A 115,343-nucleotide genomic window follows, 5' to 3' on the forward strand; every position below is an offset into this window, starting at 1 on the left:
ACGCCAGCCCCAGTCAATGAGGTACCGGCAGCCCTACCAACCACCCGCGGCCGGCCCTACCTCCTTCCCATGGCCCCGCATCCCTCCTGCCATATCCCGCCAAGGAAAGAGCCCTCGCCTCGGGCGAGGGCTCCCCGTGTCCGCCGATCAGCCGAGTCGCAGATCTCAGGCGTCCAATGAACCTAATTTTTTGAGGTCACCCAGGAACGCCGGCCATGCGGCCGGTGCGACGACCAGTGCCGGGGCGGCCAGGTTCTTGCTGTCCCTGACGGCGACCAGAGCGAGGAGGTTCGACGCGACCTCGACGGCCGGGCGATCCGGGGGCCAGGCAACTCGTGGGCAAGTTCTGAACTTCGGTTCCACTTCGACGAGTTCGCCGTGCGCATCACGTATTGGATCGCACCTGGTCGCCGGATCGTGCTGTTGACCGTGTTCCACAAGACACGGCCACGCCATGATCAGGAGATCGAGCGGGCTCGGGCGGGCCATGCGCCGCTGCATCGCGTTGGTGCACACCGTCGACGAGGAAGAAGAAGCGGAATGAGCGAACAAGGGACCTGGCGGGAGCTCAGGGACCGGCGTATGGCCGAGCCGGGCGCGGCTGAGGCTTACGAGGCCGCGCGTATCGCCTACGAGCTGGGCAAAGCGGTTCGAGCGATGCGCGAAGGACGGAGCTGGAGCCAGAACGACCTGATCTCAGGTGAGGGAGCCGGCGAAGACGATGATCTCGTCGATGTCGCCTCTGGCGGTGACGTGGACGACGTCCATGCCGGACAAGATGGTGTCGCCGGTCGCGGTCTCGTAGCGCCAGCCGAATCTCGCCCACTCTCCGGGAGCGTCCACGCGGGTCGTCCTGACGAGGCGGCCCGGTCCGCTGGGGTGGCCGTGGACGACCTCGGTGATGAAGTCCTCGACGGCCTCACGGCCGACTCCCCGGCCCAACGGCCCCCAGAAGACGACGTCAGCCGCCACCGCGCGACTCAGCAGAGTGGCGCGACGCTCCGGATCTCTCGTGGCGGTGGCCTCGACGAAGACATCGATGGCCTTCGCGTAGGAGTCCTCTTCCACCATCGCCTCCCGATCCTTTCTGCGAGTAGCCCCGCCACGTCCCCGACACGGTAACAGCGGCCGGCTTCCTCCGAATCGTGTACGGGCCGCCACCACGGGTGCGATCTCATCGCCGCCTGCCCGAGACGGCCGGGGCCGCCGGCCAGAGGTGCCGGCCGGCGGCCCTGCTCGCGGTGTTCAGGCGGCCTCGCCGCGGGCGATGTAGAGGGTCATGTCGGTGAAGTCGCCGGTGATGTTGTAGGGCTTCCAGAAGCAGTGGGAGAACCAGCCCATCGTGTCGAACCCTGTCCCGTAGGGCCAGGGCACGTTGACCGGCTGGTTCGGGTTCGAGTAGCAGTAGACCTCCTTGGCGACGGCGTTGCCGAGGCGGATCTCCTTCGGGTAGCAGGGGTAGACGACGGCCGGGTGGCTCTGGGCGAAAGTCCCGATCTGGCGGTCGTGGTCGGTACGGATCCCCAACCGCTTGGCCGTGTCCCCGCGCATGCCCGCGGCGATCTCGCCGACTCCGCCGAAGTTCACCCCCACCACCCCTGTGCGGGAACCGGCGACGCCGGCGAAGCCGCCCGTGCTGTGCAGGTACTGCTCGCGGGCCAGCCACAGCGGCAGGGGCTCGGCGCCCGCCCGTGTGGCGGCGGCGCGCGCCTTCCTGGCCGTTTCGGGGGTGCGGCGGCGCAGGATCAGCTGCCGTCCCGCGTAGTCGAAGGTGGTCAGCAGGTGGTAGAAGACCCACGTGCCGATCAGGCCGTCGCAGTCGGTGTCGACGTCCTCGCCCGACTCCGTCGACGACCAGCTCACCGGGACGTTGCGCAGTTCGATGCCGCCCAGCCGGAAGGAGTCAAGTATCCCCCAGTACGCCCATATGACGCCGTTCTCGTACTCGGTCTGCTGACTGGCGACAGGACTCAGCCCGGCCTCCTTGGCCACCGACGCGCGCATGCTCAGGTTCGGGGCGCCGGTGTAGAACGTGAAGCGCTTCGCCGGTCCGCCGTTGACCGAGGCCTCGACCAGCGGCATCGGGTCCATCTGCTGGAACGGCACCCGCGCGGTCTCGCCGTGGACCTGATACGCCTCGCCGCGGACCGCCGCGAACCACTTCGCGTAGCCGTCCTCGCCGGCCGCTTTCCAGTGGGGCGCGGACAGGCCGAACTTGTCCTGCCGGATGTAGCAGTCGGCCAGGAAGTAGTTGGCGTCCTTGTCGTCGGGTGCCAGGGCGAGGGCCATCTTGAGGTACTTCTCGGCGTCGGCGAACCGGTTGGCCAGCAGCCCGACATAGCCGCGCAGCCGGGCCGCGTGCAGGTTCCCGGGGTCCTTGTTGAGGATCACCTCGTACGCGCGGCCGGCCTCCTCGAACCTGCCGGCCTTGAACAGCGCGTCCGCGTCACCGCCGCCGGCCGGCGCCATGGCCGCGCCGCCCACCAGCGGCGCGGTCGCGGTGGCACCGGCCAGCACGGCGGCGCCCCGCAGCAGCGAACGCCGGTCCCATCGCCTGTCATCAGCCACGCCTTCTCCTTCTCGTGATCACCTTCGCCGTGACCTTCCGTCCGACGGACGGGAGCGACACCGGCCGGCCCCGTCCACTGTCGGCCAGCCGTGTCCCCGCCTCGTCCGCGCCGTGTCATGGTCGTGTCACGACCGCGACCGGCGGTGGCGTCGACACGTCGAGACACGCGGCAGGCAACGCGCAGTCCCCGTGTCATACGCGCGACACCCGGTGCTCACCTTCGGGGGTATCTGTCCGGCATGAACCGACGTGCCAGGGGTGCCGTGTCAGCCGGCGCCCTGATCATCGCCATGGGGTCGATCGTGCCGGTCGGGCCGGCGGAGGCGGCGTTGAGTCGCGATCCGGTGGCCGTGATCTATCAGCGTGATCATGCTTTACACACGTTGAACAACGGGGCCACCGACGACGACCTGCTCACCCGGACGGAGGTCCTGGCCTCCAGCCCGTGGGCGTTCTTCCGGGGCACCTCGCCCCTGTACTACCGGGACCTCGCCGAACTCCCGGCCTCCGCGTACGCCACGGCGGGCGGGGACGTGTGGATCACCGGGGACGCGCACCTGGAGAACACCGGCGCGGACCGCGGCGCCGACAACGTCGAGCAGTTCGCGCTCACCGACACCGACGACGCCTGGCGGGGCTCGTGGACGTGGGAGCTGCGCCGCGAGGCGGTGTCGATCGTCCTGGCCGGGCGGCGCAACGGCCGCAGCGCGAGCCAGATCGCCACCGACGTGAACACGCTCGTGTCGGAGTACGCCCAGTGGATCGGCAAGTTCCACGGCAACGACGACGAGGCGGGCTTCCGGCTCACCGCCGGCAACACCTCGGACCTGACGGCCGACCTGATCGCCAAGTCCGACGACGACAAGCGCGCGGACCTCCTGGCCAAGTGGACCACCCTCACCGGTTCCACGCGCACCTTCAAGGCCGATCCGCAGCTCCAGACCGTCTCCGCCTCGACGCGTTCCGCCGTCGCCGCCGCCGTGGCGGCGTACCGGACGACCGCGCAGGACCCGCTGTCGGCGAGCGAGGCCGTGGTCAAGGACGTCCGGCGCCGGCTGGGCGCGGGCGCGGGCAGCCTGGGCCGGTTCCGCTGGTACGCCCTGATCGAGGGCGACGGCGCCGGCACGTCCGATGACCGGATCCTGGAGCTGAAACAGCAGGTCGATCCCGCGCCCAAGCCCCTCGCCCCGGGGGCGACGACGCTGTCCGGCGGGCAACGTCCGGCGCTGGCGCTGCGATGGCTGGTCGACGAGTCCGACCCGCTGGCGGGCTGGGCGAGCGTGGGCGGTGTGCCGGTGCTCGTGAAGGAGAAGTCACCGTTCGCCGAGGACCTGTCGACCGACGACCTGACGACCTCGGCGATCTGGGACGACTCCGTACGCGACATCGGCCGGCTGCTGGCCGCCGCGCACTCCCGCGCGGACAAGGACATCGCCGGTACCGGCGTCGCCTACTCCGCCGACGCGGCGATCGACAACGCGATCACCTCGGTATCCGGCCTCCAGGCGGAGACCCGCGGCTTCGCGACGGGCTACGCCGACCAGGTCACCGGTGACTGGCAGTCCTACGTCACCGCCAAGAACAACGGCGTTCCCCTCTTCTGAGGCGCCTCGCAGGCGGACTCAGCTCACCACCGGGTGGCGGGGTTGGGTCTGGAGGCGCCACAGGGCGCCGCAGCAGCCCAGGATCAGGAACATGACGTTGGTGATCATGGGGAAGCTGAAGGCGTCGAAGGTGCCGAAGCCGAAGATGGCGACGGCGGCGGAGGCGGCGAAGCACTGGGCCAGGTGGCGGGTCTCGGGGTCGGTGGCGACGCGGCGGGCGCGGCGGGCGAGGACCCAGCCGGACGCCAGGAACAGGAGCAGCGCGCCCAGGCCGAACAGGCCGGTCTCCAGGGACGACATCAGGTACTGGTTGTCGATGACGCGGTACATGCTCGGCAGGTACGTGGCGAAGCCCTGCCCGAACAGGGGGCGCTGGGAGACGGAGGCGACGACGGCGTCGTAGTCGCCGGTACGCGTGGTGGAGTTCTCGTCGGCGCCGATGACCGAGATCAGGTTGAGCACGGTGCCGATCAGGCCGGGGATCATCAGGCGCATGACGATCGAGGAGGCCCCGAAGATCAGGATCGCGCGCAGCCGCCACTCCGACGGCCAGGTGGGCAGGAGCACGACCATCACCACGAACAGGCCGAGGATGGCCGAGCGTGACACGCTCATCGGCAGCGCCGCGGCGATCAGGACGACCATCGTCCACCGCTTGCGGCGCTGTTCGGGGACGCGGCAGAAGATCGCGCCGTGCAGGGCCAGGGGCAGCACGGCGGCGAGCACGACGCCGAGCTCGATGGGGTGGGTGGCGGTGCCGGAGGGGCGGAAGAAGCCCTCCCGTTCGAACAGGACGGCCGAGCCCTTCTCGACGAGGCCGGGCAGCGCCAGGTACTGGGTGACCTCGATGCCGGTGAAGAACTGGATCATGGCGACGAGCGCGGGGAAGCTCGCCCCCATGACGATGCGCTGCCGGAGGGTCTCCAGGCGGTCCATGCTGGTGATGCCGTCGGCGGTGACGAGCGCGATGCCGGCCCAGCCCGCGACGAGCACGAGCCCGAGGTCGGCGGCGTTCAGCTCGTCGCCCGACAGCGGGCGGGTGTTGGCCGCGACGTAGCTGGCCAGCACGGCGAGGGCGAAGACGACGATGACCGCCCGGACCGGCTGGGGGCCGCGGATCGGCGTCCACCGGGGGGACAGGGTGGACATCAGGTACCAGACGAGCAGAAGCACGGCGACCATCGAGGACGGCGACCCGGCTCCGCCGAGCGGCCCCACGACGTACCGTGCGGGCATGACGAACAGGACGACCAAGAAGAACGTCATGATCGTCACCGGGTCCACGCGCTTCTTGACCCGCCGGACGCGGCGCTCGGGCCGCCGGGCGGGGGCGTGAACCCTCTCGACCGAAGGTGTGCTCGTCACCGACCCGGCCTGGTGGGATCGAACACGACGTACGGCTCGTCGTCGGCGTCACCGTCGGCGCCCTGGCGCTTGGCGGGCTTGGACCCGGCGGCCGGGCGGGCGGAGCGGCGTCCCTGCATCGGGAACTGGTCGGTCGCCGCGGCGGGACCGGTGCCGGGCGGCAGGCTCCTGCCCGGCGTCGTGGAGACGCCGCGGGACGGCCGCGCGCCGTTGCCCTGCCGTCCGTCGCCGCGCGGGGCGTCGTTCTCGTCGGTCCAGACGTAGAGGTCCTCGACCCTGCCGGAGGAGCCGCCGTTGGCCGAGCCGAGGGTGTCCGGGCGCTTCTGGTCGCGGGGCTCGGCGACGCCGGGCTGCCGTGCCGGAGGCGAGGAGCCCGGCCTGCGGTCGTACCCGCGGGACTCGGGCGGCGGCTCGATGGGCCGCGGCGGACGCGCGGGCGGCCTGTTGCGCGGGACGGCCGGCCCGGCCGGGCGCGGGGCGGCGCCGGACCGGGGCACGCGCTGCTGGTGGGCGGGGACGACCGGGATCGGGCCCGTCCGGCCCGTGACGTGGTCCCCCTGGGTGGCCCTGCGGCGCTTCTGGGCGAGGGATTCCAGGAAAAGCGGGACCCCGATGGTGACGAGCGCGCCGCCGGCGAAGATGATGACGAGCATGCGGATCTTCTTCTCCGCGGTCAGCTCGGCCTTGTCGGAGGACGTGACCATCTCGGCCCGGATCGTGGCGTCGGGAAGGATCGACGACTTCTGCTGCACCTCGGTCAGCCGCTCCAGGCTCAGCTTCGCGAGGGCCTCCATGGTGGCCTGGGCGACCTTGGGGTCGGCGCCGGTCGCGGTGATGTCGAGGAGGGGGCCGCGGGAGTCCTGGGCGAGGCCCACGGTGAACTCGGCGGTGTTGCCCTCGTCTTTGAGCTGCTTCAGCGTGCGTTCGTCGCTCATCCCGCGCGCGATCACCTCGGCCGTGATCGTGAGCGAGCCGTCGAAGGCCAGCCACGGGTTCCCCCCCACCGGCTGCGACCCCTTCCTCGACGACAGGAAGACGACCGTGGCCTTCGACTCGTACTGCCACGGGATCGCGAAGTACGCCCCGATCGTCGCCGCGAGCGTGACGGCCAGCAACGTCACTGTCACCGGCCACCGCCTGAGCAGTGCGCGCAGCGAATCAAGCAGGTCCATAGTGTCCCTTCACCCCCGCCCGGCGGGCCACATCCGTCATTCCCACCCCAGCCGAGCCGTCGGGATAGGACGCCCGAGCACCCTCGAACGTTGTCATATCGCCCTCAAGTGTTTCCTCTGAGTGCTTTCTTTACCAGGCCCCACCCAAAAGTGCTGACGCCTGTGCCACGATGTTGCGGTGCGAAGGCGAGTGTTCGTCAGGTGTGGCTGCCTGGCGTTGGTCTTCCTGCTCGCCGGTTTCGCGGTGTGGTGGGTGAGGAACAGGTCCCCTCTCTACCAGAGTGTGGTGACCGTCGCGTTCGTCACCAAGACGAGTCACTTCGCGGGCGAGGTGTACGACCACTTCACCGACAATCACATTTTCACCGCTCTGGCCACCGAACGTTTCTTCGACAACCCCGGCACGCGCGACCGTCTGCGCGCCATGGGGGGCACGGCCAAGTTCTCCTACGAGGTCGCGCACTGGGGCAACCAGGAGCTTCCGGTGTACGGCCAGCCGTACGCCACGCTGCAGTCGCTTTCCAGTGACCCGAAGGAATCGATCGACACGCTGAACCTCGCGCTCAAGCTTCTCACCCAGAAGCTGGCGGCCCTGCAGACCTCGGCGGGCGCGAACGGCCGCGTGATGATCAAGTGGGAGATGATCGGCTCCATCCTGGGGCCGCAGCGGCAGCCTCTGCAGAAGAGCCGCGCCATCGCCGGCATCGGGCTGAGCGCGATGCTGGTGACCGTCGTGGTCATGAGGCTGACCCGCGACCGCAGCCGCGACACTCCCGGCCGTCCCTCGGAGTCGCTGCTGATGACGCCCGGCACGCCACGGCGGCCGAGGCCGTCCCGCCTGGCCGGGACGAACACCTAGTGCCCGTTCCCGCGGGTGACCCGCGCTCCGGCGACCCCGCTGTGGAGCGTTCCCAGACCAGCCCTGGAGCCCTTCGTGACTTCCTCGCTGCGCCGCCTGACCTTTCTCGCCGTGGTCGCCGTCCTGCCGGCCGCGGCCCTCGCCGGCTGCGCCGGGCGTGACGCGGGGCCGGACACCCGCGATCCCTTGCCCAGCCGCACGCCCGCCACCTCGGCGTCCCCCACCGTCGCCGTGTCGCCGACCGGCACGGAGGCGCCGATCGGGGGCGGCTTCCCGTCGGCCCAGACCACCGGGCTGCGCCCGGGCGTCCCGCTCAAGAAGGTGGGCGAGGTGACGGTCATGAAGGAGGGCGCCGTGGTGGAGAACCTGGAGGTCCACGGCAAGCTCAACATCAAGGCGAACAACGTCACCGTGCGCAACGTGCGGGTGATCGGCGAGGGCGACTGGTCGATCATCCAGGCCGAGGGCTTCTCGGGCGCGGTCATCGAGGACTGCGAGATCTCCGGGGACGGCACGGTGAAGGCGCAGTGGGGCGTGCTCAACCAGGGCGGGCCGATCACCGTGCGCCGGGCGAACATCCACACCGTGTCCAACTCGTTCGGCAGCGACCACGGCCTCATCGAGGACTCCTACCTGCACGACTTCAAGGAGTTCCCCGGCGACCACGTGACCGGTCCGCAGGCCAACGGGTCCCCGCAGAAGGGGCTGTCGCTGACGATCCGGCACAACACGATCCTGAACCAGCTCTCGCAGACCTCGGCGATCTCGCTCTACCAGGACTTCAGCCGGGCTCACGACGTGCTGATCGAGAACAACCTGCTCGGCGGCGGCGGGTACGCGATCTACGGCGGGGCCGGGAAGTTCGGGACGCCGACGAACATCAAGATCCTCAACAACGTCTTCACCCGCCGCCTGTTCCCCAAGGGCGGCTTCTGGGGGCCGATCACGTACTTCGAGCCCAAGGGCGAGGGCAACCGCTTCGAGGGCAACGTGTGGGAGGACACGCGCGAGGCCATCAAGCCCTGAGGCGCGTCCTCCCGGGCGGCGGCGTCTCAGGTCGCGGCGGGCGAGAAGGCGTCGCGCATCAGCAGCCGCGGCCGGCCGGAGCCGTCGGCGGGCACCGTCCACACGTCGGAGCTGTCGCCGCGCAGCTTGCTGTACATCACCGTGTGGTCGTCCAGCCAGGCCGCCTGGTCGTCGACGTTGGTGTTCTCGGCCAGTTCGGTCTCGCGGCCGCTCGCGAGGTCGAGCTGGTAGAGGCGCCAGGGGTCGCTCTCGCCGCCGACGCGCTTCTTGTAGACGACGCGGGTGCCGTCGGGGGACAGCGAGGGGCACTCGGCGTTGTCGCGCAGCACGCGCATCCTGCGCTTGGCGAAGTCGCCCTGGACGAGGTAGGTCCGGCCGGCCGTGGAGACGGTCGCGTAGAAGCGGTTGTCGTCGGAGGCGAAGGTCACGCCCCAGTAGTTGAGGTCGATCGGCGAGTGGATGCGGCCGTCCTTCTCCAGCGTGAACTCCTCCAGGCTCTTGACCAGCGTGCCGGTGCGGGTGTCCAGGACGCCCGCGCGGGTGGAGAAGCCGACGCTGAGGTAGGAGTCGCCGGAGACGAAGAACGTCCAGGCCACCATGCGTCCGCTGGCCGAGACCCGGGCCCGGCTGGGGATGCCGGCCAGGGGCACGCGGCGGGTCTCGCGCAGCCGCTCGTCCAGGACGATGGCCTCGGAGCCGACGGTGAGGGTGGCGCCGACGCGCAGGCACACGCCGGTGCCCGCCGCGGCGTAGAACCGCTTGCAGCGCAGCCCGGTGCTCGCCGTCCGTCCCTCGCCGCCCGGGGGCACGGCGACGACCATGCCGCTGTCGGCGGACGGGCCGGCGCCGACCATCATGATCTCGCCGCGGGGCAGCGTGGTCTGCCGCGGGGCGGCCGAGGCGCCCTGCCGCGGGACGGCGGCGGGGGACGGCGTGGCGGCACGGGCGCGCAGGATGTACACGGTGCCCGCGGCGGCGAGCAGCGCGACCGCGGCGACCAGGACGAGGACGCGGCCCCGGGTGGACAGGCCGGAGGCGTTCACGCCGCACCGCCGGTTGGGACGTTCCAATGGGGGGACGGAGCGGTCAGGTGGCCGCCGCGCGCCGTGTACGCGCCTCTCATGGGGTGGTGTCCTTGTCCGTGGGTGATTGTCCGGCCTGTCCGTCCGATGCGGTGTACGGGCCGCTGAGGACGCCGTCGTCCTCGGTGTACAGCTCCCCCTTCGCCGGGCAACGCCACCGGCCGGGCGACACCTGCTCCAGCGGCACGCCCGCGCGCCCCACCCAGCCCATGCGCCGCGCGGGCACGCCGGCCACGAGCGCGAAGTCGGGGACGTCCCTGGTGACGACCGCGCCCGCGGCCACCAGGGCGTGGCGGCCGATCGTGCGCCCGGCGACGACGACGGCCCGCGCGCCGACCGACGCGCCCTCGCGGACGACCACACCGGCGGCGGTCCAGTCGCCGTCGCGTTTCAGCGCGCCGTCCACGTCGGTGGAGCGGGGATAGACGTCGTTGGTCAGGACGGCGGCCGGGCCGATGAAGACGCCGTCCTCCAGCACGGCCGGCTCGTACACCAGCGCGTAGTTCTGCAGCTTGACCCGGTCGCCGATCCGGACGCCAGGCCCGACGTAGGAACCGCGGCCGAGGATGCAGCCCTCGCCGAGCACCGCCCCCTCGCGGACCTGCGCCAGGTGCCAGACCGCGCTGTCCTCGCCGATCTTCGCGCTGGGGTCCACGTCGGCGGTGGGCGCGATTCGCGGTTCTGTCATCACACATTCCCTTTCAGGGTGGATACTTCGGAACTATGCCAAGCGCGAGCGTAATCATCCCGGCACACAATGAAGCCCGGGTAATCGGCCGCCTTCTGGAGCGCCTGCTCGCGGAGGCCAGGGACGGCGAGTTCGACATCGTGGTGGTGGCCAACGGCTGCGAGGACGACACCGCGGACGTCGCCCGGGGGTACGGCGTGCGCGTGGTCGAGACGGAGATCCCCTCCAAGCGGGAGGCGCTGCGCCTCGGCGACGAGGCGGCCACCGGCCACCCGCGCGTCTACCTGGACGCCGACGTGCAGATGGGCACCGCGGACCTGCGTCTGTTGCGCGACGCGCTGGCCGTGCCCGGCGGGCCGCTCGCCGCGGCTCCGGAACGTTCCCTGGTGCTGGACGACCGGCCGTGGCCGGTCCGCGCGTACTACGCGGTGTGGACGCGGCTGCCCGCCGTGCGGGAGGGGTTGTTCGGCCGCGGCGTGATCGCGGTCTCGGAGGAGGGCAACCGCCGCATCATGGACCTGCCGCCGGTCATGGGCGACGACCTGGCCGCGTCGCTGGCCTTCGCGCCCGGTGAGCGGCGGGTGGTGCGGACGGCGCGCGCGGTCATCCACCCGCCCCGCACCCTCGGCGACCTGCTGCGCCGCCGTGTGCGGGCGGTGACGGTGGTCGCCGAGATCGAACAGGGCCCGATCTCGGGCCAGGAGGCCCGCACGGGCCTGCGCGACCTCGTGGGGATCGCGGGCCGCGCGCCGTGGCTTCTGCCGCATCTCGTGGTGTTTCTCGCGGTGACGCTCGTCGCGCGGGCGCGGGCCCGCCGCGCGGTGAAGGCCAAGGACTACACCACGTGGCTGCGCGACGAGAGCAGCAGGACCTGAACGTGCCGCGGGAAGGTCAGCCCTTCCCGCCGCGCCTTCCCAGGCCCTGGACGTACTCCTTCACCACCATCCACGCGAACCTGGTGTTGGTGGAGAGGTAGCGGGGGCCGAGCCGCAGCGGCTCCTGCAGGAACCGGTACAGCCACTCCAGGCCGACCTTCTGCCACAGGGCGGGGGCCCGGCGGACCTTGCCGGCGAACACGTCGAACGACCCGCCCACGCCGTGGATCACCCCGGCCTTGACGTCGTCGGCGTACCGCGCGCAGAAGATCTCCTTCTTGGGCGAGGTCATGCCGAGGAACAGCAGGTCGGGCCGGGACGCTCCGATCTCGGCGGCCACGAACGGCGCGTCCTCGTCGGTGAAGTACCCGTCGCGCGCGCCGGCGATGACCAGGCCGGGGTAGTCGGCCCTGACCCGCTCGACCACGCGGTCCAGGACCTCCTGCCGGGCGCCGAGGAAGTAGGCGCGGTGGCCGCGTCGCGCGCCCTCCGCCATGAGCGAGGTGAACAGGTCGATGCCGGCGACCCGCTCGGGCAGCGGCCTGCCGAGGATCCGCGAGGCCCACACGACGGCCTGGCCGTCGGCCACGACCAGGTCGCAGGAGACCACGGACTCGCGCAGCGCCGGGTCCTGGCGCATGCGCACGGCCTTGGCCGCGTTGACCACGCCGATCGTCAGGTTCTCGCGGTTCTCGACCGCGGTGACGCACCGGGCGACGGTCTGCTCCATGGTCAGCGCGTCCAGGGACATGCCGAGGATCGCCGAACGGGGCGCGAGGCCGGTCATCGCCCGCTCCCGGGCACGTCCCGCGGCAGCGAGAACACCCAGGCGTACAGCAGCCAGCCGAGCTCGTACGGGCGGCACTCGCGGTCCACGGCGAGCGGCGGGTAGATGCGGTCCAGCACGCCGAGCCTGGACCCCTGGCTGAGCGCGGACGCCAGGGCGCGGGCGCCCCTGACGATCTTCTTGGGGTCGTCCCTGGCGGCCTTGCGCCAGGTCAGGTCGAGCTCCTCGACGATCAGCTCGTCGTCGACCTCGGGCCGGGAGGTCATCCAGTGCAGGCCGAGGGCGATCTCCTTCATGTAGGAGGTGCCGCCCGCGTCGGCGAGGTCGAGCAGGGCCATCGGCGCCATGGAGAGCTGGTGGACGCTGTAGACAGGGTAGCCCTCGACGACGCCGCCGGTGCGGGCGTCGTAGTGCCACCACCACTGGCCCTGCTCCCCCTGGGCCGTGCAGATGCCCGAGGCGATCCGCTCGGCGGCGTTCAGCGCCGCCTGGTCGCCGGTGTGGGCGTGCAGGCGGGCCAGGGCCTGCAAGGGGTACACCTGGTCGGCGAAGCAGCCGACGTGCGCCCGGTACCAGGAGGCGGGGCCGATGACGTGCCGGTACAGCCGGTCGTCGCCGAGCCCGGCGAGCAGGCGCTCGCGGGCGCGGGCCATGCGCTTCTCCAGCTCGCCGCCGGGGCGCAGGCGGTGCGCGGCGACGAGCGCGGCGAGTGCCCACGCGGCCTCGACGGTGTAGACCGGCTCGCCCTCGCGCAGCCCGGCCTCCAGCTCGGCCAGCCGCGCCAGGCCCTGGTCGAGCCCGGGGTGCCCGGCCTCGGCGGCGGCCCAGGTGATCAGGGCGGCGTCGCCGAGGTTGGTGACCTGCGGCAGCCCGCGGACGAGGTTGCCGACCAGGTCGCCGACGAGGTCCCCCGCCAGGGCGGCGCGCTGGCCGTCCTCGGGAAGCGGGGCGACGCCGAGGGCGACGATGGCGCTGTAGCGCACGCTGCGCCCCTCGGGGACGGCGGTCCAGCGGCCGTCGTCGCCGAGCTTTCCCCGCCTGGTGAAGACGAACTCACCATTGACGTACCCGGGAGGAAGCCCGCGGATCGAAAGATCGACCATGCGGTCGACCAGCTCCGCCGCGGACGCGTCGATCTCGGCGAGCGCACCGAGACGACCCTCATGGCGAGTCATCGCTCACCCCCCCAACCTTTCATGGTCGTTTTCATGTTCCGCGACATCGTGCCGCGGTGGAATTCAGGCTTTCCGGGCATCCCAGCCTCCGGACCAGGTGGCGCGGCGCGCCCACAGCTCGGCCCAGTCGCCGCCCCGCGCCGTCGGACGGCCCTGCCGCCCGGCGTCCGGGGAGGAGACGCGGCGGCTCGCCGTGCCGCGCAGCCAGACCCCGAACAGCAGCAGGAACGCGCCGAGCCCGCGCAGGCCGCGCGGGAAGTGGCGGCGCACGACGGTGATCTTGCCGGTGAACAGCAGGACGAGCTTGTCGAGGCTGGATGACGACAGGCCGCCGGGGTGGACGAACACGGCCCGGTCGGTGACCATCGGCCGGTGGCCGGCGGCCCGCGCCCGCAGGCACAGGTCGGCGTCCTCGCCGTACATGAAGATGCGGGTGTCGAAGCCGCCCACCCGGTCCCACAGCGCGCGGTCGACGAGCATCAGCGCGCCGGTGACGATCGGCACCCGCCGCTCGCCGGTCCACATGACCGGGGACTCCGGGTCCAGGAGGCGGCTGCCGGGGAAGGCCGTGGACAGGCCGGTGGCGAAGCACAGCATCGACCACAGGGTGGGCCGTCCCCACCACGAGCGGGGGTCGTTGTCCCCCTCCCCGGTGACGCAGCGCCCGCCGACGATGCCCGCGCGCGGGTTGCGCGCCGCGCAGGCGAGCAGCTCGGTGAACGTCTCGGGCTGCACCTCGGCGTCGGGGTTGACGAAGACCAGGTGGCGTCCGCTGGCCACCTCTGCGCCCGCCACGCACCCTTCGGCGAAGCCGCCGTTCTCGTTCCTGGCCACCACGCGGGCCCAGGGGGCCGCCGCCCTGACGACCTCGACGGTGTCGTCGGGCGAGTTGTTGTCGACGACGACGACCTCGGCGTCCAGCGTCTTGGTGGCGCGCTCCACCGCGGCCAGGCAGCGCGCGATGTAGCCGGCGCTGCGGTAGGTCACGATGATCACGGTTAACACGGACTGGTTCACGCCTGCGCCTTCCTGAGCAGGGGGACGGCGACGGCCAGGGCCAGGCAGAGCGCTCCGGTCATCACCATGACGGCGGCCCGCGACCCTTGGGCGCTCCACAGCACGCCGAACGCCCAGGAGGCGACCATCAGCCCGAGGGCCTGCCCGGTCTGGACGACGGCGAGGCCGGTGGCCCGCCGCTCCTCCGGCAGCAGCGGCCCGGCCAGCGCGCTCACCACGCCGTCGGTGGCCGCGTACGACAGGCCGCGCAGCGCCAGGACCACGACGAGGATCACCGGGCTCGCGGGCACGAGCAGCAGCGCGTAGCAGGCCAGCAGGGCGGCGTACCCGCCGATCACGACCGTGGAGCGGCCGAGCCGGTCGGCCAGCCTGCCGAACGGCACCGCGGCCGCCAGGTAGGCCGCGGAGACCGCGACGGGCAGCAGGGGCAGCCAGCCCGCGTCAAGGCCGACGCTGCGCTGGAGCACCAGATAGAGGAACGAGTCGCTCACGGTGGCGACCGCGAGCGGGAGCATGGCGATCAGCACGCGGCGGTAGGGCCGGTCGCGCAGCAGTCCCACGCTGTCCCTGAGGGACACCTTGGGACGCTCGCGCGCGGTGCCGCCGGGCTCGCGGACGAACAGCACGAGCACCAGCACGCCGAGCACGGCGACGCAGAAGCTGACCACGAACACCGCGTCGTAGGCCGCGCCGACCAGCGCGACCACGCCGAACGCCGCGAGCGGCCCCATCAGGGCGCCCGCGGTGTCCATCGCCCGGTGCACGCCGAACGCGCGGCCCTGGGCCTCCGGCGGGGCGCTGAGCGAGATCATCGCGTCGCGGGGCGCGGTGCGCAGGCCCTTGCCCGTGCGGTCCAGGCCGATCATGAAGCCGAGGAGCGGCACCGACCGCCCGGCCATGAGGTAGCCGAGCTTGACCACCGCCGACAGGCCGTACCCGGCGCCGGCGACGAGCTTGCGGCTGCGGAACCGGTCGGCGACGTGCCCGCCCACCAGGCGCAGCACGGCGGTCGCGCCGGTGTAGAGGCCGTCGAGCAGGCCGAACTGCGCCGGGTTCAGGCTGAGCTGGTAGAAGAGGTACAACGGCAGGATCGCCGTCACCATCTCCGAGGAGATGTCGGTGAGCAGGCTCACCATGCCGAGCGCGAGCACGTTGCCGGAGAGCGCGCGCAGGGTCGCGCCGCGCCCGGCCACGCCGCCCTTGGCGGCGTCCGCGCCGCGCGTCTCGGAGATGTACATCAGGCCCGGCCCCCGACCATGGACGGCCAGGCGGCGCGCAGCGCGTCGCGCCAGTGGCGCAGCGGCGCCAGGCCCGCGCGGGCCCAGCCGTCGTGGCCGAGCACGCTGTAGGCGGGGCGTGCCGCCGGGCGGGCGAACGTGGCCGCGCCGGTGGGCAGCACCCGCCCGGGGTCGGCGCCGAGCAGGACGAACACCTCGCGCGCCAGGTCGTACCAGGTGGCCCGGCCCGCGCTCGTGCCGTGGTAGACGCCGGGAGGGGCGTCCGAGCGCGCCAGCTCCAGCAGCCGCGCGGCCAGGTCGCCGGTCCAGGTGGGCTGGCCCATCTGGTCGTCCACCGCCCGCACGGTGGGGTGCGCGGCCTCCAGGCCGATCATCGTGTCGACGAAGTTGCGCCCGCCCGCGCCGTACAGCCAGGCGGTGCGTACGACGTAGCCGGCGCCGGGCAGCGCGCACAGGACGGCGCGCTCCCCGGCGAGCTTGGTGCGGCCGTAGGCGTTGATCGGCGCGGTCGGGGCGTCCTCGCGGTACGGCTCGGTGGCCGTGCCGGCGAAGACGTAGTCGGTGGAGACGTGGATCAGGCGCGCGCCGACGTCGGCGCACGCCTCGGCCAAAGCGCGCACGCCGCTGCCGTTGACGGCGAGCGCGTCGATCTCGTGGGTCTCCGCGTCGTCCACGGCGGTCCAGGCCGCGCAGTTGACCACGACGTCGGGCTTCTCGCGGCGTACGGTCTCCCGCACGCCGTCGGGGTAACGCAGGTCGAGCCGGTCGCGGCCGAACGCCAGGACCTCGGTGTTCTCGAAGCCGTGGTCGCCGGCCGCGCCGGCCGCCGTGCCTGCCAGCACTGCCTTCCCGAGCATGCCGGCCGCGCCCGTGACGAGCAGACGGTTCACCGAGCGCCCTTCAGCGGCTTCCACCAGGAGGGGTTGTCGGCGTACCAGCGGACGGTGGCGGCGATGCCGTCGTCGAACGTCGTGCCGGGCGTGTAGCCCATGGCGCGGAGCTTGGCGTCGTCCAGGGAGTAGCGGCGGTCGTGCCCCTTGCGGTCGGGCACGCGCTCCACCACGTTCCAGTCGGCGCCGAGCTCGTCGAGGATGCGCTGGACGAGCTGCAGGTTGCTCAGCTCGGCCGTGCCGGCGATGTTGTAGACCTCGCCCGGCTCGCCGCGCTCGGCGACGAGCTGGATGCCCCGGCAGTGATCGTCCACGTGGACCCAGTCGCGGACGTTGCCGCCGTCCCCGTAGAGCGGGATCTTGCCCTGCTCCAGGAGGTTGGTGACGAACAGCGGGATCGCCTTCTCCGGGTACTGGTACGGCCCGTAGTTGTTGCCGCACCGCGTGATCGACACGGGCAGCCCGTACGTCACGGCGTAGGCGCGCGCGAGCATGTCGCCGCCCGCCTTGGCCGCCGAGTACGGCGAACGGGGCTGCAGCGGGGACTCCTCGGTCCAGGAGCCGACGTCGACCGACCCGTAGACCTCGTCGGTGGACACCTGGACGACCTTCCGCACCCCCGCGTCCAGGCACGCCTGGAGCACCGCCTGGGTGCCGAGCACGTTGGTGCGCACGAACGCCGACGGCCCGTCGATGGACCGGTCGACGTGCGACTCCGCGGCGAAGTTGACGACGAGGTCGTGGCCGGGGACGACGTCGGCGAGCAGCTCGGTGTCGCAGACGTCGCCGTGGACGAACTCGTAGGCGCCGGTGACGGGCTCCAGGTTCGCGAGGTTCCCCGCGTACGTGAGCGCGTCGAGCACCGTGACCTTCGCCCCGGCCAGCGACGGGTAGCCGCCCGTGAGCACGGTGCGGACATAGTGCGACCCGATGAAACCGGCTCCGCCGGTTACCAGAACCCTCATGAGCTAATCTGCACCTTGCTGTGATCGCCCAGCACCAGCCGATGGGCTCTGGGAGTGTTGGGAGCGGGCGTGACCTCGACGTCGCGCCCGATGAGGGACGCCTCGATGCGGCGGACCCCGTGGATGGACGCGCGGCTCAGCAGGATGGAGTACTCGACCTCGCTGTCCACGACGTGGCAGTCCTCCGCGATGGAGGTGAACGGGCCGATGTAGGAGTCCCGCACCACCGCGCCCGCCCCGACGACCACCGGGCCGACGATGCGCGAGCGGTGGACGCGGGCGCCGTCCTCGACCACGACGCGTCCGATGATCTCGGAGGCGTCGTCGACCTCGCCGTCGAGGCGCTGGTCCAGGTCCTCCAGCAGGAGCCGGTTGACCTCCAGCATGTCGGCGACGTTGCCGGTGTCCTTCCAGTAGCCGGAGATGATCGTCGACTCGACCCGGTGCCCCTGGTCGAGGAGCCACTGGATCGCGTCGGTGATCTCCAGCTCACCGCGCCACGAGGGCTTGAGCGACGCGACGGCCTCGTGCACCGCCGCGCTGAACAGGTAGACCCCGACCAGGGCGTAGTCGCTCTTGGGCTCGGCGGGCTTCTCCTCCAGGCCGACGACCCGGCCGGAGGTGTCCAGCTCGGCCACGCCGAACTGCCGCGGGTCGGCGACCCGGGTCAGCATGATCTGCGCCGCCGGGCGCTCGTCGTGGAAGCGCCGCACCAGGGGCTCGATGCCGCCGACGATGAAGTTGTCGCCGAGGTACATGACGAAGTCATCGCCGCCGAGGTACTCCCGGGCGATCAGCACCGCGTGGGCCAGGCCGAGCGGCGCCTCCTGGCGCAGGTAGGTCACCTCCAGCCCGAACGCCGAGCCGTCGCCGACCGCGGCCTCGATCTCCTCGTGGGTGTCGCCGACGATCATGCCGACCTCGCGGACGCCGGCGGCGGCGATCGCCTCAAGCCCGTAGAACAGCACGGGCTTGTTCGCGACGGGCACGAGCTGCTTGGCGGAGGTGTGGGTGATCGGCCGGAGGCGTGTACCGGACCCTCCGGCGAGCACGAGCGCCTTCACTAGTAAGCCCCTCCACCACGGGTGACGGCAGACCATGTCTTCCAGAGGATCTGCAGATCGAGGATCAGCGACCAATTCTCCACGTAGCGGAGATCCAGCCGTACGGATTCATCCCAAGAAAGGTCGGAACGACCGCTCACCTGCCAGAGGCCGGTCATGCCCGGCTTGACCACGAGCCTGCGACGGACGTCCGTGCCGTACTGCGCCACCTCTTCCGGCAGCGGCGGACGGGGCCCGACCAGCGACATCTCGCCGCGCAGCACGTTCAGGAGCTGCGGCAGCTCGTCCAGGGAGTACCGGCGCAGGAAGCCTCCCACGCGGGTGATCCTTGGATCGTTCCTGATCTTGAACAACACTCCGTCGAACTCGTTGTCGTCAACGAGTTCGCGCTTGAGCTTCTCGGCGTCCCGCACCATCGTGCGGAACTTGAAGACCTGGAACTCCCGGCCGTCGCGGCCGACCCGGATCTGCTTGAACAGCGCCGGGCCCGGGCTGGTGACCCGGATCAGCGTCGCGATCACGAGCATGGGCAGCGCCAGCACGGTGAGCGCGGCCGTCGCCACGAGCCGGTCGAACAGGCTCTTGACGATCTGGCGCCCCCCGTCGAACTCCGGGTGCTCCACGTGCAGCAGAGGCATCCCGGCGACCGGGCGGATGCTCGTGCGCGGCCCCGCGACGTCCATGAGCGCCGGGGCGACGAACAGCTCGGTTCCCTTGGTCTCGATGCTCCAGGCCAGCCGGCGCAGCGCGGCGCCGTCCAGCTCGGGGCACGCGAGGACCGCCACCGCGTCGGCCGACACCTTGTCGGCGACGGTGGCCACGTCGGCGAAGTCCCCGAGTACGGGGATGCCGTCGATGTCCAGCCCGTTCCCGGGGAACTGCCCGGGGGGCAGGCACGCCGCGACGACCCGCATGCCGTGGTACGGCTGGCGCCGGAACTGCATGACCAGGTCGAGCACGGCGGTGCGGTGGCCCACGGCCACCACGCGCCGGAGATACTCTCCTTCCGATCTGCGCCGGTGCAGCCGCTTGCGCATGCGGAAGCGGAACACCAGCGTGAGGGCCGTCGCGAGCGGCAACATGGCCATCACGTAACTGCGCGCGAGGTCCACCTGGGTGGCGTAGGCGCCGATCGCCACGGCGGCGATCAGCCCCACCCCCCCGTCGAAGACCCCGCGGAACTCCTCACTGCCCTCGCCGTGGCTCTTCTCGCGGTAGACGCCGGCCAGTGCCATGGCACCGGGCCAGGCCAGCGCGAGACCGAACCCGAACAACAACTCCGACCATGGGATGAAGGCCCCCACCCAAAGCCTGAACCCCATCACGACCTCGCAAGCGATCATGGCGCACGCCATGTCACCCGCGAGGAGAGCCCGCATATAGGAGCGCGTCCATATGCTCGACGCCGTCAGCGGGCCCGTGTCGAGAAGCGCGACGGAACGCTCCTGCAACCCCACCCTCATGCTTACCCCTGCTCTGCTCCTGTCAGACCTAAGTACCAGACGGCCATCGCGTCCCTTTGGTTGACACATGGCTCCGAAACATCAGGAGCGTGGGTACCCGTACAAATACTAAAGATCGTCAGTAACAAACGAAATAGGGGGGCATTGGCCACAATCGGCCTCACGCGGGTCTCGGCGACTCCCTTGACGGAACGGTCCAAACCCATGTAGGCGGCGCCTCCGGCCCCATTCCGTACATGCGCGACGGCACGCCGGCGGCGTCCGGCCAGGTCACGGCCATGATCGGCTCGGATCGACTGTGATCGGCTGTGATCGGCTGTGATCGGCTCCGCGCCCGATCCGCGACCGGGCTAGTCGTACTCCAGGTCGGGGAGCGGGGACGGCGGGTCGGGGCTGCGCCAGACGACCACGTAGCCGGAGCTCGCCGGCCGGGAGGCGTGCGCGGCCGTGAACGCGTCGCTCAGCCGTTCGAGGTCGAACTCCGGCAGGTAGCGCAGCCGGGCCAGGAACGTCGCGTCGGTCGCGGAGCGCGGCACCACGCAGCCCTCCCCGTCGCGGTCGAGCAGGACGATCAGGATGTCGGATTCGGTGACGCCGCCGACGCGGACCTCGACGACGTCCTCCCACGCGAGGGCCTCGACGCTGCCGTCGGCGTAGTGACGGGTGACGCCCTCTTCGGTGACGTACACGTAGGAGTCCGGCACTGAGTTGCCGTGCATGGGCGCGATTGTGACGACTGACGGGCCGTGCCCGCAAGAGAAGCGGCTAAGGAGCACCCCAGGAGTGATCGAGATGCGCGGCCATGGCCCGGCGCGCGGCCTCGGGGGGACCTGCGGCGATGGCGTCGAGCAGCGTCCGGTGCTCGGCGACCAGTTTCGCCCGGTCGTGGTAGACGTCGCGCAGCCGCACGAGGCCGAGGCGGATCTCGGCCGCCAGCACGCCGTACAGGCGCTCCAGGCGCGGGCTGCCCACGGCGAGGATCAGCTCCTCGTGCAGCGCCACGTGCTCGGCGACGGCGTCCGCCCACGGCGCCTCGCCGGGCAGGGCCGCCATGCGCGCCAGTGCGGCGTAGGCGGGCTCCACGCGGCGGCCGGCGAGGCGGGTGACCGCCAGGTCCTCCAGAGGGCGCCGGACGTCCATGAGATCGGCCAGATCGGCCACGGTGACCTCGGGGACGTACGCGCTGCGGTTGCGCTCGCGCCGCAGCAGCCCCTCGTGGACCAGGACGGCCAGCGCCTCGCGGACGGTCGGCCGCGCCACCCCGTACAGGCCGGACAGTTCCTGCTCGGGAAGCGGCGTGCCGGGGGCGATCTCGCCGGAGAGCACGCGGCGGCGCAGCGCGTCCGCGAGGGCGTCGACCGTCGAGACGGGGCGCAGTTTCACGCCGACGATTGTGCCGTGACGGCGGCACCGGCGGGAGCGGGCCGGGCGGGTTCCGGCAGCGCCACGACGACGAGGGCGACGCCGAGCAGGGCGAGGCCCGCCCAGGAGACGGCGCCGAGCCGCTCGTGCAGGATCAGCACGCCGAGCAGGGCCGCCACGGCGGGCTCGGCGAGGGTCAGGGTCGCGGCCCTGGCGACCGGCGTGGCGCGCAGGCCCCTGCCGTACAGGACGGCGGCGAGCGCGGTCGTGGCGCAGCCGAGGTAGACGACGGTGAGCAGCGCGTGCGGGTCGCCGAGCCACGCCGTGCCCCGCCAGAGCAGGATCGGCGCCAGCAGCAGCCCCGCCCCGCCGAACAGCACGGCCATCACCCCGCCGGACGGCGCGCCGGCCTGGATCGCGCGCGAGGCGGCGACCGCGTAGAAGGCGTAGAGGAAGCCCCCGGTCAGGGCGAGCAGCACGCCGAGCGGATCGGCGCCCACGGCGCGGCCTCCGAGGACGAGGGCGGCGCACCCGGCGACCGCGGCGGCCGTGGCGAGGCTCCAGCGGCGGCCGGGGCGGGCGCGGTCGTACGCCCACGCCAGCAGGCCGGTGAAGACGGGAGCACTGGCGATCGCGACCACGGTGCCGACGGCGACCCCGGTGCGGGAGACGGCGCCGAAGAAGCAGAGCTGGTAGGCCGCCGCGGCGACGGCGGAGACGGCCAGCGGCAGCCTGCGCCCGCCCGAGAACGCGCGGCGGACGGCGGGGGCGGTGGCCGCCGCCAGTACCAGGCCGCCGATGACGAGCCGGGCCGCCGCCAGCGCGACGGGGTCGCCGACGCCGGCCAGCGCGCCCGCCGTGCCGGCCGTGCCCCACAGGACGGCGGCGGCGACGACCGCGACCGGTCCGGCGGTGCCGCGGGCGGAGGGGGATGACATGCCGAGATTGTCTGACAACCAGACAGTGTGCGCAACCAGCCCGCCTGCATCCCGGAAAAAAGCGATGATTCGTTAATAAATGGATCTGTCTACGCCGGACCCACGTTGGTACTGTTTCGCCACCGATTACCCCTCTGTAACGTTGCGGACCCCAGCGAGGTCTCATGGGTGGGCGTAAGAGATCCATCAAGTTCAAGATCCTTGCCCTGGTTCTGGTTCCACTGATCTCCTTGATCGGGATCTGGGCGTTCGCGGCGACCCTCACGGTCCAGAGCGGTCTCGACCTCCTGCGCGTGCGATCCGTCTACGACAACGTGATCACTCCGGCGGGGCAGCTCGCGTCGCAGCTCCACCACGAGCGCTACCAGTCCCTGGCCTTCCTCGGCTCGCGCGCCGGTGACCGCGCCGCCCTGGACGCCCAGCGGACCAAGACCGACCAGGCCCGCGCCCTGCTGGAGCGGCGGGCGCTCGGCGAGGGCATCCAGCGGGCACAGGACACGCCGGTCTACCAGCGGGCGATCGAGCTGATCACCGTCACGCGGCGGCTGCCCGACATCCGGGCCCGCGTCGACGCCCGGACGTTCACGCCCCTGCTCACGCTGGACTCCTACGACCTGATCTCCGACGCCATCGGCCGGGTCTACGACAGCGTGCGCCTGGCGGGCGACCCGGAGCTCGGCCCGCCGACCAGGGCCGTCACGCTCATCGACCGCAGCCGCGACCTGATGTGGCAGCAGGCCGCCCTGATCGCGAGCGCCACCGGGACCGGCACGATGACCAGCGAGGAGCGCACCGCGTTCACGGCCATGGTCACCAAGCGGCGCCTGCTCTACGACATGGGCTCCCAGCTCCTGGACGACGACCTGCGCCAGCCGTACCTCGTCCTGCAGAACTCCCCCGCGTACACCAAGTTCGTCTCGATCGAGGACCAGGTGGCGCAGGACGTCACGCCCGGCAGGCCGCTGCCCGCGGCGTCGGCGAACTGGGCGTCGAACGTCCAGGCCATCACCGTCATCTTCGACCGGCAAAACAGCGTGGCCGCCCGGCAGATCACCGACCGCGCCCGTCCCCTGGCCGTGGCCATCCTGTGGCGGCTCGGCGTCGCCGCGGGGCTCGGCCTGGTCGGCATCGGCGTCTCGCTGTGGGTCAGCATCCGCTTCGGCCGGCGCATCACCGCCGAGCTGGTGGACCTGCAGGGCGCGGCGCTCGAACTGGCCCACCGCGGGCTCCCGGGCATCGTGCGGCGGCTGCGCCAGGGCGAGGACGTGGACGTCAGGGCGGAGACCCCGCCGATCGCCTCGGGCACCACCGAGGAGATCATCAGCGTCGGGCACGCCTTCACGTCCGTCCAGACGACCGCCGTGGAGGCCGCCGTCGGCCAGGCCGAGATACGCAAGGGCGTCGCCAAGGTGTTCCTCAACCTGGCCCGGCGCAACCAGTCGCTGCTGCACCGCCAGCTCTCGATGCTCGACGCCATCGAGCGCAAGGTCACCGACCCGGAGCTGCTGGAGAGCCTGTACGGCATCGACCACCTCACCACGCGCATGCGCCGGCACGCCGAGGGCCTGATCATCCTGTCCGGGGCCGTCCCCGGGCGCGGGTGGCGCACCCCGGTGCCGATGTTCGACGTCGTGCGCGCCGCGGTGGAGGAGGTGGAGGACTACCTGCGCGTCCACGTCGCCATGCCCGAGGAGATCGCGCTGAGCGGCAACGCCGCCACCGACGTCATTCACCTGCTCGCCGAGCTCGTCGAGAACGCCACGATCTTCTCGCCGCCGCACACGCACATCGAGGTGCGCGGCGAGCGGGTGGCCCGCGGGTTCGCGATCGAGGTCGAGGACCGGGGGCTCGGCATGCCCCCCGAGGAGATGCAGCAGATCAACGCCCGGCTGGCCTACCCACCGGAGTTCGACCTCGCCGACAGCGACCGGCTCGGCCTGTTCGTCGTCGGCCGGCTGGCCGCGCGGCGCGGCATCAAGGTGTCGCTGCGCGTCTCCCCCTACGGCGGCACGACGGCGATCGTCCTCATCCCCGAGGAGTTGATCACCGCGGCCGGCGCCGCGCCGCGGGGCCGTTACTCGGTGGAGCGGATCCCGTCGCTGGAGGCCGCGAACGGCCGGGCGGGCGGCGCGCCGGGGACCGGCATGGCGGTGGCGGGCGTCGGGGAAGGACGGGCGAACGGGCCGGCCCCGGCGATGGGCGGCGGCGTCCCCGAGGGCCCGGCGGCCGCGGCCGCCCCGCGCAAGGGCGGCGCGGGCCTCCCGCACCGCGTGCGGCAGGCGAGCCTGGCCCCGCAGCTCCGCCAGGCCCCCGCACCGCCGGGCGACCTCGGCGGGCCCGCCCGCGAGGACGACGACCCGGGGCCTTCCCCTGACATGTTCTCCTCGTTCCGGGCAGGATGGCAGCGTGCGCGTGACGGAGAGGAGGACGGGACGTGACCGACGCCGGTGACCAGTGGCTCGACCAGGACGCCGGTCCCATCATCCGCCCCTACACCGTCGCCCGCGGCCGCACCCGCCCCAGCGGGCCCGCCTTCGACATGGTGGCGATCGTCAAGGTCGTCCCCGGGGCGGCGCCCGTTCCCGGGCTGAGCCCCGAGCACCTGAACATCCTGCGCATGTGCGGCGAGCCCATGTCGGTGGTGGACCTGGCCTCCGAGAGCGGGCTCTCGCTCGGCGTGGTGCGCGTCCTGCTGGGCGACCTGCGCGACCAGAAGCTCGTCACCGTACGGCCCCCGGCCAGCGTGTCCCAGCTTCCCGAGGAGCGCATCCTGCGCGAGGTGATCCAGGGCCTGCAGGCCCTCTGACCCTCCCCGCGCGGCCCTCGCCGCGGCTCCTCTCCGGCCGGCGGGAAGCGGGGAGCGCCCGAGCCGGCGTCCTGCCCTCGGCGTGCCGTCACGCGGTCGTCATGGCGTCGTCATCGCGTCCTCATGCGGGAAACGCTTTCCCCTAGGGCTTTCCGGGTCATGGGCTCCCCTGGCGCCACGTCCCCAAGGTAAAGAATCGGTACCCATTTGGGTGGAATGGGTACCTATGGGGGTAGTTATCCCGTTACAAGGTATGGAGGCGTCGGGCGATGCTCGACGTGTTGGCAAAGAAAGCCACACAGAGACCAACCGGATCAGGTACAGCCATGTGTCAACACCAACCTCAGTGCCCGTCCGCGGACGCCGTCGATCGTGAGGCCGCCGCGCTGGTCGCGTTCCACCCCGAGCAGGGGTGGGGGCTGCTGTGCAACGGCGTGGTGATCTTCGACGACACCGGCGACCTGCTTCCCGACGGCCGCATCGTGCCCGTCCACCGCTGTGTCTACGGGTGGGCGGCATGACGGCGACACTCACCGAGAACGCGCCGGCGAAGGTGACGAACGTGACGAACGTGAAAATGCGCACCGGCGTGGTGCTCCACACGCGTCCGCTGGGGCACGCCGACAGGCAGGCCACGTGGGTGCTGGTCCCGGACGCGGCCGTCGTGCCGATGACGCGCAAGAGGCTGCGCCGCCGGCTGGCCTCCTGGGGCGTCGGGGACGCCGACGTCGCGGAGCTGCTGGTCAGCGAGCTGGTGACCAACGCGATGCGTCACTCGTGGGGCGCGGTCATGAGCTTGTCGCTGGAGCAGGGCACGATCCGCTGCGAGGTGCAGGACACCAACCCCGCGCTGCCGCGCGTCTGCGAGGCGCACGACGGCGACGAGGGCGGTCGAGGCATGTTCCTCATGGAAGCGCTTTCCACGGCGTGGGGAAGCTACCGCATGTCAACGGGCAAGGTCGTCTGGTTCGAGCTGCCCGCCGCGGATCCGGGCGACTGAACCCGCGCGACGCCTTCCGATCGTCATCGACGCGCAGGAGAGGAGGGGAGACGAGCGATGAGCGAGATCCACAGACCGGGCGACCCGGAGACGACGCCCGCGAAGCCGCAGGCGCGACGGGTGCGGGTGCGCAGACAACGGGTCCGCGCCGCCGACCACCCCTTGGACCTGCGGACGCCGTCCGGCCGCACGCTGCCCTACTGATCGTTCCCGCGGCCTGACGGGCAAGCGCTTTCCCGCCGCCCGCGCGCATGTCTTGTGGCTTCCCCTGCTCCCCCGCTTCCCCCGGCGGTGACGCCGGGGCCGACGGACCGCCCACACCGTCCGGCCCCGGCGTCCCGCACCTTCCCCGGCGGGCTCCGGAACCGCTCGGACCGCTTGGGCCGCGCCGTCCGGACGAGGCTTCAGGGGCCGTCTCCGCCGCCCTCGTGGGCGCGCCGCTGCTCGGCGACCCACACCGCGATCTGCGCCCGTGAGTGGAAGCCCAGCTTGCTCAGGATGTGCTCGATGTGCCCCTCCGCCGTGCGCTGGGCGATCACCAGCCGCGCGGCGATCTCCTTGTTGCTCAGCCCTTCGGCGACGAGCCCGGAGATCTCGGTCTCCCTGCGGGTCAGCGGGGACGGCGCCCGCTCCGGCGCGCGCCCGGGCGTCGCGGGGCACGCCTGTTCGGCGACGGCGTAGGTCAGCGCCTCCTCCAGGGACATGCGGAGCCCCTGCGCGAACGCGGCGCGGTAGGCGGGCTCGCCGAGCGCGGCGCGGGCCCGCGCCTCCGTCTCGTCGTGGTAGCGGCCGAGGTGCCCGAACCCCGGCAGCGGCGTGCCCACGGCCCGCCAGACGGCGGCCAGCGCCCCGAGCAGCCGGGCGGTCCGCTCGTGGGCGTCCGCGCCGGTGGCGATCCAGGCCAGCACCTCCAGGCACAACCCCACGCCGAGCCAGTCGTCCAGCGGGCCGACCACGCGCAGGCCCTGCTTCACGGTCTCGGCGGCGCGCGGGCAGTCCCCCTGCCGCCAGGCCTCGACGCCGAGCGCGATCAGGGCGTACGCCCGGTGCACGTGATCGCCCCTGGCGTCGCAGATCTGCAGGGCCTCCTCGCCGTAGGCCGCGGCGCGTTCGGAGTCGCCCTCGAAGGAGCAGGTCAGGCACAGCCGGTTCAGCGCCATCACCTGGCCGACCTCCTCCTGCGCGGCGCGGTGCCCGGCGAGCGCCTCCTCGAACATCTTGGCCGCGACGCCCGTGTCGCCCTCGTGGAGCGCCACCATGCCCGACTGGAGCGTGACGTAGGCGAGCAGCCCGTCCAGGCCGAGCTCCTCGCCGATGCGGCGGCTCTCCTCCAGCATCGCGACGGCCGCCGCGACGTCGCCCTGGACGATCGCGAGCCAGGCGGCGCTCCACAACGCGCGGGCACGGGGCTCGCCGGGCTCGGGGACGAGCGCGAGTCCGCGGTCGAGCCAGTGTCGTCCCTCGCGGACGTGGTGGCAGGTCCTCCAGTGGAAGAGCAGGTCGGCGGCCATGGTGAGGCCGTCGCGCGCCTCGGCGGGCCCGCCGTCCTCGGCGTAGGAGGCGAGCGCGGCCCGCAGGTTGGCGTGGTCGAGCCGCAGCCGGGTCAGCCACTCCACCTGGGCGCCGCCGAACCGGTGGGCGTGCGCCTGGCGCGCCAGGTCGCGGTAGTAGTCGCGATGGCGGCGGCGCAGCTCCTCCTCGGCCCCCGACTCCGCGAGCCGGTCCTTGCCGTACTGCCGGATCGTCTCCAGCAGGCGGTACCTGACCTCGCCCGGATGCTCCTCGCGCAGCAGCACGGACTTCTCGACCAGCCCGCTGACCAGGTCCATGACGTCCTCGCGGGCGATGCCGCCGCCGGAGCAGACCGCCTCGGCCGCCTCCAGGTCGAGGCCGCCGGCGAACACCGACGCGCGGGCCCAGAGCAGCCGTTCCGGCTCGGTGCAGAGCTCGTGGCTCCAGTCGACCATGGCGCGCAGCGTCTGGTGCCGGGGTGGCACCGCCCTGGACCCCGAGGCGAGCAGCCGGAACCTGTCGTCCAGCCGTTCGAGCAGTTGCCGGACCGACAGGGCGCGCAGCCGCACGGCCGCGAGCTCGATGGCCAGCGGGATTCCGTCCAGGCGGCGGCAGATCCGTTCCACGGCGTCCCGGTTGGCCTCGGTGACCGCGAACTCGGGAAGCACGGCCTCGGCCCGCTCGGCGAACAACCGCACGGCGTCCACCTGGGCGAGCGCGTCGACGGACAGCGGCCGGCCGCCGGCCTCGGGGAGGGGAAGCGGGAGCACCGCCATCGTCCGCTCGCCGCCGATGTGCAGCGGCTGCCTGCTGGTGGCGATCACCCGCAGCTCGGGCGCGCAGGCGAGCAGTTCCTCGGTGAGCACGGCGCACTCGTGGAGGACGTGCTCGCAGTTGTCGAGGATCAGCAGCGCCTTCTTGTCGGCCAGGTGGTCGGCGAGCCGGTCGAGGTTGGAGCCACCGGAGCCCTCGCGCAGCCGCAGCACGTCGGTCAGGGTCTGCGCGAGCAGGTCAGGACGGTCGAGCGTGGCCAGCTCGGCGAGCCAGACGCCGTCGGGGAAGGCGCGGCCGACCTCGGCCGCGACGCGGGCGGCCAGCCTCGTCTTGCCGACGCCTCCGACCCCGGTCAGGGTCACCAGGCGGGATTTCGCCAGCAGCGACCTGATCTCGGCCACCTCCCGCCGGCGCCCCACGAAACTCGTCACCTCGGCGGGGATTCCGCGTGTCCGCCGGGTTCTGGAGGTGCTCACTGCCATGTGCCGCTCACCCGTGCCTCACGCCGACCTGGGCGCGCCCAGCACGCAGGTCGGCATAAGTCAGGTTATGCCTGGTAACGATCGCTCTGGACCCCGCCGAGCACCGATACCCCCAGGGGAACGCAAAGCTTTCATGTCCCGGGTAGTGGGGGAAAAGCAGACAGAGGTTGTCGTATATCGGTGACAGCATCGCCCGCATGACGACGACACGACCTTCTTCGGGACCTCTGGCGGGACCTCTGGCGGGAAAGGTGGCGCTGGTCGCGGGGGCGACGCGCGGCGCGGGGCGGGGCATCGCCCGCGAGCTCGGCGCGGCGGGCGCCACGGTGTACGTGACCGGCCGCTCCACGCGCGGGTCACGCTCGGAGATGAACCGGCCCGAGACCATCGAGGAGACCGCCGAACTGATCAACGAGGCCGGGGGCACGGCGATCCCCGTCCAGGTGGACCACCTGGAGGCGGAGCAGGTCCGATCGCTCGCCGAGCGCGTCGACCGCGAGCAGGGCCGCCTGGACATCCTGGTCAACGACATCTGGGGCGGGGACGGCCTCATGGAATGGCACGCGAAGCTGTGGGAACACGACCTCGGCCGCGGCCTGCGCATGCTCAGGCTCGCCGTCGACACCCATCTCATCACCGGGCATTTCCTGCTGCCGCTGATGATCCGGCGTCCCGGCGGGCTCCTCGTCGAGGTCACCGACGGCACCTCCGACTACAACGCGCGCCACTACCGGCTGTCGGCGTTCTACTACCTGGCCAAGGAGTCGGTGAACCGGCTGGGCTACGGGCTCGGCGAGGAGCTGAGGCCGTACGGCTGCACCGCCGTCGCGCTCACCCCCGGCTGGCTGCGCTCCGAGCGCATGCTCGAAGTGTTCGGGGTCACCGAGGAGAACTGGCGGGACGGCGGCGCGCGCGACCCGCACTTCCTGATCTCCGAGACGCCGTCCTTCGCCGGCCGGGCGGTCGCCGCGCTGGCCGCCGACCCCGATGTGGCCCGCTGGAACGGACGGTCGCTGTCCAGCGGCGGGCTCGCCCAGGTGTACGGCTTCACCGACCTCGACGGCAGCCGGCCGGACGCCTGGAGGTACCTGGAGGAGGTCGTCGACGGGGGCGAGCCGGCCGACGCCGACTCCTACCGCTGATCGTCGGCGGCGTCACCGTACAGCGCCGCCATGCGCCGTGCGGCCTCGCCCATGCGGACGCGCAGCCCCGGCGGGTCCAGGACCTCGACCTCGGGGCCGAGCCGCAGCAGCACCCCGAAGGCGACGTCCTCGATCGGCTCGACGGGCAGGCGGGTGACCACCCGGCCGCGCTCGTCGGGCTCGCCCGCGGCGTCGAGGGCGAACCTGGCGGCGAACGGCTCGACGACGTGCCGCAGCGCGCGCACGCCCGCGGCGGTGAGCCGCACGGTGATCTGGTCGGTGAGCACCGAGGCCTGGAACTCGGCCACTCCGGAGGCCCAGAAGTCCACCAGGTCGAACGCCTCGTCCCTGGTGAACCGCTCGCCGGTGGGCGTGACCCGCACGACCCGGTCCACGCGGTAGGTCCTGCACTCCTCGGCCGTCGCCCGCCCGCCGGGGCCGGGGACGTGCGCCACCAGGTACCAGACGCCGCTCTTCAGCACGAGCCCGTACGGCCGGGCCACGCGGGTCACCTCGCGGTCGCCGCGCCGGTACCCGAGCTCGACGGTCCGGTCCTCCCACACCGCGCGGGCCAGCTCCGCCAGCAGCGGCGGCGGCTCGGCCTCGGCGAACCACCCGGGGATGTCGAGGTGGAAGCGCTGCCCGGCCCGCGCGGAGGCGTCCCGCAGGCCGGGCGGGAGCGCGGCGAGGACCTTCAGGCGGGCGGAGGTCACCGCGTCGGCCAGGCCCATGTCGCGGATCGGCCCGGTGAGCCCGGACAGGAACAGGGCCTCGGCCTCCGGGCGGCTGAGGCCGGTCAGCCGCGTGCGGTACCCGCCGACGAGGCGGTAGCCGCCGTGGCGGCCCCGGTCGGCGTAGACGGGCACGCCCGCGGCCGACAGCGCCGTCATGTCGCGGACGATCGTGCGCGGCGAGACCTCCAGCTCGCGCGCCAGCTCGGCGGCCGTCATCGTCTCGCGCGACTGCAGCAGCAACACCGCCGAGATCAACCGGGAGGCCCGCATGTCCCCATCTTGGCCCCTCGGGGAGTCGGGGCCGTCCGCGGGCGGGTAACGCACGAATCTACGAAGACCACACCAAAGATCAGCGGATCCGGCCCCGCGATCAAGGGTTGGCCCGGAGACCGGCCGCCCGGCCCCCGCCCGCCCGCACGCCGGCATGGAATGGCACCGGGCCCGGCCATCGGCAGGGAAAAACGGTTTCACGGCGGGCCCGCCTGGAGAAAGGACCGCGAATACCGCGGGCTTTTCTGGAAAACTCTGGAACAGGGGCGCCGCCGCCACATGACCGGGATTTGATGGAGCCCTTCCGCACCTCCGCACGCGACCCTTTACGTCACCGTTTTGCCGCTCGGGTTTTGTTTTACCCGCCGCCCCCGCTCCTGGCGTCCACGGCATTGTCCCGATTACGGAAGATGGGCGTTCACCGCGTTCCCCCGGAGATCCATGGCCGTCGATCCCCTGCGCCTTACGCCGACCGTATGGCCGCTGAGCTGGGCGGGTCATCGCCCGCGCCCGTACGCCTTGGGCGTCGGTTTACCCGCGGCGAGCTTTATCCCGGCGAATCCCGCACGCCTTCCGAAGCCGCTTCCGCCATGCCGTCCCCGCGCCGGCGCCGCCGCGCCGCCGGTCGCCGCGGCACCGCTTCCCCGACCGGTCCCCGGGGCCGCACTTCCGAAATGCCTGGTTAATCTGTAATGGTGAGCAGGACCCGCGGCACGCCGGTATGCCGTTGAAAGGAACGAGCACACCCGCACCCTTGGGAGGAGAGCCTCGATGAGTCTCGCCGAGCGCAGCGCCAAAGGCGACATATTCGTGCAACCGAGCGTTGACGGCGACCTGCCCGGCCCGCGCTCGGCGGAACTGCTCGCCCGGCAGGACCGGCGCGAGTCCAACGCCCGCACGTACCCGCGGCGGCTGCCCATCGCCGTCGCCGAGGCGTCCGGCAGCTTCCTGCGCGACGTCGACGGCAACGTCTTCATCGACTTCCTGACCGGCGCGGGCGTCCTCTCGCTCGGGCACAACCACCCCGAGCTGGTGCGGACCGTGACGGCGCAGCTCGCCCGCCTCACCCACGGCCTCGACTTCCCCACCCCCGCCAAGGACGCGTTCACCGAGGCCCAGCTCTCCATGCTCCCCGCGCCGCTGCGCGACCGCATGAAGCTGCACTTCTGCGGCCCCACCGGCGGCGACGCCGTCGACGCGGCGCTCAAGCTGTGCAAGACCGCGACCGGGCGCGGCGGCGTCGTCGCCTTCCAGGGCGCCTTCCACGGCAGCGGCCACGCGGCGATGGCCGTCAGCGGCCTCGTGCGGCAGAAGGCGCCGGTCGCCGACGGCGTGCCGGGCGTCCACTTCTTCCCCTACTCCTACTGCGCGCGCTGCCCGCTGGACCTGGCCCCGCGGACGTGCGACACCAACTGCGCCGCCTACCTCGAACACTCGCTCAGGGACGGCAACGGCGGCGTCGGCCGCCCCGCCGCAGTGATCATGGAGATGGTGCAGGGCGAGGGGGGCGCGGTGCCGGCCCGGCCCGAGTTCGTCCGGCGCGTCCGGGCGCTGACCCGCGAGCTGGACATCCCGCTGATCGTGGACGAGGTGCAGACCGGCGGCGGGCGCACCGGCACGTGGTTCGCCTTCGAGCGCTATGACATCGAGCCGGACGTGATCGTCGCCTCCAAGGCGCTGAGCGGCATCGGCGTCCCCGTCGCGGTCATCCTGTACGACCGGCGGCTCGACGTCTGGGAGCCCGGCGCGCACATCGGCACCTTCCGCGGCAACCAGCTCGCGTTCGCCGCCGGGGCCGAGGCCGTGCGGATCATCCGCCGCGACGACGTGCTCGGCAACGTGCGCAGGCGCGGAGAGCAGGTGGCCGGGCTGCTGGCCCCGCTGGCCGAGAAGAACCCGTGGGTGCGCGAGGCGCGCGGCGCCGGCCTGATGTGGGGCGTCGAGCTGGCCGACCCCCGGGACGGGAGCCCCGCCACCGGCGCGGCCCGCCGCGTGCAGGCGTCCGCGCTGCGCCGGGGCCTGGTCATCGAGGTCGGCGGGCGCGACGACTGCGTGATCCGCATCCTTCCCCCGCTCAACGTGACCGCCGACGTGGTGGACACCGCCTGCTCCATCCTGATCGGCGCCATCGAGGAGTGCTGCCCGGTGGCGGCCTGAGGACGGCGACGAGGCGCACCTGGGACGGAGGCGGCATGACCAGACAGGCCGATGTCGAGGACGCCCGGAGGCCGTGGTGGCCCGCCGGGCGCGGCAGGGACGCCCGGGACTCGACCGCGCCCGCGCCGGCGGGCGCGGGACGGCCGGGGCGCGGGCGGGACCGGCTGGAGGTCCTCTTCGAGGAGATGTGCGACCGGCTGCGGGCCGAGCGCCGCCGCGGCGCCGTGGCCGTGGACGCGGACGGCGTCCCGCTCACCTACGACGAGCTGGACGCCCGGGCCAACCGGCTGGCCCGCCACCTCGCCCGGCGCGGCGCGCGTCCCGGCGACAGGATCGCGCTGCTCTTCGACCACGGCGTCCCCGCCTACGAGGGCATGCTCGCCGTCCTCAAGATCGGCGCGACGTACGTGCCGCTCGACCCCGGCTACCCCGCCGACCGGCTCGCCCACATCCTCGGCGACGCCGCGGTGCGGCTGGTGCTCACCCTCTCCCACCTGCGTGACCGCCTGCCCGGCGCCGTCGCGCTGTGCCTGGACGAGGCCGCGGACGCCGTCGCCGCCGAGGACGGCCGGCGCCTGACCCGCGAGGAGCGCGGCGAGCGGCCCGACGACCTGTGCTACATCGTCTACACCTCCGGCTCGACCGGCCGCCCCAAGGGGGTGGCGGTCGAGCACGCGTCCATCTGCAACTTCGTGCGCGTCGCCGCCGAGGCGTACGGGCTGCGGCGCGACGACCGCGTGTACCAGGGCATGACGATCGCCTTCGACTTCTCGGTCGAGGAGATCTGGGTGCCGCTGATGTCCGGGGCCACGCTGGTGCCCAAGCCGCCGGGCACGAGCCTGGTCGGCCGCGAGCTGCGCGAGTTCCTCCAGGACCGCGGCGTCACCGCGCTGTGCTGCGTGCCGACGCTGCTGGCCACCCTGGACCAGGACGTGCCCGGCCTGCGCTTCCTGCTGGTCTCCGGCGAGGCGTGCCCGCCCGACCTCGTGCGGCGCTGGCACCGTCCCGGCCGCAGGTTCCTCAACGTCTACGGGCCGACCGAGGCCACGGTCACCGCGACCTGGACCACGCTGCACCCCGGCAGGCCGGTGACCCTCGGCGTGCCCCTGCCCACCTACTCCGTGGTGATCCTGGACCCGGACCGACCGCGCGTGCTGCCGCCGGGCGAGCTCGGCGAGATCGGCATCGCGGGCGTGGGCCTCGCCCGGGGGTACCTCAACCGGGACGACCTGACCGCGCGGGCGTTCATCCCCGACTTCGCCGGCCTTCCCGACAACCCGTCGGGCCGCATCTACCGGACCGGGGACCTCGGCAGGCTCACCGAGGACGGCGAGATCGAGTACCACGGCCGCATCGACGGCCAGGTGCAGATCCACGGGTACCGGGTCGAGCTGGCCGAGATCGAGTCGGTGCTGCTGGAGGTGCCCGGGATCGCCCAGGCCGTCGCCGGCACCCACGAGCCCGAGCCCGGCGTGGCCGAACTGGTCGCCTACTACAGCGCCCGCGGGGACGCCCCCGCCCCGGACCGGGAGGAGATCTACGCGCACCTGCGCCGCCGCCTCCCCCGCTACATGATCCCCGCGTACCTGGAACGGCTGGCGGCCGTCCCCATGCTGCCCAGCGACAAGGCCGACCGCGCGGGGCTCCCCGCCCCCACCGGGCCCCGGGGCACGTCCTCGGAGAGCCCGTACGCGGCGCCGGGCACGGTCGCGGAGAAGATCCTCGCCGACACGCTGGCGCGGGTCGTCCACCAGGACCAGGTCTCGGTCGACGACCACTTCTTCGACGGGCTCGGCGCGAACTCGATGCTCATGGCGCGGTTCTGCGCCCGGGTGCGCGAGGAGGGGACGCTGCCGCCGGTGTCGATGAAGGACGTCTACCTGCACCCGACCGTACGGAGCCTGGCCAAGGCCCTCACCGAGACCGCCCCCGTCCTCGCGCCGGCCGAGCCCGGCGCGCCCGGGCTCGTGGCGCCGCGCGGCGGCACGGTCCGGTACCTGCTGTGCGGGGTGCTGCAACTGCTGCTGTTCCTCGGGTACGCCTACGCCGGCGCGCTGGCGGTGACCGCGTGCTACACGTGGCTCGACGGCACCGAGGACCCCGCCGAGCTCTACCTACGGGCGCTGGCGTGCGGCTGCGGGCTGTTCGCCGGGCTGTCGCTGCTGCCCATCGTGGCGAAGTGGTCCCTGATCGGCCGGTGGAGACCCGGGCGCTTCCGTGTCTGGACGCTCGCCTACCTGCGGTTCTGGACGGTCAAGACGCTCGTGCGCCACAGCCCGATGGTGCTGTTCGCCGGGTCGCCGCTCTACCTGATGTACCTGAGGGCGCTCGGCGCGCGGATCGGCCCCGGCGCGGTGATCCTCTCGCGGCGCGTCCCGGTCTGCACCGACCTGCTCACCGTGGGCGCGGGGACGGTGATCCGCAAGGACGCGTACTTCTCCTGCTACCGGGCCCGCGCGGGCATGATCGAGGCCGGGCCGGTGACGCTCGGCCGGGACGTGCTCGTCGGCGAGTTCACCGTGCTGGACATCGGGACGCGGATGGAGGACGGGGCGCAGCTCGGCCACTCCTCCTCGCTGCACGAGGGCCAGACGGTGCCGGCCGGGGAACGCTGGCACGGCTCCCCCGCCCAGCCCGGCGGCGCGGGCCACCCTGCGGTGGCCCCGGCCCGGTGCGGCGCGGCGCGCCGGTTCCGGTTCGGGCTGCTGCAACTGCTCGGCACGCTGCTGCTGGCCATGCCGCTGACCGTGGCCGGTTCCTACCTGCTCGGCGTCCTCGTCCTCGAACCCGCCGGGCTGGACGGCCGGAGCACGACCGGGTGGGGCCTGGTCGCCGCGGCGCTCGCCGTGTCGCTGCTGCTGTTCTGCGGCGGCGTCGCCGGGGTGCTCCTCCTGGTCACGACCGTTCCCCGGCTGCTGAACCTCGTGCTCACGCCCGGCCGGGTCTACCCGCTCTACGGCTTCCACTACTGGGCGCACCGGACCGTCGGCCGCCTCACCAACACGACGTTCCTGATGCGGATGTTCGGCGACAGCTCGTTCATCGTCCACTTCCTGCGCGGCCTCGGCTACGACCTGTCCAGGGCGAGCCAGACGGGGTCGAACTTCGGGCTGGAGCTCAAGCACGAGTCGCCGTACCTGGCCGCCGTCGGCCCGGGCACGATGGTCTCCGACGGGCTGTCGCTGATCAACGCGGACTACTCCGGCACCTCGTTCCGGCTGTCCCCGGCGACCATCGGCGCGCAGACGTTCCTCGGCAACGACGTCGCCTACCCGTCACAGAGCAGGGCGGGCGACAACTGCCTGCTCGCGACCAAGGTCATGGTCCCGGTGGACGGGCCCGTGCGGCACGACGTCGGGCTGCTCGGCTCGCCGTGCTTCGAGATCCCGCGCTCGGTGCAGCGCGACAGCCGCTTCGACCACATCAAGACCGGGGAGGAGCTGCGCCGCCGCCTGGCGGCCAAGAACCGGCACAACGCGGTCACCATCGGCCTGTACCTGCTGGTCCGGTGGGGTCACCTCTTCGGCGCGACGCTGCTCGCCATGATCGCGGCGAGCCTGTACGGGCGGTTCGGCCCCGCCGTCGTCGCCGCGGGCGTGCTGTGCACGCTGGTCTTCTCCGCGCTCCTCCTGGCGCTGGTGGAGCACGCCGCGACCGGATTCCGCGCGCTGCGCCCGCGGTTCTGCTCGATCTACCAGCCGTACTACTGGCGGCACGAGCGGTTCTGGAAGCTCAGCGGCACGTCCCTGCTGGACGTCTACAACGGCACCCCGTTCAAGAACCTGGTCTGGCGGCTGCTGGGGGTGCGCCTCGGGCCGCGGGTGTTCGACGACGGCTGCCACATCCCCGAGCGGACCCTGGTGTCCGTCGGCGGCGACTGCACCCTGTCGGAGGGGGCGCTGATCCAGGCCCACTCCCTGGAGGACGGCACGTTCAAGTCCGGCCGCATCGTGATCGGCGGTGGATGCACGATCGGCGCCAAGGCCCTCGTCCACTACGGCGTGACCATGGGCGAGGGCGCGGTCCTGGACGCCGACTCCTTCCTGATGAAGGGCGAGGAGGTCGCCCCGCGGGCCCGCTGGCGCGGGAACCCGGCCGTGCAGACCTAGGCGAGCAGTCCGTCCAGGACGGCCGGGGCCAGCCCGAACGCCGTGGTCATGCCGACCCCCGAGGTCACCGAGACCACTTGGACCCCGGGGGCCGGGGTCGCGACCAGGAAGTCGCGGCCGGGCGCGGAGGCGTAGACGCCCCGCCAGCGCTCCCGCACGGTCAGCGGACCGCCGAGCAGGTTCGCGACCTGGGCGAGGATGCCCTGGTCCAGGTGCTCGTGGCCGAACGGGTCGAGCGTGCGGGCGTAGGCGTGGGTGTCGCCGACGGTGAGGTCGCCGTCGGGGCGCTGGGTGAGCATGAGGTTCAGCCCGGCGGCCACCAGCTCGGCGTGCTCGCCGGTCAGGCGGTCCCGGAGCGCGGGCAGCGACGGGCAGGAGGCGAAGCCGGGGTACTTCATCAGCGAGAACCCGCTGAGGACGGCCGCGTCCACGGCGCCCGCCGCCGGGCCGCGCACCCGCATCATCTGCAGGCCGCAGCGGACCAGCCCCGCCTCGTCGGCGATCTCGGGGAAGTGCCGGTCCACGTCGTGCCCGACGGCGACCACCACGTGGCCGGCCGCCAGCTCGCCCCTGCTCGTGCGGACCAGGCCCGGCTCGACGGTGAGGGCCGCCGTGCCCCACAGGAAGCGGACCCCCCGCGCGGCGAGCCAGGCCGCGATCGCGGGGACGGCCTCGCGCGGGTCCACGCGGACGTCCATGGGCAGCCACGCGCCGCCGAGGACGTCGGGGCCCGCCGGCACCCGGGCCTCGACGCCCGCGCGGTCCAGGGGCACGGCCTCCTCGCCGCGCAGCGCGTGGAACTCCTCCAGCACGGCCATCTCGTCCTCGGCCCGGGCGAGGACGACCGTGCCGCTCTCGCGCAGCCAGAATCCGGCCGACCTCGCCAGGCGCACCCAGGTATCCCTGGCCGTCCTGGCGTAGGCGAGCGCGGTGCCGTCCTGGGCGGTGACGCAGCCGTGCCCGAAGTTGCGCACCGACGCGCCGACCGCGCGTTCGTCGCGTTCCACGACCACGACGGAGCGGCCCCTGGCGAGTGCCTCGCAGGCGTGGGCGAGGCCGACGATGCCGGCGCCCACCACGACCACGTCGGCCCGCTCCGGCCGCCGGAGGAGTCCACTTGTCATGACAAGCAGGGTCGCCGAGCCGACGGCCATCCGTCAACCCGGGGCGGCGATGTTCGCCATCCGTTCATTTCCGCCGGTAAATGTGCCTATCGTCCCCTTGCGCGGCTGCCCGCGACCTGTATAGTCAACCGGCGTGGACGACCCCCTGCACAAGCGCATCGCCGACGATCTGCGCCGCCGCGTCGCCGCCGGCCTGCTCGCCCCCGGCGACCCGCTGCCCTCGGAGTCGCGGCTCTGCGCCCAGTGGTCGGCCTCGCGCGGCCCGGTGCGCCAGGCGCTCGCCGCGCTGCGCGCCGAGGGGCTGATCGGCGGCGGCCGGGGCCGTCCCCCGGTCGTGCGCGGCGGCCCGGTGCCGCAGCCGTTCGAGACGCTGCTGTCGTTCACCCGCTGGGCGGAGAGCCTCGGCCGCGTGCCCGGCCAGCGGCTGCTGGAGATCGCGCGCAGACCCGCCCGCGCCGAGGTCGCCGACGCGCTGGAGATCGACGAGGGCGAGCCCGTGGTCGAGCTGCTGCGGCTGCGCCTGCTCGACGGCAGGCCCGCCATGATCGAGCGCACCGCGTTCGCCGAACCGGTCGGCCGGCTGCTGTTCGACTTCGACCCCGGCTCCGGCTCCGTCTACGCCTACCTGGCCGCCCAGGGCGTGGCCCTGACCGTCGCCCGGCACGTCTTCGACGCCGTCGCCGCCGACCCCCTCGACTCCTCGCTGCTCGACGTCCCCGAGGGGGCGCCCCTGCTGCGCGAGCTGCGGCGCGCGTCCGGCGAGTCCGGCGAGCCCTGCGAGTACTCCGACGACCGCTACCGGCCCGACCTGGTGACCTTCACCATCGAGAACGCCCAGCGGGCCCACCCGTCCTTCAGCCGTTCCCGGCGGCCCGGCCCGGCCGCCGCGCATCCCGACCGAGGTGGCTCATGACGATCGAACTCATGGTCCTGGACATCGCCGGCACGACCGTCGAGGAGTACGGCGCCGTCTACGACGCGCTCGCCGACGCCGCCACCGCGGCGGGCGGGCGGCCGTCCGCCGCGGACGTCCAGCGGTGGATGGGGGCGGGCAAGCGCGAGGCCATCGCCCACCTGCTGGCCGACCGTCTCGGCCCGGTGGACGACGCCACGGTGGACGCCGCGTTCGCCGACTTCCGCGCCCGCCTGGACCAGGCGTACCGCGACCGGCCGCCCGTCGCACTGCCCGGCGTGCCCGAGGCGCTGGCCCGCGTCCGCGCCGCCGGGGTCAAGGTCGCGCTCACCACCGGCTTCGACCGCGAGGTCACCACCGGCCTGCTCGGCACGCTCGGCTGGGACGCCACGGTGCTGGACGCCGTGGTGTGCGTGGACGACGTCCCCGCCGGGCGGCCCGCGCCTTACATGATCTTCCGCGCGATGGAGGCGACCGGCGTCCACGACGTCGCGCGGGTGCTGGTGGCGGGCGACACCGTCCGCGACCTCCAGGCGGGCACGAACGCCGGGGCCGGGTTCGTGGTCGGCGTGCTGACCGGCAAGCTGGACGCGGTCACGCTGGGCGCCGAGCGCCACACCCACATCCTGCCGGGCGTGGCCGACCTGCCCGCCCTGCTCTGACCCGGGCCGTCACGACCGGCTCGCGTACACCCGCGCCTTCGCCGTGCGGACGGCCGCCGACAGGGTCGCCACGTCGTACGCGCCCTCGTGGCGCCGCCCGTTGACGAAGAACGTCGGCGTGCCCGACACCCCGCTGAGGTCGGCGGAGTCGACGTCCTCGGCGATCCGCTCGGCGCCCGCGTGGGCCTCCAGGTCCTCGTGGAACCGCTGCACGTCCAGCCCGATCCGCTCGGCGTAGGCGAGAAGGTCGGTGACGAGCAGGGCCCCCTGGTGGTCGAGCAGGATGTCGTGCATCTCCCAGAACGCCCCCTGTTCCGCCGCCGCCTCGGCCGCCTCCGCGGCGAGCTGCGCGGACGGGTGGACGTCCTGCAGCGGCAGGTGGCGCCAGACGTACCGCAGCTCGCCGAAACCGGCCAGCAGCTCGCGGACGATCGGCTCGGCCTGGCCGCAGTAGGGGCACTCGAAGTCGCCGTACTCGACCAAGGTGACCGGCGCGTCCTCCGGCCCCCGCATGTGGTCGCGGTACGGGTCCACGGGCGCGGCCAGGTCCACGATCGGCTCGGCGGTGCCGAGCAGCGCCCGGATCTTCACCGGGCGCGGCAGCAGGGCGGTCAGCCGCGAGACCAGCCAGGTCAGGACGGACGCGGCCAGCGCGGCGGCGAGCACGCCGAACTTGGCCTCCTCCAGCTGCGGCCCCTCGAAGGCCAGCGTGGCGATCAGCAGCGACACCGTGAAGCCGATCCCGGCGATCGTGCCCCCGCTCACCAGGGCCGCCCAGCCGACCGGCGCCCGCACCCGTCCCCCGCTCAGCCGGGTGACCAGCCACGTCGCCCCCGCGATGCCCACCGGCTTGCCGAGGACGTACGCGAAGAAGATGCCGAGCGTGATCGGCGAGCGCAGGGCGCGCTCCACGAAGGCCCCGCTGATCGGAATGCCCGCGTTGGCCAGCGCGAACATCGGCACGATCACGTAGCCGGTCCACGGGTGGTAGAGCTGCAGCAGCCGGTGGTTCGGCGAGATCGCCTTGGCGACGCCGAGGCTGGCCGAGCGGGCCAGCTCGGCGGTCGGCTGCTCGCGGAACAGCCGGAACAGGTCCGAGGCCCGCTCCAGATCGGAGCGTGCGGCGGGCGAGGCGTAGGTCAGCAGGCCCATGGCCAGGCCGATGACGACCGGCTCGACGCCGGACTTCAGCAGCGCCACCCAGGCGGCGGCCCCGAGCAGCACGTAGATCAGCCCGCTGCGCAGGCGGGCGGCCTTGACCAGCAGCGTCAGACCGAAGATCGCGACGGCGGCGACGAGCCCCGGCCAGGAGACGTCGCGGCTGTAGAACAGCGTGATCGCGGCCAGCGCCACCAGGTCGTCCACGACGGTGACGGTGAGCATGTACGTGCGGGCGCGGGTGGGCAGCCGGGAGGCGACCAGGGCGAGCATCCCGAGCGCGAAGGCCGTGTCCGTGGACATCGCCGCGCCCCAGCCGTACGCCGACGGCCGGCCCCCGTTGAACAGCAGGTAGACCACGATCGGGACGAGCATGCCGCCGACGCCCGCCACCACAGGGAGCAGGAGCCTGCGCCGGTCACGCAGCTCCCCCATGTCGAACTCGCGGCGGGCCTCCAGGCCCACGACGAAGAAGAAGAACGTCATCAGGCCCGCGTTGACCCAGTGCCGCAGGTCCAGCGCGACGCCGGCGTCGCCGACGCTCACCGACAGGTGCGTGCCCCAGATCGCCTCGTACGAGCGAGGCGCGAGGTTCGCCCACCCGAGCGCGGCCACCGTGGCGGCGAGCAGGATCGCGGCGCTGCCCGTCTCCGTGCGGAGGAACTCGCGCAGCGGGGTGTCGAACCGCCACCCCCATGTGGTCCGTCCGGAGAGCGGCCTGCCCCCTTGCCGAAATTCCGTCACGTGTCTTTCGACATCGCGCGGCGGCGAGGCATTCCCGCGGCCACCCGCCCGGCCGCCCCCGTGATCCGTCCCGCCGCACGGAAACGCCGACGACCGCGGGCATTTCCGTGCGGAACGAGCGCGGCGGATTCATCCGGGCCGTCTAGCCGCCACGGCGCCCGGAGGCGATCCCCGGAGGCGCGACGGCCAGCGCCTTCTGGATGGCCTCCACCAGGGCCAAGGCCGACTCCTCCGTCAGCTCGACGGCCACCCGCGCGGAGGGGCCCTCCGCCGGGTTGGTGAAGTCGATGTTCACGGTGTGCTCGTGGCAGGCGTGGTAGGGGTGGTCGACGTAGACCATGCCCTGCTTCACCGTGAACCAGCCGGAGCCGCCCTTGCCGGCGCCGTCGAGCTCGAACTTCTCGGTCAGGTACGTGCACATACCGGCCTCCCGTCAGGCGCCGAGGTGGCGGCCGAAGAACGTGAATACCTTCTTCCAGCCGTCGAGCGCGGCGGCCGGGCGGTAGCTGGGGCGGTCGACGGCGAAGAACCCGTGGCCGGCGTCCGGGAAGACGTGGAACTCGTGTTCCTTGCCCAGCCGGTCCAGCTCGGCGGACAGCCTGGCGACCTCCTCGGGCGAGGGGCGGGCGTCCTCGGCGCCGAACAGCCCGAGCAGCGGGCAGGACAGGCCGGGCGCCTTGGACAGCAGCGACGCCGCCTGCAGCGGGTACCCGGCGGGCGAGTCGCTCGCGACGAACGCGCCGTAGCAGTCCACGGCCGCGTCCAGTGGCAGCGAGCAGGCGGCCAGGAAGGTCTGCCGGCCGCCCGAGCAGTATCCGATCACCCCGACCTTGCCGTTCGCGTGGTCGAGGGAGTTGAGGTGCGCCACGGCCCCGGCGACGTCTCCGACGAGCTGCTCGTCCGGGATTCCCCCCTTGGCGCGCGCGGCGGCGGCCTGGTCGTCGTGGCCGACGCCCGCCCCCTCGCGGGAGTACAGGTTCGGGCAGATCGCCGCGTACCCGTGCGCCGCGAACCGCCGGACGATCTCCCTGGTCGCCTCGTCGTACCCCGGCATGTGGTGGATCACCACGACGCCGCCGCGGGGGCCGTCGTGGAGCGGATACGCCAGGTACGCCTCAAGCTCGGCCTTCTCGTGACCGCTGATCGTGACCGTCCCGGCCCGCATCGCGTCGTTCATTCGCGCCTCCTCGTGCTCCGCGGAGATCCCATTCTGCTCACCCGTCCCCGCCGTCTCCCACCACCCCCGGCCGAGGGACGTGCGCGGGGTCGTCCCGGTGGGTCATGATCGTGGTCCACCGAGGCGTACGCGGGGAAGGAAGTCCATGCCGCACTACAGCAGGATCTACAAGGCCGTGGTGGACGTCCCCGAGGAGGTCCACGACGCGGAGCTGAAGTTCTGGGAGGGTGCAACCGGCCAGGCGCTGCACCACAACGAGCGCTACCCCGAGTACCACGGCGCCCAGCTGCCCGGCGAGGCGTTCGCCCTGCTCGTCCAGAAGCTCGGCGAGGGGCCGGGCGGGCTGCACCTCGACATCCACACCGACGACCTGGACGCGGAGGTCGCGCGCCTGGAGAGCCTGGGCGCCACGCGGGTGAGCCACGTGAACGGCCACTGGTGGGTCATGCGCGACCCGGCCGGCCTCCTGTTCTGCGTGATCCCCGACAGGTCGGGCACCTTGAACGACTCCAACGCCCAGCGCTGGGACTAGCCCCGATCGAGGGCCGCCTGGCGGCGGAGCGCGGCGACGGCGGCGCCGATGGCCGGGCGGCCGGCCGCGCTCTCCCGCCAGAGCGCGAAGACGCGGCGGATCGGCGGCGGGTCGATCCGGACGTACCGCACCGACGGGGGCGCCTGCTCGCGGCCCAGCCTGGGGATCACCGCGACCCCGAGCCCGGCGGCCACCAGCGCGAGCTGCGTCGAGTGCTCGGACGCGGTGTGCGCCACCCTGGGCTCGCCGCCCTCCGCGCGCAGGGTGCGCACGAGCCAGTCATGGCATATCTGGCCGGCGCTCCAGCTGATCCAGTCGTCACCGGCCAGTTCCCCGACCGCGACGCGATCACGGCCCGCGAGAGGGTGGGCGTCCGGCAGCGCCACGTCGAACGTGTCGTCCAGCAGGTCGCGCCGCATCAGGCCGTCCGGCGCGGGCGTGACGTCCTCGGCCCAGTCCTGCGCGACGGTGACGTCCAGCCTGCCCCGGCGCAGGTCGGGGATCGCCTCGTGCGGCTCGCGCTCCGCCAGGGCCACCGACAGCTCCGGGTGCCGTGCGCGCAGGTCGCGCAGCGCGCCGGGCAGCAGGCCGCGCGCGGCGGTGGCGAAGGCGGCGATCGTCAGGGACCCGGCGACCACGCCGCGGTGCTCGGCCATGCCGCTCTCGACCCGTTCCGCGTGGGCCAGCAGTTCGCCCGCGTGCCTGGCGAGCAGTTCGCCCGCCTCCGTGAGCCGTACGCCCCTGCCCCGCCGTTCGACCAGCCGCTGCCCCATCTCACGCTCCAGCCGCCCGACCTGCTGAGATATGGCGGAGGTGGTGACGTGCAACGTGCGCGCCGCACCGACGACCGACCCGGTGGTCGCCACGGCGTGCAGCACCCGCAACCGATCGAGATTCAACATCGTAGAAATGCTACGTGTTCGACTCCATGAAGACTCGCTTGTCCTTACGGATCGGCCCCCGCAGAGTTGTCCCGTCACCCCCCGCCTACTCTGTGACCGGCCCACGGCCCCACCGACGCATCCCGAGGAGAACCGTGCTCACTTCCGACGCCGCCGGCACCATCACCATCGGCGGCGACCTGCCCGTCAACCGGCTCGGGTTCGGCGCCATGCGGCTGCGCGGCGGCCCCACCTCGCAGGACCGGGCGACCTCGGCCGCGGTCGCCCGGCGGGCCGTCGAGCTGGGCGTCTCGTTCATCGACACCGCCGACTCCTACGACCTCGGCGACAACGAGGCGCTGCTCGCCGAGGCCCTGCACCCCTACCCCGACGGCCTGGTGATCGCCACCAAGGCCGGCCAGTGCCACCCCGGCGACGACTGGATCCCGCTCGGCCGCCCCGAGTACCTGCGCCAGCAGGCCGAGCTGAGCCTGCGGCGGCTGCGCGTCGAGCGCATCGACCTCTTCCAGTTGCACCGCATCGACCCGACCGTGCCGCTCGCCGACCAGATCGGCGCGCTGCGCCGCCTCCAGGACGAGGGCAAGGTGCGTCACGTCGGGCTGTCGGAGGTGACGGTCGCCCAGATCACCGAGGCCGAGAAGATCACGCCGATCGTGAGCGTGCAGAACCGCTACAACCTGACCGACCGCGGCTCCGAGGCCGTCCTCGACCACTGCGAACGGGAGGGGATCGCCTTCATCCCGTGGCTTCCCGTCGCCCGCGCCCGCACCGGCGCCGCCGGCCCGGCCGACCCGATCGGCACGGTCGCCGGCCGTCTGGGCGCCACGCGCACCCAGGTGGCGCTGGCCTGGCTGCTGCACCGCTCCCCCGTCATGCTGCCGATCCCGGGTACGTCGTCCCGCGCCCACCTGGAAGAGAACATGGCCGCCGCCTCGCTCCGTCTCACCCCGGACGACGTCGCCGACCTCGACGCTCTGGGACCGTCCGCCCCGTGACCCGGCACCGTTCCCGCGCACGGCACGGCTCGAGCAGAACGCCAGGAAAGGGGAGATCCATCTGGAGACGGCCGTGCTAGCGTGATGGTGCACGTATGGCTTATTGATGATGGTTCGTAGCCATCAGCGAGAAGTTCAGGCGGGACCCCTTGAAGATCACTCGCTGGGGCGCGAGCGGCGTGACGCTGACCGCCGTGGCCGCCCTCACCCTCGTGTCCTCCACCCCCGCGCAGGCCCTTCCCCAGGGTTCGTGCGGCGCCTCCTACCGCAAGGTGGCCACGTACCCCATCTCGCATGGGGCGAAGGACGGGAAGGCGTACGGCACGGTCACGCTGTACCAGAGCCCCACCGCGCACCGGAAGTGCGCCATCGCCCGGGTGGCGGCCTCCTACATCGGCAAGACCTCCTACATGTACGTCTCGCTCCTCGTGGACAAGAACCGCAACAAGAAGTACGACGGCCCCGACCTCGGCGTCGCCGACGGCAGCCCGAAGTACAAGTGGTTCGCGGGCCCGGTCTTCGCCCCCGCCGACCGCCTCTGCGTCCAGGTCACCGGCACCCTCAGGATCGGCTCCCAGCCCGCCGTCCAGGGCGGCACCCCGGACGGCGGGTGGAAGCACTGCGGCTAGCCCACCACGGCGGGGCGTAGCCTGGTGGCGTGATGGCCGAGCGGTCGTCCCGGGGCTTCTCCGCCGCGGAGGAGACGGTGCTACGCGATCTCCTCACCGCGGAGCGCGTGAGCACGGTGACGCGGATCGAGGTGCTGACGCGCGCCTGGGACGACATCGTCACGTCCGCCGCGCTCGTGGCCACCGACGACGAACACGACCCCGAGGGCGCCACCATCGCCTTCGAACGCGCCCACGTCCAGTCCCTCCTCGACCAGGCCAGAACCCATCTGGACGCTCTGGACCACGCTCTGGAACGCCTCCGACAGAACGCCTACGGCGTCTGCGAACGCTGCGGCGACCCCATCCCCCTTCTACGCCTCCAGGCCCGCCCAACGGCCACGACCTGCGTCCGCTGCGCCGGCCGCTGAGGCCCGAGAGCCCTCCAGGTCGAGGGTCGGATCAGCGGGCGATGCCCTGGCTGTCCTTGTGGTCGCCGTCCCAGTCGCCGACGACGGGCAGATCGCCGGCGTCGCCGTAGGCGACCAACCGGGTGGTCTCGGTGCCGGAGGTCACCGGGCTGGTGCGCATGTAGAACACGTTGCCCATCCGGACACCCACGTTGTCCTTGCCGTCACCGTCCCAGTCCCCCACCAACGGCACCGCGTTGGGATCGCCGTAGGCGAAGAAGAACTGCGCCTGGCCACTGCCCGGGTTGTTGCTGATGTAGAAACGACCCGACGCCGGGTCATAAGCGCTCACGGTGTCCTTGCCGTCGCCGTCCCAGTCCCCCGCCAGCGGACGCATCGGCGCGTCACCGTAAGCCACCATCTGCGTGGTCTCGGTGGCCGAGGTCACCGCACTGGTCCGCATGTAGAACACGTTGCCCATCCGGACACCCACGTTGTCCTTGCCGTCGCCGTCCCAGTCCCCCACGAACGGCACCGCGTTGGGATCGCCGTACGGGAAGACGTACTGCGCCTGACCACCGGTCGGGTCGTTGCTGATGTAGAAACGCCCCGACGTCGGGTCATAAGTGCTCACGGTGTCCTTACCGTCACCGTCCCAGTCCCCCTTGATCGGCACCATCGGACTGTTGCCGTACTGGAACACCGCCCGGGTCGCGGCCGTCGAACCCTGATCATCGGACAGATAGAAATCCAGCACCCCAAGATCGGCGGAGCCGCTCCACAGGGCGTCGACGAGCAGTTGGGCGTCGTGGACCTCGCGGCCGTAGGCGTCGGGGACCGCCGAGACCTGCACCTTCTGGCAGATGGCGCCGATGTCCCCGCTCATCCATGAGTTGTTGGGGAACTTGCGCAGCATGGCGTTGACGAACGCGTTGGTGGCGTACACCGGATCGACCAGCTGGGCCGGGGTGCCCCATCCCTGGGAGGGGCGCTGCTGGAACAGTCCCAGGCTGTCGTGGTCGGTGGCGACCGTGTAGTTGTGCAGGGTGCTCTCGGTGATCGCCGTGGTGACGGCGATCACCGCCGCTCGCTTGTCCAGCCCGCGGCCCTTGACGGTGCGGGTGATGGCCCGGGCGCACGACACGTTGTAGGCGTTCACGCTCCGTCCCAGGCGCGCGCCGTTCATGTTCGGCCGCACGGCGTTGGCGACCGCGCCGTCGGCCGCGGTCTCCCCGCCCGCGACGCACGCCGCGTAAGCCAGCGTGGCCGCGAGCTCCGCGGGTACCGGAAGGCCGGCCGGGCCGGGAATCGGCGGCGTGGGCCCGGACGCGGCGGCCTGGGCCGTGGTCGCCCCGGCGGCGGAGGCGAGGAGCCCGCCGACGAGAGCGGTGAGCGCGATGAGGGGCCGGACGGAACGGGGGCGCCGTGCAGGGGCGTTCATGGTCTTCTCCTGGAGGGTAGTGACGCCCTGTCTCCGGCTGCCGGAGACAGGGCGAGAGAGTGAGGAAAGGTGAAATGGGGAGGGCGGCCGGATTCCGCCCGGTCACGGTCGTGCTCGGATGTCTTCTCCGGCCGGGAGCCGGCTCGGAGAGCCTTGGCGGCCGCGGGTCACGGGGATGTCAGCGGGCGATGCCCTGGCTGTCCTTGTGGTCGCCGTCCCAGTCGCCGACGACGGGCAGATCGCCGGCGTCGCCGTAGGCGACCAACCGGGTGGTCTCGGTGCCGGAGGTCACCGGGCTGGTGCGCATGTAGAACACGTTGCCCATCCGGACACCCACGTTGTCCTTGCCGTCACCGTCCCAGTCCCCCACCAACGGCACCGCGTTGGGATCGCCGTAGGCGAAGAAGAACTGCGCCTGGCCACTGCCCGGGTTGTTGCTGATGTAGAAACGACCCGACGCCGGGTCATAGGCGCTCACGGTGTCCTTGCCGTCGCCGTCCCAGTCCCCCGCCAGCGGACGCATCGGCGCGTCACCGTAGGCCACCATCTGCGTGGTCTCGGTGGCCGAGGTCACCGCACTGGTCCGCATGTAGAACACGTTGCCCATCCGGACACCCACGTTGTCCTTGCCGTCGCCGTCCCAGTCCCCCACGAACGGCACCGCGTTGGGATCGCCGTACGGGAAGACGTACTGCGCCTGACCACCGGTCGGGTCGTTGCTGATGTAGAAACGCCCCGACGTCGGGTCATAAGTGCTCACGGTGTCCTTACCGTCACCGTCCCAGTCCCCCTTGATCGGCACCATCGGACTGTTGCCGTACTGGAACACCGCCCGGGTCGCGGCCGTCGAACCCTGGTCATCGGACAGATAGAAATCCAGCACTCCGGGATCCGAACCACCCGCGCCCACGGGGGCGGAATAGCCGACGATGTCGACGTCGCCGCGGGAGTAACTGTTCTCCTTGATGCGATTGCCGCTGTTGCCTTCGATGGTGTACACCGTGCTGCCGGTCGCCGACTTGACGATGCCGACGTGGTCGATGGTGCCGTCCTGCTGCCAGTCGAAGACGAGGGCGTCGCCCGGCTGCGGCGTGTAGCCGCTGGCGCGGGTGTGCCAGGTGCCGTACTTGGTGCCGTAGTCCTTGAAGGAGCTGGCCCAGCCGGTGAGCACGCCTCCGCTGGTCTCGGCCACATCGGCGTACGGCACGCCGGCGTTCTTCCACACGTACTTGGAGAAGTCGGCGCACCAGTCGCTGGTACGCCATTGCACACCGTCCGTGGACGGGCACCCCGACGAGGGCTTCCAGTTCCGGAAGTAGCCGGTGTAGTAGTTGCACCCGCTTCCGTCCGGCTGCTCGTGGTTGCGCGACGCGTTGCCGAGCTGGCTCTGCGCGACCGAGACGATGGCGCCGCGCGACACGGCGGCGGCGGCCGGCGTCGTGGTGACGGCGATCGATCCCGTGGTCAGGACGGCCGCGGCGCTCAACCCGGCGCCGAGGCGACCGGCGAACCTCGGGCCGCTCCTGTGTGCTCCTGTCCGGGCGTCTTTCCCGCTCATGGGCTTTCCTTCCTCCGTGGGCCGCTGTCGACCTCTGCGAGAAAGGCTGCTGTCAGGCACTCCAACTTTCCTGGAATAGCACTCCAGCGTCATCTGGAGAACCCGGGACGGCGGTTGCGGCTGACCCGCTGGAGCGGGAATCGGAGTATCCCTATGGGTTCCGTTCAAGAAGCCTGGGTGTTATGACTGTCTTACTTGTCACGTCGGCCCCCACAGGGGGATTGTTGGAGTTCCGTCTGCTCGGGCCGGTTGAGGCATGGCACGACGAGCGCTGCCTTCCGCTGGGGGGTCCGAAACCCCGCGCGCTCCTGGCCGCCCTCCTGCTGAACGCCGGTAAGGTGGTCTCCAGCGATCGCCTGGTGGACGTCCTCTGGGGGCAGGAACCGCCGGGAAGCGCCCACGCCCTGATCCAGACCTACGTGTACGGGCTGCGCCGCGCACTCGCCGCGATCGGCGAGGGGGCGGTGATCGAGACCCGGCCGCCCGGTTACGTGGCCCGTCCCGGCCCTGGGCGATTAGACGTGGAGACCTTCGAGCGGCTGGTCGCGGACGGCCGGCGGCATGCCGCCGCGAGCCGTCACGATTCCGCCGCCAAGGAACTGCGGGCGGCCCTGGAGTTGTGGAAAGGAACCGCCCTCGGCGGGATAGGCCTCGCGCTGCGCGCCGAAGCGCAGCGCCTCGAGGAGACACGGTTGTCCGTCCTCGAGGAGCGAGTCGACGCCGAGCTCGCGCTGGGCAGGGAAGCGGAGCTGGTCGGCGAGCTCGCCGAGCTGGTGAGGAGCCACCCCACGCGCGAGCGCCTCCGCGCCCAGCTCATGAAGGCCATGTACCGGCTGGGCCGTCAGGTGGACGCGATGAGCGTCTACCATGAGGGCCGTCAGACGCTGGCGGACGAGTTGGGCGTCGACCCCGGCGCGGAGCTCCGGCAGTTGTACGAGGCGATGCTGCGAGCGGACTCGTCGCTGTTGCCGTCCACGGCGCACCAGATCGCCGAGTACGCCGGCCTCGCCCAGCCCACGCCCGTGGAGGAACCCGTACGCCGGACCGGGCCGGACATCGTTCCCAGCCATCTCCCGCGCGGCATAGCCGACTTCACCGGGCGGGACAAGCAGCTCGGCGAGCTCACCACCCTGCTCACCACGCGCGGCGACAGCATGACGGTGTGCGTCATCTCCGGCAAGGGCGGAGTGGGCAAGTCCGCGCTCGCCGTGAAGGCGGCGCACCAGGTGGCCGAGGCGTTCCCCGACGGCCAGTTGTACGCCGACCTGCGGGGCGTCACCGACTCGCCCGCGCCGCCGCTGGAAGTGCTGGGACGGTTTCTGCGCGCCCTCGGCGTCCAGCCGGCCGCGATCCCCGACATGCTCCAGGAACGGGTCGACATCTATCGGAGCGTCCTCGCGGGACGCCGGCTGCTCGTCGTCCTCGACGACGCGGGCACCGAGCAGCAGGTCCGCCCGGTGCTGCCGGGCAGCCACACGTGCGCGGTGTTGATCACGGCGCGCCGGAGGCTGGTGGGCCTGGACGGGATGAGCCTGAGCGACCTCGGGGTGCTCGACACCGAGACGGCCATCGACCTGCTGGCCCGCATCGCGGGACGCCAGCGCGTCTACACCGAGCACGACGCCGCCGAGCGCATCGTCCATCTCTGCGGCCACCTGCCCCTGGCGCTTCGCACGGCGGGCGCGCGGCTGGCCGCCCGCCCGCACTGGTCGCTCTCGACGCTGGCCACACGGCTCGCCGACGAGCGCCGCCGGCTCGACGAGCTCACCGCCGGTGACCTGGAGGTGCGGGCGAGCGTAGGGCTCAGCTACCGAGGGCTCGACGACATGGCGAAGAGGGCGTTCCGCCGGCTCGGCCTGCTCGGGGTCCCCGACTTCGCGTCATGGGTGGTGGGGGCTCTCCTGGACGAGGCGGAGGAGACCGGCGAGGAGGTCATCGAGCGGTTGATGGACGCCCAGCTCCTCGACCACGTCGCCGTCGACGCCACAGGCCAGAGCCGGTACCGGCTGCACGACCTGCTGCGCGTGTACGCGGCCGAGCGTGCCGAGGCGGAGGAATCGGCCGAGGAGCGCGCGGCGGCGATGACCCGGGCGCTGGGCGGGTGGCTGTGGCTGATCACGCACGCCGCCGCCGCGAGCCCTTCGGGCGCGCCTCCCTTACGCCGCGACTACGCCACGGCCCGGCCCGTCGGCCGCGAGGTGTCGGAGCGGGTGGCCGACGACATGACGGCCTGGTTCGACGCGGAGGCCCCGGCGCTCGTCGTGGCCGTGGAGCGGGCCGCCGCGATGGGTCTCCACGAGGTGACGTGCGAGGTGGCGGCCGCGCTGTGCCCCTCGTCCTTCTCCGTGGACACGCGGTTCGAGGAGTGGCGGCGCACCCACGAATCGGCTCTGGAGGCCGCCAGGCGGGCGGGCGACCTCCTGGGTGAGGCGACCTTGCTGGTGGGGCTGGGGCAGCTGCGCCACCGGCAGGACCGCTACCCGGAGGCGCAGGCGTACTTCCGCCAGGCGCTTCCGCTCCTGCGCGAGGGCGGGGACACCCACGGGGAGACGGTCGCCATCGCGGGAATCGGCGCCGCCTGCCGGGAACAGGGAGACTTCGCGCAGGCACTGGTCCACCTCCGGCACGCGGGCGCCGCCTTCGAATCGCTCGGCGACGACGCCGGCATCGGCTACGTCAACCGGATCGCCGGGTCGGTGATGCTGGAAATGGGCGACTTCGAGGCCGCGTCGTCTCTGCTGCACGCGGCGTTGTCCGCTTTCCAGCGGCTGGGCAGCAAGCGGGGCGAAGGACTCACGTTGCGGTCGATCGCCCTGGTCCACCGGGGCCTGGGCGACCTGGAGCAGGCGGAGAGGCTGTGCGTGCGCGCGGTCGCCCTGCTGCGCGCGGCCGGTGACCCGCTCATGGAGGCATACGCGGTGCAGGCCCTGTGCAAGGTCCGGATCCGGCTCGGGGACGATGCCCCGGTCCTGCCCTGCCTCGTGGACGCCTTGAGCGTGTGCGAGCGGCACGGCGACCGGTTCGGGGTGGCGCTCGTCCAGCGCACCATCGGGGAACTGCACCTGGCCCGCGGGCGGCACGACCTCGCCGAAGCCCATCTCCGCCGGTCCGTCGTGATGTGGGACGGGCTGGAGCTGCCGCTGTTCCGCGCCCGCACGATGCGTGACCTGGCGTCCGTTCGCGAAGCGGTCGGAGACGAGAAGACAGCCGGGTCTCTCCGGGCGGCCGCCCTCGACATCTTCGCCGCGTTCGGGACACGCGAGTACATCGAGCTCGGCGGTCATCGGAACGGCCCGGCCGCGTGAATCGCGGAGACCCGCTTGGCGCGTACTTGTAGGGAACTTATAGGGCGTGGGCCGAACCTGAGGAGGCCTGTCCACCGTTACGGGCACGCCCGGTCGGCAGACTCCTCGCGGCGGCCCGTTTCCAGTCCCGGGAGAACAACGTGCCGGAAATCGTGCTCATGTCCGATCCTCGTGTCTCCGCGATTCCCGTGGAGGATCGGGGAGAGCCGCTTGTGGACCTGCGCGCGGTCCCGGAACTGCTCCTGGACCAGCGCCTCGCCGATTCCGAGGGCGCGTACGCCCATCTTCGCCACGGGCACGTCGACCGGCTTCTGCGCGCCCAGGCACGGCTGCCCGAAGGGCTTCGTCTGCTGATCGTCGAGGGTTACCGGCCGCTGGCATTGCAGGAGCGGTACTTCTCGGCGTACGCGGCAAAGCTCAGCGACGCCAATCCGGACTGGTCCGACGAACACGTCTACGTGCAGGCGAGCCGTTCCCTTTCTCCCCCTCACATCGGCCCTCACGTCTGCGGCGCCGCCGTAGACCTCACCCTGTGCACCCAGGATGGCCAGGAACTGGACATGGGCACGGAAGTCAACGCCAGTCCCGAAGAAAGCGAAAACGCCTGCTACACGGCCGCGGAAAACATCTCCCCCCAGGCCAGGGACAACCGGACGATCCTCAGCGAGGTTCTCGTCGAGGCGGGATTCATCAACTACCCCACCGAATGGTGGCACTGGTCCTACGGCGACCGCTACTGGGCCCTCCTCACCGGAGCCCCGGCGGCCCTCCACTCCCACCTCGACTGGCCCGCGAGCGCATAGACCGCACACGTCACCGTGCTCTGCCCGCACGGGAAGGGGCGGGATTACGGACGGCGGTCAACCCTGTCAGAGGAAATGCACCTATTGACGCCTATTTACCAGCCTGGTACTAATCGCGAACCTTGTCCCCTCCCTTGCCACCCAAAGGGCGAGGACGCCACGCGGACCTCCACATCCGCCAGTACCAGGGAGTTCCTCTGTGAGGAGTTCATTCGACCACCCCCCACGGCTCAGGCGACTTACCGTCGTCGGCGGCTTGGCGGCGGCGCTGGCCTTCGGGACCGTGTCCGCCGCCATCGGCGGTGTCCAGGAGCAGGAACCGTCGGCCACGGGCCCGGCGGCCACCGCGACCAGCGCACTCCTGAAGGACTACGACGCCGAGATCGTCGACCGGTTCGACTCGGCCAACTCCGTCGACCACATTCGGCACCTGGCCGTGACCATCGGCCCGCGGCTGAACGGCACCCCACAGGAGCGGGAGGGCGCGCAGTACATCGGCGGCATCCTGAAGTCCTACGGCTTCGACGTGACCCTCCAGTCATGGGGTCCGGTCTCGACCAAGAACGTCGCGAAGGTCACGTCCCCGAACGCCGGCCTGCCGGGCGGACCGAACTGGCAGATGTCCGCGTCGACCAGCGCGAAGTTCACCGGCGATGACGCCGCCGTGCAGGGCGAGGTCGTCTACGCCAAGACCGGCCAGTCCGCCGCGGACTTCCCCGCCGAAACCGCGGGCAAGATCGTGCTGATGGACTACAGCACCACCGCGTCGGTCCGCAACACCGCCGTCGTCAACGCGGTCAGCCAGGGTGCGGCCGCGGTCATCCTGGCCTACCCGACCGGCAACAGCGCTCCGCCGTCGTTCACGCTCACCACGGCCCAGCCGAACATCCCGGTGATGGGCGGCGGCAGCGCGCACCACACCTGGATCAAGGACCTTCTGGACAAGGGCCCGCTGACGCTGCGGGTCGCGACCAACCAGTACCCGACCCCGATGGGCACCAACGTCATCGGCATCCGGCACGCGGTCGGCGACCCGGACGGCACCAAGGCTCCGATCGTCATGGTCGGCGCGCACATCGACTCGGTGCTGGGCGCGCCCGGCGCCCACGACGACGCCTCGGGCAACGGCGTCTCGCTGGAGGTCGCCCGGGTCCTCAGCCAGTACCCACTGGACAAGGAGCTGCGGATCGGCGGCTTCGGCGGCGAGGAGGGCGGCCTCCTCGGCGCACGGGCGTACGTCAACACGCTGACCGCGGCGGAGAAGGCGCGGTTCGTCGGCGAGTGGCAGATGGACATGGTCGGCACGCCGTACGAGCCGGCCCGTCTGTGGGCCCTGACCCCGAACGGCCAGTCGAACTACGTGGTCCAGGAGGCGTACAACTCGGCCGCGCGCGTCGGTTTCGAGGGACTGCGCAACTGCAGGCTCGGCCAGAGCGACCACCAGGCGTTCTTCGACGCGGGCATCCCGTCCTCGCTGTTCATCTGGCTCGACTACCGGCCGCCGACCCCGCCGGCCGTCTGCGGTCCGACCGGTGGGACGTACGTCACCGAGCCGCAGTACCACAAGCCGACGGACACGATGGACAACATCAGTCCCGAGCGGCTGCAGATCACCCTTGACGTCGTGGGCGGCGCGGTCGCGCACAACGCGTTGAACGCCGTGACGGTGTCCGCGGTCTCCGACGGCGGACAGCCGCTGGCCGGGGCGCCGGTACGGGCCGACTGCGGCGACGGTCCGCGTGACCTCGGCAGCACCGGCGCCGACGGCCGGCTGCAGGCGGTGCTCCCGCACGTCACCTGCGACTTCACCACGACCGTCGACGGCAGGGTGGCGAACGAGCGCGGCGTCTCGATCGCCGGTGACCAGGCGGTGAAGATGACCGTCGACCTCACGAAGCCGACGATCTCCCTCACCACGCCCGCCGACGGCGCGGTCTTCGTGCTCGGGACGGCCGCGACCGCGTCCTACCGGTGCGATGACAACCTGGCCGGGGTCGCCACCTGTGCCGGCACGGTGCCCGACGGCGGCGCGCTCGAAACCTCCAGCGTGGGCTTCCACGAGTTCACCGTGAACGCCACCGACAAGGCCGGCAACGCGGCCGACGAGAAGGTGACCTACCAGGTCGTCTACCCCTGGAAGGCCTACTTCCCCGAGACGATGGACGGCAAGGCCGGCAGCGCCGTACCGATCAAGTTCGGCCTCGGCGGCGACCACGGCCTGGGCGTCATCGCCGCCGGCTACCCGGCCTCCCAGCAGGTGACCTGCGACACCGGAACCGCGACCGGCCCGGCCGAGCCGACCGGCAACCCCGGAAACTCGAAGCTCAGCTACGGCGGCGGCCAGTACAACTACGTATGGAAGACCGAGAAGAACTGGTCCGGCACCTGCCGCACGTTCGAGTTGAAGCTCAATGACGGCAGCAGCCACCTCACCACCATCCGCCTGAAATAACCCCGCCACCCCCCGCCCGGGGAACGGAGCCGGCCCCCGCGCCCCGCTCCCCGGCCGGGTCGCCCGAGAACCACACCCCGATCCACTGCTCGGCGTCGTACTCCTCACGCACAACCGACGCCTACCGCGGTGCCGTTCGGCGCCGGCCGTCCAGAGCGTCTCAGGTGTTCTTGTCGTCGGGCGGGATGGGCTCGTTCTGCGTCTGCATGTACTCCAGCAGGTCGTCTTCGTCGATGACCTCATCGGCGGGCGGCGCGGTGACGACGAGAGGGAATCCCCAGCCGGTGTAGCGCGTGTCGCTCCGCTTCACCAGCGGGTCCTTCCCCTCCCCCACGGTATCGGCGGTGACCAGGCGCTTGAGCAGGTTGTCACGGTCGGTCCAGATCCGCCATGAGATCTTGCCCTTGCTCTTCTCGCCGATGGGCCGTCCCGAGGTCCAGCTGAGCACGGCGTCCTTGGAAGCCCTGCTCAGCGCCCTGTAGCTCATGGTGCCCCGATAGAGGAACCCGCCAGAGACGGCCGTGCTCGCCGAGCATCTCAGCACGGCCTTCATCAAGGCCGTGTCGTACACGTTGATCGGTTGCAGGCTGGCGTCCTGTGCCATGTCCCGGGCCATGCTTCCCCGGTGGGCGTTCGGGAACCGGATCCACTTCTTGCCGTCCGGCACCGGCCCGGGATACCGGCCGGCGTCGTCGTAGACGTCCTTGCCGACGCGGATCACCCGGTAGGGATCCGGCTTCTTGGACGGGCGCCCTGTGACGTCCGGCCGGGGAAGGTCCCACCAGGTGAAATCCGCGCCCACAGGCCCCGACCTGGCGAGTTGGAGCACACCCTTGATCCGGGTCCCGCTCCCGGAGACCTTCGACCTCCCGCCGAAGTCATAGCGGCTGACCTCGGAGATCCGGACACCGTGCTCGCTCCGGAGCTGCCGCTTGAGCGCACGCACCGGATCGGGTGCCGCCTGCGCGACGGCAGAACTCACCGGAACGACCACGGACCCGATCAGCACCGAGACCGCCAGGGCAACCCACCGTCTCATGGGGCATGTCCTTAGAAGTTGTCGCTACATCACCGCACATGAGATGTTAACGGGCTCATCCCACTCCGTTAAGATCCGCGCACCGACGGCGCGGCCGAGGAGGCACGTCACACCGGCGCCGCCGATGCCGCAATAGCCGTTTGGCACCTTGAAGAGGTATTGCTCAGGTCGGCCAGATCTTTTCCAAGATTCTTTAGAACACATGTTTCCCAGGTCAGCGCCGGGGTCCGATGACCACCTCGCGTCCTGGGACTAGGAGGCGGCCACCACCGCGTCGATCGCGTCGGAAACCGGATAGCCTCGCGGGAGTGAAAGGCACTTCCCGCCCCCGTAGTACGTCGCCGCGCGCCGGCGCGGAGCCCTGCCCTTGCGCACTGCCCGCCGCCTACGACGAGTGCTGCGGCCGGTTTCATGCCGGGCAGGCTGCGCCGACGGCGGAGGCGCTCATGCGCTCGCGCTTCGCCGCCTTCGTGGTCCAGGACGAGGCCTACCTGCTCCGCACCTGGCACCCCACCACCCGGCCGGGACGCGTCGATTTCGAGCCGGGCATGCGATGGACCAGCCTGGAAATCCAGGATGTCTCCGAGGGGAGCCCCTTCCACATCACTGGCACCGTCACCTTCCGCGCCAACTACACCTTCCGCGGAAAGCCCGGCGAACTGCGCGAGCAGAGCCGGTTCACCCGGTATGAGGGCGCCTGGGTCTATCTCGACGCCATCGTGGACTGAGCCCCACCCCGCGGCCGACACCTGCGGGAGCGGGACGTTCTCACGTTTCCGCAACCGCGAGACGGTCACGATGATCCCGTTCAGCTCGGCGCCCGAGGAGCCGCGCACGTTCACGCCGCCCGAGCGGAACGCCGACCCCGTGCTCCGGCAGATCCGCTCGTACGGCAAGGCGCTACAGGCCACGGGTGGTAGGGCACGTCCAAATAGCAGGAAACTGTCTCAGAGTCCTTGACGGGTACCGCTTTAGGGCGTGAACGGCCCGCACCCCGGACAGGCGCGGGCCGTACAGAGGATCAGCTCTCCTTGACTTCGAAGTAGTAGGAGTAGCTCCAGACCACCGCACCGTCGCGGTCGAGAGCCTCGGCAAAGACCCGGTTCAAACCGGGCTGGGTTGGGGTAAGGGAAACTTTTGCCGATCCGTCCCCGTCCACGGGTACCTGGTTGACCTCGTTGTAGGAGTAGCGGAAGGTGGTGACGATGTCGGCCAGGTCTCCGGAGTTGAACACGAACTCGCCGGGGATTCCGACGCCTCCGCCCGGCTCGGCGCCCCATTTCGGGTACGTGCTGGAGGAGATGGTGGGCTGGTGTTCCGCCCGTTTCACCGTGAAGCAGTACCTGGTCTCGGGGCTACGGTTGCCCGCACGGTCGATGCTCCGCACATTGAGGCAATTGGTGAAGTCCCTACGCGGTTTCAGCGTGACGGTGAGGGAGCCGTCGGCGGCCGCCGGGATTTGCCTTAGCATGCTGTCGAACGTGTAGGCGTAGGCCGCGATGTCGTCGACGCCGTTGGGCGTGAAGGTGAACGCACCGGGCAGGTAGGCGTGCCCACTTGGCACGTCCTGCGGGTAGTCGTCAGAGGACACCAGCGGCGGCTGTCCGGGGGCGGCGGTGTCGACAGTGAACTCCTGCCACGGCGTCCACTCGCTCAGATCGTAGTCCACTTCGCCGGATCCAAGGCTCCCCACGGGGTAGGGGTTCTCGGCCCGGACCCGCCAACGATACGTCGAGTCCGCGGCGAGTTGCCCGGCGGGAACCGTCACGCAGAATCGATCCCCGGCGTAACCCAGATTCGTGACTTCCTCGCCCAGCTTGACGCCATCCTGGGTCGCCCACTCGAAACGGCCCCGGACCTGCTCCAATTCGTGGCCCTCCTCGCCGTCGACCTTGGAGTCCGGATCGGTCAGCTTGGCGCTCAGCGTGGGCGTGACCACGTTCACGTACGGATGGGGCGAAGGCGTGCCGGCGCACCGGCGACTATCGGGCGTCACCGCGGTCTCGATCGGAAGGTTGGGCGGGTTGTTGTAGGTCACAGACAGCCCACCGTTGTCGTACAACTCGTGCCGGATCGCCGGGTCGGTCTCGTCGATCGATTTGAGCCCCAGCGTGATGTGGTTCCTTCCGGCGGACACCGCCTCCTGGATCGCGGAGGTGATGCGGAAGCTCATTGTGTTGATGCAGAACGGCCCGCGAGCGGCCACAAGGAGGCGCTGCCACTCAGGCTGGTGCTTCCAGCTGGTCGAGGGGCTGATGTCTCCGGTCTCCCAGACTTCGACATCGCGGTGGCACTCCGAGGAGTGGGCTCGGCGCACGCCGAACCAGACCTCGATGATCCGTTCGGCGCTGGAGACCGAGGCCAGGTCTAACTGGAAGAACGCCCGGGTGATGTCCTTGGGATGCTCCAGGTAACCGACGAAGACCCGGTCCTCCTGCCAATGTGTTTCGTTCTGATGCTTCGACGAGACGTACGTCCATTGGGAACGAGGGATGTCGGCGGTCTGCACCGCCTCAGCGGCCGTCGGCATCGCGAGCGCCGCCAGCGCCACCGCCAGCGCCACGAGCGCGGCCCGTATCCGTAAGTGGTTCACAAGCGTTCTCTCCCCTGAAGAGTGTCCACGACCGGCCCCGGTTTCTCCGAGGTGCCCCTGCGGTCGCCGTACATGCTGATGCTGGCCCGCGCTCCGTATCGCGAACCATATATCCACCCGTATAAATGACCACCGAAACTTTCGTTCTCAATCATTCGTTATTACCCGAGGCTCGGGGGATTCGGGGAGTTTCTCACAACGGGGAGTCGGATGTGGAGTTCCGAGTGCTGGGTCGGATCGGGGTGCGGCTCGACAGGTGCATCGATATCTCGGCGCCCAAGCAGCGCATGCTGCTGGCAACGCTGCTGTGCCACGCCAACGAGGCGGTCTCCCGCGATCGCCTGATCGACGCCTTGTGGGGGGAGCGCCCGCCCCGCTCGGCCGGTGACAACCTCCGCGTCTACGTGTCCCAACTACGGCGAGTACTGGGCGACGACGGCAGAATCGTCCGGCGCAGGTACGGTTACGCCCTCAACGTCCAGCCGGGAGAGCTGGATGCCGACAGCTTTGGGGAGTTGGCCCATCGAGGGCTGGAGGCCTGTGCGGCCAGCGACCCGGCCGCGGCGAGCCGGTTGTTCGGCGACGCACTGTCGTTATGGCGGGGCACCGTGTCGTTTGAGGAGGTGTCGCGGCGCGGAGCGGTCGGTGCGATGGCGGTTCTGCTCGACGAGCAACGTGAGGTCGTGGTGGGGGCGCGCATAGATGCCGAACTTTCCCTTGGCCGCTCCGGTGAGCTGATCGGTGAGCTGCGCCGTCTGGTGACGGCCCACCCGCTGAGGGAGAGGCTGCACGCACAGCTCATGTTGGCTCTCTACCGCAATGGGCGGCGAGCGGAGGCGCTGGAGGTCTATCGGAATGCCCGCCGGGTGCTGATCGAGGAGCTCGGCCTGGACCCCGGACCCGAGCTGCGCGCGATGGAGGTCGCCGTGCTCAACGGCGACGCTGCGCTCCTTTCGGCGCCGGGACTGCGCGGACGAACCAGCGCGGGCACGCGTGGCCCCTGCGGCATCCCGTGGCCGGACAGCAGGACGGCTCACGCCCAATAATTGAGCGCGAGCCGTACAGCGAGATCTGCGAAGTTACTCGTCGGCCGGGACCAGGCCAAGCCGCTCAGCCAACGCGATCACGGAGGCGTCGACAGCACCCAGCGGAAGATCGGCGTACACCTCCACAAGCTCACTCATCCGGTCCAGATCTTCGGCGGTGACGTCGGCCAGAGCCAGCCCAGCGCGAAAGGAGGTGAGAAACGCCGCCTCCGCCTTGCTTCTCTGCCGTCTCTCTATGAGCCGGCAGACTTCCGTGACGACAGTCGTGGGAACGAGAAGCGGGCCGGAGTGGCTACGCAGAAGCCTGGCGCAGGGTTCGTGATACCGGTCCCGAAGGTTGACCGCTGCAACCAAAGGTCCCGAATCGATGACGATCACAAAGAGTGATTGTCCTCCGAGCGCAAGATCTCTTCAGAGCGTTCCGCGAAATCCGGCTCGGCCTCAAGCATCCCGATGAACGGCAGATCACGGACGACGGGCCGCTCGTCGAACTGGTCACGAACAAGGCGAAGCAGAGGGGCCACCTTCTCCTCGGGCAGGCAGTCCACCAGGTGGTGCAGTTCCTCACGCATCACGCTCATACATCGAGTGTAACCAGGCGTGCCCGGCATACGTCGTCCCACCGCGACGCGGGCCGAACAGCAGGACGACCCGCGCCCGAAGACGATGTTGCAGTGAAGAGCTGCTCCTTGGTCGGGATCAGGCACATCCGGTAGGCGGCCCGCTAAGACGGGTCACCTAGATCGACGTTGGTGCCCCCGGTGCCGCGGTGCCTGTTCTCGTTCTCGGGTTCGTGCGGCAGCCAGAGGGGTGATCTTTGTGTCGAGGTCGTGAAACCGTCTCGGCGGCCCCTCACCGGGGACAGCCGGTTGAGGGAGACCTTCTCATGTGCGGCGCGAGTCGTCGCCGGCGTGTGGATCATTACCTCTTGCAGGTGCGGAGCATGTTGAGCAGGGCCATCTTCTCCCCCCGGGTCACGAAGAGGCGGTAGTGATACTTCACGGTGATCCACGAACTCGCGTAACGGCACCAGTAACCGCGGCGCGACGGGCGCCAGCTCTGCGGTCCTTGGCCTCCCTTCGCGATGTTGGCGGAGTGGCTGACCACTACCAGCTCGGGGCGAGTGAGATCGTTGGCGAAGGCGCGCCTCTGCGCCTGGCTCCATCTTCTGGCACCGGAGCGCCAGGCGTACGCCAACGGCACGACATGGTCGACGTCGATCTGTCGCACACTCTTCAGCGACTTGCCGTCGTACATGCTGTACCAAACACCCGCTACAGGCTGACAAGCCGCGTTTCTGCGCACCCCCCGCCCGCTGCGAGCAAGGATCGTCTCTCGCACGTCGCATCTCCCCCTGTGGTGTGCCCACCGGGGCTGGAACCGCCGATGGCTGTAGCCACGGATCGACAACGGCCTGGCGACTTTCAGCCGGGCCAGCATGCGGCGAGCCGGTGCCGCAGCATCGGCCCGGGGCCGCTCGCGCGCGTCGGCCACCGCCTGGCGGGTGGTCATGACAACGGTGATCTGAATGACCAGAAGAGCAAGTACGACGACTAGGAGGATCCGACTTAAGAAGATCATGATTCCAGCCATACCAGTGACTCCCCTTTGGCCGTGCCGATATGCGGGGCACAAGTACAAGAGGTGAAGCGATCACGCGGTGCCGCCGGGCTGAAGCGTTCCTTTCGACCACCGCCCTTCGACCCGACTGGCCTGGAAGCCCCGCTGCCCGGAGCACCACAGTGGGCATCGTTCGCGCCCCGCCCAGCTGGCGCATTCGGGCAACTGATCGGCGGAGAAGCTCGCCACGAGCGCGAGGAGGCGATCGCCCGCCAAGCATATGAAAGGGAGAGGGCTCGCTACGAGGCCGCCGATGTTGAGCGGCGCAGGAAGCCGGCGGAACGACACCGCGCCGCTCGGGGGGTAGGGTCGGTCAGGCTCGACAGTTCCTCCGCCGTGGCGGTCTTCCCTCCCCCTCGGTGGGCGACGTATCGACCTGAAGGAGACGCTGACCCCCTGCTGAGGTGTTCTCGATCAGAGACGTGCTCAGCGCGCTTCTGGTTTGTCCGGCAGGCGCACGACGGCGGTACCGGACTGGGACTCGCCGAATCCCCAGCCTGCGACGAGGGAGTGGTCGACCGCTTCCAGGACGTCGGTCCACGGCCAGTGGTCGGTGCCGTAATAGAAGCCGCCCTCGCTGCGCGCGTCGTTCTGGGTGAGGCACAGCATGCGGAGGTGGTCGCGGAGCGCGGGATGGGGGACCGCGTTCAGCTTTTCTTCCCAGGGCTCGCCGGCGGAGCGGGCGTGGTTCATGTCGTGGATCGACACCAGGTGTCCGGGGCCACGCTCGGTGAACGTGGCGGCCCGCATCGCGTCGGTGAGAGTGCCGTCGGTGGCCACGCGCAGCAGCACGGTCAGCCAGCAGTTCAGTTTCCTGGATCTCTCGTTGGTCAGGTCGACGCCATGGCGGCCGAGGAGCGGTCCCAACTCCGCGCCGTGCACCAGCACTTCACCGGCTTCATCGACCGAGGAGACGGTCCGCAGGTCGGCGACGAAGGCGTCGTCGAACGGCCGGGGGCCCTTGTGCCCGCCTTCCCCCCACGGTCCTGTTCCCGCCACGAGTTCGGCGTCGAAGCGGAACAACGACTCGCTCAGGTCGAACCGCCATGTCCAAGGGGAGAAGGGGTACTCACCATCCGAATCCGGAAGGCGCCTCGGCTCCCGGTCCGACAGCGCGTCAGGGGTGGCCCAGGGATTCGGGAACAGGAACTCGTCGAGGGGGTCCGAGGCGTAATACACCCCGTATCTGGCGGCGGGGTCGACGGCCGGCTTTCCACCGAGCAGTATCTCGAAGGCACCGGCCAGCGCGGCATCCCACCCGCTGAGATCAGTCGCCGGGGCCGTCTGGGGTGTCACGATGAGCACTCCTCCATGTCGTGTCGCGTAGGTCGACGCAAGGTATCGCCCGCCATCGCACTTCCCGGGGCTAATGGCGAAGTCTAAGGCCCGCGTTCGTCGCGGTTTGATCAACTTCTTGGTGAGTCTCTAAGGTTGGACGCTTTGATCACTTCACCCCCCGAAGAGATGGCCATGCGTCGCTACCGTTTCGGCAGAATCGCCGCCCTGATCGCGCTCGGTTACTTCGCCGTTGTCGCTGTGCTGGGCGGCTTCGCGCTGACCACCGGTCAGAGTGACCTCCTCTGGAAGGTCGTCACCCGCGACCCGGGCCTGGAGTGGTTCTTCGGCGTCGGTGAAGAAGCCCCCGCGGTTCCGTGGGGGCTGTCGGTCGTCCTGGTCCTTGTCGGAGCGCTTCAGGCCTGGGCGCTGTGGCAGGTGCTGCGCGGGCGGGCCAGGGGCGAGCTGACACACCGGGACAGGAAGGTCGGTCTGCTGCGGCTCGGCCTGTATCTCGGTATCGGCTGCAGCCTGATCACCATCGCCGGTTACCTGCTGGTCTACGCGTGGAAGATCTACTGGGTCTGGTCGGTGACGGGGATCGCCTCCGATTGTGTGCAGCTGGCCACCGTCTGGCTGTTCTTCCTGGTGCTCCGCGACACCGTTTCCAAGAGGCTACGGCTGTTCTCCCTCGTCGTCGGAACCATCGCCGTCGTGGGCGACCTCGGCCAGGAGATCACCGATCTCCTCGACCTGCACTCCGTCGGACGGATCTTGACCCTGACCGGCGGGTACGGCTATGTCTGGTCGGCGTGGACGGTGTCGATCCTCATCGCCCAGGCCAGGGATCCCCGCTGGAGCGCGGCGACCGTCCGGATAGGTGTCATCGCGCGGGTGGTATCTCTCCTCCAGCCCGCCGGGATGGTCTCGTTCGGCGATGAATTCCCCGGCATCTTCACGATCTACACGCTCCTCGGCGCGGCCAGTGTCTTCGGGCTGGTGTGGGAAGCCAGGACCGCCCACGAGCTGGCGGCCCCCCTTCCCCGGCCGGGCCCGGGACACGTGCCGGTACGGCCGGCGGCCAGGTGGTGGCCGTTGGCCGCCGTGGCCATCGCACCGCCGCTGATCCCCGCCGCCGTCAACCTCGCGCACGGCAAGTACCTCTGGATCGGCCCCAGAGGTGTGATCGAGCAGTTCGTCCGCGTGGACGGAGGCAGCGGGAACGCTCTCACCTGGTTCGTCCTGGACGTCTTCGTCGGCGTCGGCGGACCCGCGCTGGTGGTCCTGGCCGCCGTCTTACGCCGGACCCGCCGCACCCTGCGGTTCACGACGGTGACGCTGATCATCGCCGCGGCCGTGGGCTTCGCCAGCGCGCTGACGGCGACACCTGTGCCGGAGGACTTCGGCGACGCCTACGAAGGCTCACGGATCTACCCGGAGAGTCTGTTCACCGAGAAGCACGCCGGTGAGATCTTCCTCGGCATCTCACCCGCGTGGTACAGCGCCGCCTTACTCGCTTCCGCCCTGCTCCTGTCGTTCCTGTACCCGACGCCACCGGCCCGGCGCACGCGCCGCCGTGTGCTCCTCCTGGCCCAGGTCGCCACGCTGGTCGCGCTCGCGTTCGTGCCCGTGGCGGACTTGGCCCGCGGCCCGGTCACCACGGCCGAAGACTGCGCCCCACGCGAGACATGGAGGGGTGAGCCCAAGGAGCCTGAGCTCCCCCGGGACCAGCGACTCGTGTGCTCCCTCCGGCAGGCGAACGTGATCAAACTCGCCGCCACCACGTCCGACGCCATGGTCCTCGCCCACGCCCGCTGGCTGTGCGGCATCTACACCCGCAACGATCCCCGGGAAGTCGCCCACCTTCAGGCGACGCAGGGACTGACCCGCGACGCTCTGACCTACCCGCTCGCGGAGATCTGCCCCAGCGCCGGCGCCGTGGTGAAGGCCGCGGCCGCCGAGGAGGATCGGGAGATGCGGGAGTGGGAGGCCGACGCGCAGCGCATGTGCGACTCGAGCCCGTCCCACCGTCCGCGCATCGAACCGGCCAAGGTGATCCGCATGAAGGAACCCCAGTGGACGGACTACGGGGTCGTGGAGACGTACGAGCCGACCGAGAACGGCGGGGACCCGTACGAGGACGGCCTGCTCGACAAGGCTCAGCGCGACGGCCTGGTGGCCGCCCGCCCCGGCCACCTGATCATCCGGACGCACGCCGACTACGACATCTGCGTCACCCTGGAGACCTACACCCGCCGCCCGCCGGTGGAGACCAAGGGCTGGGACCACGTCGTCGAGGTCGGCTACGAAAGCCCCACCGGCGAGATCGTGCTCCGGGACGATCTGAGCGGAACCCGGTTCCCCGACCTGTCACTCAACGGCCGGGCGGGGCACTACCGGATCCGCGTGCACCACGACCTGTTCGAGTGGAAGGGACGGCAAGTGGGTGGCCAGCGTCTGCTGATCATGGCGTTCCCCGGGAAGGGCGACGAGCGGGTGACGCACCGCGAACCGCCTCGGCGGTAGCGTCTCCGAGTCACGTGACCGAGGGAGGCGCGTACGGGCGGGAGGAGCTACGGCCTGATCGCTTCGGGGAAACCGGTCCAGCGCAGGTCGGGGGGCAGGTGGCTCATGTCGTTGAACATCACGATCGTGGGTGGCAGGCCGTCGCGGTACTCGATGACCGTCAGTGCGGTGTTGGCGCTGTTCAGGCCGAGCCACCGGGACGGCGGCGCGTCCAGTGCGTGCCGTACCAGCCACGCGATCGGGTAGGCGTGCGTCACCAGGACCTCGTGTGTGTCGAGCCGGGCCCCGTTCGCGGTCGTGCCGGGGACCTTCGCGAACCGGGCGACCAGGGCCTCGGCGAGCCTCTGGCCGGAGGCCGCCTCGGCGTCGTCGTAACCGTCGAAGAAGCCGGCCCAGGACGGGGGCGTTTCGGCCGCGCTCGGAACGTAGGGGACGTGGTCGACGAGTTCGGCGGCCTCGGTCACGGGCACGTCCGGGAGATGACGGGCGAGTTCGCGGGCGCATGCCACGGCACGTGGCAGCGGAGAGTGCCACACGGCGTCGACCGGTACGCCGGCGAGCCGTTCGCCCAGCAGACCCGCCTGCCGGCGCCCGATATCGGTGAGTTGCCCGAACGCGTCGGCCGCGCCATGGCGTGCGAGGTAGAGACGTCGAGTCGTCATGCGTTCGTCGCCGTGACGGTGCCGGTGGTGCCGTCGATGGTGATGACGGCGCCGTCGCGGAGCCTGCTCGTCGCGTCCGGGACGCCGAGGACGGCGGGGATGCCGTGCTCTCGGGCGACGATCGCGGCGTGGGAGAGCACGCCTCCGGTTTCGGTGACGACGCCGGCGGCGATGCGGAGCAGCGGCGTCCAGGCGGGGTCGGTGAAGGGGCAGACGAGGATGTCGCCCGGGCGCACGCGGGCGAAGTCGCCGAGACCACGAACGATCCTCGCGGTGCCGGTCACGGTCCCGTGGCTGCCCGGCGTTCCGGTGATCCCGGCGGCCGTGATGCCCGAGGCGCCGGAAGGGGGTGGCGGGGGTGCGGCGGTGACCGGCCGTGCTTGCAGAACCCAGGTGCGGCCGTCGGCGATCGCCCACTCGATGTCCTGCGGGCCACCCCGTGCGGCGGCGATCTGTCCGCCCAGCTCGGCCAGCCGGGTGGCGGTCTCGTCGTGGACCGCCGGCCGGTTCCGGGAGGCGATGGGCACGTCGCGGACGACGAGCCGCGTGCCGTGCCGGTCGAGGCGCTTCTGTTTGTCCGCGACGACGCGGGTGACCGACCCGTCCGCGGAGACGCGGTAGGCGTCAGGGGTGACCTTGCCCTCGACGACGCTGGGGCCGAGGCCCCAGGACGCCTCGATCCGGGTCGCGTCGTCCGGGCCCGCGGGGGTGAACATGACCCCGGACACCTCCGCGTCCAGGTGGCGTTGGACGATGACGGCCATCAGAAGATCGTCGGACGGGTGGTCGCCGCCGGAGGCGGCCCGGTAGGCGATGGCGCGCGGGGAGAACAGCGAGGCCCAGCAGGCACGTACGGCTTCGGCGACCTCACCGGGTCCGCGCACGGCGAGGAAGCTCTCGTGCTGGCCCGCGGCCGAGGCCTGACCGGTGTCCTCCTTCGCCGCCGATGACCTTACTGCCACGGGCTGATCGCCGAGCTCGTCCAGCGCGCGTCCGAGCGCGTCCGTCACGGCGGCGTGGACCGGGCGGCCCTCGATCGTCCGCCGCGCCGCATCCGCGTCGTCCGGCTCGCCGGCGAACCACCCGAGGTCGTGGACGGCGGCGAGGTAGGCGGCGAACGAGACGACGAAGCCGTCAGGAACCGGCAGGCCCGCACGGATCAACGCGCCGAGTGCGCCGGCCTTGCCCCCGCAGGTCTCGGCGACGGCCTCCCTCAGAGGTACGATCACCCGCTCCACCCTTCAATAGAACGTTGACAACAATTTGTTGATTGTGCATTCTGAGACGCATGCAACGCAAGGACGACGACATCGCTCCCCGCGTGCACGCCGACCACCTCCAGGCCCAGCGGGAGCGGGACGCGCGTGCGCGTCTTCTGGACCTGGGCGCGGACGAGCTCGACGCCCGTCCGTGGCGACCCCCGCCGGCCCCGCCGTCGGCGGTCGACCTCGTGCAGTTCGCCGTCTGGCGCAACGCCGACCTGGACCCGGAGGCCATCCTGAGCGCGCTCGCCCTCCTGCCCGCCGCACGAGCCGAGGTCGAAGGACTCGAATCCGCCCTGCTGTTCATCGCCCGGAGCGCGGGTCTGACCTGGTCACAGATGGCGCACGTGATGGGGTTCAACTCCCCGCAGGCATGCCAGCAGCACTACACCCGCCTGGCGGCACGACAGGACGCCGGCTCGTGACGCGCGACTCCTCCCCCGGCCTCCTGGTCCTGCACGCCGTGCGCATCACCGGGTTCGCGGACACCCCGGTGATCGCTCGCCGGTTCGGGCTCGACGCGGCCACGACGAAAGAGGCGCTCCGCGACGCCGAGACACGCGGCTGGGTCGAGCACACCTCCTTCGCCGGCACCGGAGGCTGGTCGCTGACCGAATCGGGCCGGGCCGAGAACGAACGCCGGCTCGCGGCCGAGCTCACCCTCGCCGGCGCCGCCGACGAGGTCCGGGACGTCTACCGCAGGTTCCTCCCGCTGAACGCTCTCCTGCTACAAGCCTGCACCGACTGGCAGCTCCGGCCCGCCGACGGCGATCGGCTCGCCGTCAACGACCACTCCGATCCCGCCTGGGACGCCGGAGTGCTCCATGAGCTCGCCTGCGTCGACCGGGCGCTCACGCCACTCGCGGACCGGCTCGGCCGCGTCCTCACGCGGTTCCGCGGATACGACACACGCTTCGCCGCGGCCCTGGCGCGCGCGCGAGCCGGGGACGGCGCCTGGGTCGACCGCACCGACGTGGACTCCTGCCACCGTGTCTGGTTCGAGCTGCACGAAGACCTCATCGCCACGCTCGGCCTCGACCGGCACGCCGAACCCTGACCCGCCATCCCGGCTGCCGGACCCCTCAGACCTGCCGCCAGCGGAGGGGGACGTCGCGGCCGGCGGTGACGATGAGTCCGGCATGGGCGGTGAACGTGCCGCCCGGCACCGCTTCCGCCTGGACCTCCCATCCGGGCTCGTCCCTTCCGGTCCCCGTCTCTTGGATCTCGGGCGGGGGAAGCCGGGTCAGCAGGCGACTCTCGGAGTCCAGGGCGAAGAGCCTGCCGTTCATCCCCCCGAGGGCGACGGCGCCCGCCGACGAGCCGGCAGGCTCCCAGCCGTCGCCGCCGAAGGGCTGCCGCCACAACTCGCCGGAGGACGTGGCGACCCAGAACGTGCAGTCGGCCACGGCCAGGCCGATCGCGGACTCGGGCGCGGCGCCGACCTCGCGCCATCCCTGCTCGCCGTGGTGCAGGAGCCGCCCGTCATGCGTGACGCCGTACAGGCCGGCGGCGAGGCCGCCCGCGGCCTCGCGCGGGACGGCCAGCCCGCACACGCCCTCGGCGAGGCCGACGGGCCGCCAGGGCACGTTCTGACCGCACAGCTCCCGGGCCACCAGCGTCCCGTCCCCGCTCACCGCGTACAGCGTCCGGCCGAGCACCGCGAGCGCCCGCAGGTCGGCCAGCGGGCCGATCACGTCCCAGCGCCCGCCGCCGGGGGCCGACAGCCGGTCGATCACGTTGCGGGTGATCTGGTCGACGACGGGATCGCGCAGGCCGTTGCCCCAGTTCACGGTCGCCGCGGTGAAGACGGTCCCGAGACCGCTGGTGAACACGCCCATGGTCGCCATGCCGCCCTGTCCGTAGGCGCTCCAGTGCCGCAGGTCCGCGGTGGCGAGGATGACGAACGACGGCGGGGTGCCGTCCCTGCCGGTCGCCCGGGGGATTCCGCCGACCTCCTCGAACTCGGCGGCGTCGGTCTCGTAGCCCAGGCACCCCTGGCCGAACTTGTCGCCGTCGGTCAGCCCCGTCCCCTCGAACACCCAGTGCGCCGCGAACCGCGTCGTGTACGACTCCTCCAGCATGCGCGGCATGTGCGCCCCCCAGGCTCCGGCGCCCGCGCGGAAGCTCACCCCCGTCAGCGTGTTCTCCGGGCGGTTCACCGGCGCGGCCGACCACTCGACGGTCGTCTGGCGGGGGTCGGTTGCGGCCATGGGATCGGACATCGCGTCGCGGTGGCACACGATGGTGCGGCCGCCGTCTTCCAGCCTGATCTGCCACCAGCACGTGTTGCCGGAGAAGAACGCGACGTTGCCGCCCCGCCGGACGAACTCCTCCACGGAATCGCGCATCCCCAGCGACCAGTACTCGTCATGCCCGTTGACGATCAGCAGCCGGTGCGAGGACAGCAGGTCGAGGCCGTCGTGCAGGTCGAGGTTGGAGCAGTACGCCACGTCGTGGCCGCCGCGGCGCAGCCAGCGCATCAGGCCCTCCTCCCAGCGTTCGGGGGGAAACCCGCTGCCGGGCCGGTCGAAGGTCACCCGCGTGGCCCGCGTGGGAGACTCGGTCCAGTAGAGACCCTGCCCCGGCTCCCCCGCCCTGTTGTACGCCTGCCAGGTGGTGAAGGGGACGCTCAGCAGCATGGGAGAGCTGGGCACGGCCTGCCGCACCACGAAGTAGACCTCGTTGTCCGGGCATGGCGCGCTCCCGGGCAGCCCGAACGGCCACGGCTCCTCCGGCCCGAAGCGCGCCCGGTAGAGCGAGCTGCGCCAGCCGGCGGGAATGTCCAGCTCCCACCCGGGCGCGGAGGCGGATCCCTCGAACACCACCCGGTCGTCGATCGCGTCGGTCACCACCACGGGCGCCGGGCGGTCGAGGACGAAGCCGAGCGAGGTCCCTTGCACGCAGGATGTCGAGGTGGCGTAGGCGCGAACGGTCATCGGACGGCCGCCTCGACGAGAAGACCCTCCAGTTCCAGCAGACAACGCTCCATGTCGGGCCGGGACAGATATCGGGTGTCGGCGGTGAGCGAGACGCCCTCCGTGGTGAGGTGGACGCAGAACCGGCAGTTCAGCTTGTCCTGGCTCATCGGCCAGGTCACGGAGCTCCGCGCCAGCGCCGCCGTGATCTCGGCCGGCTCGCACCGGGCGGGGCCCGGGTCGGCGAAGCGCATGTCGTTGAAGCAGCAGTACGGCTGGATCGGCTCCCCGCGTTCGGCGCCCGCCGACGCGGTGACGCGGTTCCGGTCGGCGGGGTCGTGGTAGGCGCTGCGGTAGGCGCGCAGCGCGGCCGGCCTGGCGGCCCGCAGCAGGTCGGCGAAGGACGTCCCTTGGCGGTCGAGCGTGAACAGCCCCTCCTGCGACATCGTGGCGACGATGTCCGTCGTGTCGCGCCGGAACCTGTTGGCCGAGATCGGCAACACCGCGCACGTCTCGTGACCGGTGAACCGGCCGACCAGCTCGGCCGTGGCCGTGAGCAGCACGGTCGAGGTCGAGGCGTTGTGCGCGGCGGCGATCGAGCGGACGGCGAGCTCCAGGGCCGGGGAGCTCAGCAGCGCCCGCCACACGGGCGGTTCGGCCGGAGAGTCGCTCGGCACGGAGAACATCGTCGGCGGGATCCGCCGGAATTCGCGCTCCCAGTGCGCCGCCGCCGTCTCCGCCGCCCGCCGCCCTTCCGGACCGGCCTGCCAGCGCGCGAGATCGAGCGGCTGAGAGGCGTCGGGCCGCCGGATGTCACCCCTGAGCAAGAGCAGCCGCAGGTCGCGCAGCGCGACGTCCGCGCCGAAACCGTCGGCGGCCAGATGGCAGAAGACCAGCACCACATGGGAGACCCGGTCACCGTCGAGGACCAGCGCCACCCGCAGGGGCCATTCGCCGACGTAGTCGAACGGCCGCGCCTCCAGCTCGCGCATCACCCGCTCGGGATCCTCGGTGGTGACCATGACCGGCAGCCGCCCGTTCTCCTCCAGCCGCTGGTACGGCTCGGCCTGCCCGTACGGCTCGGCCAGCCTGGTGCGGAGCGCGCCGTGCCGCGCCACCAGGGCGGCCAGCGCCGTGCGCACCTCGGCGACGGTGCGGGAGCCCGGCACCTTCAGCACCTGGCCGAAGTTGAAGTAGTGATCGTCGGGGGCCGTCCGCACGATCGCCTCCCAGATGGCCCGCTGGCCCCAGGTGAGCGGCGCGTGGCCGGAGCCGGGACCGGCGAACTCGACGTGCGTCATCCGGTCGGTGGCGTTCATCGGGACGCCAGGTGCCCGGCCAGCCGGTCGAGATCGTCCAGCATGCTCATGCCGTCCTCGCTCAGATCGAACTCCACGCCGAACTCCGACTCGATCGCGTCGATCAGCCGCAGCGTCATGATCGACGTGACGCCCAGGGCCGACAGCGGCACGTTCGCGGCCAGCACCTCCTCCGCGGTGACGGCGCCGTCGGACGACTCCGCGACGAGCTCCGCCAGCCTCTTCTTGATCATCTCAGCTCCTTGGCGAGGCGTTCCGCCTCCTCTTCCGACATCTGGTCGAGCTCGGCGATCAGAAGTTCCTCGACCGCCCGTGCCAGCCCACCGACCGTGGGGTGGGTGAACAGCGTGCGGATGGGCAGCTCCAGACCGGTCGCGTCGCGCAGCCGGGCGACGATCCGTACGGCGAGCAGCGAGTGGCCGCCGAGCGAGAAGAAGTCGTCGTGGACCCCGGCCTTCTCGACGCCGAGCATCTCGCCGAAGACCTCGGCCACCAGTTCCTCGGCGTCGGTGCCGGGTGCGACGTACGCCTCCTGGTGCGCCTGCGGGGTGGGCAGCGCGGCCCGGTCCACCTTCCCGCTCCGCGTCAGCGGCAGCCGGTCGACCCGGGCCCAGGCGGTCGGCACCATGTACGGCGGAAGCGCGGCGCCGGCGAACTCCGCCAGTTCGGTGAAGTCGGCGGACCCGGTGACGTAGCCGGCCAGCGTGTCGCCGATCGCGACGACCGCCGCCTCGCCCACCTCGGGATGGGCCAGCAGGCGCGCCTCGATCTCGCCCGGTTCGATACGGAACCCGCGTACCTTCACCTGCTCGTCGAGGCGACCCAGGAACTCCAGCCGCCCGTCGGGCCGCCACCGCGCCCGATCACCGGTCCGGTAGACGCGCTCGCCGCGGAAGTCGGCGAACCGTTCGGCGGTGAGCTCGGGACGGCCGAGGTAGCCGCGGGCCACACCGTCCCCACCGACGCACAGCTCTCCTGCGGCGCCGCGGGGAGCGAGCCGCCCGGCCGCGTCCAGAACGTAGACGCGCGTGCCTCCGATGGGCCTGCCGATCGGCGGACGCCCGGGGGCGCCGTCCAGCTCGGCGAGCGTGGCGATGATCGTCGCCTCTGTCGGGCCGTAGGTGTTGACCAGCCGGACCCGGTCGCCGAACCGCTCACGCCAGCGGCGCACCGCGGCCTCGTGTACCTGTTCCCCGCCCAGGATGACCAGCCGCAGCCCGGCCGGCCAGGCGATCGAGTCGATCTGGTCGACCAGGTGGTGCCAGTAGGCGGTGGGGAGATCCAGGACGGTGACGCCGTCGAGGTGGTCGGTGAGCGTCACCGCGCCGTCCGGCAGGAGTGCCAGGCGGGCGCCGGCGGCCAGCGTCGGATAGATCTCCTCGGCGTGCGTGTCGAAGCCGAGCGAGGCGAACTGCACGACCCGGTCCCCCGGCCCGAGGCCGTACTCCCGGACCATCCAGGCGACCCTGGCCGCGAGGTTGCGGTGCTCCACGACGACGCCCTTCGGCGTCCCGGTCGAGCCGGACGTGTAGATGACGTACGCCGCGGCGTCGCCGGTGACCGGCACGGGCTCGGGCGCGCTCCCGGGGACGGCCTGCGACGTGTACGCCACCGGGACGCCCGGCGGCAGCCCGCCGGCCAGGTCGGCGGAGGTCAGGACGAGCGCGGCGGCGCTGTCGTCGAGCATGAACGCCAGCCGCTCGGCCGGATGTCCGGGGTCGAGCGGCAGGTAGGCCGCCCCGGCGCGCCAGACCGCGAGCAGCGCGGCGATGGAGTCCGGCGTCCTGCCGAGGAGGACGCCCACGACGTCACCGGGGCGGGCGCCGCGTGCCTGGAGCAGCGCGGCCAGCTCGCCGGCGCGCGCGTCCAGCTCGCCGTAGGTCAGCTCGCCCACCGCGCGGGAGTCCCGGTGCGCGCGTACGGCCGAGGCCACCAGCTCGGGGACCCGCGGCTCGGCCGCGACGTCGGGCCCGCGGCCGAGCTCCAGCAGGCGGGCGTCTTCCGCCGCGGTGGTCAGCCGCGGCGGAGCGGCGAAGTCCTGCCGCAGCACACCCTCCAGCCGGGCCGCCATCGCCTCGATGGTGCCGTGGTCGAACAGCGTGGCGTCGTAGGAGAGCACGACGAGCAACTCGCGCTCGTCCTGCCACGCCTCCAGCATCAGGTCGAACTTGACCTGCTCGAAGCCGTGCGCGAACGGCTCGGCCACCAGCCCGGAGAAGGCGGCCGGGGGGGCGCCGGTGTCCTGGTTGTGCAGGATCGCCATCGTCTGGAAGGCGGGGACGCGCAGCCGTTCGAACGGGATGCCCTGATGCTCGAACGCCGACAGGACCGCGTCGCGGGTCCGCTCCAGCGACTCTGCGAAACTCGGCCGGCCGGTCGCGACGGGAGCCGCGGCGGACGGGTCCGGGCGGATCAGCAGGACGTCGGCCAGGTAGCCGACCGTCTTCTCGGCCTCGACCCAGTCCCTGCCGGAGGCGACGGTGGCGATCGTGATGTCGCTCTGCCCGCTCTGGGCGGCGAGGACCGCCTGATAGGCGGTCAGCAACGTCATGAACAGCGTCGCGCCGTGTTCCCTGCCCTGCTCGACCAGCCGCGCCACGTCCTCGGCGGGGAGCCGGAACGTGTGGAAGCCGCCCTTTCTGGCGGGAGGCGAGGTGGGCGGCCTGTCGGTCGGCAGGTCGAGCTGCGGTGCGCCGGCCAGCCGCTCGCCCCAGTAGGCGACGAGTTCGTCCTGGTTCCGCTCGCGCTGCCATCGGGCGATGTCGCCGAACTGCAGCGGCACCGGGTCGAGCCGTTCGCCGGAGTAGAGCCGGCCCAGTTCGTCCAGCATGACGTTCAGCGACCAGCCGTCGCCCAGGATGTGGTGGAGGACCACGCACAGGACGTGGTCCTCGGGGGAGAGCTCGATCAGCGTCACGTGCAGCGGCGGCCGGGAGGCCAGGTCGAACGGCGCGTTCGTGCGCTCGGCGACCAGCGCCTCCGCGTGCGCGACGCCGGCGGCGGCGAGCGCCTCCACGGGCACGGGCCCTGGCGGCTCGACCACCGCGAGCGGGACGCCGTCCTCCTCCGGGAACCTCGTGCGCAGGCTCTCGTGCCTGGCGACCAGCGCGGCCAGGGCTCGTTCCAGGGCGACCGCGTCCAGCGGGCCGCGCAACCGCCGGACCAGCCACATGTTGTACGACGCGTCGTCAGGGTCGAGCCGGTGCAGGAACCAGAGCCGTTCCTGGCCGGGCGAGAGCGGCGCGGGCTCTCCCGCCGGGCGGGGGCGCGGCCCGCCGCGGTCCCCCGCGGCGGCTCGGTCTCCCGTGCCGCCCCGGTCCCCCGCGGCGGTCTGGTCGAGCAGCTCGGCCAGCGCCGCGACGGTCGAGCGGGTGAACAGCTCGCGCACCGGGATCCGTACCGGCAGCCTGGCGGTGACCATGGTGGCCAGCAGCGAATGGCCGCCGAGCGCGAAGAAGTCGTCGTCCGCCCGCACGTCCGCCGCGCCGAGCACCTCGGCGAACACGCCGGCCACCAGCCGTTCGGCGTCGGTGCGCGGCGGGACGCCCGCGGACCTGGCGACCTGAGGATGCGGCAGCGCCTTCCTGTCGACCTTGCCGTTCGGGGTGAGCGGCAGCGCGTCGAGCGCCACGACGGTCGCGGGGACCATGTAGCCGGGCAGCTGCCCGGCGACGTGCCGCCGGAGGTCGAGGACGTCGGGGATGTCAGGGACGTCGGGGACGACGAAGGCCGCGAGCAGGTCGTCGCGTACGGCGACCACGGCCTGGCGGACGGCCGGATGCGCTTCGAGCACGGCCTCGATCTCGCCGAGCTCGATCCGGTGCCCGCGCAGCTTGACCTGGTTGTCCGTGCGGCCGATGAACTCCAGCGTGCCGTCCGCCGACCATCTGACGACGTCGCCGGTGCGGTAGACCCGCTCGCCGCCGTGCCGTACGAACCGCTCCGCGGTGAGGTCCGGACGGCCGTGGTAGCCGTCCGCGACGCCGGCGCCGCCGATCAGCAGCTCACCGGGCACGCCGATCGGGACCGTGGCGCCTTCCTCGTCGACCACGTGGACGGTGGTGTTCGCGATCGGGCGGCCGATGGTCACCCGATCGGGCCGCTCGGGCACCTCCCAGGCGGTCGACCAGATCGTGGTCTCGGTCGGGCCGTACATGTTGACGAGCCTGCGTACCCGCGCCCGCAGCTCGGCGGCGAGCGCGAGCGGGAGGGGCTCGCCGCCGGCGAGGGCGACGACCGGCGGGAGGTCGCCCGCGAGCAGCACCCGCCAGCCCGACGGGGTGGCCTGGACGTGGGTCACGCCCGTGCCGGCGATCAGCCGGGCGAGGGCCGCGCCGTCGCGTGCCGTCTCCGCGCCGGCGACGACCACCCGGCCGCCGGTGACCAGCGGCAGGTAGAGCTCCAGCGCGGAGATGTCGAACGACAGCGAGGTGAGCGCGAGCCAGACGTCCGAGGGCTCCGAGCCGACGAGGTCGCGCATGGCGAGCAGGAAGTTGGTGAGCGCGCGGTGCGGCACCACCACCCCCTTCGGCCGTCCCGTGGAGCCGGAGGTGTAGAGCACGTAGGCGGTGTCGCCGGGTGAGGGGCGCTCGACCGGGGCCACGCCGGTCGGGTCCTCGCCCGAGAGGAGGTCGTCGAGGTCGGCGTCGGTGAGGACGAGGGACGCGCCCGAGTCCTCGATCACGTACGCGACGCGGGCCGCCGGGTAGTCGGGGTCCACCGGCAGGTAGGCCGCCCCCGACATCGCGACGCCGAGCAGCGCGACGATCATCGCCGGGCCGCGCGACACGCGCACCGCGACCACGGAACCGCGCCCGGCGCCCTGGTCGCGCAGCCGGGCCGCCAGCTCCGCCGCCCGTGCGGCCAGCTCGCGGTAGGTCAGCTCCCGGCGGATCCCGGGTGCGTCCTCGGAGACCACCGCGACCGCGTCGGGCCCGGCGGCCACCCTGTCGAGCACCAGGTCGACCAGGGTGAGCGGCGGCAGCTCGGCCGCGGTGTCGTTCCACGCGGCGAGCCTGGCCCGCTCGCGCCCGGTGAGCAGGTCGAGCCGTCCCACGGGCAGCGAGGGGTCGGCGACGGCCGAGGCGAGCAGCACGAGGTAGCGCTCCGTCAACAGCTCGACCGTCTCGCGGTCGAACAGCTCCTCGCTGTAGATGGCGACGCCGAGCACGCCGCCGTCGTCCTCCGCGTACAGGTCGAGCGACAGGTCGACCCTGGCGGGGTGCCAGCCGAGCGGGAACGGCTCGGCGGCCAGGCCCGGCACCGGATCGGCGACGTCGCCGTGGGTGTGCAGCGCGAACATGGTCTGGAACAGCGGTGTCCTGCTCGGGTCGCGTTCCACGCCGAGCACGCCGATCAGCCGCTCGAACGACACGTCCCGATGGGTGAGCGCGGCGAGGACCGCCCGGCGGGTGCGGCGGAGCAGTTCGGCGAAGGTCGGCGAACCGGACAGGTCACATCGGAGCACCATGGTCGTCGACAGGTAGCCGATCATCTGTTCCAGCTCGGTGCTGTCGCGGCCGGCCGAGGGGGTCCCCACGCAGAAGTCCGCCTGCCCGCTGTGCCGGGACAGCAGCGCCTGGTAGGCCGCGAGCTGCACCATGTACGGCGTGCAGCGCGCCTGCCGGGCCGCCTCCGCCACCTTGGCGGCCAGCTCGGGCGGGATGCGGAAACGCACCTCCCCGCCCACCGTGCCCCGCGTGGCCGGACGCACCCGGTCGGCGGGGAGCTCAAGGACGGGCGCCCCGGCCAGCCGCGACACCCACCAGTCCAGCTCCGCGGCGTCGTCGCGGGCGAGCACGTGGTCGCCGTACTGCGGCGGGAGCGCCTCGGGGAGCGCCCGGCCCGCGTAGTGGTCGGCCACCTCGGTCCTGAGCACGTTGAGCGACCAGCCGTCGCCGTTGATGTGGTGCAGCACGACGCACAGCACGTGGTCGGCCGGGCCGAGGCGGACCAGCGTGACCCGGAAGGGCGGCCGCTCGGCGAGGTCGAACGCGGCGTTGGTGCGGGCGCGGACGATCCGCCTGGCCTCGTCCTCCGAGTCCGCCGTGACCTGCTCGATCGTCACCGGGGCCGGCGGCTCCACGACGGCCGCCGGCCGTCCGTCGACCTGGACGAAGCGTGTGCGCAGCGCGCCGTGCCTGGCCGTGACCGCGCTGAAGGCGGCTTCGAGGGCCGGGATGTCGAGCTCTCCGCGCAGCCGGTACGCGTAGACGGTGTTGTACGAGGGGTCGTCGGGATCGAGTTGGTTCAAGAACCAGAGTCGTTCCTGGCCACGGGACAGCGGACCTGTCTTCACGTGCCTTCCCCCGGCAGGTGTTGTTTTGGAAAGATTATTAACTGTTTTCGGGTTGGCCGCAGTGTTCCATGGATCTTCGGCCACCCGCAAGGCTTCGCCGGCGGCGGCGCAGGGCCGGGTCGGCGCGCGGAGGGTTGCCGCTTCGGCGGCCTCGTGCCAGACTGTCGCCCGCAATTTTTATAAGGAAAGTTTCCTATTAGAGGTCTCCGGTGGTCACGCGTACCCGCATGGCCGGGCGACCTCTGACCTGGGAATTCCCGTCCTGTTTATGTACACCGGCGTGCGCGTCCTGGCGACTTGCGGGGAGCCGATCATGAGCATGACTCTTCCCGGCCTGCTTCGAAAGCGGGCCGCCACCGATCCCGGCCAGGTGGCGATGACCGTCCACGGCTCAGGCTCGCTGACCTTCGGCGAGTGGGAACGCAGGTCGTCCGGCACGGCCCGCGCGCTGCGCGGCCGTGGGATCGGGCGCGGCGACCGGGTCGGCCTCGTGTTCGGCAACGGCGACTGGCTGGACTACGCGGTCGCGTTCCTCGGCGTGATCAGGGCGGGGGCGGTCGCCGTACCGCTCTCCGACCGCCTGGCCGGCGTGGACGTCGACGCGATGCTCGCGCACTGCGGCGCCACGGCGGTGCTGCGGCCGGGCGAGCTGCCGTACGCCGAGGGCGGCGAGGATCTCGAACCGGTGGCGCCCGGCGACCCGGCGCAGATCCTCTACACGTCCGGCACCACCGGCCGGCCCAAGGGGGTCGCCGCCACCCACGCGAACCTGGCCTACGGCTGCGGGGGCCGCCGTAGGCCGTTCACCCATTCCCGCCACCTCGCGCACGCCTTCCCCGTCGGCACCAACGCCGGCCAGTGGATGCTGGTCAACGCCGTGGACGCGCACCCCGAGGTGGTCACGCTGCCGCGTTTCACGCCCGGCAGGTTCGCCGCGCTGATCGAGCACTACCGGGCGGGCACGGTCTTCGTGGTCCCCGCCATGGCGATCGAGATGCTCGCCGCCGGGGTGCAGGCCAGGCACGACCTGTCGAGCGTGCTGCTACTCGGCTCGGCGGCGGCGCCGCTGCCCGCGCGGGTCGCGGGCGATCTCAGCGCCGCCTTCCCCAACGCGACGATCACGAACTACTACACCTCGACCGAGGCCGCGCCCGCGCAGACCGTGATGATCTACGATCCCGAGCGGCCGTCCAGCGTGGGCCGCCCGCTCTCCGGCGGGGCCGTCAGGATCGCCGCCGCGGACGGCGGGGCGCTGCCGCCCGGCACGACCGGCGAGGTGTGGATGCGGTCGCCGGCCGCCACCCGCGCCTACTACGGCGACGAGGCCGCCACCGGCGAGGTCTTCCGGGGAGGCTGGGTGCGCATGGGAGATCTCGGCTACCTGGACGGCGACGGCTACCTCTACCTGGTCGACCGCGAGAGCGACGTGATCAAGTCGGGGGCCTACAAGGTGTCGACGATCCATGTCGAGGAGGCCGTCCACCGGCACCCCGGCGTCGTGGAGGCGGCCGCCTTCGGGGTGCCGCACCCGACGCTCGGCAAGGCCGTCGCGGTCGCCGTCGTCGGGAGCGTCCCGCACGAAGAGCTGCGCATCTTCCTGAAGGACCTGCTGGCCCCGCACGAGCTTCCCTTACGGCTCATCACCCTCGACGCCCTGCCGCGCAACCACGGCGGCAAGGTCGACAAGCGCTCACTCCGAGAGGTCGCATCATGACGGAGGTCTCGTCCGCCCAGCATGGGATGTGGGTCACCGAGCGGATGGGAGTGGGGACGGCCTACCACATGCCGATCGTGATCCGCTTCGACGGCTCGCGCGCCCCCGATCCGGCCGTCCTGGCCAAGGCGTGCGCAGGCGTGGTCGAGCGGCATCCGCTGCTGGGCCGAGCCGTACGGGAGCACGACGGCGTGCCGCACCTGGTCCCCGCCACCCGGCCCCCGTCCATGGAGACGGGGGACTCGGTGGAGGAGGCCGTCAGACGGCCCTTCGACCTGGAGAACGGCCCGCTCGTCCGCTTCACGCTCGTCGGCGACACCCTCGTGATCGTCGCCCACCACCTGGTCTTCGACGGCGGGTCCAAGGACGTCCTGGTCGCCGACCTCGCCGCCTTCGCGGCCGGCGCCGTACCGCCGCCGCTCGAACCCGTCGACCACGCCGCCGGCCGGCGGGATCGGGTGGCCGCCTCGCTCGGCGCGGCTCGCGCGTTCTGGGCGGACAGGTGGCGCGAACCAGGCGACACCGTCGTACCGGGCGGGGCGCTCCGCTCCCGCGGAGGCGGCCCGGGGCGGCTGCTGGAGTTCACGCTCGACGTCCCCGAAGCACCCGGTCTGACGAGGTTCGAGGTGCTGCTGGCGGCGCTGCACGCGCTCCTCATGTCGTACGGCAACGCCGACGTCGTCACCGCGATCGACCTGTCGACCCGCACCGCCGAGTCGGAGGGACACATCGGCCCCTTCGTCAACGAACTTCCCGTCTTCTCGAGCCCGCCGCCCGACGCGCCGTTCGTCACGTTCGCCGCCGGGCTGCGCGCCGAGCTCAGGAGCCTCTACGCCTATCGCGAGGTCCCCCTGGCCAGGGCGGTCGCCGGGCTGAGACCGCACGCGGCGCTCGCTCCCGTCTCGGTCAGCTACCGGCGCGGTCCGGCGGCGTACGGCCGGGATTCGCGGGAGCGTCCGGCGGAAGCGTTCGGCCAGGTCGACTGGCTGGCGTTCAACCACGCGGTGCGGGGCGCCCTGCAGCTCCAGGTCCTCGACCGCCGTTCCCCCGGCGTGACGGCGCCGGGAATGACCGCCAGCCTCCGTTACGCCCCCGGCGAGCTGACCGATCCGGCCGGGTTCGCCGACGACCTCCGGGCGGTGCTGGCGGCGATCGCCCAGGATCCCGCCCGGCCCCTGGAGACGCTGCTGCCCCGGGAATCCGTGGTCGCCTCGCCCGTCCGCGCCGTACCGGCGCCTGCCGTACCGGAGGCGGAGGACACCGGCGCCGGCGTGGATCTCGACGATCCGCTGGCGGCCGAGATCCGCGCCATCTGGGAGGAGGTGCTCAAGCTCGCTCCCATCGAGCCGCACGACGACATCTTCGACCTCGGCGGCCACTCGCTGACCATCACGCAGATCATCGCCCGCATGCAGAAGCGGCTGGGCGTGGAGGTCGAGCTGGACGACTTCTTCGACAACCCGACGATCGCCGGCGTGCTCCAGGTGATCCGCCGATGACGCGGCCGTCCACGGCCCTGAAGGGCGAGACGTCCGATCCGGCCGTCTCCGCGCCGCAGGACGCCGATCTCTCGCTCATGCTGATGATCCGGGCGTTCGAGCTGAAGCTGCTCGACCTGTACGGCCGGGGTCTGCTCAACGGCACGACCCACACCTGTCTCGGGCAGGAGTACGTCCCGGTCGCCGTGGAGGCGCTGCTCGACCCGCGTGACCACGTGTTCAGCAACCACCGCGGGCACGGCCACTACCTGGCGCGCTTCCGCGACCCCGCCGGACTGCTCGCGGAGATCATGGGCCGGGAGGGGGCCGTCTGCGCGGGGGTCGGCGGCAGCCAGCACATCCACAGGGACCGCTTCCTGTCCACGGGAGTGCAGGGGGAGAGCCTGCCGGTCGCCGCGGGGGTCGCGCTGCACCTCAAGCGGTCCGAGCCCGGCCGCCTCGCCTGCGTCTACGTCGGGGACGGCACGTTCGGCGAGGGCGCGGTCTACGAGGCGTTCAACATCGCGTCGCTGTGGGGCCTGCCGCTGCTCGTCGTCGTCGAGAACAACGGCATCGCCCAGTCGACGCCCACGACCCGGCACCTGGCGGGGAGCATCGCGGGCCGGGCGGCGGCGTTCGGCATCGACCACCGCCTGGTCGAGACCTCCGACGTCACCGAGATCCGCCGGACGCTCGAACCCCTGGTGTCGCGGGTCCGTTCCCGCGCGACGCCTCTCGTCGTCGAGTTCGTCACCCGGCGCCTCGGACCGCACAGCAAGGGCGACGACACCCGGCCGGTCCGTGCCCTAGAGGAGATGCGCGAGCAGGACTGGTACGCGCGGTGCGCGGCGGCGTGCCCCGGCCGTTTCCCGCGGCTCGACGCGGAGGCTCGCGCGCACATCGACGCGGTCGCCGCGGAGGTCATGGCGCGGGGTCCGTCACAGTGGGAGGGGTCGTGAGGGTAGCGGAGAACCTGAACGCGGCGCTGGCCGCCCTGCTCGCGCGGGAGCCGAACCTCTACGTGCTGGGAGAGGACGTCGTCGATCCGTACGGCGGCGCCTTCAAGATCACTCGGGGCCTGTCCACGGACTTCCCCGATCGCGTCCTGTCGACCCCGATCAGCGAGAACGCCATCACCGGCGTCGCCGCGGGCCTCGCGCTGGCGGGAGACCTGGCGATCGTCGAGATCATGTTCGGCGACTTCGCCGCGCTCGCCTTCGACCAGTTGTTCAACTTCGCCTCGAAGTCGGTCTCCATGTACGGCTCCCGCCTGCCGATGCGCATGGTCGTCCGCTGCCCGGTCGGCGGCGGGCGCGGTTACGGGCCGACCCACAGCCAGAGCCCGCAGAAGCACTTCGTCGGCATCCCCGGGCTGGCCCTCTACGAGCTGTCGCCGTTCCACGACAACCTGGCCGTGTTCGAGGAGATGTTCGCCCGGGAGGAACCGTGCGTGTTCTTCGAGGACAAGGTGCTCTACACGCGCCGGATGGGCGCCGTGGAGCCGCCGTTCTCGGTGGAGATCTCCGGCGGCGTGGCCCGGGTTTCCCTCGACGGTCCCCCCGACTGCGTGATCATCGCCCCCGGCGGGGTGGCGCATCGGGCGCTGGCCGCGATGCGCTCGCTGCTGGTCGAGGAGGAGATCGCCTGCACGCTGCTGGTGCCGTCCAGGCTGTACCCGTTCGACCCGCCCGATCTCTTCGACGCGGCCGTCCGCGCGGCGCGCCGGGTGTTCGTCGTCGAGGAGAGCACCGCCGGGGGGACGTGGGGCGCCGAGGTGGCCCACCTCGTCCATCGGCGGCACTGGGGGCGCCTGGACCTGCCGGTCACGTTGATCCACTCTCCTGGCGGGGTCATTCCCACCGCGGCCCATCTCGAGCGGGCGGCCCTCGTGAACGAGTCCACGATCCACAGCACGATCAGGGGGACCCTCCGTGGCTGAGCTCCGCGTGCCGAAGCTGAACAACAACGACACCGAGTACCTCCTCGTCGAATGGCTCGCCGCCGACGGCGCGCGGGTCGCCGCGGACGACGCGGTCGTGCTGGTGGAGACGTCCAAGGCCACCGAGGAGCTCACCGCGGGCGCCTCCGGCTTCCTTCGTCACAGGCTCCGGCCGGGGGTCTGGTGCCACCCGGACGACGTGATCGCCTCGATCGACGGGACGGCGGAAGCCCCCGGCCCCGAGCCGGCGTCCCCGGACAGGGCGTCCCCGGTGACGGCTCAGCGGGACACCGCCGGCGACTCGGCGCCGCTCGTCACGGCCCCCGCGCAGGCGCTCATCGACGAGCTCGGCATCGACCTCGAACGGGTCAGGGCGCTCGGCGTCCCCGTCGTCCGGCGGGCCGACGTCGAACGCCTGGCCGCCACGCCTGACGCCGGTGGCGCCACGCCCGGCGCCACCAGCGGCGAGACCCCCGCCGCCGGGCGTGCCGAGCACCCGCTCTCGCGGGTGCAGCGGGCCGTGGCCAGGTCCGTCGAGCTGTCCCACCAGACCATCCCCGCCGCGTACGCCGTCGTGCGCATGGATCTCGGCCAGGCGCTGGAACACGCGCGGGCCACGACCAGGGAGATCCGCCGCCCCGTGGGGCTCGCGGAGGTGTTCGTCCAGGCCGTCGCGGGCCTGCACGAACGGTTCCCGCTGTTCTTCGCCACCGTCGACGGCACACGGGCGCTGCTGTCCGAAGCCCCGAACATCGGCGTCACCGTCGACGTCGGCGAGGGGCTGTACGTCCCCGTCGTCCACGACGCGGCCGGCCGTACGACGAAGGACATCGCGACGACCCTGATGAAGCACCGGCTCGCCGCCGCCACCGGCGAGTTCAAGGAGAGCGATCTGTCCGGCGCCAACATCGTCGTCACCCTGCACACCGAGCACGGCGTCGTCCTGGCGATCCCGTTCATCTTCCCCGGCACCGTCTGCGCGCTCGCCGTCGCCGGGCCGCGTGACGGAACCCTCGCGGACATCGGACTGGCCTACGACCACCGCCTGATCAACGGCAGGGACGCCGCCCTCTTCCTGAACGCGCTCAAAGCCGTCGTCGAAAGGCTCACCTGATGTCCGTGGCCGACCTGTCCGAGGCGAAGAAGGAACTGCTCAGACAACGGCTGCGGTCCAAGCAGGCCGATCGGTCCGGCCAGCCCGGCCAAGCCGACCCGGCGGATCGGGAGATCCCGCGCCGCCCCGAGGGCGCCGAGCCGCCGCTCGCCCCCGCCCAGGAACCGCTCTGGTTCATGGAGCACTTCACCCCGGGCACCGCCACCTACACGATCGCCATGGCCGTACGGCTGCGCGGGCCGCTCGACGCCGGCCGTCTCAGGGAGGCGCTGGCCAGGCTGCCCGAGCGGCACGAGAGCCTGCGGCACCGGTTTCCCGCGACGGACGAGGGGCTGGCCGCCGTACACGTCGTGGCCGAGGCGGAGGTGCCGTTGCGCGAGGCGTCGGCCGCGACGGACGAGGAGGCCGTCGCCCTGATCGACGCCGAGAGCGCGATCCCGTTCGACCTCGCGGAGGGGCCGCTGCTCAAGGCGCTGCTCGTGGCCGGGCTCGCGGACGAGGGCGGCCTGGGCGAGGAGGCCGGGGAGGAGCACGTTCTCGCGCTGTTCGTACACCACATCGTCGCCGACGGCCGGTCGGCCCAACTACTCATGCGCGATCTGCTGGCCCTCTACCGCGGAGAGGATCCGGCCGCGCCCCCCGTACGCTACGGCGACGTCGCGCTGTGGCAGCGCGGGCGCCGGCTCGACCGTGAGCTGGCCTACTGGCAGGGGGAACTGGCCGCGCTGCCGAGGGCGGACCTGCCCGTGGACCGGCCCCGGCCGCCACGCCAGTGCTTCGACGGAGCGTCGCACGTCCGCGAGCTCGGCCCCGAGCTGGTCGACCGGCTCACCGAGCTGGGCAGACGGCACGGCGCGACCAGGTTCATGACGATGCTGGCCGCGTTCCAGACGCTGATCGCGCGGTACTCGGGGCAGGACGACTTCGGGGTCGGGACTCCGGTGGCCGGGCGGACCCGGCCCGAGCTCGACGACGTGGTCGGCATGTTCGTCAACACGCTGGTGCTGCGCGCCCGGCTCGACGGCGACCCGAGCTTCACCGAGTTGCTGGCCCGCACCAGGGACACCGTGATCGAGGCGCTGGACCACCAGGAGCTGTCGTTCAGCCGGCTGGTCGACGCGCTCGGCGTGCCGCGCGACCCGAGCAGGCAGCCGCTGGTCGACACGTTGTTCTCGATGCACGACTTCGCCAACCGCAGCGACGACGGCGAGGTGTCGGACTTTCCCCTGCGCCCCGGCTCGGCCCGCCATGACCTGGAGCTCTATCTCGTCCCCACCCCCGGTGGCGGCCTGAGCTGCACGTTCACGTACAAGACCACGCTGTTCGACGCCGGCACGGTCGAGCGGATGGCCGCGCACCTGGAGGCGCTGGTACGGGCCGCCGTCGCCGAGCCCGACGTGCGGGTCAGCGATCTGCCGCTGCCGCTCGGGGACGACGCCGACCTGATCGCGACCTGGAACGACACCGCCGCTCCCTTCCCCGCCCACGGCACCCTGCACGGCCTGGTCGAGGAGCAGGTCGCGCGCACCCCCGACGCGACCGCCGTGACGTTCCAGGCCACGTCGGTGACGTACCGGGAGCTCGACGAGCGGGCCAACCAGGTGGCGCACCGGCTGATCGAACGAGGTGTGGGCACGGGCACCCTGGTCGCGATCTGCGCGGAACGCTCGATCGAGCTCGTCACCGCCCTGCTCGGCGTGCTCAAGACGGGCGCCGCGTACGTGCCGCTCGACCCGGACTACCCGGCCGACCGGCTCGCCTTCATGCTGGCGGACTCGGCCGCGCCCGTGGTGCTGGCCCAGAGTCATCTGGCCGACCGGCTGGGCGACGCCACGGTCCTCCTGCTGGACGGGCCCGCGGAGGCGGCGGACGTGCCCGTGACCTCCCCCGGGCCGGCGGGAGAGCCCGGCACGGCCGCTTACATGATCTACACCTCCGGTTCGACGGGCAGACCGAAGGGGGTGCCCAACAGCCACCGCGGCATCGTCAACCGGCTCGACTGGATGCAGAAGCGGTACGGCCTCACCTCCGGCGACGTGGTGCTGCAGAAGACCCCGGCCGGCTTCGACGTGTCGGTGTGGGAGTTCTTCTGGCCGCTGACGACCGGGGCCAGGCTGCTGCTGGCCGAGCCGGAAGGCCACCGCGACCCGGCCTACCTGTGCGATCTGATCCAAGCCGAGGGCGTGACCACCACGCACTTCGTGCCGTCGATGCTGGCGGTGTTCCTCGCGGAGGAGGGCGCGGCCGCCTGCGCCTCCCTGCGCCGCGTCATCTGCAGCGGTGAGGCGCTCCCGGTCGACCTGGCCGAACGCTGCCTGCGGACGATCCCGGCGGAGCTGCACAACCTGTACGGCCCGACCGAGGCCGCCATCGACGTGTCCTCCTTCGAGTGCACCCTCGACCGGCTCTCCGGACGCGTACGCGTGCCGATCGGCTCCCCCATCCAGAACATCACGCTGCACGTCCTCGACCGGCATCGCCGGCCGGTGCCCGTCGGGATGCCAGGCGAACTGCACATCGGCGGGGTCGGCGTCGCGCTCGGCTACCACGACCGGCCGGAACTGACCGCCGAACGGTTCTTCGACGGTCTCTACCGGACCAGCGACGCGGCCCGCTGGCTGCCCGACGGGACCATCGACTTCCTCGGCCGCCTCGACAACCAGGTCAAGCTGCGCGGGCTGCGCATCGAGCTGGGCGAGATCGAGGCGGCGCTGCGCGAGAAGGCGGGCGCCCGCGAGGCCGTCGTCATCGTGCGGGCCGACCGGCTCGTCGCCTACCTGGTCGGCGTTCCCGAGGAAGCCGCGCAGGCGGCCGCGATGCGGGCGGCCGTACGCGACATCCTGCCCGAGTACATGCTGCCGTCGCAGTTCGTCTTCCTGGACGCCCTGCCGCTCACCCCGAACGGCAAGCTCGACCGTGCGGCACTGCCCGCCCCGGCCGCCTCCGCCGGCGACACCGAGTACGCCGAGCCGACGACCGGCACCGAGACGGCGATCGCGGCCATCTGGGCGGAGGTCCTGGGAGTCGAACGGGTCGGCCTCGACGACGACTTCTTCGACCTCGGCGGCCACTCGATGCTCGCCATCCAGATCGTCGCCAAGCTCCGCAAGGCGGGCATCGGCCAGATCGGCCTGGTCGACGTGTTCTCCCACCGGACCGTGCGCGAGCTGGCCGCCTTCGCCGAGCGACCGGCCCCGGAGGGTCCGCGCCCCCTGCTCCAGCGCCTCACGCCGGCGAAGCGGACCGCCCGCCTCACCTACGTCTGCGTGCCGTACGGCTCGGGCAGCGCCGTCGTCTACCAGCCGCTCGCCGACGCGCTGCCCGGCGACCACGCCTTGTACGCCCTCGCCATCCCCGGCCACGACATCGGCCTGGACGAGGAGCCGATGGAGTTCCACGCCCTCGCGGCCCGCTGCGCCGAGGAGATCCTCGCGATCGAGGGCCCGATCGCGATCTACGGGCACTGCGGGGTCGGCGCGGCTCTCGCGGTCGAGCTGGCCCGGCGCGTCGAGGCGGCCGGCCGGGAGCTCGAGGCCCTCTACATCGGGGCGATCTTCCCGTTCGCCCGGCCACGCGGAGTGCTGGGCAGCCTGTCGAGGCTCGTGGGCGTCGATCGGCTGAGCCGCAGCCAGACCGACATCAACCGGCTCAAGGCTCGCGGGGTCGACCTGGACGAGCTCGACCCCGGCGTGGCCGACCGGATCATCCGGACGATGCGGCAGGATTCGAAGGCGGCCGAGAAGTTCTTCACCGAGCTGTTCGACTCCCCGGACCGGGGGCGGCTGCGCGCTCCGATCATCTCGGTGGTCGGCGAGCGCGACCCGGCGACCGACTTCTACGAGGAGCGCTACCGGGAGTGGGCCTTCCTCTCCGACACGAACGCGCTGGTGGTGCTGGACGAGGGCGGCCACTACTTCCTGCGCTACCGGGCCGCCGAGCTGGCCGAGATCCTGCGGACCCACCGTTCGCTGGACCGGCCCGCCCCGCACGAGCCGGACGACACGTGGTGGGTCCATGGCGTGAGCACGCCGGGGACGCCCGACGCCGACCCCGCCACCGAACCCGCCACCGAGCCCGCCGTCAGGCCCGGCATGACCCGGTTCCTCACCGTCGCCGCCGGCCAGCAGATCTCGATGATCGGGTCGGCCCTGACCGGATGGGCACTGCCGCTGACGATCCTCGTCGACTCCGGCTCGATCGCGCAGTTCTCCATCCTGGCCGTGCTCAACCTGGCCGGGCTGCTGATCTCGCCGCTGGCCGGGGCGATCGTCGACAGGGGCGACAGACGGCGGGTCATGCTCCTGTCCGACTTCGCCTGCGCGGGCATCCAGCTCGTGCTCGCCTGCCTGATCCTCTTCGGCGAGCTCCGGCTCTGGCAGGTCTACCTGCTGATCGTCGCGTTGTCGATCGCGACGAACTTCCAGCGCCTGGCGTACACGTCCGCCATTCCCCAGCTCGTGCCCAAGCGCTACCTCGGGCACGCGATGGGCGTCAGCCAGATGACCAACGGTGTCGCGCAGCTCGTCGTGCCGCTGATCGCCGCCGGGCTGCTCGCCTGGATCAAGCTGGGCGGGATCGTGATCATCGATGTGGCCAGCTACGCCTTCGCCATCGTCACCGTGCTGGCCGTCCGGTTCCCGAACACGCTCCCGTGGCGGCCGCGCGAACCGCTGAGCACCGAGATCCGCAAGGGCTTCGCCTACACCTGGAACGAACGCGGCCTGCGGGCGATGCTCGTCTTCTTCGCGGTGCTGAACATCTTCCTCTCCCCGCTCCTGCTGCTCGTCTCTCCCCTCGTCCTGTCCTTCGCCACGCTCACCGAGGTGAGCGTGATCTCCGTGGTGACCGGCCTCGGCGTGATGCTGGGCGGGCTGACGATGGCCATCTGGGGCGGGCCGGCCAAGTGGCGCTTCCGCGGGGTGCTCGCCTCGACGATGGCCATCGCGGCCGGCAGCGTGGTCACCGGCCTACGCCCGTCCCTGATCGTGATCGGTGTGGGCGCGTTCGCGCTGACGTACTTCCTGACCCTGATGAACGCGATGTACTCGACCATCGTGCAGATCAAGGTGCCCTACCGCTATCACGGCCGGGTCTTCGCGCTGAACACGCTCGTGGCCTGGTCGACCCTCCCGATCGGGATGGGACTCGTCGCCCCCCTGGGCGCCGCGCTGTTCGACCCCATGCTCGCTCCCGGCGGGGCACTCGCCTCGACGGCCGGCGCGCTGATCGGCGTCGGCCCCGGACGCGGCATAGCGTTCCTGTACCTGGTGTGCGCGCTCGGCATGGCGGCCGTCGTGGCGGGCGCGCTACGCGTACGGCGCCTGTCCCGCTTCGACGCCGACATGCCCGACGCCCTGCCGGACGACCTCGTCGGCATGGAGACCATCCAGAAGCGCCGCGAGGCGAAGACGACCGCGGCCGCGTAGCGGCCAGGCCGGCAAGGCACGCTCGCGATGTGCCCACAGGAGTAACCGGACCAAGAGACCTCCGGGCAGCGCCACGCCGCTCGGAGGTCTCACGTTTCTCGTGCGAACCGACGAGGATGTCTCCCTCCAAGCGCCGGACCCGCCCCGCGAGAGCGACGCGGCTCCCTCACGCCTTCCGGAGCCCGGCGAACTGCAGGCCCGTGAACCCCGCCACCCCTGCCGCCTGGACGATCACGAAGGCCGCCCCCAGACCGGCCACCGGGAACCATCCGGCGATCAGCATCTCCACGCTCGCCGCCACCCAGGCCACGTTGACCACCATCACCGCGATCACCGCCGCCCTGTTCACCACCGGACGGGTGGCGACGTAGAGGAGGTCAGCGGCGAAGACGACCAGGAACGCGCCGACCGGCACGAGGAAGGCGGCAGGCAGGCCGAACATCGAGCCGGAGATCGCCGCGACGGCCAGGAGGGCGAGGCTGATGGCGCCCGACGCGATCGCGTCCAGCTTGAGCGCGAACCGCAGCAGCTTGGCCTCGGCGTCGGAGTTGACGGTAGTGGTGGGCGCGGTGGCGATGGCGGCCATGATCAGATCCTTTCGTGCGGGACGCTGTCGTCCCTGTGCCAACGAAATTACGCAGGGCGGCGCCGCGCCGAATCTGTCATCGTGACGGTAGTGCCCGGTCACGGTCACCCGCTCACACGGGGCGGCGGGCGCCTGGCCTTCACCGCCCCTGTCAGGCCGGAGACATGATCCGCGTTCCGTTGGATTAGATTTCGGCCATGTTGTACGGGCGGGCCGCGGAGCAGGCCCAGGTGGACCGGCTGCTGGCGAACGCGCGGTCCGGGCGCAGTGGTGTGCTGGTTATACGCGGCCAGCCGGGTATCGGGAAGACCGCGCTGCTCGGCCACCTGACGGAGCGGGCCGCGGGGGTGCGGGTGCTCCACGGGGTCGGCATCGAGTCCGAGGCGGAGCTGCCGTATGCCGCCCTGCATCTGCTCCTGCGTTCCGACCTCGACCGGATCGCCGTGCTGCCCGAGGCGCAGGCGGCGGCGCTGCGGGGCGCGCTGGGGCTGGGGGCGACGGTTCCGGAGAACCGGTTCCTCGTCGGGCTGGCCGTGCTCAGCCTGCTGGCCGAGATCGCGGGCGACGGGGCGCTGCTCTGCCTGGTCGACGACGCGCAGTGGTTCGATCGGGCGTCCATCGACACGCTGGTGTTCGTGGCGCGGCGGCTGGACGCGGAAGGCGTCGCGCTGGTGTTCGCGGGCAGGGAGGAGTTCCGTCCCCAGGGGCTGCCCGAGCTGTGGCTCGACGGTGTGGACCGCGACGCCGCCGTCGCGCTGCTGGCCGAGTCGACCAGGGACCTGGCGCCGAAGGTGCGTGACCGCGTCCTGGACGAGGCGGGCGGCAATCCCCTCGCGCTCATCGAGCTGCCGTCCACGCTCACCGCGGAGCAGCAGGCCGGGCAGCTGAACCCGTTCACCACGATTCCGGTCGCCAACCGGGTGCAGGAGGCCTTCCAGCAGCAGATCAGGGCGCTGCCCGGCACGGCTCAGGCCCTGCTCGCGGTGCTCGCCGCCGACGACACGGGCGACCTCGGCATCGTGCTGCGCGCCGCGGAGTCCTTCTCCGCCGAGCTGGCAGACCTGGAAGCGGCGGAGCAGGCCAAGCTGGTCACGGTGAACGGGGCCGTGGTGGCCTTCAGGCACCCGCTCATCAGAGCCGCCGCCTACCAGAACATGCCGTTGACCTCGCGGCTGGCCGTACGGCGTGCGCTCGCCGGGGTGCTCGACGGCGACGAGCACGCCGATCGCCGGGCCTGGCATCTGGCCGCGGCGACGACCACGCCCGACGAGGCCGTGGCGCGCGAGCTGGAGCTGGCCGCGGAGCGGGCGCGCACCCGTTCCGGCTACGCGGCCATGGCCGCGGCCTACGAGCGGGCCGCGGAAGTCACCCCCGACGCCGCCAAGCGGTCGGTACGGCTGGCCGCGGCGGCCGTGGCGGCCAGCGACGCGGGCCTGCCGGCCCGCGCGGGCTCGCTGGCCGACCGGGCCAGCGAGGAGATCCAGGACCCGCTGGCCCTCGCCCACCTGATCCAGGTGCGCGCCCATCGGGAGTTCGAGCAGGGCAGCCGGGCCGTGGCCGGCGAGCTCATCATCGCCGGCGCGGAGCGGGTCGCCCCGCTGGACGCCGAGCGGGCGGCCTACCTGATCGTGGAGGCGGTGCGCTGCGGGTGGTACGCCAGTGACCCGGGGCTGGTGGAGCAGGCGGCAAGGCTGCTCAGGACCCTGCCCGAGATCGGCTCACCGCTGGTGAGCGGCGCGCTCGGGCTGGCCGCACTGGTCAACGGCGATCTGAGGGACGCGGTCACTCTCATGCGGGAGCTGGTGCTCGCCCCGGATCTGTCCGCGCTCCGGGTGCCGGGCATGCTCTTCGTGGCCCAGCTGTGCGCGCCGATCGGACGCTACGGTCAGGGCGAGGCCGCCGCAGCGCGCGTCGAGGCCGAGTGCAGGGCCCATGACATGGGCGGCTGGCTGACCATCGCCGTGGAGACCCGGCTGCAGGCGCAGATGCTGCAGGGCAGGTATCGCGAGGCGGCGACCGAGCTGGAGGAGATCATCCCCGTGACCGGCGACCTGGGGCAGCGGAACGGAGCGGTCGCGCTCACCGCGTTGCTCGCCTTGGCACGTGGCGAGCTGGGCGACGAGCAGGGTTGCCGGACGGCGGCCGCGGCCGTCTTCGAACAGGCGGGAACGCGCGGGCTACGCGTGGCCGAGGCGATCGCGGTGGCCGGGCTCGGCCGGCTGGAGCTCGCGCTGGGCCGTCCTGAGGCGTCGCTGGAGATCCTGGAGAGGATTTCGGCCGCCAACGCGCCGGTGTCGGTCTTCTTCGCCCCCGACCGGATCGAGGCCGCCGTCAGGGCCAGGGAGCCCGAGCGGGCGCGCGAGCTCCTGGCGTACTACTCGACCTGGGCGGCCGGCGTCGGCGTGCCGTCCGCAGACGCGGTCGTCCTGCGCTGCCGCGCCCTCGTCGAGGACGACGAGGACCTGTACGAGGAGGCCGTGCGGGCGCACGAGCAGGGCGAGCAGCCGCACGAGCGGGCCCGCACGCGGCTGCTCTACGGCGAGTGGCTGCGGCGGGCGCGCAAGCGCGCCGCCGCCCGCGCCCAGCTGCGCGCCGCCCTGGAGACCTTCGACCGGCTCGGCATGGCCCTGTGGGCCGAGCGTGCCCGCGCGGAGCTGCGCGCCACCGGCGACGTCCCCGCGGCCCCGCGCCAGGCGGACGATCCGCTCAGCGTGCTCACCGCACAGGAGAGGCAGGTGGTACGGCTGGCCGCCACGGGCGCGTCCAACCGCGACATCGCGGCCCAGCTGTACCTCAGCCCGCGCACCGTCGGCTACCACCTCTACAAGGCCTTCCCCAAGCTGGGAGTCTCCTCGCGAGCGGAGCTGGCCGCGATCACCACCTGAGCGTGCCGACAGCCCACTGATCTCGGCTTTGTCGGCGACGAACGCCGCCACTTCATGCTGGACACGCGTACGGCCCGGGCGTGGCCGGCACAGGCCCGGCCCACCCGGCTGATCGGCGGCGGTTTCCGGTCACCCGACCAGGCCGTCCAGGCATCTCTGAGCCGCTCCTTCGACGTGGTGATCCATCTCCACCAGGTCAAGGCCGCCGTCGCCGAAAACGGCGCTCCCACCCGCTCATTCCGGCTCACACCCGGTGCCAGCGGGCCTCCGCGAAGCAGTAGACGGCGAACAGCACCAGGCCGATCGCGATCACGACGAGCAGCCACGGGCCGACCGGGGTGCCGGCGAGCGACTTGAGCGCGCCGTCGATGCCGACCGCCTTGTCGGGGTCGTACGTGAGGGCGGCCTCGCCGATCAACGCGCCGGCGGCGAGGGCGATGACGCCGCGGGCGACATAGCCGGCCTTACCGATGTTGACCACGAGGCCGCGGGCGCGCGGCTCGGTCACGTGCATGTCCCGCATGAACTTCCCGGTCCACCCCTCGTGGATCCAGTACGCGCCGAAGCCGATCAGGGCGAGCGCTATCAGGGCGACCAAGATCTGACCACCGGGCAGGTCGAAAAGCGCCTCGGTGGCGTCCTGCGACTGGCTGTCGGTCGAGGAGGCGGCCTTGTTCTTGGTGAGCAGAGCCACCATCGAGTACACCAGGGCGCCGTAGACGGCCGCCTTGGCGACGGACTCGACGCGGTGATGGACCTCGGGCCGGCCCCAGACGGCCTCGAACACCTGCCAGATCGTCAGCGCGGCGAGGCCGACGGCCATGACCCACAGCAGGGTGTCGCCGAGGGGCGCGTCGCGCACGATGTGGATCGCGCTGCTCTTGTCCGCCTCGCCGCCGCTACCGAAGGCGATCTGCAGCGCGACCAGCCCGATGATCGCGTACAGGACGCCACGCGCGGCGAACCCGATTTTGGCGAGCTTCTCCAGGACGGGATGGTCGGCCACTCGCCGCGCCGCACCCTCCAACCGCCGGCCGGCCTGATTCGCGGTCGTCATCGCGGTTCCTCTCCTAGGGGGATCCGCCTGCCTGCTGACCTGAACCGAGACGGTCAAACGTGCGGGTTTTATACCCACTTCCCGTTATATGAACAACTTCCCGGTTAATTGCCCTCTCACATTCCGCCGGGTTGGTCACCTGTCCGGGTCCCGTGTCAGAGTGACCGGCATGTTCGCGATCACCGTACTGACAGAGGACGGTCGCCGGCACGTCCGGCAAGCGCCGAGCAGCTCGCCGAACTGGTCGACCGGCTGGGCGGCCAGGGCGAAAGGTTCCTGGTCGTTCAGCGGATTCCCGACCTCCCCGACGTCTTCATGCAGGTATGGCACGAGGACGGAGGCGACTATGTGCTGGAACACCGCGACGGGGCACCCGACCGGCACTCCCAAGCAATACTCGACAGGCCCGACTCGGTGATCTCGGCCATGACCCGTTGGGCGCGCCTGGACGACGGATGGGGATCCGGACTGGACTGGACCCCGCTGGACTTGGACATCCCCGAGCCCCTCTCCCTCTCGAACTTGACCAGGACGAACGCGAAAAGCTTGATGCGCGCATCCGTGAAGCGATCTCGAGTGGTTACGCGACGCGGGCACAACTGATCGAGATCGCCGTGTCAGGCGACCGCCGCCCGGTCTCCCCCGAACAAGCACGCCGGCTGGTGGACCGACTGTGGCTGGAACGAGTCGAGGAGCAGGCCTCCTGGAAGGGAGAGACGGACCCGGAACGGCTCAGCCGGGCTTTCGCCACCCTGGAAGCCGCAGGCATCACGGCAAGGGAGAACTTCGCCTGCTGCCGTACCTGCGGTCAGGCGGAGATCGGTGCGGCAGGTTCACCGGATGCCCGCGGCTATGTCTACTTTCACCGCCAGCACACGGACCGGGCCACGGCCGGACACGGGCTGACACTCCTGTACGGCGGGTTCGACGATTCATCGGGCACGACGGCGTCCGTTGGACGAGAAATCGTGGCCGCGCTCGAACAGACCGGCCTTTCGGTGGAGTGGAATGGCGACCCCCGGCAGACCATCGCTGTTGTTCCCCTCGACTGGCGCAAACGCCTCATCGGCTGAGGGATGCACAAACCGTTCCCCGAGGGCGATCACCCGCATGGTCGTCGCGGCCGGCCGTAGAGGCCGCCGCGCACGAGTCGACGGGCCCTTGTAGCAGCTGACAGCGAGGGTTACAATCCGAAAATCTTAGTAAAGTTTCCTAACGATAAACTTTCCCTTCGCTCTCTGTGAGGCCGCTCCACCACGCGCACCCGCTCCCAGGCGGCCTTGCCGTTCGACCGGCGGGCCATGCGATGCCGACCACGACCTCGGCATGGCGGCCCGGTGGCGCACACGACCTGGCCCGTGACCGCCCCGCCCGCACGCGGAGGGGACGCCGCGCGGGCGAGCCATCGGCACACTCCACCCCCCACCCCCAGGGAGTGTCACGTGAGATTCCGTGTACTCATCCTCGCGGTCGTGGCCGTCTTCGTGACGGGCCTGGGCCTCCCGGCGCCGGCCGGAGCCGACGCGGCACGGCAGGCGAGCGTCCAAGCCGCCGCGCCCGACTGGGCGCCCTTTACCGCCTACACCGTCGGCACGGTCGTCAGCTACAACGGCGTCGAATACCGGTGCCTACAGACCCACACGTCCATGCCCGGCTGGGAGCCCGCCACGACCCCGGTGCTGTGGCAGCCCGTCACCGTGCTCCCGGTCCCGGCGAACGTGCGCGTCACCGGCGCCACCTCCAGCAGCCTCTCACTGGCCTGGGACGCCTCCGGCGACACCGTCACCGGATACCGGATCTACGAGGGCGGCACGCAGCGCGCGCAGGTCACCACCACCACCGCCACCATCTCCGACCTCGGCAAATGCGAGACCCACAAGTACACGATCAAGACCTACAACGGCAACGGGGAGTCGGCGGGCCGTGACGTGAGGGCCACCACGATGGACTGCACCTTGGTGTCCTGGGTCGTCTACGCTCCCTACACCGCCGGCACGGTCGTCGTCCACAACGGCGTCACCTACCAGTGCCTGCAGAACCACACCTCCCTGCCCGGCTGGGAGCCCCCCAACGTCCCGTCGCTGTGGGAGCGCGTCCGCCCCTGGGAGCCCTCGACCGCCTACAACGCCGGCACGGTCGTCACCTACAACGGCGTCACCTACCAGGGCCTGCGAAACCACACCTCCGCCCCCGGCCAGGAGCCCGAGGGCGACCCGGCGCTGTGGCAGCGTGTCACCCGTAGCGACGACGTCGAACCCTCGTTCCCGGCGAACCTGCGCGTCACCGGCACCACCTCCGGCAGCGTCTCGCTGGCCTGGGACGCCTCCACCGACGACGTCCGCCTCGCCGGATACGAGGTCTACCGCGGAAACACACTGGTGGCCGCCGTACCCGACACCAGCTACACCGACTCGGGCCTGGCCGCCTCCACCACCTACACCTACATGCTGCGCGCCCGCGACGCCGCCGGCAACCGCTCGGACGCCGCCTGGGTCACCGCCACCACCGCGGCACCGGCACCCGGCCAGCCCGGCACCGCCTGGGCGACCGCTAACAACACCAGCGTCACGCTGACCTGGGGCGCCTCCAGCGGCACCGTGACCGGCTACCGGATTTACGAGGGCGGCACGCAGCGGGCGCAGGTCACCACCACTACCGCCACCGTCTCCGGCCTCGGCAAGTGCGAGACCCACAAGTACACGATCAAGGCCTACAACGTCAGCGGGGAGTCGGCGGGCCGTGAGGTGAGCGCCACCACGACCGGCTGCACCAGCCCCAACCCCAACCCCTCCAGGCTGCCCGGCGCCCCGTACCTGTACATGGGCTCGGGGAACCCGCCCAACCCGGGCACGGTCATGGTCAACACCGGCATCAAGTCCTTCACGATGGCCTACATCCAGGCCACAGGCGGCTGTAACCCGGCGTGGGACGGCCTGCGCCCGCTGACCGGTGGCATCGACGCCTCGGCGATCAACACGATCAGGTCCATGGGCGGCAGCGTGGGAATCTCCTTCGGCGGCTGGAGCGGCGACAAGCTCGGCCCGTACTGCCCGAACCCGCCGGCCTTCGCCCAGGCGGTCCAGAAGGTCATCGACGCCCTCCACCCGGCCGTGGTCGACTTCGACATCGAGAACGCCGACGAGTTCGAGAACTACACCGTCCAGGACCGCATCCTCAACGGCCTGAAGATCGTCCGGCAGAACAACCCGAACGTCAAGATCACCATCACCATCCCGACGCTCAGGACCGGCCTGAACCCCGCGGGCATCCGCCTGGTCAACCAGGCCAAGGCCCTGGGCGCACCGATCGACAACTACACGATCATGGCCTTCGACTTCGGCGGCATCGACATGTACCAGGACACCGTCAACGCCTCCGAGGGTCTCAAGAGCTCCCTGAAGAGCGTGTTCGGCTGGAGTGACGCCGAGGCCTACGCCCACATGGGCATCTCGGGCATGAACGGCACGTCCGACTGGGGGGAGACCACGACCCCGGCCCAGTGGACCCAGATCCGTGACTGGGCCAAGACCAAGGGCCTCACCCGGCTCACCTTCTGGGCGGTCAACCGCGACCAGCCCGGCTGGCAGTTCACCCAGATCACCGCCGGCTTCTGACGGCCCGACCACCACGACACGACGAAGGGGGCAGACAGAAGGACGTACGGCTTCACGGGCGCCGGTCAGCGGCTACGCAGGTACCGCCAACCCAGTGCCCCGTACCAGATCATGATCGGCAGATGGAGGGCGTACCCGAGCTGTTCCAGCGCCACCGTGGGCCCAGCTGTCCCGGTCGTCCACGGAAGCGCGACCGCGGCCAGACCTGAGATCGCGGCGACCACACCGGCGATGCGCAGCCCGGTCGGCATCGGGACGCCGACCGCTGCGGCGACGGTGGCGGCGACCCACAGCAATCCGGCCAGGTTGACCGCCCACTTGGCGGTGAGCAGTACCGCCCAGGCCACGGTGGCGACCGCCGGGGCGGTGGGGTCGGCGGCCAACTGGGTCAGCGCCAGGTTCCCTGCGTCATGAAGCAGGCCTGCCAGCCCGGCGGCGGCCAGCAGTCCACCGGCCGGCGTCACCAGGTGCTGTCCGGGTGCCTGGGCGGAGCGGGCGGACATCATGAGCCCGGCCGCGGTCAGTGCCAGCCAGCCCAGCACGTCGAAGGCCAGCTCGGTCAGATGCAGCCCGACCTGCTCACCCACCGCGGCCAGCACGGCATCGGGGTCGGCTGGATTCAGGGTCAACCCCGATGGCACCACGATGGCCGCACCGGCGATCATGGCCACCAACGAGGTCAACAGCAGGACACCGGTAAGCCGAGTCCGAGGGTTCGAATTGGTCATGGACGGTGACGGTAGGACCTTGCCGCAAGGACAAAGTCAACATTCCGGAGAGAGGAGCCAGGGTGTGGCGGATCGGACAACTGGCGCGCATGGTCGGCGTATCCGAACGGACCCTGCGCCATTACGACAAGATCGGACTGCTTCCTCCTGCCGCGGTAGACCGATCCACCGGCTACCGCCGGTACGGCGTGGCCGAGCTGTCGCGATTGGAACGCATCCGCGGCTTACAGCGCCTCGGCCTGCCGTTACGGCAGATCGCCGATCTGCTGGACGCTCCTGAGGCACAGCTGCGCCAGGCCCTGGCCGAGATCGTGACGGGCATCAAGCATGACATCGCCGCCCTTGCCGCCGCCGCGGCTCACGCCGAGGACCGCCTTGCCACGCCGATGTCGATCCTGCCCCAGCAAACCACAGTGGGCTCTCGCCGCCTACGCGTACGCCGTTTGCGCCTCGATCATCCATCCGAGCTCGCCGCCCTGTGCCCGGCACCGCCGGCGACCCTGCTGACCTGGCTGCGCGGGCAGCCGACCGGCGGGTTCACGGCGGCGGTGACCACCGATCACGACGGCGAGCGACTCACCCTGCCCGCTCGCGCCGTCGTGCGAGCCGTCGTTCCGCCTTCCACAGACGTGGTCCGCGCCGGGCAGGACCTGTTCTCCTGGTTGCACCGCCACCACTTGGCCATCACCGGCCCTACCGTGGAAGAACGCCTCATCGACGCCGAGGGCGCCCACGCCGTCGTCCTCGAAGTCTCCGTACACCCCCGACGACACACCCCCGCGGCCTGACCCCTCCACACGCCTCCCGCTCACCGATCTCCACCCGCGCAGCTTGCGGAGTGACTCGGCGCGCTCGTATCGAAGGCTTGGTGACGTGCGACCATGCGTCGGAGTGACAGAACCGGCGAAATCCCCTCTGGCCCTCGATCACCACCAGACAAAGCCGACCGCCCAAGGGCCGAGATCAGTCAGTCACCGCAGCCCTACGCCTCACCGGTCGTCAGGCCGATCGGGCAGGACACCCCCGTGCCGCCGATACCGCAATACCCATTTGGCACCTTGTACAGGTACTGCCGGTGGTAGCACCGCGCTTCTGGCGGCAACTGGGGACCAAGGGCCCAGCGGCACCGCCCCCATGGCGGAACATCAACACGGCCGACGTAGTGTTCGGGAAATACCGACTCTCCGCCTACGACGGAGGTAGAGTTTTTTCTGAACACCAAGAGGACTGGAGACCTGATGGACGCCAGGCCACAACCTCGGACCGAGACCGAAGTTCTGGCGGCGGGGATGGCCGTGCTCGACGATCGGTTGCCGACTGAGTGGAGCGTCCAATCTCTCAGCCACAGCCAGAGAGTCCACGATGCAGACTTCGACGCACTCTGGAAGGTGACCGCACCGGACGGAACCTCGACGATGCTGCTAGTCGAATCCAAGCACGTAGTCGAAAGTCGCGACACCGCCACGCTGCTTTATAAACTGAACGCCTACACGGCACAGTTCCCTGGCAGCCACGGGGTTGTAGTCTCGAGGTACCTCTCGCCGCCCGTGCGTAGGCGACTTTCCGATGCCGGACTGTCCTACATAGACGCGACAGGAAACATATACCTGAGCGTCCCGCGGCCCGGTCTGTACCTAGCGGACCGGGGGGCTGACCGCGACCCGTGGCGCGGTCCCGGAAGACCACGCGGAACATTGAAGGGCGCTCCCGCAGCGAAGGTCGTGCGAGCGCTGGTGGACTACGCCAAGTCGTGGCCGATCCGCGAACTGATCGATGCCTCCGGCGTTTCTACTGGCTCGGTTTATCGAGTGATCGATTTCTTGGAGACCGAGGATCTAGTGACACGGAGCAGTTCAGGGGCAGTCACCGCGCCCGACTGGGTCGCACTGCTGAGGCGCTGGAGCGAAGACTACGGGTTTGTGCGTAACAGTCACGTCACACGCTGGATAGCGCCCCGAGGTCTCTCAAGCCTCGTTCAGCGGGCGTCAGGCAGTCCTACTCAGTACGCCGCGACCGGGACCTTGGCCGCTGCCAACTGGGCCCCCTATGCGCCCGCTCGCTCCGCAATGATCTACACAGCGGATGCCGGGCAAGCCGCGCAACTCTGGGATCTTCGCCCTGCTGATGCTGGGGCCAATGTGATGCTGGCCGAGCCCAAGACCGACGTCGTCTTCGCCCGCACCTTGGTCGACGCTTCTGGCCTCACGATCGCCGCACCATCCCAGGTCGCGGTCGACTTGATGACGGGTCCTGGCCGCAGCCCTTCCGAAGCCGAAGAACTCATCGAATGGATGACACTGAATGAATCCTCCTGGCGTGGATAGTGGCGACATCCTCGTCCGTTCTCGATCTGCGCTCCTCGACGCCATGGCTGCGCTGGATGCTCATCGCGATGCTGTGATCGTAATCGGCGCACAGGCGATCTACCTGCGCACTTCGGGAAGCCCCGTCGCGCTCGCTGAAACGACGAAGGACAGTGATCTCGCACTCGACCCAAGAGTGTTGGAAGACGAACCACTTCTCGAGAGGTCCATGATCCGCGCGGGGTTCTACCGTGACCCCATCAATGGACAGCCTGGCTCATGGCTGAATGCTGAGGGCATCCCCGTCGACCTCATGGTCCCTGAAGCTCTCGCAGGACCAGGTAGCAAGAACACACGAGGAGCCCGTATCCCACCGCATGATCGCCGTGCTGCCCGTCGTGCTCGGGGTCTCGAAGCCGCCGTCATCGACAACACGTTCATGGACGTTTCCGCTCTTGACCAAGAGGACACCCGTACATACCGAGTGAGAGTGGCCGGACCTGCCGCCCTGCTGGTGGCCAAGCTCCACAAGATCGGCGAACGAGTTTCTGCGCCTCACCGGCTGAACGATAAGGACGCGCACGACGCCTACCGCGTTTTGATCCACGCCGACACCGCCGAACTCGCCGCCGCCTTCAACGCCCTTCTTCGAGAGCCCATCAGCAGTGAAGTCACCACCGAGGCCATCGAATCTCTGCGCACGTTGTTCGCGATCGGTCCAGACGCACTCGGTGCAAGGATGGCCGGACGCGCGGAAGAGGGGATCGGCGAACCCGAGACGGTTGCGCTAGCGACGTCCCTCCTCGCCGCTGATCTGCTTCGGGCCTTGGAGCTCGACTGAGTCATTTCCAACCGTGCTGTCACAACAGCCCGGCGAGCCTCTGTTCGCGCCCATACCGGCCTCGCGTGCGCCGAACCAGCTCCCATATACACGATCCGGGAGTTTCGGGGGTGTGGGGGCGGAGCCCCTGCCTTGGGGTTTGGGGCGAGAGCCCCAATGAACACAATCCGAGCGGAGCGAGGGCCATTTCGGGCGGGCGTCCACGACAGGGGGCCGTACCTCGCGGGAGGTACGGCCGCTCATTCGGGTCAGGCTTCGCCGGTGGTGAGGCCGATGGGGCAGCTCACGCCGGTGCCGCCGACGCCGCAGTAGCCGTTTGGGACCTTGTGCAAGTACTGCTGGTGGTAGTCCTCGGCGAAGTGGAAGGGCGGGGCAGAGGCTATTTCGGTGGTGATGGTGCCGTAGCCGGCCTTGGTGAGGACCTGCTGGTAGGCGTCGCGGGAGGTTTCGGCGGACTTTTGCTGTTCAGGGGTGTGGGTGTAGATGGCGGAGCGGTACTGGGTGCCGGTGTCGTTGCCCTGGCGCATGCCCTGGGTGGGGTCGTGGGACTCCCAGAAGAGCTTGAGGAGTTCCTCGTAGGAGACGCGAGCCGGGTCGTAGACGACGCGGACGACCTCGGTGTGGCCGGTGAGGCCGGTGCACACCTCTTCGTAGGTCGGGTTGGGGGTGTAGCCGCCCTGGTAGCCGACGGCGGTGGTGACGACGCCGGGGGTCTGCCAGAACTTGCGCTCGGCGCCCCAGAAGCAGCCGAGGCCGAAGTCGGCGATCTCGGTGCCCTCGGGGTAGGGCGGGGCGAGGGGCGCGTCGAGGACCGCGTGGCGGGCGGGGACGGGCATCGTCTCGGCGCGGCCGGGGAGCGCGTCCTCGGGGGTGACCATCGAGGTCTTGTTGTTGCCGAAGAGCCAGCCCATCGTGCACCTCCGTCAGAGTGTTCGTGCAGTCAAGCCAACCACGGGAGCGGCCGCGTTGTTCCCTGGCGTTAGCAACGCTTAAGCCAGCGTGAAGCCCTACTTATTTGTGATAAAGACAGTAAGTAGCGAAGATAGGGTACATGCCTGAATCGCGTCGTGGTGTGCTCTACGGCATCGCCGCTTACACCATGTGGGGCCTCTTCCCCCTCTACTGGCCACTGCTCAAGCCCGCCGGGGCCGTGGAGATCCTCGCCCACCGGATGGTCTGGTCGCTGGTCGTGGTGATCGCCGTGCTGCTCGTCCGACGCCACTGGTCCTGGTTCCGCGAGCTCATGCGCCAGCCCAGAAAGCTGGCCCTGCTCACGCTGGCCGCCGTGATCGTCTCGGTGAACTGGGGCGTCTACATCTACGCCGTCAACGCCGGGCACGTGGTCGAGAGCGCGCTCGGGTACTTCATCAACCCCCTGGTCAGCGTACTGTTCGGCGTGCTGGTGTTCCGGGAGCGCCTGCGCCCGTGGCAGTGGGCGGCCGTGGGGCTCGGCGCGCTGGCCGTCGTGGTCCTGACCACCGACTACGGACGGCCGCCGTGGATCGCGCTCGTGCTCGCGGCGTCCTTCGGCACGTACGGCGTGGTGAAGAAGGTCGCGAACGTGGGGGCGGCCGAGAGCCTGACCGTGGAGACGCTGGTGCTGCTGCTGCCGGCGCTCGGCTACCTGACGTTCCTGCAGGCCCAGGGCACCGCGACGTTCGGCGGCCACGGTTTCGGCCATGCCGCGCTGCTCGCCGGCGGTGGTGTGATCACGGCGGTGCCGCTCATGGCGTTCACGGCCTCCGCGATCCGGGTGCCGCTCACCGTGATCGGCCTGCTCCAGTACATCGCGCCGATCCTGCAGTTCCTGTGCGGCGTGCTGATCGCCCACGAGACCATGCCCCCCAGCCGCTGGGCCGGGTTCGTCATCATCTGGCTGGCCCTGGCGGTGTTCAGCTGGGAGGGACTGCGCCACGCCCGGCAGACCCGGCGCGCCGCCACCGCGACGCGGGCCCTGGAGACCGTGTGAGACCGCGATCTACCGCGCCGGACGTACCCGGTGGGCCGTCGCTACCCCACGGGCGGTAGGAGCGGCGTCCACGGCGGGGTGACGACCGCCGTCCCCGCCGCGCGAGAGCATCGACGGGAACCGAGGGGGTACCGTCATGGCTGATCGTCTGTTTCGTTTCGGGGTGGTGGCGGCGTCGGCGGCCGACGCCGGCCAGTGGGCCGGGCTGGCCCGGCGCGCCGAGGACCTGGGCTACGCCACGTTCCTCACGCCGGACACGCTGAACACCCTTCCCCCGCTGCTCGCGCTGAGCGCCGCCGCGTCGGCGACGACCACGATCGGGCTCGGCACCTTCGTGCTGGCCGTGCCGTACCGGCGTCCCGAGCAGCTCGCGTGGGAGGTCGCCGGGGTGAACTTCCTGTCCGGCGGACGCTTCGAGCTCGGCCTCGGCGCCGGACGCCCGGACGCCCGGGCTGACTGCGCCAGGCTCGGTGTGCCGTTCGGCGGCTACGACGAGCGGATCCGGCGGCTGGAGGAGGTGATCCGCCAGGTCAGGAAGTGGCCCGCGGTCGGCTCGTCGGCGCCGGGGCCGTCGCCGCGTGTGCTGATCGCCGCCGCGGGGGCCCGCATGCTGGGGTTCGCCGCGCGCAACGCCGACACCGTCGCGGTGGCGCTGGACGCCACCACCCCGGAGGACGGCCTGGCCGAGCCCGTACGGCTGCTGCGGCTGGCCAGTGACGACTTCGACCGGCTGGAGATCAGCACCGGGCTGCACGTGGTGGGCGACGAGGTGCCGCCGTGGCTGGCGCGGCAGCTCGGGCCGGACGTGCCGGAGGACTCGATCGCCGTGCTGCGGGGCACGCCGCGCGAGATGGCCGACCGGCTGCTGCGCCGCAGGGACGCCTACCAGGCGTCGTACATCACGGTGAACGCGATGTTCGCCGACCGCCTGGCCCCCGTGGTGGAGCTGCTCGCCGGTAAGTAGGGGCGCGGTCAGCCCGAGCGGTCGGCCACGTAGGCGCACAGGGCCAGCAGGGCATCGCGGGCCGGGATGTCCGGCAGGGCGGCCAGGTCCGCGCGGGCCCGCTCCACCCACGCCATCAGGTCGGCGCGGGCGCGGGCCATCGCCGGGTTCGCCCGCAGCAGCGTGACGGCCTCGTCGATGTCCTGGTCGGCGACCGGGCCGGCCAGCAGCTCGCGCAGCCGGGCGTCCTCGGGCCCGGTCGAGTCGAGGGCGTAGAGGACGGGCAGCGTGCGGATGCCCTCGCGCAGGTCCGTCCCGGGGGTCTTGCCGCTCTCGCCGGCGGAGGAGGCGACGTCGAGCAGGTCGTCGCCGAGCTGCCAGGCGACGCCGATGGCCTCGCAGGCGCTGGTGAGGCGGCTCACGACCTCGTCGGGCGCCCCGGACAGCATCGCGCCGAACCGCCCGGACGTGGCGATCAGCGAACCCGTCTTGTCGGCGAGCACCTCGATGTAGTGGGTGATCGCGTCGACCCCGGGACGCGGCCCGATCGTCTCGCGGATCTGCCCGCGCACCAGCCGAGAGAACGTCCGCGCCTGGATGCGGACCAGTTCGGGCCCGAGGTCGGCGAGGATCTCCGACGCCTGCGCGAAGAGGTAGTCCCCGGTGAGGATCGCCACGGTGTTGTCCCACCGCGCGTTCGCGGACGGCGACCCCCTGCGCACCCGGGCCTCGTCCATCACGTCGTCGTGGTAGAGCGTCGCCAGGTGGGTGAGCTCGATGACGACCGCCCCCGGCACGACGCCGGGGGCGGTGGCGTCACCGAAATGGGACGCCAGGAGCACGATCATCGCGCGGAAACGCTTGCCTCCGGCCAGAATGAGATGCCGGGACGCCTCCGCGACGAAGGCGTCCTCGCTGTCTGCGGCCGAGCGGAGCAGTTTCTCGACGGCGTCGAGGCCGCTCGCGATATCCGCGGCCAGTCCTTCGTCGATGAATGGCAGGTCGACTACGGGCGGCGCGGCCATGAAGCATGTACTCCTAACGAACGAACAACGACTGCGCGGCCGAATGCGCGAGGTCGAGCACCGGCTGCGGGAAGACCCCGAGGACTACGGTAGCCGCAGCGGCGAGCGTGACCACAGCCGCGGTGCCCATGCTCGGCAGCGCGATCGTCGGACCCTCGGCGGCGGGCTCGTTGAAGAACATCAGGACGATGACGCGGACGTAGAAGAACGCCGCCATCGCCGATGTCACGACGCCGACGATGACCAGCGCCACGTTGCCGCTCGCCACGGCCGGGGCGAACACGGCGTACTTGCCGAAGAACCCGGACGTCAGCGGAATGCCGGCGAAGGCGAGCAGGAAGAGGGCGAAGATGCCCGCGAGCACGGGCGACCTCTTGCCGAGCCCGGCCCAGCGCGACAGGTGCCCGGCCTCGCCGCCGGCCTCGCGGATCATCGTGACGACCGCGAACGCGCCCACCGTGGCGAACCCGTAGGTCACCAGGTAGAACAGGATGCCCGACAGGGACGCCGCGTTCTGGGCCTCCTTGCCGGTGGACACCACGGCGACCAGCAGGAAGCCGGTGTGCGCGATCGACGAGTAGGCCAGCATGCGCTTGATGTCGGTCTGGGTGATCGCGAGCACCGCACCGACGATCATGGTGAGGATCGCCACGCCCCACAGCACCGGGGTCCACTCGGTGTCGAGGTTGCCGAGGGCCACCCAGAAGACGCGCAGCAGCGCGCCGAAGGCGGCGATCAGCGTGCCGGACGCCATGAGCGCGGTGATGGGCGTGGGCGCGCCCTGGTACACGTCGGGCTTCCACGCCTGGAACGGCGCCGCGCCGATCTTGAACAGCAGGCCGACGCCGATGGTCGCGACGCCCAGGAACAGCAGGGTGTCCTTGCCGCCGACCGTGGAGAGGGCCTTGTCGATCGCGGCGAGGTCCACCGACCCGGCGAAGCCGTACAGCAGCGCGGTGCCGTACAGGAAGAACGCCGACGAGAAGGCGCCGAGCAGGAAGTATTTCATCGCCGCCTCCTGCGAGAGCAGGCGGCGACGGCGGGCGAGGCCGCACAGCAGGTACAGCGGCAGCGACATGACCTCGAGGGCCACGAACATGATCAGCAGGTCGTTCGAGGCGGGGAAGAGCATCATGCCGCCGACGGCGAACAGCACCAGCGGGTAGATCTCGGTGTGCGCGCCGCCCTCGGCGATCGCCTGGTCCTCCTCGGCGCTGCCGGGGACGGCGGCGGCCTGGGCGACGAACTGGTCGTCGTCGTTGATCAGGAGGACCGAGACGATCGCCAGCAGCAGGATGGCGCCCCAGATGAACAGCGAGGGGCCGTCCACGGCGACCGCGCCCATGGCGGCGGCGTGGCGCACGCCCTTCGTGCCCTGCCAGACGGTCAGCACGAAGGCGCCGACCATCGACAGGATCGTGATGGGCATCTGGATGGACTTGCGCAGATAGCGCGGCGCGAGGGCCTCGACGAGCACGCCGACGATCGCCGCCCCGAAGACGAGGAGCATCGGCGAGAGCTCCCCGTATTCGATCTTCGGCGCCTCGACGGCGGCAGCGGCGAGCGTGCTCACTGGCCTGCCCCCTTCTTTTCAGCGGTGACGGGTATGTCGGGGGTGAACTGCGGCGCGTGCACGGTGGTCAGGGTCTGGTGCACCGCGGGATTGACGATGTCCAGCAGCGGCTTGGGAAAGAACCCGAAGGCGATCAGCAGGGCGATGAGCGGGGCGACGACGACCTTCTCGCGCAGGTTCAGGTCGGGCAGCGCCTTGACGCTCTCCTTGGTCGGCCCGCCCATCATGCGCTGGTACATCCACAGGACGTAGACCGCGGCCAGCACCATGCCGAGGAGGGCGATGACGGCCGGGACCACGTGGTTCTCGAACGTCCCGATCAGGACGAGGAACTCACTGACGAACGTGGACAGGCCGGGCAGCGACAGCGAGGACAGGCCCGCGATCAGGAACGTGCCCGCCAGCACGGGGGCGACCTTCTGGACGCCTCCGTAGTCCGCGATGTACTGCGAACCCCTGCGGTGGATCAGGAACCCGGCGATCAGGAACAGCGCGCCGGTCGAGAAGCCGTGGTTCACCATGTACAGCGTGGCGCCCGCGCCGGCGTCGGCCGACATGGCGAACACGCCCATCGTGATGAAGCCGAAGTGCGAGATCGAGGTGTAGGCGATGAGCCGCTTCATGTCGGTCTGCCCGATGGCGACGATCGCGCCGTACACGATGCCGATGACGCTGAGCGTGATCACCAGCGGCGTGAAGAACTTCGCGGCGTCCGGGAACAGCTCCAGGCAGAAACGCAGCATGCCGTAGGTGCCGACCTTGTCCAGCACGCCGACCAGCAGGACGGCGGCTCCGGCGGGCGCCTGCGCGGCGGCGTCGGGCAGCCAGGTGTGGAACGGCCAGACCGGGGCCTTGACGGCGAAGGCGATGAAGAAGCCGAGGAACAGCCACTTCTGCGTGGTCGGGTCCTTGATCGCGCCGATCAGCTCGGGCTGCAGGAAGGTGCCCTTGTCGGCGACCGCGTAGAGCGCGATCACCGCGACCAGCATGAGCAGGCCGCCGAACAGCGAGTACAGCAGGAACTTCACGGCCGCGTAGGACCGCTGGGCGCCGCCGTAGGACCCGATCATGAAGTACATCGGGATCAGCATCGCCTCGAAGAAGACGTAGAAGAGGAAGACGTCGGTCGCCGCGAAGACGCCGATCATCATCGCTTCCAGCACCAGGATCAGCGCGAAGTACGTCTTCACCGACCGCTTGGCCTCGGGCCGGTCGGCGTCGTGCCAGGAGGCCAGCACCACGATCGGCACCAGCACCACCGCGAGCGCGATCAGCAGCAGCGCGATGCCGTCGACGGCGACCGCGTAGCGGACCCCGAAGGCGGGGATCCAGTCGTGGACCTCGCTGAACTGGTCACGCGGCCCGGAGGGGTCGAACTGGGACGCCATGGCCAGCGTGAGCGCCAGCACGACGAGCGACACCACGAGCGTGAGCTGCTTGGCGAGTTTGTCGTTGCCCTTGGGCACCGCCGCGACCGCCAGCGCGCCCACCACGGGCACGCCCATCAATATCGAGAGCCAGGGCATCACAGGTTCCCTACGACGAACCATGCGCCGACCAGGAGGGCGGCGCCGAAGAAAATCGACAAGGCGTACGACCGGACGAAGCCGGTCTGGACCCGGCGCAGCCGGCCGGAGGTGCCGCCCACCAGCGCCGCGAGCCCGTTGACCAGGCCGTCGATGCCGCGGTTGTCGAAGAACACCGCGAGGCGCGTCAGCCACTGGCCCGGGCGCATGAACAGCGCCTCGTTCAGCGCGTCGCCGTACAGGTCACGCCGGGCGAAGGTGGTGAGGAACGAGCCGCGCGGGGCGACGACCGGGACCTCGCCCTTGCCGTACTTGAGCCAGGCGTAGACGACGCCGACCGCGACCAGCGCCAGCGTCGCCAGGCCGGGGACGCTGAACGGGTGGAAGCTCGGCATCTCCTCGGGCCGCCCGACGGCGGGGGCCAGGAACTCCATGAAGCGGTTGCCCACGATGAGGAACGCGCCGGCGAAGACCGAGCCGATCGACAGCAGGATCAGCGGCCAGGTCATGACGGCGGGCGACTCGTGCGGGTGGGCGTCCTTCTCCCAGCGGGGCTTGCCGTGGAAGGTCATGAAGAACACGCGCGACATGTAGAAGCCCGTGATGCCCGCGCCGACCACGGCCAGCCAGCCGAAGATCGGGTTGGTGTGCTCCATCACGGTCTCGATGATGCCGTCCTTGGTCCAGTAGCCGGACAGCAGCGGGAAGCCGATGATCGCGAGGTAGCCGAGCCCGAAGGTCGCCCAGGTGATGCGCATCTTCGACGCGAGACCGCCGAACCGGCGCATGTCGACCTCGTCGTTCATGGCGTGCATGACCGACCCGGCGCCGAGGAACATCGACGCCTTGAAGAAGCCGTGCGCGATGAGGTGGGCGATGGCGAAGGCGTAGCCCACCGGGCCGAGGCCGGCGGCGAGCATCATGTAGCCGATCTGCGACATGGTCGAACCGGCCAGGGCCTTCTTGATGTCGTCCTTGGCGGTACCGATGATCGCACCGGCGAGCAACGTGGCGACGCCGACGATCGTGACGACCAGGGCCGCGGTGGGCGCCGCCTCGAAGATCGGGCCGGAGCGCACGACCAGGTAGACGCCCGCGGTGACCATGGTCGCCGCGTGGATGAGCGCGGAGACCGGGGTCGGGCCCTCCATGGCGTCCAGGAGCCAGGACTGCAGCGGGAGCTGGGCGGACTTGCCGCACGCGCCGAGCAGCAGTGCCAGGCCGATGAGGGTGAGCGTGCCCTCCTGGGCCTTGGAGGCGTTCTCCAGCACCGGGCCGAAGGCGATGGTGCCGAACGTCGTGAAGATGACGAAGATGCCGAGCGCGAGGCCCATGTCGCCGACGCGGTTGACGATGAACGCCTTCTTGGCCGCGGCGGCCGCCGTGGGCTTGTGCTGCCAGAACCCGATCAGCAGGTACGACGCCAGTCCGACGCCCTCCCAGCCGATGTAGAGGCCGAGGTAGTTGTCGGCCAGGACCAGCAGCAGCATCGCCGCGACGAAGAGGTTCAGGTAGGCGAAGAACCGCCGCCGGTTCGGGTCGTGCGCCATGTAGCCGATCGAGTAGATGTGGATCAGCGACCCGACACCGGTGATCAGCAGGGCGAACGAGATCGACAACGGGTCCAGCAGCAGGCCCATGTCCACGTGCAGCGAGCCGGACGGGAGGAACTGGTACAGCTCGACCGCGCGGCGGCGCTCGCCCTCGGCGTACCCGAGGATCTGGAAGAAGGCCAGCACGGCGACCACGAACGACGCCAGTGACATGACGACGCCCAGGAGGTGGCCCCAGCGGTCGGTGCGCCGGCCTCCCAGCAGCAGGATCGCCGCGCCCAGCAGGGGCAGCGCGATCATGAGCCAGGAGGCGCCGATCACTCCGCCCGAGTGCTGGACGATCTTGGCAGCGGTTTCCACGGCGACCTCTTAGTACTTCAGCAGGTTGGCGTCGTCCACCGACGCGGACCTGCGGGTTCGGAAGATCGTCACGATGATCGCCAGACCGACGACGACCTCCGCGGCGGCCACGATCATCACGAAGAACGCGATGATCTGGCCCTGGAGGTTGCCGTGCTGGCGGGCGAAGGTGACGAAAGCCAGGTTGCAGGCGTTGAGCATGAGCTCCACGCACATGAACACCACGATGGCGTTGCGGCGCACCAGCACGCCGACCGCCCCGATGGCGAACAGCAGCGCGGAGAGCACGAGGTAGTGGGTGGTCACTTGCCTTCCTCCTCGGCGGGGGCGCGGCCCTCCGGCTCCTCGGCGACGGCCTGGACGACCTTGGGCTGCTCGGTGCCAGGGCCCTTGGCGACGTTCTTGAGCGCCTGGGCGAGCCGGGGGTTCTCCGGCAGGCGGCCGCGCTCGACGTCGTAGCGGGCGATGTAACGGTTGACCGACAGCTCCGAGACCGACCCGTCGGGCAGCAGCGCCGGCATGTCGATGGCGTTGTGCCGGGCGTAGGTGCCGGGTCCGGGCAGCGGGGTCGGGTGGTCACCGAGGAACCGCGCGCGGGCCAGGTCCTTCTGGGTGGGCTTGGGCGCGGTGCGCTCGCGGTGCGCCAGCACCATCGCGCCGAGCGCGGCGGTGATGAGCAGCGCGGAGGTGACCTCGAACGCGAAGACGTACCGCGTGAAGATCAGCGTCGCCAGGGTGGGGACGTTGCCGCCCTCGGCCTGGACGGCCCCGGACAGGCCCGCGGGCTGGCCGATCACCGCGTTGCCGATGCCCGCCGCCAGCAGGACGGCGAAGCCGAGGCCCGCGACGATGGCCCAGAACCGCTGGCCCTTGATCGTCTCTACCAGTGAGTCGGAGGAGTCGACGCCGACCAGCATGAGCACGAACAGGAAGAGCATCATGACCGCGCCGGTGTAGACGATGATCTGCACCACGGCGAGGAACGGGGCGTCCTGCACGGCGTAGAGAACCGCCAGCGAGAGCATCACCACGCCCAGCATGAGCGCGGAGTACACCGCCTTGCGGCTGAAGACGAGTCCGAACGCCGCGGCCACCGAGACGACCGCCAGCACCCAGAACGTGATGGTCTCACCCATTGCTACGGCCCAACCGGTAGTAGTCCTCTTCGGTGTCGCCGAGCCGCATCGGGTGCGGCGGCACCTCCATGCCGGGGCCGAGCGGCGCGAGCAGCATCTCCTTGGTGTAGATGAGGCTCTCGCGGCTCGCGTCCGCGAGCTCGTACTCGTTGGTCATCGTGAGCGCGCGCGTGGGGCACGCCTCGATGCACAGGCCGCACAGGATGCACCGCAGGTAGTTGATCTGGTACGTCCTGCCGTACCGCTCACCCGGGGAGTACCGCTCCTCCTCGGTGTTGTCGGCGCCCTCCACGTAGATCGCGTCCGCCGGGCACGCCCAGGCGCACAGCTCGCACCCGACGCACTTCTCCAGACCGTCCGGCCAGCGGTTCAGCTGGTGACGCCCGTGGAAGCGCGGCGCGGTCGGCCGCTTCTCCTCGGGGTAGTTCGTCGTCACCGGCTTCTTGAACATGTGGTGGAAGGTGACGCCGAACCCCTTCACGGGGTTCAGGAAATCAGTTAGTCCCACTGGGGACCTCCTTGCGTCCGTTGACGCCGTGGTAGTGCGGCAGGTCCAGCGCCGGGACGGGGAACCCGCCCGCCGTGGGCTCGTCGCGGAGCCGCTCGAACTCGGCCTGGGCCTCGGCGGCCCTGGCCTCTCTGCGACGCTGGGCGACCGTGTCGAAGCGGAAGTAGATCGCGAGGCAGCCGACGACGACGAGCGCCGCGATCACCATCACGAGCGTCTTGTTCGCGCCCTCGATCTGGGTGGCCCGCACGGTGGCGACCACGAGGATCCATCCCAGGTTGAGCGGGATGAGGATCTTCCAGCCGAACGCCATGAGCTGGTCGTAGCGGATACGTGGCAGCGAGGCCCGCACCCAGACGAAGAACCCGAACACCAGCACGAGCTTGAGGAAGAACCACAGCATCGGCCACCAGCCGGCGTTGGCGCCGTCCCACAGCGAGATCGGCCACGGCGCGCGCCAGCCGCCGAGGAACAGGGTGATGCACAGGCCCGAGACGGTGAAGATGTTGACGTACTCGGCCAGCATGAACATCGCGAACTTCAGCGACGAGGAGTACTCGGTGTGGAAGCCGCCGACCAGCTCGCCCTCGCCCTCAGGGAGGTCGAACGGCACGCGGTTGGTCTCGCCGAGCATCGTGATCACGTAGATCAGGAACGACGGGATCAGCAGGATCGCGTACCAGGACGGCAGCGGGATGTCGAGCGAGCCGAGGTGCCAGGTCGCGCCGGAGGCCTGCTTGGCGACGATCTCGGACGTGGACAGCGTGCCCGCGAACAGGAACACCGCCACGAACGACAGGCCCATGGCGATCTCGTAGGAGATCACCTGGGCCGTGGAGCGCAGGCCGCCCAGCACCGCGTACGGCGAGCGCGAGCCCCAGCCGGCGAGCACGACGCCGTACACGCCGATCGAGGCCATCGCCAGCACCACCAGCACCGCGACCGGGAGGTCGGTGAGCTGGAGGGGCGTGCGGTGGCCGAACATCGACACGACCGGCCCGAACGGGATGATCGAGTACGACAGGAAGGCCGGCACCGCGATGATGACCGGGGCGAGGATGTAGACGACCTTGTCGACCGTCCGCGGGAGGATGTCCTCCTTGAGCCCCATCTTCAGGCCGTCGGCCACCGACTGCAGCAGGCCGAACTTGCCCGCGCGGTTGGGGCCGTAGCGGTGCTGCATGCGCGAGATGAGCTTGCGCTCGGTCCACACGCCGAACAGCACGCCGAGCATCAGGAAGACGAAGATGAACACGGCCTTGATGATGGAGATCCACAAGGGATCCTTGCCGAAGTCGGCGAGGGTCGGCCCCGCCGGGTCGGCGAGAAGAGCTCTCATGACTCGCTCCCGATCTTGACGACGTCGCCGGCCACGGCCCGCAGGTCACGGGTGACCGAGCAGCCCGCCGAGTGCGCCGGCACCCAGACCACGCGGTCGGGAAGGTCGGCCACCCGGACGGGCAGCGTGACCGAGCCGCCCTCCGTGGTGATGGTGACCTTACCGCCGTCGAGGGCTCCGATCTCGGCCGCCGTGGACTCCGACACCAGCGCTTCCACCGCGCGTGCCGTCCCGGCCAGGAACGGTTCGCCGTCCTGCATGCGGCCGGAGTCGAGCAGCAGGCGCCAGGTCGCCAGCAGGGCCTCGCCGGCGCGCGGGGCGCGCGCCGTGCCGCCGGTGACGGCGGGCCCGTTCGGCCGGGGCCCGCGCCAGGCGCCGAGCGCGGCGAGCTCGCGCCGGGCGGCGGCGGGGTCGGGCAGGCCGAGGTGCACGTCCATGTGGTCGGCGATGGCGGCGATCGCGCGCAGGTCGCTCAGCACGCCGGGGACCTCGATGGCCCGCTCGAACGAGCGGCCGCGGCCCTCCCAGTCGACGAACGTGCCGCCCTTCTCCGACGTGGCGGCGATGGGCAGCACGACGTCGGCGCGGTCGGTGACGGCGCCGGCCCGCATCTCCAGCGAGACGATGAACGGGGTGTTCTCCAGGGCCGCGAGCGCGGCCTCGGGGTCGGGCAGGTCGTAGGGGTCCACGCCGCCGACGACCAGCGCCTCCAGCTCGCCGTCCAGGGCCGCGGCCAGGATGCCGGAGGTGTCGCGCCCGGCGGCCTCGGGCAGGCCCGAGACGTTCCAGACGCGGGCGACCTCGGCGCGGGCCGTGGCGTCCGCGGCGGGGCGCCCGATCGGCAGCAGGTTCGGCAGGGCGCCGGCCTCGACCGCGCCGCGCTCGCCGGCCCTGCGGGGCACCCAGGCGAGCCGGGCGCCGGAGCCGGCGGCCAGCCGGAGGACGGCGGACAGGGCGCCGCGCGAGGTGGCGAGGCGCTCGCCCACGAGGATGACCGCGCCGGGCAGCCGCAGCGCCTCGGCCGCGGGGGTCGCGCCGGAGACCAGGTCGCCGAGGGCCTCGGCCTCCGCGCCGGGCAGCGTGCGCAGCAGCGTGCCGCCCATCTTGGCGAGGCTCGGCGTGGCGAACGGGGCCAGCGAGAAGACCCGCAGACCGTGCTTGCGCCACGCCTTGCGCAGGCGCAGGAAGACGATCGGCGACTCCTCCTCGGGCTCGAACCCGGCCAGGAGCACGGCGGGAGCCTTCTCCAGGTCGGCGTAGGA

The 115,343-nt window shown here is 71.3% G+C and carries 92 protein-coding genes and 1 pseudogene (1 of these 93 only partly in view); 40 read left to right on the top strand and 53 right to left on the bottom strand.

Features of this window, described 5'->3' with window-relative positions; all coding sequences use genetic code 11:
* Positions 1–165: 165 nt before the first annotated feature.
* From BJ981_RS05495 to BJ981_RS05505, 3 genes are all read right to left on the bottom strand, one after another.
* A complete protein-coding gene (locus tag BJ981_RS05495) occupies positions 166–501 on the bottom strand; it encodes a DUF397 domain-containing protein (protein ID WP_204070433.1) in 336 nt (111 codons plus the stop codon).
* A gap of 195 nt (positions 502–696) precedes the next feature.
* On the bottom strand, positions 697–1,071 hold the full coding sequence (locus tag BJ981_RS05500) for a nuclear transport factor 2 family protein (RefSeq protein ID WP_184608643.1): 375 nt from the start codon (positions 1,069–1,071) through the stop codon (positions 697–699).
* A 174-nt stretch (positions 1,072–1,245) separates the two neighbouring features.
* Complete coding sequence (locus tag BJ981_RS05505) at positions 1,246–2,568, bottom strand: aspartyl protease family protein (protein WP_184608645.1); 1,323 nt, start codon at positions 2,566–2,568, stop codon at positions 1,246–1,248.
* 264 nt (positions 2,569–2,832) lie between these two features.
* Here BJ981_RS05505 and BJ981_RS05510 point away from each other — a divergent pair, with 264 nt between their 5' ends.
* Positions 2,833–4,173 carry a DUF2252 domain-containing protein gene (locus BJ981_RS05510; protein WP_204070432.1) on the top strand — a complete coding sequence of 447 codons (1,341 nt, stop codon included), beginning with the start codon at positions 2,833–2,835 and terminating at the stop codon, positions 4,171–4,173.
* An 18-nt stretch (positions 4,174–4,191) separates the two neighbouring features.
* Here the strand turns inward: BJ981_RS05510 and BJ981_RS39035 are convergent, their stop codons facing one another.
* Together BJ981_RS39035 and BJ981_RS05520 are read right to left on the bottom strand one after the other, a co-directional pair.
* A complete protein-coding gene (locus BJ981_RS39035) occupies positions 4,192–5,538 on the bottom strand; it encodes an O-antigen ligase family protein (RefSeq protein WP_184608647.1) in 1,347 nt (448 codons plus the stop codon).
* Positions 5,535–6,710: a YveK family protein gene (locus BJ981_RS05520; protein ID WP_184608648.1), complete on the bottom strand. Its 1,176-nt coding sequence runs from the start codon at positions 6,708–6,710 to the stop codon at positions 5,535–5,537. Before BJ981_RS05520 ends, BJ981_RS39035 begins: the two co-directional genes overlap by 4 nt.
* A gap of 178 nt (positions 6,711–6,888) precedes the next feature.
* Between BJ981_RS05520 and BJ981_RS05525 the strand changes: the two genes are divergently transcribed.
* Positions 6,889–7,569: a hypothetical protein gene (locus tag BJ981_RS05525; protein WP_184608651.1), complete on the top strand. Its 681-nt coding sequence runs from the start codon at positions 6,889–6,891 to the stop codon at positions 7,567–7,569.
* A 75-nt stretch (positions 7,570–7,644) separates the two neighbouring features.
* The gene (locus BJ981_RS05530; RefSeq protein WP_184608652.1) at positions 7,645–8,595 is read left to right on the top strand and encodes a right-handed parallel beta-helix repeat-containing protein; all 951 of its coding nucleotides are present in this window, start codon (positions 7,645–7,647) and stop codon (positions 8,593–8,595) included.
* A gap of 26 nt (positions 8,596–8,621) precedes the next feature.
* On the opposite strand, the gene BJ981_RS05535 is transcribed toward BJ981_RS05530, so the two are convergent.
* Both BJ981_RS05535 and BJ981_RS05540 read right to left on the bottom strand, forming a co-directional pair.
* The gene (locus BJ981_RS05535; protein WP_204070431.1) at positions 8,622–9,638 is read right to left on the bottom strand and encodes a TolB-like translocation protein; all 1,017 of its coding nucleotides are present in this window, start codon (positions 9,636–9,638) and stop codon (positions 8,622–8,624) included.
* A gap of 76 nt (positions 9,639–9,714) precedes the next feature.
* On the bottom strand, positions 9,715–10,365 hold the full coding sequence (locus BJ981_RS05540; protein ID WP_184608654.1) for an acyltransferase: 651 nt from the start codon (positions 10,363–10,365) through the stop codon (positions 9,715–9,717).
* A gap of 35 nt (positions 10,366–10,400) precedes the next feature.
* Between BJ981_RS05540 and BJ981_RS05545 the strand changes: the two genes are divergently transcribed.
* Positions 10,401–11,240: a glycosyltransferase gene (locus tag BJ981_RS05545; protein ID WP_184608656.1), complete on the top strand. Its 840-nt coding sequence runs from the start codon at positions 10,401–10,403 to the stop codon at positions 11,238–11,240.
* A 16-nt stretch (positions 11,241–11,256) separates the two neighbouring features.
* On the opposite strand, the gene BJ981_RS05550 is transcribed toward BJ981_RS05545, so the two are convergent.
* From BJ981_RS05550 to BJ981_RS37820, 11 genes are all read right to left on the bottom strand, one after another.
* Positions 11,257–12,027, bottom strand: a complete 771-nt coding sequence (locus BJ981_RS05550; RefSeq protein ID WP_184608658.1) for a WecB/TagA/CpsF family glycosyltransferase — start codon at positions 12,025–12,027, stop codon at positions 11,257–11,259.
* Positions 12,024–13,202, bottom strand: a complete 1,179-nt coding sequence (locus tag BJ981_RS05555) for a hypothetical protein (protein WP_184608660.1) — start codon at positions 13,200–13,202, stop codon at positions 12,024–12,026. The genes BJ981_RS05550 and BJ981_RS05555 overlap by 4 nt, the downstream gene beginning before the upstream one ends.
* A gap of 63 nt (positions 13,203–13,265) precedes the next feature.
* Positions 13,266–14,219 carry a glycosyltransferase family 2 protein gene (locus BJ981_RS05560; RefSeq protein WP_184608662.1) on the bottom strand — a complete coding sequence of 318 codons (954 nt, stop codon included), beginning with the start codon at positions 14,217–14,219 and terminating at the stop codon, positions 13,266–13,268.
* The gene (locus tag BJ981_RS05565; RefSeq protein ID WP_184608664.1) at positions 14,216–15,457 is read right to left on the bottom strand and encodes an MFS transporter; all 1,242 of its coding nucleotides are present in this window, start codon (positions 15,455–15,457) and stop codon (positions 14,216–14,218) included. The genes BJ981_RS05560 and BJ981_RS05565 overlap by 4 nt, the downstream gene beginning before the upstream one ends.
* Complete coding sequence (gene rfbD, locus BJ981_RS05570; protein WP_184608665.1) at positions 15,457–16,347, bottom strand: dTDP-4-dehydrorhamnose reductase; 891 nt, start codon at positions 16,345–16,347, stop codon at positions 15,457–15,459. Before rfbD ends, BJ981_RS05565 begins: the two co-directional genes overlap by 1 nt.
* A complete protein-coding gene (gene rfbB, locus BJ981_RS05575) occupies positions 16,344–17,312 on the bottom strand; it encodes a dTDP-glucose 4,6-dehydratase (RefSeq protein WP_184608667.1) in 969 nt (322 codons plus the stop codon). The genes rfbD and rfbB overlap by 4 nt, the downstream gene beginning before the upstream one ends.
* A complete protein-coding gene (locus BJ981_RS05580) occupies positions 17,309–18,376 on the bottom strand; it encodes a glucose-1-phosphate thymidylyltransferase (protein ID WP_184608668.1) in 1,068 nt (355 codons plus the stop codon). Before BJ981_RS05580 ends, rfbB begins: the two co-directional genes overlap by 4 nt.
* Positions 18,376–19,839 carry a sugar transferase gene (locus BJ981_RS05585; protein WP_184608670.1) on the bottom strand — a complete coding sequence of 488 codons (1,464 nt, stop codon included), beginning with the start codon at positions 19,837–19,839 and terminating at the stop codon, positions 18,376–18,378. Before BJ981_RS05585 ends, BJ981_RS05580 begins: the two co-directional genes overlap by 1 nt.
* Positions 19,840–20,189: 350 nt before the next feature.
* Complete coding sequence (locus BJ981_RS05590) at positions 20,190–20,558, bottom strand: hypothetical protein (RefSeq protein WP_184608672.1); 369 nt, start codon at positions 20,556–20,558, stop codon at positions 20,190–20,192.
* A gap of 46 nt (positions 20,559–20,604) precedes the next feature.
* Positions 20,605–21,222 carry a GntR family transcriptional regulator gene (locus tag BJ981_RS37815; RefSeq protein ID WP_239139438.1) on the bottom strand — a complete coding sequence of 206 codons (618 nt, stop codon included), beginning with the start codon at positions 21,220–21,222 and terminating at the stop codon, positions 20,605–20,607.
* Positions 21,219–22,139: a DMT family transporter gene (locus tag BJ981_RS37820; protein WP_239139437.1), complete on the bottom strand. Its 921-nt coding sequence runs from the start codon at positions 22,137–22,139 to the stop codon at positions 21,219–21,221. Before BJ981_RS37820 ends, BJ981_RS37815 begins: the two co-directional genes overlap by 4 nt.
* A gap of 230 nt (positions 22,140–22,369) precedes the next feature.
* Between BJ981_RS37820 and BJ981_RS05600 the strand changes: the two genes are divergently transcribed.
* From BJ981_RS05600 to BJ981_RS05620, 5 genes are all read left to right on the top strand, one after another.
* Positions 22,370–24,577 (top strand): sensor histidine kinase, encoded by a 2,208-nt coding sequence (locus tag BJ981_RS05600; RefSeq protein ID WP_184608674.1) that lies wholly within the window; start codon positions 22,370–22,372, stop codon positions 24,575–24,577.
* Positions 24,574–24,945 carry a DUF742 domain-containing protein gene (locus BJ981_RS05605; protein WP_184608676.1) on the top strand — a complete coding sequence of 124 codons (372 nt, stop codon included), beginning with the start codon at positions 24,574–24,576 and terminating at the stop codon, positions 24,943–24,945. The genes BJ981_RS05600 and BJ981_RS05605 overlap by 4 nt, the downstream gene beginning before the upstream one ends.
* Positions 24,946–25,271: 326 nt before the next feature.
* A complete protein-coding gene (locus BJ981_RS05610) occupies positions 25,272–25,466 on the top strand; it encodes a DUF5999 family protein (RefSeq protein ID WP_184608677.1) in 195 nt (64 codons plus the stop codon).
* A gap of 41 nt (positions 25,467–25,507) precedes the next feature.
* Positions 25,508–25,945 (top strand): ATP-binding protein, encoded by a 438-nt coding sequence (locus BJ981_RS05615; RefSeq protein ID WP_184608679.1) that lies wholly within the window; start codon positions 25,508–25,510, stop codon positions 25,943–25,945.
* 57 nt (positions 25,946–26,002) lie between these two features.
* Positions 26,003–26,149, top strand: coding sequence for a hypothetical protein (locus BJ981_RS05620; RefSeq protein WP_184608681.1), 147 nt, complete (start codon positions 26,003–26,005; stop codon positions 26,147–26,149).
* A gap of 200 nt (positions 26,150–26,349) precedes the next feature.
* Here BJ981_RS05620 and BJ981_RS05625 read toward each other — a convergent pair whose 3' ends face one another.
* The gene (locus tag BJ981_RS05625; protein ID WP_239139436.1) at positions 26,350–28,662 is read right to left on the bottom strand and encodes an ATP-binding protein; all 2,313 of its coding nucleotides are present in this window, start codon (positions 28,660–28,662) and stop codon (positions 26,350–26,352) included.
* A gap of 248 nt (positions 28,663–28,910) precedes the next feature.
* Here BJ981_RS05625 and BJ981_RS05630 point away from each other — a divergent pair, with 248 nt between their 5' ends.
* Positions 28,911–29,855: an SDR family oxidoreductase gene (locus tag BJ981_RS05630; protein WP_184608684.1), complete on the top strand. Its 945-nt coding sequence runs from the start codon at positions 28,911–28,913 to the stop codon at positions 29,853–29,855.
* Here the strand turns inward: BJ981_RS05630 and BJ981_RS05635 are convergent.
* Complete coding sequence (locus BJ981_RS05635; RefSeq protein ID WP_184608687.1) at positions 29,846–30,859, bottom strand: helix-turn-helix transcriptional regulator; 1,014 nt, start codon at positions 30,857–30,859, stop codon at positions 29,846–29,848. The genes BJ981_RS05630 and BJ981_RS05635 overlap by 10 nt on opposite strands.
* 771 nt (positions 30,860–31,630) lie before the next feature.
* Here BJ981_RS05635 and BJ981_RS05640 point away from each other — a divergent pair.
* Both BJ981_RS05640 and BJ981_RS05645 read left to right on the top strand, forming a co-directional pair.
* Positions 31,631–33,016, top strand: coding sequence for an aspartate aminotransferase family protein (locus tag BJ981_RS05640; protein WP_184608689.1), 1,386 nt, complete (start codon positions 31,631–31,633; stop codon positions 33,014–33,016).
* Positions 33,017–33,051: 35 nt separating this feature from the next.
* Positions 33,052–37,125, top strand: coding sequence for a Pls/PosA family non-ribosomal peptide synthetase (locus BJ981_RS05645; protein WP_184608691.1), 4,074 nt, complete (start codon positions 33,052–33,054; stop codon positions 37,123–37,125).
* On the opposite strand, the gene BJ981_RS05650 is transcribed toward BJ981_RS05645, so the two are convergent.
* Complete coding sequence (locus BJ981_RS05650; protein ID WP_184608692.1) at positions 37,122–38,249, bottom strand: TIGR03364 family FAD-dependent oxidoreductase; 1,128 nt, start codon at positions 38,247–38,249, stop codon at positions 37,122–37,124. The genes BJ981_RS05645 and BJ981_RS05650 overlap by 4 nt on opposite strands.
* A gap of 133 nt (positions 38,250–38,382) precedes the next feature.
* Between BJ981_RS05650 and BJ981_RS05655 the strand changes: the two genes are divergently transcribed.
* Both BJ981_RS05655 and BJ981_RS05660 read left to right on the top strand, forming a co-directional pair.
* Positions 38,383–39,162: a GntR family transcriptional regulator gene (locus tag BJ981_RS05655; protein WP_184608694.1), complete on the top strand. Its 780-nt coding sequence runs from the start codon at positions 38,383–38,385 to the stop codon at positions 39,160–39,162.
* Complete coding sequence (locus BJ981_RS05660) at positions 39,159–39,824, top strand: phosphonatase-like hydrolase (protein ID WP_184608696.1); 666 nt, start codon at positions 39,159–39,161, stop codon at positions 39,822–39,824. Before BJ981_RS05655 ends, BJ981_RS05660 begins: the two co-directional genes overlap by 4 nt.
* Before the next feature lie 9 nt (positions 39,825–39,833).
* Here the strand turns inward: BJ981_RS05660 and nhaA are convergent, their stop codons facing one another.
* The 3 genes from nhaA to BJ981_RS05675 form a co-directional block, all read right to left on the bottom strand.
* Complete coding sequence (gene nhaA / locus BJ981_RS05665; protein ID WP_184608698.1) at positions 39,834–41,726, bottom strand: Na+/H+ antiporter NhaA; 1,893 nt, start codon at positions 41,724–41,726, stop codon at positions 39,834–39,836.
* A gap of 142 nt (positions 41,727–41,868) precedes the next feature.
* Entirely contained in the window at positions 41,869–42,147 is a 279-nt protein-coding gene (locus BJ981_RS05670; protein ID WP_184608701.1) for a DUF6295 family protein, read from the bottom strand.
* Between the two features lie 12 nt (positions 42,148–42,159).
* The gene (locus tag BJ981_RS05675; RefSeq protein WP_184608703.1) at positions 42,160–42,903 is read right to left on the bottom strand and encodes a dienelactone hydrolase family protein; all 744 of its coding nucleotides are present in this window, start codon (positions 42,901–42,903) and stop codon (positions 42,160–42,162) included.
* Positions 42,904–43,048: 145 nt separating this feature from the next.
* Between BJ981_RS05675 and BJ981_RS05680 the strand changes: the two genes are divergently transcribed.
* Positions 43,049–43,435, top strand: a complete 387-nt coding sequence (locus BJ981_RS05680) for a VOC family protein (protein ID WP_184608704.1) — start codon at positions 43,049–43,051, stop codon at positions 43,433–43,435.
* Here the strand turns inward: BJ981_RS05680 and BJ981_RS05685 are convergent.
* Positions 43,432–44,337: a LysR family transcriptional regulator gene (locus tag BJ981_RS05685; RefSeq protein WP_184608706.1), complete on the bottom strand. Its 906-nt coding sequence runs from the start codon at positions 44,335–44,337 to the stop codon at positions 43,432–43,434. The genes BJ981_RS05680 and BJ981_RS05685 overlap by 4 nt on opposite strands.
* A 134-nt stretch (positions 44,338–44,471) precedes the next feature.
* On the opposite strand from BJ981_RS05685, the gene BJ981_RS05690 reads away from it, so the two are divergent.
* The 3 genes from BJ981_RS05690 (at position 44,472) to BJ981_RS05700 (ending at position 46,371) form a co-directional block, all read left to right on the top strand.
* Positions 44,472–45,332, top strand: coding sequence for an aldo/keto reductase (locus BJ981_RS05690; protein WP_275422314.1), 861 nt, complete (start codon positions 44,472–44,474; stop codon positions 45,330–45,332).
* Between the two features lie 149 nt (positions 45,333–45,481).
* Positions 45,482–45,961, top strand: a complete 480-nt coding sequence (locus BJ981_RS05695) for a hypothetical protein (protein ID WP_184608708.1) — start codon at positions 45,482–45,484, stop codon at positions 45,959–45,961.
* A 32-nt stretch (positions 45,962–45,993) separates the two neighbouring features.
* Positions 45,994–46,371: a TraR/DksA family transcriptional regulator gene (locus BJ981_RS05700; protein ID WP_184615683.1), complete on the top strand. Its 378-nt coding sequence runs from the start codon at positions 45,994–45,996 to the stop codon at positions 46,369–46,371.
* Between the two features lie 31 nt (positions 46,372–46,402).
* Here BJ981_RS05700 and BJ981_RS05705 read toward each other — a convergent pair whose 3' ends face one another.
* Together BJ981_RS05705 and BJ981_RS05710 are read right to left on the bottom strand one after the other, a co-directional pair.
* Entirely contained in the window at positions 46,403–47,791 is a 1,389-nt protein-coding gene (locus tag BJ981_RS05705; protein ID WP_184608710.1) for an FG-GAP repeat domain-containing protein, read from the bottom strand.
* A 178-nt stretch (positions 47,792–47,969) separates the two neighbouring features.
* Positions 47,970–49,349 (bottom strand): CHAP domain-containing protein, encoded by a 1,380-nt coding sequence (locus tag BJ981_RS05710; protein ID WP_184608712.1) that lies wholly within the window; start codon positions 49,347–49,349, stop codon positions 47,970–47,972.
* Positions 49,350–49,573: 224 nt separating this feature from the next.
* On the opposite strand from BJ981_RS05710, the gene BJ981_RS05715 reads away from it, so the two are divergent.
* The 3 genes from BJ981_RS05715 (at position 49,574) to BJ981_RS05725 (ending at position 55,909) form a co-directional block, all read left to right on the top strand.
* Positions 49,574–52,654, top strand: a complete 3,081-nt coding sequence (locus tag BJ981_RS05715; RefSeq protein ID WP_204070358.1) for an AfsR/SARP family transcriptional regulator — start codon at positions 49,574–49,576, stop codon at positions 52,652–52,654.
* Between the two features lie 140 nt (positions 52,655–52,794).
* Positions 52,795–53,457 carry a M15 family metallopeptidase gene (locus BJ981_RS05720; RefSeq protein ID WP_184608716.1) on the top strand — a complete coding sequence of 221 codons (663 nt, stop codon included), beginning with the start codon at positions 52,795–52,797 and terminating at the stop codon, positions 53,455–53,457.
* 199 nt (positions 53,458–53,656) lie between these two features.
* On the top strand, positions 53,657–55,909 hold the full coding sequence (locus BJ981_RS05725) for a PxKF domain-containing protein (RefSeq protein WP_184608718.1): 2,253 nt from the start codon (positions 53,657–53,659) through the stop codon (positions 55,907–55,909).
* 160 nt (positions 55,910–56,069) lie between these two features.
* Here BJ981_RS05725 and BJ981_RS05730 read toward each other — a convergent pair whose 3' ends face one another.
* Positions 56,070–56,948 (bottom strand): hypothetical protein, encoded by an 879-nt coding sequence (locus tag BJ981_RS05730; RefSeq protein ID WP_184608720.1) that lies wholly within the window; start codon positions 56,946–56,948, stop codon positions 56,070–56,072.
* Positions 56,949–57,178: 230 nt separating this feature from the next.
* On the opposite strand from BJ981_RS05730, the gene BJ981_RS05735 reads away from it, so the two are divergent.
* A complete protein-coding gene (locus BJ981_RS05735) occupies positions 57,179–57,676 on the top strand; it encodes a YchJ family protein (protein ID WP_184608722.1) in 498 nt (165 codons plus the stop codon).
* Between the two features lie 293 nt (positions 57,677–57,969).
* Here the strand turns inward: BJ981_RS05735 and BJ981_RS05740 are convergent, their stop codons facing one another.
* A complete protein-coding gene (locus tag BJ981_RS05740) occupies positions 57,970–59,511 on the bottom strand; it encodes a hypothetical protein (RefSeq protein ID WP_184608724.1) in 1,542 nt (513 codons plus the stop codon).
* A gap of 254 nt (positions 59,512–59,765) precedes the next feature.
* Here BJ981_RS05740 and BJ981_RS05745 point away from each other — a divergent pair, with 254 nt between their 5' ends.
* Positions 59,766–60,587, top strand: coding sequence for an AfsR/SARP family transcriptional regulator (locus BJ981_RS05745; RefSeq protein ID WP_184608726.1), 822 nt, complete (start codon positions 59,766–59,768; stop codon positions 60,585–60,587).
* 33 nt (positions 60,588–60,620) lie between these two features.
* Here BJ981_RS05745 and BJ981_RS05750 read toward each other — a convergent pair whose 3' ends face one another.
* From BJ981_RS05750 to BJ981_RS05765, 4 genes are all read right to left on the bottom strand, one after another.
* A complete protein-coding gene (locus BJ981_RS05750; protein WP_239139343.1) occupies positions 60,621–60,965 on the bottom strand; it encodes a type II toxin-antitoxin system VapC family toxin in 345 nt (114 codons plus the stop codon).
* Positions 60,962–61,168 (bottom strand): hypothetical protein, encoded by a 207-nt coding sequence (locus tag BJ981_RS05755; RefSeq protein WP_143121008.1) that lies wholly within the window; start codon positions 61,166–61,168, stop codon positions 60,962–60,964. Before BJ981_RS05755 ends, BJ981_RS05750 begins: the two co-directional genes overlap by 4 nt.
* 340 nt (positions 61,169–61,508) lie before the next feature.
* Positions 61,509–62,180, bottom strand: a complete 672-nt coding sequence (locus BJ981_RS05760) for an HNH endonuclease family protein (RefSeq protein ID WP_239139342.1) — start codon at positions 62,178–62,180, stop codon at positions 61,509–61,511.
* 453 nt (positions 62,181–62,633) lie between these two features.
* Positions 62,634–63,503 (bottom strand): hypothetical protein, encoded by an 870-nt coding sequence (locus tag BJ981_RS05765; protein ID WP_184608727.1) that lies wholly within the window; start codon positions 63,501–63,503, stop codon positions 62,634–62,636.
* Positions 63,504–63,677: 174 nt separating this feature from the next.
* On the opposite strand from BJ981_RS05765, the gene BJ981_RS05770 reads away from it, so the two are divergent.
* Positions 63,678–66,008, top strand: a complete 2,331-nt coding sequence (locus BJ981_RS05770; RefSeq protein WP_184608729.1) for a hypothetical protein — start codon at positions 63,678–63,680, stop codon at positions 66,006–66,008.
* 47 nt (positions 66,009–66,055) lie between these two features.
* Here BJ981_RS05770 and BJ981_RS05775 read toward each other — a convergent pair whose 3' ends face one another.
* Both BJ981_RS05775 and BJ981_RS05780 read right to left on the bottom strand, forming a co-directional pair.
* Positions 66,056–66,670 carry a histidine phosphatase family protein gene (locus BJ981_RS05775; RefSeq protein WP_184608731.1) on the bottom strand — a complete coding sequence of 205 codons (615 nt, stop codon included), beginning with the start codon at positions 66,668–66,670 and terminating at the stop codon, positions 66,056–66,058.
* Entirely contained in the window at positions 66,667–67,899 is a 1,233-nt protein-coding gene (locus tag BJ981_RS05780; protein ID WP_184608733.1) for a PEP/pyruvate-binding domain-containing protein, read from the bottom strand. The genes BJ981_RS05775 and BJ981_RS05780 overlap by 4 nt, the downstream gene beginning before the upstream one ends.
* Before the next feature lie 59 nt (positions 67,900–67,958).
* Between BJ981_RS05780 and BJ981_RS05785 the strand changes: the two genes are divergently transcribed.
* Both BJ981_RS05785 and BJ981_RS05790 read left to right on the top strand, forming a co-directional pair.
* Positions 67,959–68,357, top strand: coding sequence for a DNA-binding protein (locus tag BJ981_RS05785; protein ID WP_184608735.1), 399 nt, complete (start codon positions 67,959–67,961; stop codon positions 68,355–68,357).
* Positions 68,354–68,989: a helix-turn-helix domain-containing protein gene (locus tag BJ981_RS05790; protein WP_184608737.1), complete on the top strand. Its 636-nt coding sequence runs from the start codon at positions 68,354–68,356 to the stop codon at positions 68,987–68,989. The genes BJ981_RS05785 and BJ981_RS05790 overlap by 4 nt, the downstream gene beginning before the upstream one ends.
* Before the next feature lie 25 nt (positions 68,990–69,014).
* Here the strand turns inward: BJ981_RS05790 and BJ981_RS05795 are convergent, their stop codons facing one another.
* Genes BJ981_RS05795 through BJ981_RS05810 form a run of 4 tightly spaced genes read right to left on the bottom strand, consistent with a single transcriptional unit; the run spans position 69,015 to position 78,548 of the window.
* Positions 69,015–70,868 carry a N,N-dimethylformamidase beta subunit family domain-containing protein gene (locus BJ981_RS05795; RefSeq protein ID WP_184608739.1) on the bottom strand — a complete coding sequence of 618 codons (1,854 nt, stop codon included), beginning with the start codon at positions 70,866–70,868 and terminating at the stop codon, positions 69,015–69,017.
* Positions 70,865–72,166, bottom strand: coding sequence for a condensation domain-containing protein (locus tag BJ981_RS05800; protein WP_184608741.1), 1,302 nt, complete (start codon positions 72,164–72,166; stop codon positions 70,865–70,867). Before BJ981_RS05800 ends, BJ981_RS05795 begins: the two co-directional genes overlap by 4 nt.
* A complete protein-coding gene (locus BJ981_RS05805) occupies positions 72,163–72,399 on the bottom strand; it encodes an acyl carrier protein (protein ID WP_184608743.1) in 237 nt (78 codons plus the stop codon). Before BJ981_RS05805 ends, BJ981_RS05800 begins: the two co-directional genes overlap by 4 nt.
* Positions 72,396–78,548, bottom strand: coding sequence for a non-ribosomal peptide synthetase (locus tag BJ981_RS05810; RefSeq protein WP_311745738.1), 6,153 nt, complete (start codon positions 78,546–78,548; stop codon positions 72,396–72,398). Before BJ981_RS05810 ends, BJ981_RS05805 begins: the two co-directional genes overlap by 4 nt.
* A gap of 229 nt (positions 78,549–78,777) precedes the next feature.
* Here BJ981_RS05810 and BJ981_RS05815 point away from each other — a divergent pair, with 229 nt between their 5' ends.
* From BJ981_RS05815 to BJ981_RS05840, 6 genes are read left to right on the top strand one after another with little or no spacing between them, the layout of a single operon-like run.
* A complete protein-coding gene (locus tag BJ981_RS05815; protein WP_239139341.1) occupies positions 78,778–80,178 on the top strand; it encodes a class I adenylate-forming enzyme family protein in 1,401 nt (466 codons plus the stop codon).
* Positions 80,175–81,677, top strand: a complete 1,503-nt coding sequence (locus BJ981_RS05820) for a condensation domain-containing protein (RefSeq protein ID WP_184608750.1) — start codon at positions 80,175–80,177, stop codon at positions 81,675–81,677. The genes BJ981_RS05815 and BJ981_RS05820 overlap by 4 nt, the downstream gene beginning before the upstream one ends.
* Positions 81,674–82,615, top strand: coding sequence for a thiamine pyrophosphate-dependent dehydrogenase E1 component subunit alpha (locus BJ981_RS05825; RefSeq protein ID WP_184608752.1), 942 nt, complete (start codon positions 81,674–81,676; stop codon positions 82,613–82,615). The genes BJ981_RS05820 and BJ981_RS05825 overlap by 4 nt, the downstream gene beginning before the upstream one ends.
* Positions 82,612–83,595: an alpha-ketoacid dehydrogenase subunit beta gene (locus tag BJ981_RS05830; protein ID WP_184608754.1), complete on the top strand. Its 984-nt coding sequence runs from the start codon at positions 82,612–82,614 to the stop codon at positions 83,593–83,595. The genes BJ981_RS05825 and BJ981_RS05830 overlap by 4 nt, the downstream gene beginning before the upstream one ends.
* Positions 83,588–84,709 carry a 2-oxo acid dehydrogenase subunit E2 gene (locus BJ981_RS39040; RefSeq protein ID WP_184608755.1) on the top strand — a complete coding sequence of 374 codons (1,122 nt, stop codon included), beginning with the start codon at positions 83,588–83,590 and terminating at the stop codon, positions 84,707–84,709. Before BJ981_RS05830 ends, BJ981_RS39040 begins: the two co-directional genes overlap by 8 nt.
* Complete coding sequence (locus BJ981_RS05840) at positions 84,709–90,135, top strand: non-ribosomal peptide synthetase/MFS transporter (protein WP_184608757.1); 5,427 nt, start codon at positions 84,709–84,711, stop codon at positions 90,133–90,135. The genes BJ981_RS39040 and BJ981_RS05840 overlap by 1 nt, the downstream gene beginning before the upstream one ends.
* 166 nt (positions 90,136–90,301) lie before the next feature.
* On the opposite strand, the gene BJ981_RS05845 is transcribed toward BJ981_RS05840, so the two are convergent.
* The gene (locus BJ981_RS05845; RefSeq protein ID WP_184608759.1) at positions 90,302–90,721 is read right to left on the bottom strand and encodes a hypothetical protein; all 420 of its coding nucleotides are present in this window, start codon (positions 90,719–90,721) and stop codon (positions 90,302–90,304) included.
* A 197-nt stretch (positions 90,722–90,918) separates the two neighbouring features.
* Between BJ981_RS05845 and BJ981_RS05850 the strand changes: the two genes are divergently transcribed.
* The gene (locus BJ981_RS05850) at positions 90,919–93,606 is read left to right on the top strand and encodes an ATP-binding protein (RefSeq protein WP_184608761.1); all 2,688 of its coding nucleotides are present in this window, start codon (positions 90,919–90,921) and stop codon (positions 93,604–93,606) included.
* A gap of 244 nt (positions 93,607–93,850) precedes the next feature.
* On the opposite strand, the gene BJ981_RS05855 is transcribed toward BJ981_RS05850, so the two are convergent.
* A complete protein-coding gene (locus BJ981_RS05855) occupies positions 93,851–94,663 on the bottom strand; it encodes a DUF1206 domain-containing protein (RefSeq protein ID WP_184608763.1) in 813 nt (270 codons plus the stop codon).
* 455 nt (positions 94,664–95,118) lie between these two features.
* On the opposite strand from BJ981_RS05855, the gene BJ981_RS05860 reads away from it, so the two are divergent.
* Both BJ981_RS05860 and BJ981_RS37835 read left to right on the top strand, forming a co-directional pair.
* Complete coding sequence (locus BJ981_RS05860) at positions 95,119–95,736, top strand: DUF6891 domain-containing protein (protein WP_221314656.1); 618 nt, start codon at positions 95,119–95,121, stop codon at positions 95,734–95,736.
* A 369-nt stretch (positions 95,737–96,105) separates the two neighbouring features.
* The gene (locus BJ981_RS37835; protein ID WP_239139340.1) at positions 96,106–98,277 is read left to right on the top strand and encodes a carbohydrate-binding protein; all 2,172 of its coding nucleotides are present in this window, start codon (positions 96,106–96,108) and stop codon (positions 98,275–98,277) included.
* A 65-nt stretch (positions 98,278–98,342) separates the two neighbouring features.
* Here BJ981_RS37835 and BJ981_RS05870 read toward each other — a convergent pair whose 3' ends face one another.
* Entirely contained in the window at positions 98,343–99,005 is a 663-nt protein-coding gene (locus tag BJ981_RS05870; protein WP_184608764.1) for a hypothetical protein, read from the bottom strand.
* A 62-nt stretch (positions 99,006–99,067) separates the two neighbouring features.
* Between BJ981_RS05870 and BJ981_RS05875 the strand changes: the two genes are divergently transcribed.
* A complete protein-coding gene (locus BJ981_RS05875) occupies positions 99,068–99,793 on the top strand; it encodes a MerR family transcriptional regulator (protein WP_184608766.1) in 726 nt (241 codons plus the stop codon).
* Positions 99,794–99,987: 194 nt separating this feature from the next.
* Here the strand turns inward: BJ981_RS05875 and BJ981_RS37840 are convergent.
* Positions 99,988–100,095: pseudogene (locus tag BJ981_RS37840) on the bottom strand (peptide-methionine (S)-S-oxide reductase MsrA); the annotation flags it as partial.
* A gap of 643 nt (positions 100,096–100,738) precedes the next feature.
* Between BJ981_RS37840 and BJ981_RS05880 the strand changes: the two are divergent.
* Positions 100,739–101,329, top strand: a complete 591-nt coding sequence (locus BJ981_RS05880) for a hypothetical protein (protein ID WP_239139339.1) — start codon at positions 100,739–100,741, stop codon at positions 101,327–101,329.
* On the top strand, positions 101,322–102,149 hold the full coding sequence (locus BJ981_RS05885; protein ID WP_239139338.1) for a hypothetical protein: 828 nt from the start codon (positions 101,322–101,324) through the stop codon (positions 102,147–102,149). The genes BJ981_RS05880 and BJ981_RS05885 overlap by 8 nt, the downstream gene beginning before the upstream one ends.
* Before the next feature lie 248 nt (positions 102,150–102,397).
* Here BJ981_RS05885 and msrA read toward each other — a convergent pair whose 3' ends face one another.
* Entirely contained in the window at positions 102,398–103,060 is a 663-nt protein-coding gene (msrA, locus tag BJ981_RS05890; protein WP_184608770.1) for a peptide-methionine (S)-S-oxide reductase MsrA, read from the bottom strand.
* Positions 103,061–103,200: 140 nt separating this feature from the next.
* Between msrA and rarD the strand changes: the two genes are divergently transcribed.
* On the top strand, positions 103,201–104,118 hold the full coding sequence (gene rarD / locus BJ981_RS05895; protein WP_184608772.1) for an EamA family transporter RarD: 918 nt from the start codon (positions 103,201–103,203) through the stop codon (positions 104,116–104,118).
* A gap of 136 nt (positions 104,119–104,254) precedes the next feature.
* Complete coding sequence (locus tag BJ981_RS05900; protein ID WP_184608773.1) at positions 104,255–105,082, top strand: LLM class flavin-dependent oxidoreductase; 828 nt, start codon at positions 104,255–104,257, stop codon at positions 105,080–105,082.
* Positions 105,083–105,090: 8 nt separating this feature from the next.
* Here the strand turns inward: BJ981_RS05900 and BJ981_RS05905 are convergent, their stop codons facing one another.
* The 9 genes from BJ981_RS05905 to BJ981_RS05945 form a co-directional block, all read right to left on the bottom strand.
* Positions 105,091–106,086 (bottom strand): polyprenyl synthetase family protein, encoded by a 996-nt coding sequence (locus BJ981_RS05905; RefSeq protein ID WP_184608775.1) that lies wholly within the window; start codon positions 106,084–106,086, stop codon positions 105,091–105,093.
* Between the two features lie 13 nt (positions 106,087–106,099).
* Complete coding sequence (nuoN, locus tag BJ981_RS05910; RefSeq protein ID WP_184608777.1) at positions 106,100–107,659, bottom strand: NADH-quinone oxidoreductase subunit NuoN; 1,560 nt, start codon at positions 107,657–107,659, stop codon at positions 106,100–106,102.
* On the bottom strand, positions 107,656–109,185 hold the full coding sequence (locus tag BJ981_RS05915) for an NADH-quinone oxidoreductase subunit M (RefSeq protein WP_184608778.1): 1,530 nt from the start codon (positions 109,183–109,185) through the stop codon (positions 107,656–107,658). Before BJ981_RS05915 ends, nuoN begins: the two co-directional genes overlap by 4 nt.
* Positions 109,185–111,038 carry an NADH-quinone oxidoreductase subunit L gene (nuoL, locus tag BJ981_RS05920; RefSeq protein WP_184615689.1) on the bottom strand — a complete coding sequence of 618 codons (1,854 nt, stop codon included), beginning with the start codon at positions 111,036–111,038 and terminating at the stop codon, positions 109,185–109,187. The genes BJ981_RS05915 and nuoL overlap by 1 nt, the downstream gene beginning before the upstream one ends.
* Positions 111,039–111,107: 69 nt before the next feature.
* The gene (gene nuoK / locus BJ981_RS05925) at positions 111,108–111,404 is read right to left on the bottom strand and encodes an NADH-quinone oxidoreductase subunit NuoK (protein ID WP_114029756.1); all 297 of its coding nucleotides are present in this window, start codon (positions 111,402–111,404) and stop codon (positions 111,108–111,110) included.
* Positions 111,401–112,234, bottom strand: coding sequence for an NADH-quinone oxidoreductase subunit J (locus BJ981_RS05930; RefSeq protein ID WP_184608780.1), 834 nt, complete (start codon positions 112,232–112,234; stop codon positions 111,401–111,403). Before BJ981_RS05930 ends, nuoK begins: the two co-directional genes overlap by 4 nt.
* On the bottom strand, positions 112,227–112,742 hold the full coding sequence (gene nuoI / locus BJ981_RS05935) for an NADH-quinone oxidoreductase subunit NuoI (RefSeq protein WP_184608782.1): 516 nt from the start codon (positions 112,740–112,742) through the stop codon (positions 112,227–112,229). The genes BJ981_RS05930 and nuoI overlap by 8 nt, the downstream gene beginning before the upstream one ends.
* A complete protein-coding gene (gene nuoH, locus BJ981_RS05940) occupies positions 112,729–114,081 on the bottom strand; it encodes an NADH-quinone oxidoreductase subunit NuoH (protein ID WP_184608784.1) in 1,353 nt (450 codons plus the stop codon). Before nuoH ends, nuoI begins: the two co-directional genes overlap by 14 nt.
* Positions 114,078–115,343, bottom strand: partial view of an NADH-quinone oxidoreductase subunit G gene (locus BJ981_RS05945; protein WP_184608791.1) — the 3' portion only. The gene runs 1,164 nt beyond the window's last position; the window shows 1,266 of its 2,430 coding nt (coding positions 1,165–2,430); its start codon lies beyond the right edge, outside the window; it ends in the stop codon at positions 114,078–114,080. Before BJ981_RS05945 ends, nuoH begins: the two co-directional genes overlap by 4 nt.

This window comes from Sphaerisporangium krabiense, assembly GCF_014200435.1.
GTDB lineage: Bacteria > Actinomycetota > Actinomycetes > Streptosporangiales > Streptosporangiaceae > Sphaerisporangium > Sphaerisporangium krabiense.

What these genes read in the sequence shown, in the direction of transcription:
- BJ981_RS05710 (WP_184608712.1), bottom strand. Translation starts at nt 49,349, where the DNA reads ATGAGCGGGAAAGACGCCCGGACAGGAGCACACAGGAGCGGCCCGAGG.
- BJ981_RS05610 (WP_184608677.1), top strand. Translation starts at nt 25,272, where the DNA reads ATGTGTCAACACCAACCTCAGTGCCCGTCCGCGGACGCCGTCGATCGT.
- BJ981_RS05640 (WP_184608689.1), top strand. Translation starts at nt 31,631, where the DNA reads ATGAGTCTCGCCGAGCGCAGCGCCAAAGGCGACATATTCGTGCAACCG.
- BJ981_RS05820 (WP_184608750.1), top strand. Translation starts at nt 80,175, where the DNA reads ATGACGGAGGTCTCGTCCGCCCAGCATGGGATGTGGGTCACCGAGCGG.
- BJ981_RS05705 (WP_184608710.1), bottom strand. Translation starts at nt 47,791, where the DNA reads ATGAACGCCCCTGCACGGCGCCCCCGTTCCGTCCGGCCCCTCATCGCG.
- BJ981_RS05755 (WP_143121008.1), bottom strand. Translation starts at nt 61,168, where the DNA reads ATGAGCGTGATGCGTGAGGAACTGCACCACCTGGTGGACTGCCTGCCC.
- BJ981_RS05650 (WP_184608692.1), bottom strand. Translation starts at nt 38,249, where the DNA reads ATGACAAGTGGACTCCTCCGGCGGCCGGAGCGGGCCGACGTGGTCGTG.
- BJ981_RS05855 (WP_184608763.1), bottom strand. Translation starts at nt 94,663, where the DNA reads ATGACGACCGCGAATCAGGCCGGCCGGCGGTTGGAGGGTGCGGCGCGG.
- BJ981_RS05730 (WP_184608720.1), bottom strand. Translation starts at nt 56,948, where the DNA reads ATGAGACGGTGGGTTGCCCTGGCGGTCTCGGTGCTGATCGGGTCCGTG.
- BJ981_RS05870 (WP_184608764.1), bottom strand. Translation starts at nt 99,005, where the DNA reads ATGACCAATTCGAACCCTCGGACTCGGCTTACCGGTGTCCTGCTGTTG.
- rarD (WP_184608772.1), top strand. Translation starts at nt 103,201, where the DNA reads ATGCCTGAATCGCGTCGTGGTGTGCTCTACGGCATCGCCGCTTACACC.
- BJ981_RS05825 (WP_184608752.1), top strand. Translation starts at nt 81,674, where the DNA reads ATGACGCGGCCGTCCACGGCCCTGAAGGGCGAGACGTCCGATCCGGCC.
- BJ981_RS05680 (WP_184608704.1), top strand. Translation starts at nt 43,049, where the DNA reads ATGCCGCACTACAGCAGGATCTACAAGGCCGTGGTGGACGTCCCCGAG.
- BJ981_RS05495 (WP_204070433.1), bottom strand. Translation starts at nt 501, where the DNA reads ATGCAGCGGCGCATGGCCCGCCCGAGCCCGCTCGATCTCCTGATCATG.
- nuoH (WP_184608784.1), bottom strand. Translation starts at nt 114,081, where the DNA reads ATGAGAGCTCTTCTCGCCGACCCGGCGGGGCCGACCCTCGCCGACTTC.
- BJ981_RS05545 (WP_184608656.1), top strand. Translation starts at nt 10,401, where the DNA reads ATGCCAAGCGCGAGCGTAATCATCCCGGCACACAATGAAGCCCGGGTA.
- BJ981_RS05800 (WP_184608741.1), bottom strand. Translation starts at nt 72,166, where the DNA reads ATGAACGCCACCGACCGGATGACGCACGTCGAGTTCGCCGGTCCCGGC.
- BJ981_RS05760 (WP_239139342.1), bottom strand. Translation starts at nt 62,180, where the DNA reads ATGGCTGGAATCATGATCTTCTTAAGTCGGATCCTCCTAGTCGTCGTA.
- BJ981_RS05500 (WP_184608643.1), bottom strand. Translation starts at nt 1,071, where the DNA reads ATGGTGGAAGAGGACTCCTACGCGAAGGCCATCGATGTCTTCGTCGAG.
- BJ981_RS05905 (WP_184608775.1), bottom strand. Translation starts at nt 106,086, where the DNA reads ATGGCCGCGCCGCCCGTAGTCGACCTGCCATTCATCGACGAAGGACTG.
- BJ981_RS05660 (WP_184608696.1), top strand. Translation starts at nt 39,159, where the DNA reads ATGACGATCGAACTCATGGTCCTGGACATCGCCGGCACGACCGTCGAG.
- nuoL (WP_184615689.1), bottom strand. Translation starts at nt 111,038, where the DNA reads ATGATCGCGCTGCCCCTGCTGGGCGCGGCGATCCTGCTGCTGGGAGGC.
- BJ981_RS05585 (WP_184608670.1), bottom strand. Translation starts at nt 19,839, where the DNA reads ATGAGGGTGGGGTTGCAGGAGCGTTCCGTCGCGCTTCTCGACACGGGC.
- BJ981_RS05775 (WP_184608731.1), bottom strand. Translation starts at nt 66,670, where the DNA reads ATGACGACTCGACGTCTCTACCTCGCACGCCATGGCGCGGCCGACGCG.
- BJ981_RS05620 (WP_184608681.1), top strand. Translation starts at nt 26,003, where the DNA reads ATGAGCGAGATCCACAGACCGGGCGACCCGGAGACGACGCCCGCGAAG.
- BJ981_RS05645 (WP_184608691.1), top strand. Translation starts at nt 33,052, where the DNA reads ATGACCAGACAGGCCGATGTCGAGGACGCCCGGAGGCCGTGGTGGCCC.
- BJ981_RS05520 (WP_184608648.1), bottom strand. Translation starts at nt 6,710, where the DNA reads ATGGACCTGCTTGATTCGCTGCGCGCACTGCTCAGGCGGTGGCCGGTG.
- BJ981_RS05805 (WP_184608743.1), bottom strand. Translation starts at nt 72,399, where the DNA reads ATGATCAAGAAGAGGCTGGCGGAGCTCGTCGCGGAGTCGTCCGACGGC.
- BJ981_RS05630 (WP_184608684.1), top strand. Translation starts at nt 28,911, where the DNA reads ATGACGACGACACGACCTTCTTCGGGACCTCTGGCGGGACCTCTGGCG.
- BJ981_RS05770 (WP_184608729.1), top strand. Translation starts at nt 63,678, where the DNA reads ATGCGTCGCTACCGTTTCGGCAGAATCGCCGCCCTGATCGCGCTCGGT.
- BJ981_RS05700 (WP_184615683.1), top strand. Translation starts at nt 45,994, where the DNA reads ATGGCCGAGCGGTCGTCCCGGGGCTTCTCCGCCGCGGAGGAGACGGTG.
- BJ981_RS05795 (WP_184608739.1), bottom strand. Translation starts at nt 70,868, where the DNA reads ATGACCGTTCGCGCCTACGCCACCTCGACATCCTGCGTGCAAGGGACC.
- BJ981_RS05900 (WP_184608773.1), top strand. Translation starts at nt 104,255, where the DNA reads ATGGCTGATCGTCTGTTTCGTTTCGGGGTGGTGGCGGCGTCGGCGGCC.
- BJ981_RS05540 (WP_184608654.1), bottom strand. Translation starts at nt 10,365, where the DNA reads ATGACAGAACCGCGAATCGCGCCCACCGCCGACGTGGACCCCAGCGCG.
- BJ981_RS05635 (WP_184608687.1), bottom strand. Translation starts at nt 30,859, where the DNA reads ATGCGGGCCTCCCGGTTGATCTCGGCGGTGTTGCTGCTGCAGTCGCGC.
- BJ981_RS05785 (WP_184608735.1), top strand. Translation starts at nt 67,959, where the DNA reads ATGCAACGCAAGGACGACGACATCGCTCCCCGCGTGCACGCCGACCAC.
- BJ981_RS05675 (WP_184608703.1), bottom strand. Translation starts at nt 42,903, where the DNA reads ATGAACGACGCGATGCGGGCCGGGACGGTCACGATCAGCGGTCACGAG.
- msrA (WP_184608770.1), bottom strand. Translation starts at nt 103,060, where the DNA reads ATGGGCTGGCTCTTCGGCAACAACAAGACCTCGATGGTCACCCCCGAG.
- BJ981_RS05590 (WP_184608672.1), bottom strand. Translation starts at nt 20,558, where the DNA reads ATGCACGGCAACTCAGTGCCGGACTCCTACGTGTACGTCACCGAAGAG.
- BJ981_RS05915 (WP_184608778.1), bottom strand. Translation starts at nt 109,185, where the DNA reads ATGCCCTGGCTCTCGATATTGATGGGCGTGCCCGTGGTGGGCGCGCTG.
- BJ981_RS05550 (WP_184608658.1), bottom strand. Translation starts at nt 12,027, where the DNA reads ATGACCGGCCTCGCGCCCCGTTCGGCGATCCTCGGCATGTCCCTGGAC.
- BJ981_RS05845 (WP_184608759.1), bottom strand. Translation starts at nt 90,721, where the DNA reads ATGGCCGCCATCGCCACCGCGCCCACCACTACCGTCAACTCCGACGCC.
- BJ981_RS05930 (WP_184608780.1), bottom strand. Translation starts at nt 112,234, where the DNA reads ATGGGTGAGACCATCACGTTCTGGGTGCTGGCGGTCGTCTCGGTGGCC.
- BJ981_RS05565 (WP_184608664.1), bottom strand. Translation starts at nt 15,457, where the DNA reads ATGTACATCTCCGAGACGCGCGGCGCGGACGCCGCCAAGGGCGGCGTG.
- BJ981_RS05670 (WP_184608701.1), bottom strand. Translation starts at nt 42,147, where the DNA reads ATGTGCACGTACCTGACCGAGAAGTTCGAGCTCGACGGCGCCGGCAAG.
- rfbB (WP_184608667.1), bottom strand. Translation starts at nt 17,312, where the DNA reads ATGAGGGTTCTGGTAACCGGCGGAGCCGGTTTCATCGGGTCGCACTAT.
- BJ981_RS05850 (WP_184608761.1), top strand. Translation starts at nt 90,919, where the DNA reads ATGTTGTACGGGCGGGCCGCGGAGCAGGCCCAGGTGGACCGGCTGCTG.
- BJ981_RS05815 (WP_239139341.1), top strand. Translation starts at nt 78,778, where the DNA reads ATGAGCATGACTCTTCCCGGCCTGCTTCGAAAGCGGGCCGCCACCGAT.
- BJ981_RS05685 (WP_184608706.1), bottom strand. Translation starts at nt 44,337, where the DNA reads ATGTTGAATCTCGATCGGTTGCGGGTGCTGCACGCCGTGGCGACCACC.
- BJ981_RS37820 (WP_239139437.1), bottom strand. Translation starts at nt 22,139, where the DNA reads ATGTCATCCCCCTCCGCCCGCGGCACCGCCGGACCGGTCGCGGTCGTC.
- BJ981_RS05555 (WP_184608660.1), bottom strand. Translation starts at nt 13,202, where the DNA reads ATGACTCGCCATGAGGGTCGTCTCGGTGCGCTCGCCGAGATCGACGCG.
- BJ981_RS05860 (WP_221314656.1), top strand. Translation starts at nt 95,119, where the DNA reads ATGGGGATCCGGACTGGACTGGACCCCGCTGGACTTGGACATCCCCGA.
- BJ981_RS05735 (WP_184608722.1), top strand. Translation starts at nt 57,179, where the DNA reads ATGACCACCTCGCGTCCTGGGACTAGGAGGCGGCCACCACCGCGTCGA.
- BJ981_RS05840 (WP_184608757.1), top strand. Translation starts at nt 84,709, where the DNA reads ATGTCCGTGGCCGACCTGTCCGAGGCGAAGAAGGAACTGCTCAGACAA.